The sequence below is a fragment of the Tateyamaria omphalii genome, assembly GCF_001969365.1.
GTDB classification, from domain to species: Bacteria; Pseudomonadota; Alphaproteobacteria; order Rhodobacterales; family Rhodobacteraceae; genus Tateyamaria; species Tateyamaria omphalii_A.
The window spans coordinates 2202057-2315452 of sequence record NZ_CP019312.1 but is presented as its reverse complement, the minus strand read 5'-3'; the positions used below and the strand labels follow the sequence as shown (position 1 = coordinate 2315452).

Here is a 113396-nt window from a genome sequence, read left to right as displayed (position 1 = left end):
GTGATTTGGGCAGCCGGGTTGCAGCGTGTGCATGGGTATGATTTCAGAAAGTTGCGCGCTTGTGAAACTTTATTGCGCACTGTGGCGAGGCTGCTATAACAACTGCAAAATCAGGGGGCACAGATGGCAAGCACGCGACTAGATCCGATTGATCGGAAGATTCTGGCAGAACTCCAGTCAGACGGGCGCATGACCAATGTGGAGTTGGCCAAGCGTGTCGGCATCTCTGCCCCGCCGTGCCTGCGCCGTGTGCGGACGCTGGAGGAAAGCGGGTACATCCGCGGCTATCACGCCGACGTTGACAGCCACGAGTTAGGGTTTGAGGTGCAGGTGTTCGCCAACGTGGGCCTTGCCAGCCAGGCAGAAGCGGACCTGAGCGCGTTCGAGGACAAGTGCCGGGCCTGGCCGCTGGTGCGCGAGTGCCACATGTTGAATGGCGAGGTGGACTTCATTCTCAAATGTGTGGCGCCCGACCTGTCGAGCTTTCAGAGCTTTTTGACTGGCGAATTGCTGACAACGCCCAATGTCGCGTCGGTCAAGACATCGCTGGTGATCCGACAGGCCAAGGATGCCCCCGGCGTGCCGTTCGATGTGTTGGAAGAGCGGCTGGCCAAGTCGGCCTAGGCGACTGTGTCCGGCTCGGGTGCGCGGGGATGCGCGAGCGGGCCGAAATCCGTGACATGCGCGATGTGAGGGAACATTGACAGGAACAGGTCGCGCTGTGCGTGGGTCACTTGACGAATAGCATGCAGGCCCGGGTGGAAGGTCTCGGCCTCGATCCCGCCGACGTCTACAGCGGCATGTCGGCTTAGGCAGATGTGGAACAGACGGATGGGGGTCGGCGGCACCACCTCGATCACATTCACGCCGTCCACAAATTCTGACGCAGCGGTCAGAACGGGCGCACCCGCCGTTGCACCGTGCAGACGCGGTGGCGTTTGCAAAAGCCGCGCGCCGGGGCCGACGGTGATAAACGATTCGGGCCGGTTCAGGCCGAAGCTGTCGGCCATCACGCGGATCAGGGGCATCCGACGGCCCGCATCCGACGGGACGAAATTGGACGATCCGATCCACATGACCTGCGCAGGCGCACCGGCGGATGTATTCAGCCAGTCGCCGGGCTGCAGGTCCTCGACCGCGATACCATTTTCAGGGCCCGACAATACAACGCCGCGGGCAAATGCGGAAAAGGCCCCCTCGAACAGGGGCAGGGCCGGGGCCTTGAATGTCGCGATGCTGCGCGTGCCATCGGCGCGCAGGGCAGCAACTTCATATGTGCGGAGAGCAGGTGTATTTGGCCGGGCCATTGGTGTCGATAGTTGGTCGTAGGGCGCGCGCGGCACGCGCAATGCGGCGTGGGACGTCATGAATGTAACCTCGTCATACTGGTCACATCTGCATCGGCCCCCACCGACGAAGACAGACGGAACATGTCCATGTGTCAAGTTAATGGACAATAATTCCCAAAATTACCGCAAATTGTCAAAGTATCGAGGACATAAACCACAAATGGCGCACCAATGGTGCGCCGCAGGCCCTATTGTTCAAAAACATACGGGCCAGTTTGCCATATTTCGATTCGGCCTAGGCGCTCTTGCGTGTCTCCGCAGCTGCAGTGCGGCGCGTAATCATGAGGGCGCGGCGCGTACCACGTGCCCAGGGCATCTGCGGCACATCCTTTTGCGCGGCATCAGTCACGGATTTGATAAAGCGTGCATGTGTCATGGTCTGTCCTGTGCTCAACGAAGTGGGTCTGATGACCCGTTAAGACGCAGAATGCTGAATCTTTCGGGCAGGTTTTGGACCGTAGCAAAGAATTTTCGACAAAATGTATGATCCTTCAGAAGAGAATGTGGCGCAGGCAACAGCCCTTGTTTCCAAGGCTCACCACGCACCATCCAATGTCCAACCAGAAACAATGGGGCCAAGCGAGGGCACGTGACGCCCCAATTGCGCCTGAATCAAAGAACGATGGCCGACATCAGTCGTCCGTAATCGGGGTCTTTGTGATGCACGGACCGGCGATAGGAATAGAACCGGTCAGGATCAAAATAGGTGCAATGCCGCGTCCACTCGGCAGAGGCGATGCCAGCCGTGCGCAGCCGCATCAGCCCATAGCCCGGAAGATCAAAATGCATGCGGTCCCCATCGCCCCCCGCGAAAAAGCGGGTGTTCTCGGGGTCCTCGTCCAGAAAGATCTCGAAAAACTCCGGTCCGACCTCATAGGCGCGTTGGCTGATCGTCGGGCCGATCACGGCGTGAATGCGCGCGCGCTCGGCACCAAGGCCGATCATCGCATCGACCGTGGCCTCCAGAACACCGGCCTGCGCGCCTTTCCAACCGGCATGGGCGGCGCCGATGACACCCGCCTCTGCATCGGCAAACAGCACCGGCTGGCAATCGGCGGTCAGGATGGACAGGGCGACACCCGGTGTCGCGGTGGCCATGCCATCGGCCTTGGGCTTTGGATCCGGCGGTGATGTCACGGTGACGGCCTCGCCCGAATGCACCTGATGCACGCCGGCAAGCATGTCGGCCTGCACGCCCATGGCATCGGCGGCACGGGCGCGGTTGATGGCCACAATCTCGGTCTGGTCCGTGCTGCCTGTGCCGCAGTTGAGCCCGGCAAAAATGCCTGACGATGCGCCCCCCTTGCGGGTGAAAAAACCGTGCCGGATCGGGGCAAGGCTGTCGGCGGTCAGGATTTCCAGTGTCATCTTTCCAGTCCGGGCGGTGGGGCGGCATGGTCGGGGAAAAGCCCCAGCACTTTGAACAGGTTTCCCATTTCCTCGGGGTGCGTCAACCGCCGATGTGCTGCGATGTGGGCCTGCAATGCGGCACCGTCCAGTTTCGTGGCAAGCGCTTGGGCGCGCGCGGTGATCCCCAGCCGTTCCAGAAAGACGCCCTGCGGCGTGACCCGGCTGTGGGCCGCGGGCGCGGCGGCTGTGCACAGTGCTTCGAAATCCACATGCGTCGTCAGGTCGGCCTGCCCCGGATCGGCCAGCGGATCGACTGGCGCGTGGTTCTGCAGCGCCTGCAGCGTGTCGCCCAGCGATCGCCAATCGCCATAGTCGATGATCAGCGCGGCCCCGCCATGGGTCTGGATCCGTGCCGCGATGGCTGCAACCACCGGGGCGGCGGTAGCGCAATGCTCGACCACCTGCCCGTCCTCGGTATCGTCCAGCCGGTGATCCAGCAGCGCCTGCGGCGCGCTGGGCGACAGGCCGAAGGACAGCGCGCCATCCTGCACCCCGACGCTGCGTTCGCGCCAGACGGTGCCATCGCGCTGGAACTGCCGGACGGGCAGAGCGTCAAAGAACTCGTTTGCCACCAGCCAAAGCGGGGCTTCGGGCAAGGCGTCGGCACCGTCGACGTAAGTGATGTCATAGGCGTGCAAGGTTTTGCGCTGTGCGTCCCGCAAGGTCGCAGAGGCTTCGACAAGTGTGATCCGGGCGGCGGCATGAAATCCGGGCACGCGCGCGGTCGCGCGCAGGATGTCGGCCATCAGCGTGCCGCGCCCCGGTCCCAGCTCTGCCAGCGTAAACGGGGCAGGCGCGCCCTGATCCAGCCAGCTTTGCGCCAGCGACAGCCCCACCAGTTCACCGAACATCTGGCTGACCTCGGGCGCGGTGGTGAAATCTCCGCCCGCACCAAGCGGGTCGCGGGTGATGTAATATCCGTAGCTGGGGTGCAGCAGCGCAAGGCCCATGAAATCGGCGACAGTGATAGGGCCCTGCGACGTGATCCGGGCGATCAGGTGGTCGCGCAGGCTCATGCCGCGACGGTGACGTGTCGGCGCGCACGGGATATGAGCCATAGGCCCAACAGAAGCATCGGCAATGACAAAAGCTGCCCCATGGTCAGCCCGTAGCCCCCGATATGCCAGGCCAACCCCAGCGGATTGCCGTCCGAGATGAACTGCGCATCGGGTTGCCGCACGAACTCGACCGCAAACCGGCTGGCGCCGTAGCCAAACAGGAACACGCCTGTCAGGAAACCGGGCCGCTTGAACCCGTCACGCCGCCAGGCCAGCCACAGCAGCACAACCAGCAGCACGAACCCTTCCAGAAACGCCTCGTATAACTGCGAGGGGTGGCGCGCGCAGGCGCCCACGACCTGCGGACAGAACTGTGCCGCCTGTCCAGGAAAGACGACGCCCCACGGCGCCTCTGTCGGGCGCCCCCACAGCTCCGCATTGATGAAATTGGCGATCCGGCCCAGCAGCAGGCCCGGCGGCACACCCAGGGCGACGGCGTCTGCGGTGCTGAGCAAGGGCAGCTTGTGGCGGCGGCTGTAAAGCCAGAAGGCCAGGATCACGCCCAGCATCCCGCCGTGAAACGACATCCCCCCCTCCCAGATCGCGATGATCGACAGCGGATTATCCAGATAGGCGCCCGGCTGGTAGAACAGCACATAGCCGATCCGCCCGCCCAGCAGGACGCCCAGAATGATCCAGGTCAGCATATCCTCGGTCTGGCCGGGGGTCATGGGCGGTGTCTTGGCGGGCCAGAGCCGCGGCGCCTTCAGCGCCATGACGACCATGCGCCATCCGATGACGATGCCCACGATATAGGCCAGCGCATACCAGCGTAGCGCCAGTTCGAAGCCGAACACGGTGATCGAAAAGATCTCGGGCGAGATGTCGGGAAAGGGAAGGGCGCCTGTCATCTGCGTCTGAATGCCTCTGCTTCGGGGGCAGGTCAACCTTGCCCCGCTTCTGTTTGGTGCCCATATAGAGGTCAGCTTTGAAAGGATCACGACATCATGCAAGCACGCGGCAAGATTTTTGACGACATCTCGCAATTGATGACCAACGCAATGGGCGTGGCCCAGGGCGCGCGGGACGAGGCCGAGACGGCGATGAAATCCATGATGGACCGCTGGCTGGCGGACCGCGATTTCGTCACGCGCGAAGAGTTCGACGCGGTGCGCGCCATGGCCCAAAAGGCCCGCGAAGAGAACGAAGCGCTCAAGGCACGGATCGAGGCGCTTGAGGGGAAGTAGGCGGCATCGCGCTGCAAAGTGACGACAGCCCGGCTCGCGCCGGGCTTTTTTTGTTTGCGGACGATACCCGCTCAAACGGTCAGTCAAACGGTCAGTCGGACATCGCCAGCCCGCAGGCCGGTTTGGCGATGATTGCCATTGGAGCGCCATTGGTCCGAGCGACACTGGCGACGCGCGTTCGGCTTGAGTCCGGACGGGGCGATAAACGGCAGCTTGGAGCCCAGAATATCGGATGCTGCGCGTCGTGCACATGTCTGCTGTTGAGCATTGGACGGAACAATGTTCACTATGCTCTGAACTTGGCTGTCAGATTTAAGCACGAATACATGCAATGGATACTTCAGGATTTTGAAGACACTCGGAAAATGGCCGATGCACTTGATCGGCTGGAAATCCCGTACACGTGGCACAAAGTCGTTCCATTCATTGGAGAACTGACGCCACCTCCGTCTATCAACGATCCGAACGCTGTAGTCATGTTCGGCTCATACACCCTATGGCGATACGCAAAGGCTAACGACCTTAAGCCTGGCGTCTTCAAGATCAGGCCGTTTGTCCATGAAAAACCGTGGCACCCGTTTCTTCTCAATGGCGCGGACGCTCTTTTCTTAACGCTGCGAGATGTTCCGGAACAACTTCCTGATGACGGCAAGAGCTGGTTCTTACGCCCGGTAGAAGACAGCAAAGAAGAGCCGGGGCAGGTGAAAACTACAGGTGAAATCATTGGCTTGGCTAATAGAGTGCTCGCTCTGGAAGAGCACGAGATACCTAACGGATCACTTCGCCACGATACAGAATTGATGTTCACTAAGCCCGTTCGCATTTTCAAAGAATGGCGACTGTGGGCTGTCAGAGATGAGATCGTTACTTTTTCACTCTACAAGGAGGGGTCACGTGTCGTGTATCGACATGAGATTGATGAGGATGCCTTAATATTTGCTAAGGAACTCGTGGCGGCAAACCCGGACTATGCTCCCGCTTACGTTATCGACATTTGTCGCACAGACGGGGGGCTTAAGATGCTCGAAACGAATTGCATCAATGCTGCTGGTTTCTATGCGGCCGACCTGTTGAAACTGGTGTCGTCAATCGACGAATTTTCGGATGGCCGCGCCAAAAGCTGACATCCGTGCGAGCGCAGCGAACGACAGCTTCGTCCCGCAGAGCCGACCTTCAGCCGCTCCAAGACAAGCCCGTGGGCTGGTGTCGGGCCGTGCATTCGGCCTCACCTTATGGCAGCCAGACACATCCCACAGAACTTCGGCTCGGCATAGTAACCGAAACACCAGCCCGCCGGTCCGGTCAGTGATCTGAATAAACGTCGGCGTCGTCCCGGATTGCTGACCCCCTGCAACTAGGCGCGACGCAGCCTCTTCCCCCTCACACCCACCGCCCCCATTTTGCGCCTCCCGCACACTTCTCCCCAACTTATTGGGGTTATCCCCAAATAAAGGGTTGCCAGACGCATCCCCCACCGTCACCATATCTGGTAGAGGCACGGGGGATCGCCCCGGTTTCTAGAGCAGGCACCTAGCGCTTGGGGCGCTGCCAGCCCCCCGCGCTACCAGCGAGTAAGAGGTGGCACCATGGCACTTTCCGAGCAGTTCCTGGAAGAAGAGATTCATCCTATCGACATCGTCGAGCATCTGGCCGAGCACCACGAATGGGATTTTGACCGCATCGCCGACGACCAGATCGCGATGGCCGTCGAAGGGCAATGGCGTACCTATTCCATAACGCTGGCCTGGTCCGGCTATGACGAAACGCTGCGCATGGTCTGCACCTTCGAGATGGAGCCGCCGGAGGAAAAACTCGGTGGTCTCTACGAATTGCTGAACCACGTGAACGATCAATGCTGGGCAGGCGCATTCACCTATTGGGCTGAACAAAAGCTGATGGTCTATCGCTACGGCCTTGTGCTGTCGGGCGGCCAGATGGCCAGCGCCGAACAGATCGACACGATGATCGGCGCCGCCGTGATGAGTGCGGAACGCTACTATCCCGCGCTGCAGCTTCTGGTCTGGGGCGACCGTACCCCCAAGGACGCGATGCAGGTCGCTATTGCGGAGGCCTATGGCCGCGCCTAACCTGCGCCCCTGATAACACGGGGGATTTCCATGAAAGACAGTCGGATTGCAGCCCGGGGCCTTGTGCTTCTGGGCTGCGGCAAGATGGGCTCGGCGATGCTCGCCGGTTGGCTCGACCGCGGGCTGCCCGCCGCTTCGGTCTGGGTGCAGGATCCGGCGCCGTCGCTTTGGGTGCATGGGTCCGGGGTTCATGTGAACGCTGATTTGCCATCCGATCCCGCCGTCATCCTCATCGCCGTCAAACCGCAGATGATGGGCGATGCGTTGCCCGCCATCGCGGCCTTTGGCGGCGGTGACACGGTCTTTGTCTCCGTGGCCGCCGGAACGCCTTTGTCGGCCTTCGAAGACGCGTTCGGCCCCGCGTCCCCCATCGTCCGCGCGATGCCCAATACCCCCGCAGCCGTGGGCCGTGGCATCACCGCCATCTGCGCCAACGCGGCGGGTCAGGGGGCCTTGGACGAGGCCGAGATGTTGCTCTCTGCCGTGGGCGACGTGGTCCGGCTCGAGGGTGAACACCAGATGGATGCCGTCACCGGCGTCAGCGGCTCGGGCCCGGCCTATGTCTTTCACCTGATCGAGACTTTGGCCGCAGGCGGTGTCGCGCAGGGCCTGCCCGAAGACCTCGCCATGCAGCTGGCCAAGGCGACGGTCGCAGGGGCCGGACATCTCGCCATGGAGGCCGAGGAAGACCCCGCACAGTTGCGCGTCAACGTAACCAGTCCAAACGGGACAACGCAGGCCGCACTCGAAGTTTTGATGGACGAGAAATCAGGCTTTCCCAATCTATTACCGCGCGCGGTAAAAGCGGCATCTGAACGGTCGAAGGAACTAGCAGATGGCTGAGATTTCCTTTGATGATTTCCTGAAGGTCGACATCCGCGTCGGCCGCGTGATCCGCGCCGAACCCTTCCCCGAAGCGCGCAAACCCGCGATCAAGATGTGGGTCGATTTCGGCGACGAGATCGGCGAACGCAAGACCTCTGCACAGGTCACGGTGCACTACGATCCAGAGGCGTTGCTGGGCCGCCAGGTCATGGCGGTCGTAAACTTCCCACCCCGCCAGATCGGCAAGTTCATGTCCGAGGTTCTGGTGTTGGGGTTCCCGGATGAAAACGGTGACATCGTGCTGGCGACACCCGACAAGGACGTGCCGGTCGGCGGGCGGATGCACTGATGAAGCTTTGGATCACAAGACCGCTGCCGGACACGGTGATCGAAGCCGCGCGCGCGGTGTGTGACATCGAGGTGCGGCAGGAAACACTGCCGTTGAGCGGTGATGAATTGCGCCGGGCGCTGACGGAGTTTGATGTGGTTTTGCCCACCTTGGGTGATGCGTTTTCTGCAGATGTTTTTCGCGATGTTCCGCACTCGCGCTGCAAATTACTTGCGAACTTCGGCGTCGGTTACAATCACATCGACGTGGCCGCGGCACAGGCCTGCGGGGTCGCTGTCAGCAACACGCCGGGGGCGGTCACCGAGGCCACCGCGGACATCGGAATGATGCTGATCCTGATGTCTGCGCGGCGCGCGGCGGAAGGTGAGAGGATGGTGAGGGCAGGCGCGTGGCCAGGCTGGCATCCGACGCAGATGCTAGGGCTGCATGTGACCGGCAAGCGGGTTGGTATTGCGGGGATGGGGCGAATTGGGCAGGCTATCGCGCGGCGCTGTCACTTTGGGTTTGGGATGGATGTCGCCTATGTCAGCCGATCCGAAAAGGTATTGAATTTTCCGGCTCGGCGGATGCCGACATTGAAGGAACTTGCAGCGTCTGTGGATGTTCTGGTCGTGGCTGTCCCCGGGGGGACAGAGACGCGGCATTTGATTGATGCTGAGGTTTTGGCGGCGATGCAGAGCCACGCGCATCTGGTCAACATCGCGCGGGGGGATGTGGTGGATGAGGTGGCTTTGATCGCGGCGCTGGAGGCCCGGCGTATTGGTGGGGCGGGGCTGGATGTTTATGAAAACGAGCCAGTTGTGCCAGAGGCTTTGAGGGCCTTGGACAACGTGACCTTGCTGCCGCATCTGGGCACGGCTGCGCTGGAGGTGCGGGAGGCGATGGGGATGATGGCGGTGGAGAATGTGGCGGCGTTTTTGCAGGGAAATCCTTTGCCGAACGCGGTTTGAGGGTGATTTGTCCCCGCGGGGACAAGCTGTTCGTGTGCTTTGCCGAATATTAACTTAAATCGATTCCGGTTTTGGGATCAGGGGCTTCGCGAGCGCGCGGTGCGTTTGCCGGATTTTAACCACGCGAAACGCATGCTGCATCCCGGCACCGGCTGGTTCGCAGCTTTAGCAGAATTGGGCGCGGCAGATATCTCTGCCGCGCCTCTTTTTTCAGGTCAGGCTGTGCCGCAGACGGGGCAGCCGGGACAGGATCAGAAGATCGAGCGCCAGCACGGTCAGAAGGGCCAGACCGGCCATGGGGAAGGCCATGCAGACGGCCAAACCGACAAGCACCGCACCCTGCCAGAGCGGCAATTCGCGGGGCATGGGCGGGGCGGCGAGGCGCCGGGCCTTGGCCGGCCGCCGTTTCCACCACAGCACCACGGAACTGAAGCAGAAGAACAGCACGGACAGGCACACGAGCGTGTTGGCCAGAACGCTCCAGAACCCCAGCGTGCCCATATGCAGGGCGATGCCCACGGCCATGGCCTTGCCCGCCAGCGAGTAATCTTCGTACCGGATATCGGCGAGGATCTTGCCGGTGAACTGGTCCACGTGGACGGTGCGGTCGGTGGTGGGTGCCGTGCTGTCGTTGCTCATGGAATCGCGGCTGAGCGTCCAGACACCGGTGTCGCCGCTGGGCAGGTTCAGCTGATATCGGGCGTCGAAGCCAATCGTGCGGGCCAGGGCATCCACGCTGTCGACGGTGATGGGGCCGGTTATGCCGGTGATCCCCTCGGCACTGCCGGAGGCGGGCATAGGCGTCTGTTCGAGGGCCCAGGGCACCTCGCGCCGGTCGTGGTTCATGCTGGCGTGGGTGTCGTCGGAGAGGGGCACGTTGTCCCATTTTTCGGCCGGGAACTGGCTCCAGGCCTGGACGATCTTGCCGCCCCAGATCCCGGCCCATGCGAGGCCAGAGATCAGGAAGAGCACGAGGAAAACCGACATCCAGATGCCCACCACCCCGTGCAGGGATTTCCACAGGTTTCGCCCTGCGCCGAAGCTGGGCACAAGCGCCCGGCGCCAGCCGGTGCCACGCGGCCACCACATGTAAAGCCCGGTGGCCACAAGCATCAGCGTCAGTGACGCGGCGGTTTCCAGAATGCGGTCGCCGGTCACGCCGAGCATGAGGCTGCCGTGGATGTTGTCAAAAAAGTCGTACCAGCCGCTGCGGCGGGGGAAGGTTTCGATCACCTGCGCGGTGTAGGGATCGACGGCGACCATGGTCGCATCGCCATTCGCATCCACGCGGAAAAGCGCGGCCAGGGCCTCGCCCCGGGGGGCAACGTATTGCTTGAGCGTGCCGCCCGGTACTGCGGCCACAGCAGCCGCGGCCTGATCCGAGACGGTCTGTACCGTCGGTTGGGGGATCACGGTCGTGCGTTCGCCGTCGCGCCCGTCGATCCAGGCGATCCACAGCATCATCATGCCGGAGAAGGCGAGGATGGTGAGGAAGGGCAGGACGAACAGCCCGGTGTAGAAGTGCCAGCGCCAGGCGGCGAAATAGATCTTGTTTGCGCTGCCGTTGGGCTGCGCTTGCGTGTCGGTCATGGTCATTGAAGGGCTCCAAGCCTGAGGGTCCGCAGCCGGTCGGCCACGGGGATAGAAGGTTTAACGGTTTCTGGAGGGTCAGGCGTGGGGTGGCGCGCGCACGAGCCGCGCGGCGTCCAGCCCGCGGCGTTCGATCAGTCGTTTGGCAACGAAGCTGAAGGCAAAGACCTTGGCCAGTGTTACCGGCCTGTCGGCGCAATGGATGCGGGTCCATGCGGCGCTGTCGCTGATGCGGCAGGCTTCGCAGTTTTGGACAGGGGCCTGGCCGTCGCTGCCCGGCAGGCCGCAGAGATCGGCCAGCGATCCGCCCGCCGCGACATAGGCGGCCAGTTCCGGCGACGGGCTTGGTTGCGTGTTTTGGTGCGCGAACCCGATGGTCGCCAATGCGATCATCACGGCGCAGATCAGGCCGATTTTACAAAACTGGAGGGCGCGCATCACCATACACTTGGGCCTAGCAAGTTTTGCGGCATCGCAACAGCGGAGGATTGCCGCACATGAGCGTCCGTCAGAACAGGTGCTGTTCCTTGGCCAGGATCGCGGCCTGGGTCCGGTTGGACACGTTCAGCTTGGCCAACAGGTTTTTGACATGGAGTTTGACCGTGACCTCCTGCACGCCGAGATTGCGGGCGATGTCCTTGTTCGACAGCCCAATGCACAGCTGTTCGAGGGTCTGCATCTCGCGCTCTGTCAGGTCGGCGAAGTTGGCGGACGGTGCGGCCGCCTGTTCTGGTTCGGCAAAATCGACCGGGAAGTAGCGTTCGCCGGCCAGCACGAAGTTGATCGCGTTGACCATGGATTTCGCGGCAAGTCGTTTCGGGATGAACCCGTCGGCGCCCATGGACATCGCGGTTTGTGCCACGTCCTTGTTCGCGACGCCCGACATCAGCACGACCTTGATGGCGGGGTGGCTCTTGCGGGCGCGTTCCAGCCCTTCGAGCCCGTTCATGCCAGGCATGTTGTAATCGAGGATCAGCAGATCGACCGCATTGATCCCTTTCATGCTGCCCAGGGCGGCGTCGAAATTCGACGCGGTCATCACCGTGAACCCATCGACCGTTTCGAGATACGCGGCAATCGTATCCCGAACGAGGTCGTGGTCATCGGCGATCAGAATGCACGGCATTGCGGGTCCTTTGGCCATGTGCGTGTGCGGTCAGCGAAACGCGCCAGATGTGTGGCGCACCTATCCTTTTGTATAGGTGGCTATTCCAATGCCCTCAAACAATTCCCGACGTAAAGGTTACGTCATTTTTTAGGACGAAAGAGGATTGACCATGGCACGGATCCACCACTCACGGACGCTGGCCGGACTGTTCTGTTTTTTCCTGGCCTGGGCGCTTCCCGCCATGGCGCAGGAGGCGCTCAGGCTGCACGTGACTGATGGTAACGGGGATACCGTCACGCTGGACTATGACCAGCTGGACGCGTTGCCACAGTCCGAGTTCACGACCAGCACGATCTGGACCGATGGGACGGTTCAGTTTTCGGGCGTGCCGTTGAAGGCGTTGCTTGATGCGGTGGAGGTCGAGGGGGCTGTGGTCGAGATGATCGCGTTGAACGATTATCTGGTGACCTTGCCCTATGATGAACTCGAAGAGGACGTGCCCCTTGTCGCGACCCGCATGAACGGGGAATACATGTCGGTGCGCGACAAGGGGCCGTTCTGGGTGGTCTATCCCTATGACCGGCACTGGCGCTACCGGACCGAGACGACATACGCGCAGAGCATATGGCAGTTGACCCGTTTGAACGTAGTGGATTGAATTGGCATCGTGCCTCGTGTGACCTGACGGGGGAGGGCGCACATGACGCATGGACTGAACCGCTACCGCGTTGCAATTGCTGCGGGCTTTGGCTTGCTGTTGCTGCTGTTGGCCGTTATGGTCGCGAACCTGGCCGCCCAGATGCGGAGCCTGTCGCTGGCGGCGGGCGACAACACGCAGTGGAGCATTGCACAGCTCGACACCGAGTTTGCCAATCTCAACGCCGTCCTGACCGAGCAATTGGCCGAGGGCACGTTGACCCGCGACGAGGTGCGCTTGCGCATTGATATTGCGCTGAGCCGCGTGGACATCATCAATTCGGGCCGCGCCGCCGAGATTTTTGGCGACAACACAGCGGCTGCCCGGCAGATCGCGCCCATCAATGCCTTTGCCGAACAGACGATTGCCCTGCTGGATGCACCTGGCGGTCTGAGCGAGGACGATTTGCGGCGCATCCGGGCGATGCTGCGTGACGTGCGGCAGGACGTGCGTGGCATCGCGGTGTTGGGCGTTCGCCTGGGCGCCGAGCAGTCGGAGGCGCGGCGCGCGGGCTTTGCGCGGCAGCTTTTGTGGACCGCCGGTGTGGCCATCGCGCTCTTGTTCCTGATGGGCATCTTGCTCCAGCTGCTGATCCAGTTGCTGGACCGCGCGGCACAGCGGGACCGGGAGCTGTTGACCTCGTCGCGCAAGCTGGCCTCGACCGTGGCGGCGTCGCTGGATGCGATTGTCACCGCCGACAGCGAGGGGCGCATCATCGGGTTCAACAGTGCCGCGGAGAATGTGTTTGGCTGGCGGCGGGGCGAGATCATTGGCCAGAAGATGGACGATACAATCATTCCGCACCGGATGCGCGAGGCGCATCGTGACGGGATGGACCGCTATCTGAAGACGGGCGAACCGCATGTCGTTGATTCGGGACGGTTCGAGCTGGCGGCCCTGCGCAAGAGCGGTGAGGAATTTCCGGTCGAGCTGAACATCACCACGACGGAGGTCGAGGGGCAGAAAAGCTTTATCGCCTATGTCCGCGACATCAGCGAGCGCAAGATTGACGAGCAGAAGCTGATCGACGCGCGTGACCGGGCACAGACCATGGACAAGGCCAAGACCCGCTTTCTGACCATCATGAGCCATGAGATCCGCACACCGCTGAACGGCATTCTGGGCGTGCTGGACCTGCTGAAAACAACGTCGCTGACCGCCCAGCAGGAGCGCTATGCAAAGATCGCCACCGCTTCCAGCGAGATCCTGCTGGAATACGTGAACGAGGCGCTGGATATCACGCGCATCGAGGGCGGCGCGCTGCAATTCTCGCCCCAGGATTTCGACCTGCCCACCCTGATGAGCAGCCTTGTCGACGTGCTGGAGCCGCTGGCACGTGAAAAGCAGCTGTCGCTGTCGCTGCATGTGGCCGACGGGATGCGCATGCGTTTTCACGGGGATAACAACCGCATCCGGCAAATCCTGACCAACCTAATCGGCAACGCAATAAAGTTCACGGACCGGGGCGAGATCAAAGTGTCCGTCAACGGTATCCACGGGCCCGACACCACGTCTGTTCGCTTTGCGGTGTGCGACACGGGCGCCGGCATTGCGCCGGATGATCAGGAACACGTGTTCGAGGATTTTGTGTCGCTGGCCGAAGGTGCGGGCCGTCAACGCCGCGGTGACGGGCTGGGCCTGTCCATTGCGCGCCGCATCGCGCGGGAAATGGGCGGCGATATCACGCTGGAAAGCGAAACCGGCGTCGGGTCAACCTTTACGCTCATTCTGCCCCTGCACCGTTGTGACGTCCAAACCGTCGAACCTGTGCCGGTGCCTGGTGAAAGGGTGCGGGTCAAGCGCGGATGTTCAGTCCTTGTGGCCGAGGACAACGACATCAACCGCAGGGTTCTGCGCGATATGCTTGAGGGGATGGGGCACCGGGTGGCGGAGGCGGTGAATGGTGCGGATTGCCTTGAAAAAGCAGAGCATGCGCGGTTCGACCTGATCTTTATGGATATCAGCATGCCTGTGATGGACGGTATTGAGGCCACGCGGAAATTGCGTGCAGGCGACGGCCCCAATGCCCAGACCGAGATCGTGGGCCTGACCGCGCATGGTGTCGAGGAGTACCGCGCGCCTGCCAAACAGGCGGGCATGGATCGGTTCCACACCAAACCCATCCGTCTGGATGCGCTGCATATCCTGTTTGCCGATCTGACCGAGGTGACATCAAGCGCACCGGACGACGTGCATGACGATGATGTGCTGGGCGAATTGATCGCCGTTCTTGGCGCCGGGAAGGTGCGGGATACCGGCGAAGCCTTTTTCACCGAATTGAACGCCTTCGCGGAAAGTGCGCGTCATGTTCGGGACGGGGCCGACATGACCGAATTGGCCGGGGCGGCGCACAAGCTGACCGGGGCCGCCGCGCTTCTGGGTCTGACCCGGCTGGAGACGGTGCTGGCCACCTGCGAGGATCACGCCCGCGCCTGTGATGCCGCTGGTCATGCAAAGCAGTTGGTCGCGCTGACCGACCTGGCGGACGCGGCGCAGGCCCGTTTTGTTAAACGTCTTGAGCAGGCGGTGGCCGCAGAAGCGACGGACTGACAGGCGGGTCCGTCAGGGACAAGCACGCCATACCGTGAGAGTCTGTCGGGTCCGGTACAGCGTGCATAAGCTAGCGTACCACGAACACCGATTGCGTTGCATGACGCGCAACGCGCGCAGCGTTGGGGCCGATCAGGTAATCCTTCAGTTCTGGCCGGTGCGCGCCGACGATGATGGCGTCGATGTCGAGTGTCCGGGACGTGCGGATGATCTGGTCGTAGACCGTGCCTTCGGCCACATGGACATGATGGCTTACATCGTCCGGCACGTTGGCCTTGGCCCAGCGTTCCAGTTCGGACTTGGCCGCCGCCAGCGCGTTTTTCATGCTGTCGGCGGCCATGGAGGCCCCCACGATTGCCATGCCGGTGTCGGGCACGACGTTCAGCAGGTGCAGCGTGGCCCCTTCGGCGCGGGCCATGGAAAAGGCGGCTTCGGCGCTGCGGGCGGCGCCCTCGGGCGCGTTGACGTCGACGGCAAGGAGAAGCGTTTTGAACATGGCTGTGCTTTCTTAAAACGCAGGTTGGGTGGCGCGGCGGCGCTGGATCAGGACCAGCCCCCCCAGCAGCAGCAGGGCGGGGATGAAAAACAGCTCCTTGGGCATCCGGTCGTTTTCGATCTGCACTTGGGTGATCTGGACCGGAGTATCGCCGTAGAAATCGTATTCGTTCCCGAGGCTTTCGAAGAACGGTGTGCCTGGGAAGGGTTCGTCCATCGCAATCACGTCGCCATCGGGCAAGATGGTCAGGCCCTGGGCATCAAGTGCCGCTTCGGCATCGCCGTTGATGGCAGGCAGGGTAATGGTCGTGGGTCTGAGCCTGCCGGTGTCGAAATCCGGTCCTTCGACCACCACGCGCAGTTCCCTGTCTGTCTCGGCACGCGCCATCAGTTCGAGTGCTGCGGGGCCCGAGGCGGATTGGTATTTCTCGCTGACCTGATCCAGCAGGTAGTCCGGTCGGAACAACATGAAGGCGATGACCAGGAGCGCCACCGTTTCCCAGGTTTTGCTTTTGGCGATGAAGTAGCCCTGCGTTGCTGCCGCAAAGAGCAGCATGGCGATGAGCGAGATGAAGAAGACGAGGATCGCCTTGGCAAAGCCCACGTCGATCAGCAAGAGGTCCGTGTTGAAGATGAAGAGGAACGGCAAGAGGGCCGTGCGGATGTCGTAGGCAAAGCCTTGCACCCCGGTCTTGATCGGGTCGCCGCGAGAGATGGCGGCGGCTGCGTATGCGGCAAGGCCCACGGGCGGTGTGTCATCCGCAAGGATGCCGAAATAGAACACAAAGAGGTGCACGGCGATCAGCGGGAAGATGTAGCCCGCGGATGCCCCGACCGTCAGGATCACCGGCGCCATGAGCGACGAGACCACGATGTAGTTGGCTGTCGTGGGCAGGCCCATGCCGAGGATCAGCGACATGACCGCAACGAGGATCAGGAGGATCCAGATGTTGCCGCCTGCGATCACCTCGACCACCTGGCCGATCACCTGGTGTGCGCCTGTGAGGCTGATCGTGCCAACGATCACGCCCGCAGCGCCCGTGGCGACGCCGATGCCGATCATGTTGCGCGCACCAAGGATCAACCCCTGGACAAAGTCGTGCCAGCCCGCGGTGGTGGCAGAGGCGAAGGCTTCGCCCCGGAACATCGCCTTGAGCGGGCGGTGGGTGAGCGCCACGATGATCATGAAGATGGTCGCCCAGAAGGCCGAGAGCGACGGCGACAGCCGGTCAAGGCTGTCCGTGCGCACCATGAGGTTCCAGACGAGGATGAAGATCGGCAGCGCGAAATAGGCCCCGCCCAGCAGGGTGGGCGTGAGCCTGGGTGCTTCGAGCGGGCCGTCGGGGTCGTCCATCGCCACATCCGGATAGCGCGAGGCGTAGTAGACGAGCACAAGGTAGAGGAGCGCCACGATGACGATGGCGCCGTAGACGCTTTCGGCCATGAAGTTGTCCATCACGCTGCGCAGGCCGATCATGATGAAGGTGCAGGCACCCAGGAAGATGAAGCCTGACAGGAAGAGGATGAGAATCAGCACCGGGCCGATGTGACGCCCTGCCTTGGTCAGCCCCTGCATCTGCATTTTCAGCGCTTCGAGGTGCACGATGTAGAGCAGTGCGATGTAGCTGATCACCGCAGGCAGGAAGGCGTGTTTGACCACGTCGATATAGGGGATGTTGACGTATTCGACCATGAGGAAGGCGGCGGCGCCCATGACCGGCGGGGTGAGCTGGCCGTTGGTGGAGGAGGCGACCTCGACCGCGCCCGCCTTTTCTGCTGGGAAGCCGATGCGCTTCATCAGGGGGATGGTGAAGGTGCCGGTGGTGACGGTGTTCGAGATGGAGGAGCCGGAGATCATGCCGGTGAGCATGGAGGACAGGACCGACGCCTTGGCCGGGCCGCCGCGCAGGGCGCCCAGAAGGGCGATGGCGACCTTTATGAACCAGCTGCCACCGCCTGCGCGGTCGAGGAGCGCGCCGAAGAGGACGAAGAGGAAGATCATGGAAGTGGAGACGCCCAAGGCCACACCGAAGACGCCCTCGGTCTGCATCCAGTAGTGGCCGAGCGCTTTGGACAGGGATGCGCCGCCGTAGTTTGTGATCTCGCGCGCCCATTCGGAGTATCCGCCGAAGAAGGCGAAGGCGACGAAGGCCGACGCGATGATGACCAGCGGCAGGCCGAGCGAGCGGTAGACGGCGATCAACAACACGACCATGCCGATGGAGGACATGGTGATGTCGGATGCGCTCCAGAGCCCCGGACGGTCGGCGATCTGGAAACGAAAGACGACGAGGTAGAGGCAGGAGCCGACGCCCAGCAGGATCAGCACCCAGTCATAGAGCGGGATGCGGTCGCGGGGGGAGGATTTGAACAGCGGAAAGGCGAGGGTCGCCAGCATGATGGCAAAGGCCAGGTGCACGAAACGGGCCTGTGCGACGATATTGGCGAAGATGCCCATGCCCGTGGCCTGCGCCACGATGCCCGGCACCTTGGAGGCGATATAGAGCTGGAACAGGGACCACGCGATGCACGTACCGATGATCAGTTTGGCCTGCCACGCGGCAGAGGGGTTGCGGGCACCGGTGTCGGCCTCGGCGACGAGGTCGTCGGCGGATTGCGTCACTGTGTTCTGATCGGTCATGGATGGTCCCCCGGTGCAGGCACTATGCGGGCGTTATGCGCCCGTCTGCTGTCTGTCGTCATGAAATGGGAAGACGCCCGAAGCGATTGTTCCGGGCGTCTCAGGGCGCTGGCTTATTCCATCAGGCCCAGTTCTTTGTAGGCTCTTTCCGCACCGGGGTGCAGCGGCGCCGACAGGCCGTCCTGGACCATTTCAGCCGGATCAAGGTTGGCAAAGGCAGGGTGCAGGCCCTTGAAGTCGTCGATGTTCTCCATCACCGCCTTGGCCACGACATACACCGTCTCTTCAGGCACGCTGGCCGAGGTGACGAAGGTGGCACCGACGCCGAAGGTCGTCGTGTCGCCATCTGTGCCCGCATACATGCCGCCCGGAATGGTCGCCACGCGGTAGAACGGGTTGTCAGCGACCAGCTGGTCGATGGGATCGCCGGTCACGGACACAAGCCGCGCGTCGCAGGTTGTCGTCGCTTCCTTGATCGCCGCAGCCGGGTGACCAATGGTGTAGATCATCGCGTCGATATTGCCGTCACACAGCTGCTTGGCCATCTCCGAGCCCTTGTATTCAGTCGCCAGAGCAAGGTCGCTCATGCCGATGCCGAAGGCGTCCATGACCACTTCCATCGTGGCACGCTGGCCGGAGCCGGGGTTGCCCACGTTTACACGCTTGCCTGCCAGGTCCTCGAAACCTTCGATGCCGCTGTCACCGCGCACGATCAGGGTGAAGGGTTCGGGGTGGACCGACATCACGGCGCGGATGTCGGGGAAGGCCGCGTCGCCTTCGAACTTCGATGTGCCGTTGAACGCGTGGTACTGCCAGTCGGACTGGGCAACGCCGAACTCGAGCTCGCCGCCCTTGATCGTATTGATGTTGTAGACCGACCCACCGGTCGATTCCACGGCGCACCGGATGCCGTGTTCTTTGCGGTTCTTGTTGACCAGACGGCAGATCGCGCCGCCCGTCGGGTAGTAGACGCCGGTCACGCCGCCGGTGCCGATCGAGATAAACTCCTGCGCAGTGGCGATGGGTGCTGTCATCAGCGCCCCGGCCACCACGGCGGCCCCCAGTTTCAGTTTTGCAAACATATCAAATGTCTCCCTTATGTTTGGCCGGGTTGCACGCACGCGCGCGCGCAACCCGACTGATACATCTACCCTGCGGAAAGAAGCCGTAAGGTCAACCTTTGCGATAATCGGCTCGCCGATTGGGACGGGGGCTGGAATGGGCGTAAAGCAAGATAAAACAATGTCTTAGCGTTCGATACGCAGGCGGACCCGATGAATGCGTGCCTGTATTGGGCTTTTCAGACAGCCCGTTTGGGGACATGCTGTGCGCATAGATTGGGCGCGGTCCGTACGGTGCACTGTCCACACGGGCGGGCGCCATGCGGGCGGCAGATTCGGAGCCTTGGATATGAGCCACGTTTTTCCCCGACACTCCAAGGCGCCGCCGCCCATGGTGTCGCGCGGGGACGGCGCGTATCTGTTTGATGCGGCTGGCGCATCCTACCTCAATTGCGGGGACGCGGCGGTGTCGTGCCTGGGCCATGGGGACGCGCATGTGACCGCCGCGATCAAGGCGCAGTTGGATCGGGTGGCCTTTGCCCATACAGGATATTTCACGTCTGCCCCGGCAGAGGCGTTGGCGGACAGGTTAGTGGCCGCTGCGCCCGAGGGGTTGGACCGCGTGTACTTCGTATCCGGCGGTTCGGAGGCGGTGGAGGCTGCGCTGAAGCTGGCCCGCCAGTATTCCATCGAGGTCGGGCAGCCCGAGCGGTCGCATGTGATCGCCCGACGGCAAAGCTATCACGGCAACACGCTGGGGGCGTTGGCCACCGGCGGGAATGCCGCACGGCGCGCGCCCTTTGATCCGCTGCTGATGAAGGTCAGCCATGTGTCGCCCTGCTATGCCTATCGCGGGCAGGCAGAGGGCGAGACAGAGGCGCAGTATGTGGACCGGCTGATCGCCGAACTGGAGGCGGAGATCGAGGCGCAGGGCCCCGAAACGGTCATGGCCTTTGTTGCGGAACCTGTGGTCGGTGCGACCCTTGGCGCTGTTCCGGCGGTCGGAAAGTATTTTGCGCGCGTGCGGGCGCTGTGTGATCAATACGGTATCCTGCTGATCTTTGACGAAGTGATGTGCGGTATGGGGCGGACGGGCACGCTGTTTGCATCAGAGCAACACGGCGTGTCGCCTGATATCTGCGCCATCGCCAAGGGGCTCGGGGCCGGGTATCAGCCGGTGGGCGCGATGCTGTGCAGCGCGCGGATTCACGACACCATCCGCGACGGGTCGGGCTTTTTCCAGCATGGGCACACCTATCTGGGCCATCCGGTGGCCTGTGCCGCGGCGCTGGCCGTGGTTGAGCGGTTGCTGGATGACGATGTGCTGGGGCGGGTGACGCCGCTGGGCGACGCGCTGCATGACGCTTTGACCGAACGGTTTGGGCAGCACCCACATGTGGGGGATATCCGCGGCGTGGGGCTGTTTCGTGCCATCGAACTGGTGCAGGACAGAGAGACCAAGGCGCCGTTTGATCCGTCGGACAAGGTGCACGCGCGGCTGAAGGCGGCGGCGTTTGCGCAGGGTTTGATCTGTTACCCGATGGGCGGCAGCATGGACGGGACGCGTGGCGATCACGTGCTGCTGGCGCCCCCCTTCATTCTGGACGACAGCGACGTGGGGCTGCTGGTGGACCGGTTGGATGCGGCGGTGCGCGCAGTGCTGCCCTAAAGGTCGCCCACGGCGGCCCGCCAATGCTGGCGGCAGAGCGAGACATAGGTTTCGTTGCCCCCGATTTGTACCTGCGCGCCGTCGGTTATGACGTTGCCGTGCGCATCCTGCCGGATCACCATGGTCGCCTTGCGCCCGCAATGGCAGATGGTGCGCACTTCGCGCATCTCGTCCGCGAGCGCGAGCAGGGCGGCTGAGCCTGGAAACAGTTTGCCCCGGAAATCGACCCGCAGGCCGTAGGACATGACCGGCACGTGCAGGTCATCCACGACGCGGGCGAGTTGCCAGACCTGATCTTCGGTGAGAAATTGCGCCTCGTCCACGAAGACGCAGACAATCGGGCCTGCGCCCTGCCGCGTCGTCACTTTGGCGAAAAGGTCCTCTTGCGTGGTGAAGGTGTCGGCCTCTGCGCCGATGCCGATGCGCGAGGCGATGCGCCCCTGGCCCGCCCGGTCGTCAAAGGATGCGGTCAGCAGGTACGGTTCCATGCCGCGTTCGCGGTAGTTGTGCGCGGCTTGCAAAAGCACGGTCGATTTGCCGGCGTTCATGGTGGAGTAGTGAAAGTAGAGCTTGGCCATGGCGCGTGATTAGAACGCGTTGGAACATGGGGCAAGAGGGCACGCCGGGTGGGTGCGAGGGGGCGCGCGCATGGTCTTGTCGCCAGCGTCGCGTGTCCCCCTCTGCACCGCTTTCGGCACCTGGTGAACGAAGGGCAGGCGATGGACACACAGGGGTGTCCGTTTCTGGGGATGGTGCCTGCCCCGATACTCAAAACCTCCGACGGATCCGCCGCCCCTGCTGCCGGTCACCCGGCCTGTCGCCCCCATGGGACAGAGGATGCAGCGGACCCCACCCGGACCCGGGCTTGGGGACCCGGGCACTTGTTACGTCCCGAAAACCGTAGGGACGCTTTTAAAAATGACATTTGCGGGCTAGGGGATTAATGGGAAAAGATCGGCCTGTTTCCCCGCACTTAGGGGACATTGTGCCGCAAGACGTTGGGGATGGGTGCATGAGCGTTGGCAGTTACCTGAAGAAACACACCGAGGCGTTGGTCAAGGATGTGGGCATTGAACCGGCCTGCGCGCTGACCGGCAAATCCAAGGCGACCCTCGGGCGCTACTATTCCGACAATCCTGAACATGCCGACCGCTTCATGCCCGTCGATGCCGTGATCGCGCTGGAAGAGGCGGCAAGCTACCCGCATGTCACTGGTGCGCTGGCCGAATTGCAGGGCATTAGCCTGAGCCATGATGACCGCCGCCCGAACACGGAGCGGTCGGGGGGCGTCAATTCGGATGTGATCGCCCTGAGCCAGCGCTTTGCGATGCTGATGACCGAGTATCAGCAATCTATCGAGGACGGCGTGATCACGGTGAACGAGGCGAAACGCCTCTTGAAGGAAACGACGCTTCTGCAGCAGGTTCTGATCGACATGAAACTGCATCTGGAGGACGAAAGTGGCTGAGGATCTGCCGGCTCTTGTCATCGAAGCGCTGCCGCACATTGATGTGGACGCGCTGAAAGCGCCGGACGATCCCGGCCATCCGCCGCGCATCTTGCTGCTGTATGGCTCGCTCCGCGAGGCCAGCTACTCGCGCCGCGCCGCCGAAGAAAGCGCGCGCATCCTGCGCCATCTGGGCTGCGAGACGCGGATGTTTGATCCGTCGGGCTTGCCCCTTGTGGACGATGCGGATCCCGATCATCCCAAAGTGGTCGAGCTGCGCGAACTGGCCACCTGGTCCGAGGGCATGGTCTGGTCCAGCCCCGAACGCCACGGTGCCATGACCGGCCTGATGAAGACACAGATCGACTGGCTGCCGCTGTCCCTGACAGGCGGCATTCGCCCCACGCAGGGCAAGACGCTTGCGGTCATGCAGGTGTCGGGCGGATCGCAAAGTTTCAATGCTGTCAACCAGATGCGCATCCTGGGCCGCTGGATGCGCATGGTCACCATCCCGAACCAGTCCAGCATCGCCAAGGCGTGGCTGGAGTTTCAGGACGGGCGACTGCCCGAAGGCCCGTTCTACCGTCGTGTCGTGGACGTGATGGAAGAGCTGGTGAAGTTCACGTGGATGGTGCGCGGGCGCAAGGACTACCTGGTTGACCGCTATTCAGAACGTGTGGAAAGCGTGGATGAGGTGCACAAGCGGGTGTCGCTGAAGAAGGTCTAGGCGCAGACCCCGTCCCCGGGATCTGCGGTGTTCTGTAGCCTCTTACCAATAGGCCGGATCGCTCAGTGCCGGGACGCATCGGGATGGTCCGACAAGCGGATCAAGCGGGGCGTCCGTCAGGGACTGGCCCAACCATCCGTGCGGATATGACAGCGGCACGGGCGCCGCCGCCGTGTCTTCGGTGATCTGACGGAACCCGACCTTGCCGTAGTAGTTTGGATCGCCGTAGGTCAGGACCACGTCAACATGTGCGGCCCGCAGCACATCCAGGCCGTGGCGCAACAGCGTTTGGCCAATGCCCTTGCCCTGATGATCTGGTGCGACGGCAACAGGAGACAGGATAAACACGGTGCGGTCATCGTGGGCATAGGTCATGCGGGTGAAGATGATGGACCCGATCAGCGCCGCATCACCCCACGCGCAGACGACCTGCTTGTCGCTGTTGTCCAACGTGGCGTACATGTCCGACACCAGCTTGCCGATCAACGCCCCCTCCGCCGCGCCCTCGGACGCGGCGAAGGTTTCTGAAAACAGCGCGATGATTTTGGCGCTCTGGCCAGAGGGGTTTGTTGTGAATTCCATAATTCTATCCTTTCTATATCGCGCTTCATCGCTGGTTCAATTGCGCGCGCACAGCCTTGATGCCTGCGTGCGACGCCCGGTAGGGGCGCCCGTTCACCGATCGGATGAAGCGCCGTTTCTTGAGGCGCAGAAAGACGGCCATCGTGCAGTCGATCAGGACGTGGCCATTGCGGGTGTAACAGGTGATATCACGTATCTTGCCGTTCTCGCCGCGGTCGTAGTGGATGGCTCCACCCAGGGCGAGTTCGTGCAAAACACGCTGTTCGTGTTTCGAGATATTCAACGGAGTGCCTTGATGTCTTGAGAACAACAAAAAGGGATCACTCAGCCGTCGCGTGAGTGATCCTGTTGTGACATGTTCCCGCGGCTTTGATGCCGGGAACGGGCTTATGCCCGGGGCTCTCGCATAAAATCTCCGTTGCAGCAGGCAAGTGCCATGTGCTGACCGTCACATATGCCGCAGGTCAGCGGCAGGCAAGTGGCGTGCGGGCGGACGCGGCTAGCTGTGGCGTTCGACCAACACCGAGCCCACGGAATAGCCTGCCCCGAAGGAACAGATGATCCCCTTGTCCCCGTCGCCCAGATCGTTGGAATACTTCGAAAAGGCGATGATCGACCCGGCAGACGAGGTGTTGGCATAGTCCTGTAGAATATTGGGCTGTTCGCCCGGTTCTGGCGTGCGGCCCAGCACCTTTTTCCCGATAAAGTCGTTCATGGTCTTGTTGGCCTGGTGCAGCCAGAGGCGCTTCAGGTCCGTCGCCTCGACCCCTTCGTCGCCCATGTGATCGGCGATATGCTTGCTGACCATGGGCAGCACTTCCTTGAACACCTTGCGGCCGTTCTGCATGAACTGCATATCGCGCCTGTCGGCCAGCCCGTCGGGCCGGGACCGGCGCAGATAGCCGTTGTTGTTGCGGATGTTGTTGGAAAAGGCGGTGCCGCAGCGGGTCGACTTGATTTCGAAATACGCGCCCTTGGCGTCCTCGGCGCGTTCGATCAGGGTGGCCGTCGCTACGTCGCCAAAGATAAAGTGGCAGTCCCGGTCGCGCCATTCGAGGTGGGCGGAGCAGATTTCCGGGTTAACCACGAGGGCCGAGCGGATCGAGCCCGAGCGGACCATGTCCGCCGCCGCCTGGATGCCGAACGTGGCGGACGAGCAGGCGACGTTCATGTCAAAGGCGAAGCCTTCGATGCCCAAGAGTTCCTGAATTTCGATGGCCACGGCAGGGTAGGCGCGTTCGAGGTTCGAGGCCGCGCAGATCACCGCGTCGACATCCGCTGCCGTCTTGCCCGCTTGGGCCAGCGCCTTGTTCGCGGCCTCCAAAGCCATTTCTGCCATGATCGAGGGCTCATCATCGCTGCGTTGCCGCAGCAGCGGGTGCATTATCGTGGGGTCGAGGATGCCGGACTTGTCCATGACAAAGCGGCTCTCGATGCCGGAGGCTTTGACGATGAAGTCTTCTGACGAATGCTCCTTGGCTTCAACCTCGCCCGCTGCAATCGCGTCGGCATGTTCGGCATTGTAGAGGTCGGCATAGGCGTTGAACGCCTCGACCAGTTCGGCGTTGGAAATGGATTGGTCCGGCGTAAACACGCCCGTGCCGGTGATCGCTGGAGTGAAGGCCAAGGCGCGCCCCTTTCAGGCTTGTCGATGTTTGCGCGAACCTACAGGGCGCGCGCACGGGTTCGCAAGAGGGTGCGCCGTCGCGGAACTGTCATTGTTTCAAGCCTGTAACAGCCCTGCAAATGTCGAAATTTCATGGGCATTTGCTGCATTGCTTGCCAATCCCGGCGCGGGGGTGCTTTGGTGCGCGCACAGACAGGGAGAGCGGCGTTGAAACTTGGTTGTATCGGGGATGATTTCACCGGGTCGAGTGACCTGGCCAACACGCTCGCCAAGGAAGGGATGCGGGTGACGCAGTACACCGGCGTGCCTGTGGCCGATGCGGATCCGTCGGTGCAGGCAGGTGTGGTCGCGCTCAAGTCCCGGTCGATTGATCCGGGTGCGGCCGTGGCGAAGTCGCTGGAGGCTTTGGAGTGGCTCAAGGCGCAGGGATGTACGCAGTTCTTTTTCAAGTATTGCTCGACCTTCGATTCGACGCCGCGAGGCAATATCGGCCCTGTGGCGGATGCGCTGGCCGAGGCGCTGGATGCCTATCAGGTGATCGTCTGCCCGGCGTTTCCCGGCACGGGGCGGTCGGTTTATCAAGGCCATTTGTTCGTAAACGATGTGCTGCTCAGCGAAAGCGGGATGCAGAACCATCCACTTACTCCGATGACGGACCCCGACCTGCGCCGCTGGCTGGCCTTGCAGTCAAAGCATGACGTGGGCCATGTTGATGCCGCATCGGTATTTGCCGGGGCCGACGCGCTCCGCGCTGCGTTGCAGGCCGAACACGCGGCAGGCAAGCGCCACATCGTCGTCGATGCGATCCGGGATGCGGATTTGCGGGCCATCGGCGCGGCGGCTGCGGAGTTGCCATTGATCACCGGCGGATCGGGTGCCGCACTTGGCCTGCCAGCGAATTTCGGCTGCGCGCCGGGCGGCGTGCCATGGACAGGGCAGGCTGGTCGCGCCGTGGCGCTGTCGGGCTCGTGCTCCATCGCGACGCGGGCGCAGGTGGCGTGTCATGCGGCGCGCCATCCGGCGCGGGAGGTTGTCGCAGAGGACGTGATCGAAGGGCGTTTGACCGCTTCGGACGCTGCGGCCTGGGCCCTGTCGCAGGATGATGGTGTGCCGCTGCTCTATTCCTCGGCTGACCCGGATGTGGTCCGGGAGGCGCAGGACCGGTTCGGGCGCGAAGCGTCGGCATCGGCACTTGAGGATTTCTTTGCCGCCGTGGCCCGCACCGTCCGTGATGGCGGGGCGACGCGGATCATAACGGCGGGCGGCGAAACATCTGGTGCCGTGGTTGAGGGTTTGAGCCTTGATACGCTCGACATCGGGCCAGAGATCGACCCCGGCGTGCCGGCCCTGCGCGCCGGTCCCGATCTGGTGGTGGCGCTGAAATCGGGGAATTTCGGGGCCGAGGATTTCTTTGAAAAAGCGGACAGGGTGCTGACGGGATGAGTGCGGAAAGCGCGCTGCGCGAACAGATCTGCCTACTGGCCAAGTCGCTCTTTGATCGGGGGCTGACGCATGGGTCAACCGGCAACATCTCTGCCCGGACCGACGATGGGGGGCTGCTCGTCTCGCCCACGGGCACCAGTTTCGGGCGGCTGGATCCGGGGCGGCTGAGCCGGTTTGATCCGCAAGGCGTGCATGTGGCGGGTGACGCACCGACCAAGGAAATGCCCCTGCACACGGCCTTCTACGACACCCGCGGTACGGCGGGTGCCGTGGTACATCTGCATTCCTGCCATTCCGTGGCGCTGTCGATGTTGCCCGACGCGGATGCCGACAACTTCCTGCCGCCGCTCACCCCTTACGGGATCATGAAGCTGGGCAAGGTCAAGCTGTTGCCCTTCTTCCTGCCCGGCGATCACGCGATGGGCGAGGCGGTCCGAGGGCTGGCAGGCAAACGATCTGCGGTGATGCTGGCGAACCACGGGCCAGTGGTTGCGGGCAAGGATGTGGAGGCAGCGTGCAACGCGATCGAAGAATTGGAGGACACCGCGCGCCTTGCTCTGATGACCCGCGGAATGGGCGCGCAAGGACTGACCGACGCGCAGGTGAAGGCGGTGGTGACAAAATTCGATATCGCCTGGGACGACTGACCGGCGATCTGGCAACCGGCGCGCAGTTTGCCAGCATGCCTCCGGTGCATATTTTTGGAACAATGAAGGCGAAGAACACGTACTCATTTCATTGTTCTTCAAATATGCACTACGCCACTGACCAAGTGCGTTCAGGTGCGGATCGTGTTTCCGTCTGCATCAAAGAAGTGGGTGCGCGCCGCATCAAAACTCAGGCCAACGGCGTCGCCAACCTTAACGCCTGCATCCCCTGAAATTCGCACGTTGATCTGACCTGCCGCGCCACAATCCAGCAGCACAAATGTGTCGGCCCCCAGATATTCGGCAACATCAACGGTCCCGTCGCACTGACCCGTGCCTGCCGCGCCAACGGTGATGTGCTCGGGCCGGATGCCCATCTGCACGGCCTGCCCGCTCAGCGTGTATGCGCCGCCGCGTCCGCCGGGGACGGTGTAGGTGCCGTTTGATGTGGCACAGGCAAACACATTCATCTTCGGGCTGCCGATAAACTGCGCCACGAACACGTTGCCCGGGTGGTTGTACAACTCACGGGGCGTGCCGACCTGAATGATCCGGCCCGCATCCAGCACCACGATCCGGTCGGCCAGCGTCATTGCTTCGACCTGATCATGGGTGACATAGATCATGGTGGCCGAAAGTGCCTGGTGCAGCTTGGAAATCTCATACCGCATCTCGACCCGCAGGGCGGCATCAAGGTTAGACAGCGGCTCGTCAAACAGGAACGCGGTGGGGTCGCGCACGATGGACCGACCAATGGCCACGCGCTGGCGCTGACCGCCCGACAGGTCCTTGGGCCGTCGGTCCAGATACTGATCCAGCTTGAGCGTCGCTGCGGCGGCGTCCACCTTTTCCGTGATCTCTGCCTTGGGCGCGCCCGCCGTCTTCAGCGAAAACCCCATGTTGTCGCGCACGGACATGTGCGGGTAAAGCGCGTAGGACTGGAACACCATCGACAGCCCGCGCTTGCTGGGCGGTTGGTCGGTCACGTCCGTGCCGTCGATGTCCAGCGATCCGCGGCTGATGTCCTCAAGCCCGCCGATCATGCGCAGCAAGGTGGACTTGCCACAGCCCGACGGGCCCACAAACACGATGAACTCGCCATCATGAATCGCCAGGTCCACGCCCTTGATGACCTGTACCTCACCATACCATTTCTCAACGGCATTCAGTGTAATCGCACCCATGCCTCAGGCTCCTTGCGTATTGGGAGACGCCCAGGCCAGCCACACCGCAGCCGTCCAGGTAAAGGTCCCGCCCCCCGCCGGGGACCCGTCTCGGGGGTCGAAATATTCGGCAAACCCGTGCGTGGCGATCAGGTCCGCCGTGCTGCGCTTCAGCGCGTCGCCCTGCGGCAACCCCATTTCTGTCAGACCCATCCCGATCATCATGTTCATCATGCCCCAGACCGGCCCGCGCCAATACCGCTTGCCGTCAAATCGGGCGTCATCCGGGCTGAGCGACGGCACGCCAAACTTCGTGAGCGCCAACACCTCTGCCAGACGGGTGCGCATGTCGGGCGCATCAAGCCCTGCGTACCAACACAGGAATGATGCGTTCGAGATTGAGACCGACCAACTGCCCCCCACCACATCCCGGCTGTCGTAGCACCCAAGCTGGGTGTTCCACAGCGTTTGCGCGCCAGCCTCTAGCTCCGTCGCCCAGTTCTCCAGATCGCCCACGTCTTTGCTCAGCATCTGCCCGAGTGCGATCAGGTCGCGGGTGGCGCGCAGCAGGATGAATGTCATCGTCGGATCGGCCACGCGGAACGGGGTGTCCTGCAGCATCGCCGCCTCGTCCCAGCCGAGCCTTGCACCGCGTTGCACCAGCCAGATGTAACGGTCGTAGTCGTATTTCGTGGGCCGCATGGAACTGTCCACATGGCTGGTATCGCGCCGGGTGTAGTCGCCGACACCGTCCGGCGTGATTGCCGCCATGGCCGCATCCCAGTCCGGTGCATTGTCACGGCCCGCCTCCCAGGGGTGGGTGACGCAGACCGCCCCTTGGTCCAGCCGCCAGTCCATGAACCAACGGTGCCAGGCGACCATCCTGGGGTAGAGCGCGGCCATGCGCGCGCGCCCAGCCTCTGGGTCCTTGTCCAGCACCATCCGCGCCATGGTCGCGGCCACGGGCGGCTGGCTGATGCCCGAGGAGGGGATCGGCCCGGTGCCCTGCCAGACATCATGGTTCGGGAAATACCCGTCATCAGGCACATGGAACAGGATATGCGGCACCATCCCGTTGTTCCATTGGCCCGAAAACAGCGTCTCGATCTCGGCCCAGGCGCGGTCGATGTCGAAGGCGGCAAATCCGACGGCGGCAAAGGCGCTGTCCCAGTTCCACTGGTAGGGGTACAGGCCGGACGTCGGGATCGTGTACCCGCCCCGATCATTGCGTTTCAGGATCGCGCGCGCCTGTTCATCGCGCATGTCCGTGGATGTCATGTCTCGCATCATCCCTTTACCGACCCGGCGGTCAGCCCTTTCGTCATGAACCGTTCCAGCCCAAGAAACAGGGCCATGATCGGAATGGTTGCGATCACGGCACCGGCCATCAGGTGCTGGCGTGGAATTTCAGAGGAGTTCAGCATCGCAACCCCGCGCGTCAGCGTGAATTTTGACGGATCGTCCAGCAGCATGAAGGCCAGCAGGAACTCGTTCCAGGCGATCATGAAGACATAGAGCGACACCGACACCATCGCGGGCAGGGACAGGGGCAGGGTGATCTTCCAGATCACCTGCAAGCGGGAAAGCCCGTCCATGAGGCCCGCCTCCTCGACCTCGCCCGGCAGGCCGCGGAAGTAGCCCTGCAACATGTAAAGCGCGACGGGAATGGTGGTGACCGGGTAGATCATCAAGAGCCCCGGAATGGTGTTGCGCAGGCCCGTCATCGAGAACACGATGTAGATGGGCAAGGCCAGCACGATCATCGGCACCATGTAGATCAGCAGGATGGAGCGTGAAAACGCCGCTCGCCCCTGGAAGCGCAGCCGCGCCACGGCATAGGCGCCGGGGACAGAAAACAGCAGCGTGATCAGCACCGTCAGGACGGAAACGTAGAAGCTGGTCCACAGGTAGCTGCCGAAATTGAACTGTCCGAACAACTCGGAATAGCTGCGGAACAGATCCCACCCGCGGCTCAGCTCGATGGAAAAATCCAGCGGATTGCGCAAGAGCGCCTGTTGCGACTTCAGGCTGGTCATCACCATCACGTAGAAGGGGATCAGCACGACAGCGGTGAAGACGATGTAGCCAAATCCGGTCAGGAACCGGATCACGGCATCCTCGAACGCATGGCGGCTCAGCGCGCCGGGATGCGCCTCGACCAGCATGACATTCAGGGGCCAGATGAAAAACACGCCAAACGCGACAACCGCCATAAGCTGCCAATGGATCGGTACGGCCTCGCCAAATAGGATCGGCGACAGTGGTGTGAACATCAGCACAACGCACAGCAGAACAAACCCACCCATCACCATACGCGCATTGCGCAGATAGATCAGGGCAAGACCGCCAGCGACCCCAAGCACCAAACACCCCAAACTGCCTGGTCGAAACCCAAGGCCGGACGCAAAGGACAGGGTGACGGATACGGTGATAGCCATGACAAAAGCCCAAAACAGACCGATCACTGCTCCGGTCACACCACCTTGACGCAGGATCCTCATACCGATGCTCCTTCAGTTCGCCAGATAAACCGCGGGGTGAGGCCGCAGGCCGAGGGGCAGCGCCCCTCGACTCCGCCCGCCGCAGGCGCAACGCAAACTTGTTTTGCGGCACCGAACCTCACAGCCCTTCCTCCTGGCTGATGTATTTGAAGAAGAAAAAGCTGAACACGAGCAGCGTGGCAAAGATCACGACGGCTACGGCCGCGCCCGCCCCGATGTTCGAGATGGCGAATGCCTGCTCGTACACGTTCACCGTCAGCGTCCGCGTGCCGGCATTGCCGCCCGTCAGCAGGAAGATGTCGTCGAACTTGTTGAACGTCCAGATAAAGCGCAACAGGAACAGGACCGACAGGATGCCCAGCAGCATCGGCAGCGATAGGTACCAGAACTTCTGGAAAGGCGACGCGCCGTCCATGTCGGCGGCCTCGTACATATCCGTGTCGATGGACTGCATCCGCGCCAGAATGAACAGGAAGGACAGCGGGAAATAGCGCCAGATCTCGAAGACCGTGACCATGATCAGGGCGAGGGGGCGCTGTCCGAAGAAATTGATCGGACTTTCGACCACACCCATCTGGATCAAAAGCGCGTTCAAGGACCCCGAAAACGGATCCAGCAACGTCACCCAGGTAAAGGCCACTGCGATGATGGGCGACACGTAAGGAAACAAATACAGCCCCCGCAGCACGCCCTTGCCACGGAACGACTTGTTCAGCAGCATGGCCGCAAAAAGGCCGACAACCAGAGCGCCAATGGTGCCAAAGACGGTGTAGAAGGTGGTGGCCCACAGCACGGACCAGAACTCGTCCCCGTCGAAAATGCGAGCAAAGTTGTCCAGCGTGAATTCTGTATTGGTCAGTATGTTGTCGCCGGTGCCATAGCCAGTTGGCTCTGTCCCCTCGACCATCTCCTCCAGCGCATCGGGGTCACCGACCAGTGTGACGGGAATGCGAATGCGTTCGTTGAACCCGCCCTCCACATCACCGAAGTCACAACGCAGCGCGCTTCCATCCACAGAACAGGGCTCGGGCAAAACACCCAACGTCACGCCGTCATGCAGCGTATCGGTGAACCCCAGCCCGACGATCTCCTTCTGCTGGGACGAATTGCGGACCCGGTACTCGATGACCATCTCGCCCGACCGCTCGCGCAGGCTCTCGCGGATCACAGGCGCCACGGGGCGCAGGTCGGCCAGGCCCACGGGCTTGAAGCTGATCCAGAAGATTGCCAGCAGCGGCAGGATGATCACCAGGCTCACGATTGTGATCGTGGGCAGCAGCAGCGACCAGGCCAGCCGCGCCTCGCGGCGCTCAAGCGCGCCGCGGGTGGTCGGTGGGGTAGGGACCGTCATGGCATGTCTCGAAATTGCGGGAGAAGAGAGAGGGCGGGCGCAGCCGCCCCCTCGATGGCCGCGCGGGTCTTAGTTGATCGCCGACAATTCGCTGTTCATCGCAGCAACAGCACCCGCAGCATCCACCTCACCGTCGATGTACTGGCGCACGATGCGGTTGATCGCCTGGCTGTTGATCATCTTCGACGCCAGCGCGAGCTGCCCCTCGGCCACACCCCAACGCTGCGCGACCTTCAAACCACCGACGATCTCGTCCAGCATATCGGCCGCGTACAGATCCTTCATCGGTGCCTTGCGGTCCACACCCACCGGGATCTCCGACCACGCTGCTGAAAACTTGCCGGGCTCATCCGCTGTACCGGTGCGGACCGGGAACTTGCCCTCGGCGGCAATGGACAGCGTCTGCATGTAGCCGTCATTCATCGAAAATTCGACAAAGGCCTGCGCCACCTCGGTGTCCGCATCCGACGTGATCCCGAAATAGCGCACATCGCCCCAGGCCGCCCCATCCGGGTTCGATGGACCGGCAAAGTTGGTCACGATGCCCGTCTTTGCGGCCAATTCCTTGGTGGTTGGATCGTCGTTGATCGTGGGCGCGGCGCTGTCGCGCAGTCCTGCCAACTCGTCCAGAATGAAGGGCGACCAGATGATCATGGCCGCATCGCCTGCAAAGTAAATCTCGCGCGATTGCTTCCAGTAAAGCTCACCCGGGGGCGAGGCTTCGGCGATCGCCTTGTAGAAATCCAGCACTTCGGTCGTGGCCGCCACATCCAGTTCCTGGAATCCGCCGTCGCCCACGGGGCTCACGCCATTGGCCAGGAACACATGCTCCAGCACCTGTGACATGAAATTTTCGTCCACCTTGGTGGCGGCGACAAATCCGTACATCTCCGGCGGGTTGTGCAGGGCCTCCAGCGCGGCCTCAACATTCGCGAATGTGTTGGGCGGCTCCAGCCCCTTCTCTTCGAACAGATCAGCCCGATAGACGACCATCTGCGTCCAGCCGTCCACCGGCACGGATGCGATGTCGCCATCATAGTCCGCCATCGCCAAAGGTCCGGCGGCAAAGGTGTCACGACCCAGGGCATCAACCACCTCTGTCGCGGCTTCGGTGTCGAGGATCCCCGCCTCCGCCCATGGCAGAGCATACTGAAGCGAATGGTAGATCACGTCGGGCAGGTCACCGGCCGCAAAGGCGGCTGTGGTGCGCGTGCCCAGATCCGTCTCGGACACGGGGATCACTTCGACCGCGTTGCCCGTGGCCTTCTCGAATTGTGCGGCCATCTCCTGCTGCTTGGCAAGGCGTTCGGGCTGCTCTTCGGTCGTCCAGAAGCGGATGTCATCCGCCATCGCGGCACTTGCGCCCAGCACCAGGGCCATCGCCGTGCCGGTCATCAGACCTTTGGTTGCATACATGTGGTGTCCTCCCATGAAACGTCTTTTGATCCGGTCGCCTGCGCAGCAATCCGAACGGAACCTGCCATAAATGGTCGCAGATTAGTGCAACGATGCAACAAAAAATTTCGCTGCGCTGCTTTCAACAAAAACCTTGAAAAATCATATTTTTGCCGCGCTGCAGAAATAGTGGGTGGTCTAAAATTGCAACGATGCAACCTGATTCGTGGTTGATTGAGCGCGCCGGTGCTGCTCAGATATTTTGACAACTCCACCTTTCCAGCACACAGGCAGGCCATGGCCGACCCGACCCGCAAACCACCGACGCTCAAGACAATTGCCGAGATCACGGGGCTCAGCCTGTCTACCGTGTCGCTGTCCCTACGCGACGGGTCGCGCCTGAAGAAGGAAACGCGGGACAAGATCGCGCGTGCCGCGGCAGAGGTCGGCTATGTGCCCAATCGCGCCGGCGTACGTCTGCGCACGGGGCAGACCAACGTACTGACGCTTGTCCTGTCGCCTGCCAAGAACACCATCGACTACACCCGCCAGATGATCGAAGGGATCGGCGCGCATCTGTCGGGCACCAAGTACCACCTGAATGTCATCCCCGATCTACAAGGGGCCACGCCAGAGGAGTCGGTGCGCTACGTTCTGCAAAACCGCACATCGGACGGGATCATCCTGACCCACACCAGCGCCCGCGACCCTAGGGTGCAAATGCTGATCGACGCCGACTTTCCCTTTGTCTCCCATGGGCGGACAGAGTTTTATGCTGCCCATGCCTTCCATGATTTCCATGCCGAACGCTATGTGGAGATGGCGGTCGAGCGGCTGATCGACCGGGGCCGTACGCGGCTGGTGCTGGTGGCCGAGGATGACGCGACCACCAACTTTACCAAGATCACGGGGGGCTTTCATCGCGCCCTTGCGCAACGCGGCATGACGGGCGAGGTGGCGACAGAAACCGGCATCTTGATTTCAACCGACACGGCCCGCGCCTTTGGTCAGACGCTGGCGCAGCGCGGCGACCCGTTCGATGCGATCATCAGCAACAACGAATTGGCAACGCTGGCCCTGATGGGCGGCATGGCGGACAAAGGGCAGGTCTTGGGCCGCGACTACGACCTGATCTGCCGGCAGACGACGGACATCTTGCCAACGCTTTATCCGCAGATCGACACCGTGGCCGAGGATCTGGTGGCGACGGGCAGAGAACTGGCCCGCCTTCTCATTGACCGCGTCTCGGGCGTGCCAGCGGACGAGTTGCAAACCCTGCATGAGCCCGAACCGCTCTGGCGCAGCGGTTAAGCCGCGCCGAGTATCAGGTCCGACGCCTTTTCGCCAATCATGATGGCGGGCGCATTGGTGTTGCCGCTCACGATCTCCGGCATGATCGAACAATCGGCCACGCGCAGGCCGGTGATGCCGTGCACCCGCAATTGTTCGTCCACCACCGCGCCCTTGTCGGATCCCATTTTGCAGGTGCCCGTCGGGTGGTAGATCGACGCCGTATTGTTTCTCGCCCAGTCCAGCGTCGCGTCGTAATCGTCCATGGGCAGATCCGCATGGGGCCGGTACTCTTCCGAGATTTTCGAGGTCAGCGGCGCATGCCGCGCGATCCGGCGGGCGATATTCACCCCTTCGACGACCGTGCGGCAGTCGGTTTCGGTGCTCAGGTAGTTCGGAATGATCTTTGGGTAAGTCTTTCCGTCCTTGCTGACGAGGCGGATCTCCCCCTTTGATTCGGGGCGCAGCTGGCAAACAGACATGGTGAAGGCCGAAAATGGGTCAGCACCCTTGCCGGGATTTTCTGCCGAAAGGGGCTGGACATGGAACTGGATGTCCGGCGTTTCCAGGTCGTCGCGGGTCTTCATGAACCCGGTGGCAAGGCTCGCCGCCATGGTCATCGGACCGGCCCGGAACATCAGGTATTTGAGGCCAATCTTGGCCTGACCAAACAGGCTCGACACCTCGTCATTCAGGGTGGGTTCGTTGCACTTGTAAACCAGCCGCGCCTGCAGGTGATCCTGCAGGTTCTTGCCCACGCCGGGCAGGTCGGCGACCACGTCGATCCCGTGCTCGTGCAGCTGCGCCGCCTCTCCGATCCCCGACAGCATCAGCAGCTGCGGCGAATTAATGGAACCGCCCGACAGGATTACCTCCTTGCGGGCTTTCACGACCTGCCAATTGCCGCCCCGGTCGCGATAGGACACGCCGGTCACACGGGTGCCATCCAGCTCGATCCTCTCGACCTGGGCGTGGGTTACGATATCCAGATTGTCGCGATTGCGGGCCGGGTTCAGGAAGGCGACAGCAGACGAACAGCGCCGCCCGTTGCGGGCAGTTAATTGAAAGAAACCAACACCTTCCTGATCCGCGCCGTTGTAATCGGGGTTGAACTTATAGCCTGCTGCCTGTGCCGCTGCGACCCACGCATCGGTGATGGGACGCTGGATGCGCATGTTGGACACCGACAGGTTGCCCTGGTCCCCGTGATACGGATCGGCGCCGCGCTCGTTCCGCTCGGACCGCTTGAACAGGGGCAGCACATCATCCCACGCCCAGCCGCGATTGCCCATCTGCGCCCAGCGGTCATAATCCTGCGGCTGGCCCCGGACATAAAGCAACCCGTTCAGCGACGACGACCCGCCCAGCACCTTGCCGCGCGGCCACTCGATGGACCGCCCGTTCAATCCCGGATCAGGCTCGGTCTTGTAGCACCAATCGACATTCGGATTGTGGATCGTCTTGAAGTAACCGACCGGGATATGGATCCACGGATTCCAGTCGCGCCCGCCCGCCTCGAGCAGCACAACCTTGTTCTTCGGGTCCGCGCTCAGACGATTTGCGATCACGCAGCCAGCGCTTCCAGCACCCACGATGACATAATCGGCTTCCAAAACGACCCCTCCCGAACTTAAAGTCAAAAAAAGACTAGGCAGATTGTCGAAGCTGCGCTAGCCTTTTCTGAGATAAAACGTCTCAATAATGCGTATCAGGGAGGATTGCATGAAACTTGAGAAAAACCTCGCGGGCATTTCGCGCCGCGATCTATTCCGTGTGGCTGGTCGGTATGGCCTTAGCTCGACGCTGCTTGCAGCGGGTAGCTTTGGTGGTGCGATGAGCCTTGCCAACTTGGCGGCAGCCGCGGAATCATCCTACGAGAAGCGGTTCGCGAAAGAGCCGAAGCACGTGCTGAAATTCGGCGCTGCCGGCTTCAACCAGCAGAACCTGCTGATCGAGCGCGCAGGCTGCCTCGAGTTCGCCCGCGACCTCGAAGAACGGACAGACGGCGAAATCCGCATCGAATTCATTGGCAACAACCAGATCTGTGGTCAGCTGTCCTGCGTTGAAAAGGCGCAACAGGGCATCGTCGATATCTACGCCGCCTCGACCCAGAACTCCGCCGGTGGCGCGCCCTATCTGAACGTGCTGGACTACGCCTACATGTTCCGCAGCCGGGCCGACCAATATTACTTCATGTACAGCCCCGACAGCCAGCGCATCCTGCGCGACCCGTTCGAAAAGCGCCACGGGTTGAAGTTCCTTTTCACCCACGCCGAACTGCGCGGCATCCAGTTGGGTCTGTCGTGGGAAGACAAGCCCACGGTCACATCCATCGACCAGCTTGCAGGCACCAAGAACCGCGTGACCGGCACACAGCTGGGCCGCATCGCGATGAACGCCCTGAACCTGAACCCCGTTCCGGTCGCTTGGGAAGAAACGCTTGATGGTCTCAAGCAGGGCCTGATCGACGGCGCCGAAACATGGGCCTCGGCCGTGGCCTACGCCAACATGTCGCCCGTGGTCAGCCAATGTGTGGACCTCAAGTTCTTCTGCGGGACAGAACACACGGCGATGAACGCACAAAGCTTCGACAATCTGGGCGGCGAACTGCAAGACGCCGTGATGGAATCGTCCTACCTGACACAGGTCCACGTGCAGGCCGCGAACGAGGCGGCACTGGTCAACACGGTCGGCTTCAGCCACCCGCACCAGGGCCCCGACACCATCTTTGCCCAGAACAACGTGCGCGTCGCGGCCCTGTCCGACGCCGAGTTGAAAAAGGCTGAAGAGATGTGCTCGCCCGAATTCCAGCCGCAACTGTGGGAGCAGTGGCGCGAGCGGATCAACGGTTGGGCAGGTGGCATCGACACCTACCAGGACATCTATGACGGCGTGCGCCAGAACCCGCACACCCTGGCCGAAAACGTCGAACCCCGCCGCTGGTGGCGCGGCTGATCCGGAAACGGATTTCTCGCAAAATCAATCGCTTGGGCGCATGCCGCCCAAGCATCAATCCATGCCGGATTACTCTGGCGTGGATTTCCGTGTCCTGACACGACAAGATGTCGGAACGGTTTTGATCGGCACGAGGGAGGTGCATCATGGAGTTGATCGCGGGCATGGGAGAGATCATCTCCGCCCTAATGACAGGCGACTCGTTCGAATTGCAAACCGCCCTGCGCGGCAATGCCGGAATGTGGCCGCTGGGCTTTATCGTGACATTGGTGGGCGGCGTGTTGGTGACATTGCTCTACCGCGCAGTGCCCGTCATCGAACGCAATCTGGAACCTGCCGTGATGGTCGTGGCCTACCTCGCCATCGGCTACATCATCTTCGCCGGTGTCATCCAGCGCTTCTACCTCAGCGGCCAGCCTGCCTGGTCGACGACATTGCCGCCTTTCCTGTTCCTGATCATGACCTGGGTCGGCTGCAGCTATAACGTCAAGCTGCGCACGCACCTCGCCTTTGCCGAGTTCCGCCGCGGATCACCGCGCGCCGTCCAGTTCGGACTTCTGATCCTCGACGCGGTCCTGTGGTTCTGCTTTGCCTGGATCGTGGTGGTCACAACATCGCAGGAAACTGTCCGCGCCGCGGCCAACTTCGCCATCATGCTTGGCACCGACAACGTCATGCAGTGGTGGTTCCTGGGCACGGTGCCCATCGCCTTTATCCTGCTCACTGCGCGCGTCTTCGAAAACCTCGTCGCCGACATCAACAAGTACCGCAACGGCAATGAGATGATCGAAGCCGCCGTGATCGGAGGTGACGTATGAGCGATCCAACCCTCATCACGCTGATTTCCATCGGCGTCACGCTGTTCTTCATGATGGGCGTGCCGGTGTTCCTCGTCATCGCCTACTGGGTGATCGGCATGTCCTACGTGCTGGACCTGCAACTTCTGAACATGGGCGCGGCCCTGCAGGACGTGTTCACCGACGGCTTTGCGCTTCTGGCCATGCCGCTCTTTATCCTGACGGGGGACTTGATCAACCGCTCGGGCATCGCGCGGCGGCTGTCTGACTTTGCCTATGCCTGCCTGGGCTGGATCCGTGGCGGCCTGGCCATGGCCAGCTTGGGTGCCTGCGGCCTTTTCGCCGCCATCTCGGGCTCCAACTCGGCCACCACAGCGACCATCGGGTCGATGCTGCACCCCGAAATGGTCAAGGGCGGTTATGACGAACGCTTCTCGGCGGCCACGGCGGCTGCGGGTGGTACGGTCGGGATCATCATCCCGCCGTCGATCATCTTCATCGTCTACGGCTTCCTGATGAACCTGCCGATCTCCGAGCTGTTTGTGGCGGGTATCATTCCCGGCGCGCTGATGGTTCTGGGCATGATGCTGGCCTGTTTCATCATCTGCTGGCGCAACGGCTGGGGCTATCTGATTGCCCTGTCCCCGCTGCGGGTGTTCAAAACCGGTCTTGGCGCGTGGCTTGGCTTCTTTGCCATCGGTCTGGTGCTTTGGGGCATTTACACGGGCAAGTTCTCACCCACAGAAGCGGCGGGTGTGACAGTGGGCTTCGGCATCATTGCGGGCCTTGGCAGCTGGGTGATTTCGAAAACGCTTAGGATGGACCAGAACAAGGATTGGTCGGAAAAATCGACCATCTCCATGTTGGTGGTCGAAGGGTTCACAATTCCGCAGATCCCCGGCATCGTCATGCGCTCGGCTCAGATCACAGGCATTCTTGCCCCGCTCATCGCCATCTCGGTGGTGATGCAGCAGATCCTGTCCCTCTTGGGCGCGCAAGAGGTGATCGGCAACTTCGTGACGTCGATGGGCGGGTTCTACCCGATCCTGTTCACCGCCATGGCCATCGTGTTCATCTTCGGCATGGTGCTGGAATCGCTGCCCGTGACGATCATCCTCGCCCCGATCCTGGCGCCCATCGCGGCCAATATCGGTGTCGATCCGGTCCATTTCGCCGTGATCTTCCTCGTCGGGGCGTCCATCGGCTTCATCACGCCGCCTTATGGCCTCAACCTCTACGTTGCGTCAGGCGTGACAGGCGTTCCCTACTTCAAGCTGTTGCGCTATACGGTCCCTTATCTGTTTGCCCTGATTTCAGTGTGGATCCTGGTGTCGCTGGTCCCCGACCTCGCCCTGATCCTGCTGCCGGAAAGATAAGCCATAAGACCGATGCCTGACGATCACCGCTCCCGCAAGGACACCCAAATCCCCACCAATCTGCGCCTGCTGATGGTGATGGAAGAGGTTGCCAAGCGTGGGGTGGCCGTCAAGCCGACAGACCTGATCGACGCATTGGGTCTGCCGAAACCAACCGTGCACCGGCTGTTGCAAACGGCCGAGGCCGAAGGCTTCCTGCAACGCGACCTCGACGGTCGCAGCTACGGCCCCGGGCCCCGCTTGCGGGCCCTGGCCATCAGCACCGTGTCGTCGGAACACCTGCGCACCGCGCGCCTCACCATCCTGCGCAGCGTGGCCGAAGAAGTGGGCGAGACCTGCAACCTGGCGACGGCAGATCGCGAGGGGATGACCTATCTTGACCGCGTCGAAACCCAGTGGCCGCTTCGCATCCAACTGCCCATCGGCAGCCAGGTGCCGTTCCACTGCACCGCCTCGGGCAAGATGTACCTGTCGACCCTGCGCCCCCACATCCTGCGCACGGTCCTGACCGCCCGCCCGCTTGAGGCCTATACCGAAGGCACACTGACGGATCTCGACCGCATCAAGGCCGAGTTGGAAACCACCCGCCTGCGCGGCTATTCCACGGATAACGAGGAATTCATGCCGGGCATGGCCGCCGTCGCGGTGCCCATCTGGGACGGGCAGGGCAAGCTGCTGGCCACCCTCTCTGCCCACGCCCCCATCCAGCGCCGCAGCCTCGTGGACCTGATCGACTTCCTTCCGGCCCTCCGCCGCGGGTCCGAAGAGCTGACGAAGCTCCATACCTCGTAGGGTACGAGCCCCCTAAAGCCCGTGAAACTGGTGCTTCTCCAACAGCGCCACCAACATATCCCGCGCCGCCTGCCGGTGCGCGTGGTGTGTGTCATGCGCCGTCTGCGCATCCCCCCGCGCGATGGCCTGATACACCACCCGGTGATCTTCATTCGACTGCTTTGGCTTTGGGCGCATAAACAGCGTCGTCGCCCGCGCCCGGCGCACCTGATCGCGCATCACGGACACCACCATGCTCAACCGCGCATTGCGCCCCAGCCGCACCAACTCGCGGTGAAACCGATCGTCCGCCTCCGCCCACGCGCGCAGATCATCCCGTGCAAGTGCCCCATCCATATCCCGAATGGCCGTCGCCAGATTGGCCAGATCCGCCTTGGAATACTGCGCCTCCGCCGCGCGCGCGGCCGCCAGGCTCTCCAACTCCGTCAGGATGTCATAAATCTCCGCCATATCCGCCGCCGACACCGGTGTTATGCGAATGCCCCGCCGCGGGCGCATCTCGACCAGCCCCTGCGCCTGCAACATCAACGCCGCCTCGCGCACCGGCGTGCGGGACATGCCCAGCTTTTCGGCCAACTCCGTCTCCAAATGATCGGACCCGGGCGGCAACTCCCCGGCAAAGATCATCTGGCGCAGCGCCGACACCGCCCGTTCCACATTGCTCATGGCCCCCATCACGCCCCCTCCAGCACGATCTTGCGCCCGTCCTGAGCCGAGGCATAGATCGCATCCTTCACCGCAATGACCCGCAAGTAATCGCGCGCCGCGTTCTCCAGCGCCGTGCCATCGACCATGGCGCGGATGACATGGGTTTGCAGCGCATGCACGCAGTCCCCGCCAAACCCGTCCCACGTGTCCGGCCCCAGCACAGTCTCAAGCGCATCAGACCCAAACCCCCGCCGTGTCACCGACCCATCGCCGTGCAACGCAAGAATACCGCGAGTCCCCTCGATCAACGCCTCACCCATCGTCCGGCGCAGATTGTCCGCCACATGATCCAGATGCCTGTTCCCGTCAAACAGCGCTCGCACCGGCCCGTGGTCAAAGATCACATGCCCCGCATCCTCACCCGCAATCGCCGGATTGATGCGGCGCAGATCGGCATAGACGGCGGACGCCGGGCCAAACAAATATGCAAATGTATCCACCCAATGCACCGCCGTCTCATGCACCAGAAACCGGGGCATCGCCTGAAAATACGGCTGGCGGTCCAAGTAAGCCTCCGGCCCCTGACCATCCCCGGGGCGCAACCGAAAGGTCGCGTTCAACACATCGCCAATCGCCCCGGCCGCCAACTGCGCCTTGATCGCACGATACCACGGCTGAAACCGAAAATTCTCATGCACAACCAACTGCGCATGGGCGGCCTTCGCCTCCGCGACAATCCCGCGCGCCTCCTCCAGGTCCATGCAAAACGGCTTCTGACAGATGATCCACTTCACCCCTGCCGTCAGCGCCGCCCGGATGGTGGCCGCATGGGCGGGCGGAGGCAGGATGATGTCCAGCAGATCCGGCGCAGCTTCGGTCAGCATCGTGCCCAGATCATCAAAGGCGGGCGCGCCCGTGGCCTGCGCCTTGGCAATATCCAGATCACAGGCCCCGACGACCTCAACGCCGTCCATCCGCGCCCAACTGCCATAGTGAAACTGGCTGAAATACCCCGCCCCGACGCAGGCGACCCGTATCATGCCAGCGCCCCCTGAATGGCCGCTACGACCTGTGCGGTATCCGCCGTCCCACCCAGATCGCGGGTCAGCACACGACCCTCGGACACCACCGCATCCACCGCATCGCGCAGCCGCTTTGCATCTGCGGCCATGGCTTGCACATCATGCCGCCCCGCCAACCATTCCAGCATCATCGCACCCGACAGGATCATCGCCATGGGGTTCGCCACCCCTTGGCCTGCAATGTCCGGAGCCGACCCGTGACATGGCTGAAACACGGCATGGTCCGTGCCAATGTCAGCCGAAGGCGCCAAACCAAGCCCCCCCATCAAACCAGCCCCCAGATCGGACAAGATGTCGCCAAACATGTTCTCGGTCACCATGACGTCGAACGACCAGGGTCGCTCCACCATCCACAGCGCCGTCGCGTCGACATAGGCATGATCGGCCTCGATCTCCGGGTGCTTCGCGGCTTCCGCATCAAACATCTCGCGGAAGAACGCAAAGGCGCGGAACACATTGGCCTTGTCCACGCATGTCACCTTGCCCGACCCCTGACCGGACGCCTTTCGGGCGTGGGCCATGTCAAAGGCAAAGCGAAACAGCGGCTCCGAAATCTCGCGCGTGATGCGCAGCGTCTCGCGCGCCTCATCCGCTTCAACCTCACCGCAGCCTTGGGTGTAAAACAGCCCCTCCGTGCTCTCCCGGATCAGCACGAAATCCACCGGCTTGTCGGTGGCTAAGGGTGTCGGCTGTCCGGGCCGGATCGTCACCGGGCGCACCCCCGCAAACAGGGTCAGCGCCTTGCGCAGCTCGATCTGCGGCGCAATCTCGGTCCCATCCTCATAGCGAATACTCGGCAATCCCATAGCTGACAGCAGGATCGCATCCGCCGCCCGCGCCCCGTCCATTGACGCAGCAGGCAGGCTCTCACCGGTCTTTGCATAATGCGCAGCCCCCGCAGGCAGGTGAGTCCACCCCAAGTCATACCCAGACCCCGCCGCCATCCGCGCCAACAACTCCACAGTCGGTGCCATGATCTCCGGCCCGATCCCATCCCCTTCGAAAACAGCGATATCAAAGATCTTGGTCATGGCACGGGTCCCTTTCGGCATAGGCTGGTGAAAAGCGACTCGCTTCTCGTATGCACTTGTGTATACATTAACGCATGACTTATCAAATACTCTTCCGCATCCGCTGCGAAGGATCAGAACAAGGACCACCCCATGCCCTACGCCGTCACCGTGATCTTCGACCTTAAACCGGGCACGCAGGACGCGTTCATGCCGCTGATCCTCAACAACGCCCGCTGTTCAGTGCGCGATGAACCCGGCTGCCAGCAATTCGATGTCTGCACTGATCCCGCGCAGCCCGACACCGTGTTCCTTTACGAACTCTACGATGACCTCGCCGCGTTCGAGGCGCACCAACAGATGCCCCACTACCTCGAAACAGGCCCCAAGATCGGCCATATGATCGCAAACAAGACCCTGAAAACATTCGAAAAGGTCGAAAGATGACCTACGAGGTCTATGCCATCAAATACGCCGAACAGACGGCGCGCGTGCGTGGCGACAACTACATGTTCGACGACAATCACGACGCACCCGATCCCATCGACTTCTACATGTGGCTGATCCGGGGCGAGGGCCGCGTGATCCTCGTGGACACCGGCTTTGACGCCGCCGAAGGGCAGGCGCGGGGGCGGCCCATTCGCCTCGATCCAGGCGAGGCACTGAAGCCGTTTGGCCTGCAACCCGAGGACGTGACCGAGATCATCGTCACCCACCTGCACTTCGACCACGCGGGCGGTCTGCATCTCTTTCCCAACGCACAACTGCATCTGCAAACGGCCGAGATGGCCTATGCCACCGGCCCCTGCATGTGCCACGACGCGCTGCGCTTTCCCTTTACTGTGGGCCACGTGGTCGAGGCGGTGCAGCGGCTCTACTCCGGCAAGATCACCTTTCATGACGGCGACAGCGAGATTGCCGACGGCATCACTGTCCACCGCATCGGCGGGCATACAAAGGGAATGCAGGCCGTACGCATCCGTACGCAAGCCGGATGGCTCGTTCTCGCCTCCGATGCCGCGCATTTCTATGGCAATTTTCTACACGGCGTCCCATTTCCCATCGTGGTGGACATGCAGGACATGCTCGACGGCTTCGCCACCATTCAGGCGCTCGCCAGCGCGCCGAAACTGGTGGTGCCCGGGCATGATCCGCTGGTGCGTGCGCATTTCCCCGCGGGGACGGCCGAGCATGTCACGCGGCTGGACGTGGGGCCATTGACCGACCCAACGCTGTAACAAAACCGCTCGGAAAACGGGCGAAACCGCGCGAATTGCGCGGCGGAACGGCGCGCTGTCTCACGTGATCGAGAGAAGTGCGTCGCAAAGTTGTTGCGCGTCTTTGGCATCCCTACCTCTGGGCCACACGAGGTTCCACATGAAAGGGAGCGTCAAGATGTCAGCCACCAATGGCCGGGCCAAACGTCACGAAAAGTCCATCAACCTCGCCCTGCAGGGCGGTGGATCGCACGGGGCGTTCACCTGGGGCGTCCTCGACCGCATGTTCGAGGAGGACCGGCTGTGGATCGAAGCGATCAGCGGCACCTCTGCCGGCGCCATGAACGCCGTGGTCGCGACCCAAGGTATGTACGATGCAGGCGCCGCAGGCGCGCGGCAGGCGCTTGAGGATTTCTGGCGCGCCGTCAGCGTGGCGGGGCAGGGCAGCCCAATCAAACGCACTCCGCTTGACATGATGCTGGGGTCCTGGTCGCTTGATGCCTCGCCCGGCTATGTGATGATGGACATGATGAGCCGGATGGCGTCGCCCTATGATCTGAACCCGCTTGGCCTGAACCCGCTGCGGGACGTGGTCGAGGAATTCATTGATTTCGACAAAGTCGCCAAATGCGATGACATGGGCCTCTATATCTCGGCCACGAATGTCGAGACGGGGCGCGCGCGGGTCTTTCACAGGAACGAGGTGACGCTTGATGTGGTGATGGCCTCGGCCTGCCTGCCTAATATGTTCAAGGCCGTCGAGATCGACGGGGTGCCCTATTGGGATGGCGGATATATGGGCAATCCCGTGCTCTTTCCCTTTATCGACCACTCGCCGTCCTCGGACATCGTGATCGTGCAGATCAACCCGCTCAAACGTCCCGGCACGCCGCGCCGCGCGCGGGACATCCAGAACCGCGTGAACGAGATCACGTTCAACGCATCGCTTCTGCGGGACCTGCGGACCATCGACCTGATCCATCGGTTGATCGACGAGGGGGCGCTGTCGGACCAGGAATACCGCGTGATGAACATGCACATGATCGACGGCTGCGACGACATGCTGGCGCTGGATGCGTCATCCAAGCTGAACTCGGAATGGGCGTTTCTGATCCATTTACGCGATCTGGGGCGAGACTATGCGGATCGCTGGTTGGGCGCCAATTTTGACAAGATCGAGGTCGAGAGCACGCTGGATCTGCGCGACCTGTTTGATGATTTTGGCGCGCCGCACGGGGCCAATGTGGTTGAGTTGAAATCGCGGCGCGGGTGATCTGTCCCCGCGGGGACAAACAGGTGAAATCGCTCGGCTTCAATGGGTTAGAGGTCGCGTTAACCGGTTTTCAACCATGGTGGCACGCGAGGCGCGCTGCCCGATATGAGCCATTGGAGGGCCGGGTCATGGCCGTGACCGCGCAGATGACGGGGCTGGCGCCCGAGCTGGCCGAAAAGGCGCCCGAGGACCGGCGCATGGTGATCCGCAGGTCCACCATGATTGCGCTGATTGCATTTCTGACGCTGATTGATCTTTTTGGCGCGCAGGCGCTGCTGCCCACACTGGTGGAGACCTATGGCGTGTCGCCTGCTGCGATGGGATTTGCGGTCAATGCCTCGACCATCGGGATGGCGGTGGCCTCGCTGGTGGTGGCGGTTTTTGCGCGCCGGATTGACCGCAAGCGGGGCATCTGGGTCTGTCTGGCGCTGTTGAGCATTCCTACTGTGCTGTTGGCATCGACCGATGATCTGACCACCTTTACGCTGCTGCGCGTCGTACAGGGCGTGTTCATGTCCGCCGCATTCACCCTGACGCTGACCTATCTGAGCGAGGAGTGTTCGCTGACGGCAGTGGGTGGTGCGATGGCGGCCTATATCACCGGGAATGTGGCGTCGAACCTGTTCGGGCGGCTTTTGGCGTCCGAGATTGCAGGGACTGTTGGGTTGGCCGAGAGCTTTTACGGGTTTGCGGTGCTGAACCTGACCGGGGCGGTGGTCGCCTATTTCTACATTGGCGCGCGCGACACGCGGGGGGTGGTGGAGACTGCGCAGACATCCGTGATCGACGCGTGGATGGGGCATTTGCGCAATGCGCGACTGGTGGCGATGGTCGGGATCGGGTTTGTCCTGCTGTTCGTGTTCGTGGCCACCTTCACCTATGCCAATTTCGTGCTGGCGCAGGCGCCGTTTGATCTGCCGCAGGCGATGATCGGGGTGGTCTATTTCGTCTTTGCCCCTGCCATTCTGACGACCCCTTTGGCCGCCGCGTCCGTGGCGCGACACGGGGCGCGCACCAGTTTTCATGTCGCGATGGCTGTGTCCGTGCTGGGGCTGCTGTTGTTGTTGGTGCCTGTGCTGGCCGTGTTTCTGGCCGGGCTGGCGCTGGTGGGGGCGGGGTTGTTCTTTGCCCAGTCTGTGGCCACCAGCTATGTGGGTCGCACGGCGCGCAGTGATCCGGCGGCGGCCAATGGCCTGTATCTGGCGAGCTACTATCTGGGCGGCATTGCCGGTGCGTTTGTGATCGGGCAGGTGTTCGTGGCGCAGGGCTGGGCTGTGTCCGTAGTCGTGCTGGTGGTGTTGACCGGTTTGGCCTGGGCGTTGTCGCTGAAGATGGAGCGGTGACGCAAATGAGCGCTGGCGCGCACGCGATTCATTTTTGCTGACGAGGGGGCTGTCTGCCCCCTCGAGCTCCCCCGACCGTATTTGTCAAAGAGAAGAAGCAGTCAGGCGTTTTCGAGCCCTTCGGTTGAAAGCCCTTCGAGTTTGGGCATGAGGTTGAGGAGCTCTTTGGTATAGTCGGCTTTGGGGGCTGCGAAGAGCTGTTCGGTGTCAGCCACCTCGACCATCTGGCCCTGGCGCATGACGCCGACGCGGTCGCACATTTGCCGGACGACGGGCAGGTCGTGGCTAATGAACAGCATGGTGAGGCCGAGATGCTCCTGCAGGTCCTTGAGGATGTTCAGCACCTGCGCCTGGATGGAGACGTCGAGGGCGGAGGTGGGTTCATCGCAGATAAGGAAGCGCGGTTGCGTAGCGAGCGCACGGGCGATGGAGATGCGTTGACGCTGGCCGCCCGAGAATTCGTGCGGGTATTTGCGGCCTGCCTCGGACCCGAGGCCCACGCGGTCCAGCAATTCGTCGACGCGGGTCTGGACGGCGCTGCCTGTCAGGAGTTTGTGGTGCAGGACGGGTTCGGCCACGATGGCGTCCACGCGCATGCGGGGGTTGAGGGATGAAAACGGGTCCTGGAAGATCATCTGGATCTGGCGGCGGTAGGCATCGCGTTCCGCGCGTGAGGCGAGTTGCGTGATGTCGGTGTCGTCGAAATAGATGTGCCCGCCATCGGTGTCGTAGAGCGTGGCGATCATGCGGGCGACGGTGGATTTGCCTGATCCGCTCTCGCCCACGAGGCCGAACACCTCGCCCTCGCGGATATCGAAGCTGACCTTGTCCACGGCGGTGAACATCTTGCGCCAGGCGGGGATGATGGAGCCGCGTTGGGTGAATTCCTTGGTGATGCCGTCCACCTGCACCAGCGTGCCCGTCTTGGATTTGGGGGGCGTCGGCCAGTTGCGCGCGAGGTCTTCGATGGCAAACCGTGTGTCGCGCCCACCATAGGAGAGCTGCGGGAAGCGGTGGACCTTGAGCGTGGCGCGGGGGACGGCGGCGATGAGCGATTTGGTGTAGGTGTGTTCGGGGGCGCCCATGACTTGGGCTGTGGTGCCCGTTTCAACAACGGCGCCCTGGTACATGACGGTCACCCGGTCCGTGGTGTCGGCGATCACGCCCATGTCGTGGGTGATGAGGATCACGCCCACTTGCCGTTCTCGGGCCAGTTCCTTGATCAGGTCGAGGATTTGCGCCTGGATCGAGACGTCGAGTGCCGTGGTGGGTTCGTCCGCGATGATGACATCGGGTTCGGAACACAGCGCAAGGGCGATCACCACGCGTTGCCGCATGCCGCCGGAGAACTGGTGGGGGTATTGTTTGACGCGTTCGGCGGGGTCGGGGATGCCGACGCGGTCGAGCAGATCGACGGCGCGTGCTTTGGCGGCTTTGTCGCCGAGCTTGAGGTGCGCCTCGATGGTTTCGACCAGTTGATCCTCGACCGTGAGGAGTGGGTTGAGGGAGGTGAGCGGGTCCTGGAAGATCATCGAGATCTTGGCGCCCCGCAGCGCGCGCATGGCTGAGGCGTCGCGGCCGGAGATGGTGTCCCCCCGGAAGCTGACGGTGCCGTCGGCGATGTGGCCAGGCGGGTCGATGAGGCCCATGACGGCAGCGCCTATGGTGGATTTCCCGGCACCGGATTCGCCCACGAGGCCGTGGATTTCACCGGGGGCCACTGTGAGGTCGGCGCCGTTGACGGCGACGAACGTGCCCTTGCGCGTGGGGTAGTGGACCGAGAGGTCGGAGATGTCGAGGAGGGAGGTGGTCATGGGTGCCTGCTCTCTGTCCCGGCAATTGCACAGGAATTGGGCGTGATTTTGCGCACGCAGCATTTTTGCTGCGCTGCGGCATGAATTGTGTTGGTGGGTCGCTTGGGGCGCGGCATGGTGGAGCCATAGTACGACAGGGAGGGCAACCGCGCAGCGCGAGGAGAACGCCCATGTGCATGACGACTGCGAGCCTGGCCGCCTTTCTGAATATTCTGGGGATGGCGCTGGTCAGTGGCGATGCCCAGACGATTACCGTTCATGCCACGGATGGCGATGTGCATTGGCATTACGTGGTCAACGAGTGGTGCACAGGCGCGCCGCATGAAACGCCCGCGTCCTTCCTTGCGCAGATTGATCCCCAATACGGCCCCGAGACGGGCCGCTAAGACAGGAGTATTTGAGATGTGTTTGACAGCCCAGTCGTTCGGCTTGCTTTTGAGCCTTGTGTCGATGAACAACCTGACCGTGGAAGACGGGCGTGTGGTGGTGCATTTGCCCGATGGCGACGTGCATTGGTTGGCGGTGGGGGCCGAGTGGTGCACGGGGGCGGGGGAGTATGCCTTTAGCGACATAACAGTTGTGCCGCAGCAAATATCGTAAGTCGCCGAGCGCTCGGATGTGTTGACGAGGGAGGTTATCGCAATTCCTCCGTTGCTGCTTGTGCCGAACACTGAGCAAACTCAACGGCTTCTTCGTATTTTGCCGCCGCTTCATTTGCGAAGGCCAAATACTCATCGACGTAGGCGTTCAGTTCGGCCAAATGCCGATCAACATCGCTTAGATAGCTGTCGATTTCCCAGTCATTGCAAGTATGTGTCCCAGAGTACCTGTACCCGGACAAACAGTAAGGCGCTGATGGTTTGCTGACGAAGTAAAAGTCTGGAGGCGATTCATGCATTTTTGGTTCGAAGCAAAAAGCCTGCACCTTCGTTACGCCTGCGGCAGCGATAAGGAATGGGACTAAAGATTTCATCACCGCAACCTCGGGTTCAACGCGTCCCGCAGCCAGTCGCCCAGCAGGTTGACGCTCAGTGCCAGCGCCAGGAGCGTGCAGGCGGGGAAGAAGAGGATCCACCATTCGCCGGAGAAGAGGAAGCCCTGGCCGATGCGGATGAGCGTGCCGAGGGACGGTTGCGTGGGCGGGGCGCCGACGCCTAGGAAGCTGAGCGTGGCTTCGGCGATGATGGCGAGTGCGAGCGAGATTGTGGCGATCACTAGGACGGGCGAGAGGACATTGGGCAGGATGTGTTGCACCATGATCGCGGGCCCCGAGCGCCCGATCAGGCGGGCGGCCTGGACGTATTCCTTGTTCTTTTCCACCAGCGTGGCACCGCGGACGACGCGGGCGAATTGGACCCAGTCGGATAGGCCGATGGCGATGATCAGGACCCAGATCGCCATCTGGTCGCGGTACTCGATGGGGGTGACGCCTTTGGCGATGCCGAAGATCAGCATGGCGACGAGGATGCTGGGAAACGTCAGCTGCACGTCAGCGATGCGCATGATGATGGTCTCGGTCCAGCCACCGACATAGCCTGCGAGCAGTCCCAGTGTGATGCCCAGCACCATGGCAAAGAGCACGGCGGCGACGCCGACAAAGAGCGAGATGCGCATGCCGTAGAGGATGGTCGAGAAGACATCGCGCCCCTGGTCATCGGTGCCCAGCCAGAAGCTGTCGCCGGTGAAGGCGTTGGGCGTCATGGGGCGGGAAAAGCCGTTCATCAGGTTGAGAGAGGCCGGGTCGAACGGGTTGAAGGGGGCGATGAGCGGAGCAAAGATTGCGCTGAGGACCAGCAGGAGCGCCACGGCAAAGCTGACGATGGCCACGGGTGAGCGTTTGAACTGGTAGTAGAAGTCGCTGTCGGCCCAGCGTTGCAGGCGGGTGGGGGCCTTGGCGGGTGTCTGGGTTTGGGCTGTGTCGGTCATCTTAGTGTCCTCCGGCCCGGTCGACGCGCAGGCGCGGGTCGATGGCGAAATAAAGCAGGTCCACAATCAGGTTGATTCCCACGAACATGACCGAGATCAGCATCAGGTAGGCGGCCATGACCGGGATATCGACAAACTGGATGGCGTTGATGAACAGAAGGCCGACGCCCGGCCATTGGAACACCGTTTCGGTGATGATGGCGAAGGCGATGATGCTGCCCAGTTGCAGGCCGGTGACCGTGATCACCGGGACCAGCGTGTTTTTGAGCGCGTGGCGGAAATTGATGGCGCGTTCCTTGAGGCCGCGGGCGCGGGCAAAGCGGATGTAGTCTTGGCGCAGGACTTCCAGCATCTCGGACCGTACCAGCCGCATGATCAGTGTCATCTGGTAGAGGCCGAGGGTGATTGCGGGCAGGATCAGCGCCTGTAACCCGCTTGCGGTCAGGAACCCGGTGGTCCAGTTGCCTATCCTCACGGTCTCGCCCCTGCCGAAACTTGGCAGCCAGCCCAGTTCGACCGAGAACAGGTAGATGAGCAGGATGCCGATCAGGAAGGTGGGCAGGGAGACCCCGATGAGCGAGGCGGACATGATCACGTTGGCCCAGAGCCCGTTTCGTCGGATGGCGGTGAAGACGCCCAGAGCGATGCCAAGAGAGATGGCGAGGACCCCCGAGACCGCTGCCAGTTCCAGCGTGGCAGGTGCGCGTTCCAGCAGAATGTCGGAGACGGGGCGGCCCTGGCGGTAGCTGACGCCGAAATTGCCCTGCACGGCACCTTCGAGAAACCGGTAGTACTGCACGACGAATGGCTGATCGAGGCCAAGCTGCGCGCGCAGCCGTTCGACGTCTTCGATGGTCCGTTCCTGCCCCAGCATGTTGTCGATGGGATCACCGACAAAGCGGAACATGGAGAAGGCGACGAGGCCCACGACCAGAAGGACGAGGAAGGATTGGAGGACGCGCTGGAGGATGAAGGAGAGCAAGTGAATCCGGCTTTCTGTTTGTTGGCCACGCCCCGTTTGGTGCGGGACGCGGCGAGTCTGGTGCCTTAGTTAACCGTGACCCAGCGCAGGATAAAGAAGTTATCGGGCCGTTGAGTCAGGTCGATATTGGCCTTGGCGCCCCAGACCAGCGGTTGGACATACATGGGGACGTAAGCCACTTCGTCCTGAAGGATGCCGGTGACTTCGTCCAGCATGGCCTGACGCTTGGTGTCGTCGATTTCCGACTGGATCATGGGCAGGAGTTCATCCACCCGCGCGTTCGAGAAGCCGCCGAAGTTCCATGAGCCGAGTTTCTTTTCCTCGTTCGGGGTGGCGGCGAGGAAGCGAATGGGGTGCTCGGCGTCGAAGGTGCCGGGCGACCAGCCCAGCAGGTACATGTCGTAATTGTCGGCACGCAGTTCGGGCCAATAGTTCTGCACCGGCATCGCGTCCAGCACGGCGGTGATGCCGACCTGCGCCAACATGCCGGTGATGGCCTGGCAGACGGCCTCGTCGTTCAGGTAGCGGTCATTGGGGCATTTGAGGCCGAAGGAAAAGCCGTTTTCATAGCCTGCCTCGGCCAGCAGCGCGTTGGCCTGATCCGGGTCGTATGCGGGCCGGTCGGCGAGGGAGGCGGAGAAGCCGCGCATGGCGGGGCTGACCAGCTGGCTGGCGGGTTCCGCGTTGCCGCGCATGATCGTTTGCAGGATGGCGGGCACGTTGATGGCGTGGGCCACGGCCTGCCGGACCCTTGGGTCCGCGAACGGGTTGGCGTCGGTTGTTTCGGCGGAGTACTTCAGCGCGTCGGCCTTGTGCGGGAAGCCGAGCATGATGACCCGCGCCTCGATCCCCTGAATCACTTGCACATTGCCTGCCGCGGCAAGGCGCTGGGCGTCCTGGATTGGGACGGGGTTGATCATGTCCACGTCGCCGGACAGCAGCGCCGCCACCGCGGTGGCCGGGTTCTGGATGGGGGTCAGTTCGGCGCGGGTGATGTTGTGTTCCGCCGTGTCCCACCAGTCGGTGTTGGGTTCCAGCACGGTGCGCAGGCCGGGTTCGCGGGCTGTGACCTTGAACGCGCCCGTGCCGTTCGTGTTCAGCGTGGCGTAGTTGCCGCTTTCCTTGTCGGGCAGGGTGGTGTTGTTGGTTTCGGCCCAGCCGCTGTCCATCATCATCCAGTTGGCGATGCTGTCGGGAAAGATCGGGTTGGGGGCGGTGGTCATGATGTCGACGGTGTAGTCATCGACCTTGATGACGTCCGAGACGGGCGCGAACCAGCTGCGCGTATCGGACGCTTCGTCGCTGGCGCGCTGGTAGGAGAAGATCACGTCGTCTGCGTTGAAGTCGGCCCCATCGTGGAAGGTGACATCCTGGCGCAGCGTGAACCGCCAGCCTTCACCCGCGCCGATGGGTTCCCATGCGGTCGCGAGGGCCGGTTCGATACTCATGTCCTTGCCGCGGCGGACGAGCCCCTCGTAGACGTTATTCAGAAAGCCCAGGACGGCGGCCGAGTTCACCGCGTGCGGGTCCATGGTCTGCGGGTCCGTGGTTTCGGCCCAATTGAAGTCTTCGGCAATGGCTGGGGTGGCGAGCAGGGTGCTGGCCATAAGAAGAGCGCGGATCATGTCGGCGTTCCTTGCTGTTATGTCGAATGAACGGATGAAACAGGAAATGCCCCGGCGCGCAAACGGGGAAAGGGGGCCGCGCGTGGCGGCCCCCGATCACAATCAGTTGACGGTGAAGTATTTAACCTTGGGCTGGTCTTCGGGATCAACCTCGATCCCCATGCCGTCGGCCATGCCCCAGTTCAGCACTTGGTGGTGGATGGGGATGTAGAGCGCCTCGTCCTGCACGACGCGCCAGATGTCGGCGATGTCGGCGTTGCGCGCTTCGAGATCGGTGTTGGAGGCCAGCGATTTGATCTTGGCGTCCAGATCGTCGTTGTCAAAGCCGGTGCCGTTCCACGTGCCGATGTCGCTTTCGCGTCCGTGGACGAGGAAGTTGAAGACGTACTCGGAATCGTAGGTCGGCACGCCCCAGCCCAGCATGTAGAAATCGGTCTGCCCGTCGGTGATCAGCGGGAAGTGCTGCGCCTTGGGCTTGGCGTCGAGGTTCACGGTGATGCCGATCTGGCCCAGCATCCCCACGGCGGCCTGGCAGATCGCTTCATCGTTGATGTAGCGGTCGTTCGGGCAGTCGAGGCGGATGGAGAAGCCATCTTCGTACCCTGCTTCCGCCAGCAGTGCCTTGGCCGCGTCCATATCGGTGGAGGATTCGGCGTCCATCTCAGCCGTCCAGCCGTTGACGAAGGGCGGCGCGATCATGCCTGCGGGTTCGGATTGGCCACGCATCACGACCTGTTTGATGGCGTCGCGGTTGATGGCCTTGGACATCGCCTGGCGCACGCGCACGTCGGCCAGCGGGTTGGCGCCGTCGACGTTGTCGGCTTCGATGTCATCGGCGCCCTGGTTCATGCCGAAGAAGATGACGCGGTTCTGAGGCGCTTGCTTGACGGTCAGGCCATCGGCGCCATCAACGCGCTGGAGGTCCTGCACCGGCATGTCCTGGAGGAAGTTCACCTCACCTGACAGAAGCGCTGCGACGCGGGTCGCGGCGTTCTGGATCGGGGTGTAGACAATCTCGGTCACTTCGAGCGGGAACTGGTCGATGCCCCAGTAGCTTTCGTTCTTGGTCATCACCGTTTTGACGTCGGGCTCACGGCTTTGCAGAACGTACGGCCCCGTACCGTTGGCGTTGGTGGTGGCGTATGTGATTTCGCCGCCCTCAAAATCCTGCACGTTGACGGTGTTGTTCGCCTCGGTCCAGTCCTTGTCCATGATGAACAGGTTGGTGAGGTTCGAGGGCAGGATCGGGTTCGGGCCGTCGGTGACCATTTCGATGGTCATGTCGTCCACGGCGCGGACCTCGGTGATCGAACCGATCAGTTCCTTCATGTCTGAATTGGGCTGCTTGGCGCGTTCAAAGCTGAACACCACGTCCTCGGCGGTGAAGGCAGCACCATCGTGGAAGGTGACGCCCTCGCGCAGTTTGAAGACCCAGACATTGGGATCGTCGGTCTTGGGCGCCCATTCGGTGGCCAATGCGGGTTCAAACGCGCCGGTGACGTCGCGGATGATCAGCGGTTCGTACATCTGGTGCCGAATCGTGTGCGAGGGCCCTTCGTTCTGGGAATGCGGATCAAGGGTCAGCGCGTCGCCCGCGCGGGCCCATTTCAGCGTTTCCGCGCTTACCAGTGCTGTCGAGGACAGTAAGAGGGTGGCGGACAGGAATGATGTGAGTTTCATGGAAATCTCCCCGTGTTTGTTTTCTAGTCCTGAGTGTTGGGCACTCGGGCAGAATTGGCAAGCAGGTAGGGGAGGGGACGGCCCTGCCGCAGCGGAACCGTCCGATTTTTTGTGCGGTGCCTACTCTGCTGCCTGGCTGAACGGCGGGTGCAGGACAAAGGGAGTGTCTTTGTCGTTGGCGTCCTGCTCCTTGATCCGGGGTGCCCCGCGTACGCGGTGGATCAGTGCGAACATGGGTGGCGTGAAGTAGAAGCTGACGACAGTGGACAAGAGTACGCCACCTGCGACTGACATCGCGAAGGGGGGCCAGAACCCGCCACCGGCGAGGATGAGTGGGAGGAAGCCGCCAAAGGTCGTGATCGTGGTCGAGACGATGTGGCGGCTAGAGCCCATGACCACATCGACCATCGCGTTTTTGTCGCCGCTGGCGGCCAGATCATCCTCTTGCAGGCCGGTCAGGATGATGATGGCCGCGTTGATCGACACGCCGATGGAGCCGATGACCCCGATGATGGCGTTGATCCCGAACGGGTATTGGAAGATGGCGAGCGCCAGCAGGCTGAGACCGGCAGACAGCCCCGAGACGAAAAGCACCACCGCCGTCAGCCGAAAGCTGTTGAAGGTGAGTGCAATGGCGGCAATGGACAGCGTGACGATCAGGCCGAGTGAAGCGAGCAGGTCGCTGAGCGTATCGGCCCGCGCGTCGCTGTCACCGCCGAGTTCGAGCCGCATGTTCGCGGGAACAGCGAAACCGTTTGCGTCGAGGGCGGCCTGGACATCGACCAGCGCTTCTTCGGGCAGGACGTCGCGCAGAATGAAGGCTTGGACCGTGTTCACCCGTTCGCCGTTGCGGCGGGTGATGCTGCTGGCGGCCGGTTCAAGGTCAATGGTCGAGACGGCCGACAGGGGCAGGGCGGGCCAGCGTCCTTCGGCCGAAAGCCGGGCCGCGTCAGGCCGCAGGATGGGCAGGTCGCGGATGGCTTGCATCGACCCGCGCGTCGCATCACCAAGGCGTACACGAATGGGCAGTTCCTCATCCCCTTCGACCATGGAACCGCCGGTGACGCCTTCGAGCCCGGCCTGCAATTGGCCCGCAATCTGGCCGAGGTCGAGGCCGAGGAGTTGCGCCTGCGCTTCGTTTACCGTCACAACCGCCTTGGGGGCGCCGCCGCCAATGGTGCCACGGGTGACGAGCACGCTGTCCACGCCTGACATGATGCGCCGCACTTCATCCCCGGTGTTGCGCAGGTCGGCGAGGTCGGTGCCGACCAGACGGATTTCGACCGGCGCGTTGACGGGTGGACCCTGGACCAGACCGCGGACGAGGATCGTCGCCTCAGGCGCGGTCAGCGACAGGGTCGCCTGGAGGTCGCGCAGGACGTCTTCGGTCGCTTCCGGCGACTGCGTTGTCAGCAGGGCCTGCGCGTGACCGGGGGCGTTTTCGCGGGCGCCGACGATGTTGTAGTAGAAGGCAGGGGCGGAGCGGCCCACCACCCACATCACCTGTTCGATCCGGTCATCCGCGATCAGCCGGTCGTTAAGGCGGGCCACAACGTCTTGTGTGTCGGCAATCCCAGCGCCGGGGGCGAGGTCCACCTCGATATAGAACTGGTCGCGGTCCACGCCGGGGAAGAATTGTGCCGTGAGTGTTGGCATGGACAGGAAACCGGTGATGGGCAGGACCAGCGCGAGCGCGATGGAGCGGATCGGGTTGTTGACGGACCAGCGCAGCGAGGCGGCGAAGGCGCGGCCCAAGGCGCCGCCCTTGATCCCGCCGCGGGTGCCGTTTGCAGGCAGCAGATGTCCGGCGATGGCAGGCGTCAGGGTGATCGCCACCACGAATGACCAGCCCAACATGATCACGACTGCTATGGCGATGGAGCCGACAAAGTCACCGGCGGGACCGGGCAGCAGGATCAGCGGCGTGAACGACAGCGCCGTTGTGATGGTTGAGGCCAGCAGCGGGGCAAAGAGCCGTTTGACCGACTGGCCCGCCGCCTTGATCCGGCTCATGCCTTTTTCAAGACGTTGTCCGACCTCGTCCGTCATGACGATGCCCGCATCGACCAGTAGGCCAAGGGCCACGATCAGGCCCGTCACGCTCATCTGGTGGATGGCGAGGCCGATGAAGTTCATGGTGAACAGCGTAGCGAGTGTGACCACCGGCAGGATCAGCGCCACGATCATGGCGGACCGCAGGCCAAGGGTGAGCAGGAGGACGCCGACCACCAGACCGACGCCGATGGCCATATTCAGACCGACCTCTTGCAAGCGCTGGGCGGTGTAGCCGGATTGGTCGAAGGTCAGGTCGAGCGAGACGCCGACGGGGATGGTCGCTTGGTAGTCGTCGATTTCCGCGCGTACGAAACCGGCCCATTTGTCCACTTGCAGGCCGCTTTCCAGCTTGGCGCCCAGCAGCACGGCGGGCTTGCCGTTGTAGATCGCGAGTTCCGTTTCGGGCAGGCGCGGGCCGCGGGTGATGTCGGCCACCTGGCTCAGGTACGTGACGGCGCCCGTGTCCGAACGGCGCACGACGATCTCGCCCAGCCGGTCGAGCGCCCGCACCTCGCCCGCGACGGAAATCAGCAGGTCCGACCCCGCCGGGCGCACCCGTCCGGCGGGGCCTTTTGCATCGGCCTGGGCAATGGCTTGGGAGATGTCGCTTGCTGTCAGGCCGAGGGCGGCGGTGGCCACGGGGTCGAGCGTGACCAGCACCTCATCCTCGGGCGCGCCGAACAACTCGACAAGTTCGGTGCCTGGGATGTTGCGCAGGTCCTGGGCCAGGTCGCGCGCGTAGCGGCCCAGGATCGTTGTGGGAACGCCGGGGTCGGCGGAGAGGGCCGCGATGGCGGCAAAGGCGCTGCCGCCTTCGGTGTCGAACTCGGGCTCTTGCGCGTCGGCCGGCAGGGTGGGGGACAGCTCGGCCAGGTCGTCGCGGATTTCGGCCCACACCTCTTCAATGCGGGTGTCGGGGACGGTGACGCCCAATTCGACCGAGACGATGGAGATGCCGGTGGACGACGTGCTTTGGATCACGTCGACTTCGGAGACTTCGCGCAGGATGTCTTCGATCGGTTGGGTGACGAGCGCCTCGACCCGCGCCGGGTCTGCGCCGGGCACGACGGTCGTGACTGTGCCGAACAGGTTGGTGATTGTGGGGTCTTCCTGCCGTCCAATGGCAAGCAGCGACGACAGCCCCGCCGCGATGATGACCAGCAGGGCGAGGGCCACGATGCGGGGCTGGCGGAAGGTGAGGGTTTCCATCACTCCGCTCCGGTCACGAGGACCCGGTCGCCGGGGACAAGGCGGTGGGTGCCGTCAGGCACGATCATCGCGTCGCCTTGCAGGGTGCCACGGACAAAGGCCGTGTCGCCCTCGACCTGCAGCACCTCGACGGCGGCGGCCTGGGCGGTGAAAAGCGCGCCGTCCTCGGGTGTCAGCACCATCACGGTCCAGAGCCCGCGCACCCCGTTCCGGAGGGCGCGCAGGGGCACGGCGTATCCGGTTTGATCCAGCTGCCCTTGCAGCGTCAGAGTGCCGGAGGAGAGGTAGACGGGGTCGCGCGTGTCCACTTCGAACAACGCGGTGCGGGTGCGGGTCTGGGCGTCGAGGTCGGCGCGGAAGCCGACGAAGCGGGCGTCGTAATGGATGCCGTCCAATGTGATTGTGGCGGTTTTCTCGCGCACGGTTGCCGCCAGCTTCGGGTCGATGCCGACGCGGAAGAGGGGTGCGGTGTCTTCGCGGATGTCGAGCACGGGTGCGCCCACGGACAGGATCGCGCCGGGGTCCACGTGCCGCGCGCCGACGACGCCGTCGAAGGGCGCCAGCAGTTCAGTCTGGCTGAGTTGCACTTCGACCTGCGTTATGGCGGCGTCCACCTCGGCCATCTGGGCCTGCAAGGCAGCAAGGTTCAGCGCGGTGTTGTCCACGGCCTGGTCCGAGGCGAAACCGCGGTTGCGCAGTTCTTTCTGCCGGTCGGTGGTGCGGCGCGACAGTTCGGCCTGCGCCTCAAGCGCGTCGCGTGATGCCACCAGCCGCGCCCGCTCGGCCATCAGGATGCGGGTGTCGAGTTGGGCGAGGACTTGCCCCGCCTCGACGCGGTCGCCTTCGTCCACGGTCAGGACGTTGAGGCGACCGCTCTGCTCGAACCCCAGCGAAACGCTCTGCGCGGCCTCGACCTGTCCGTGGAACGCGCGCGTGACTGTCATGGCGTCTGTCGGGCTCACGCGCATCGCGGCCACGGTTGTGATGGGGGCCGGTGGCGGGGCGTCGACAGCGGCGGCGCGCGTGGCCAAGGTGGCGCTGCCGATCCAGACGGCACCGGCAGCGATGGCGATGACCGATGCCGTAGCGGTGAGGGTTGCAACTCTGCGCAAGGCACGCTTCCAAAGGGGCGGCTTTGATATATCCTTGGCGCGGTCGTTTGGCATGGTAACGCTCCTTGACAGGAAGTAAGGGGTGCTTACTTATGTGATGAGACATATGTAATAGCCACTTACTTTGGCAAGGCAATGAGGCAAAAAAAGTTGGAGCAGGCATCGGAAAACGCCCCCCGAACCCAGTATCACCACGGTGATCTGCGCGCGCATCTTGTTGAAACCGTGCGCATTTTGGTCGAGGAGAAAGGCGCCGATGGGTTTTCGATTTCCGAGGCCGCGCGCCGCGCTGGCGTCAGCTCTGCCGCCCCATACAAGCATTTCGGAGATCGGGCCGAGATCGTGCGCGAGGTCGCGATGGCGGGAATCGGTCGTATGCGTGACCAGATGGATGACGCGGCCAAGGATGCATCCGGCGATCCGCTTGCGCCCATCACCGCGCTTGGTCTGTGCTATGTCGATTTCGCACGGACCGAACCGGGCGTGTTTCGGCTGATGTTCGGCTTGACCAAGACCCATAGCGATGATGCCGAGTTGCAGGCCCAAGGCGAGGCCTGTTTCGATATCGTCAAACGCGAGGTTGCTCAGATCATGCCGGACGGGACGCCGCTGGCGGAGATCGACCGGCGCAGCCTGATGCTGCATATGTTCGTACACGGCCATGCGTTTCTGGAAATTGACGGCAAGCATGATGTGGACCTGACCGCAGAGCAGGAGACCATGCTGATGGCCGACATCGCGCGCCGGGTCTTGCGCGACTAGCGGAACAGCCGGGCGAAAAGCGGCGCGCCCAGGATCACTACGAAAATCCGCAACACATGGTGTGCGATGACAAAGGCGACGTCTGCGCCGACAATCAGCGCCAGCACGGTCAGTTCGGCCTGCCCGCCGGGGGCAAAGGCCAAAAGCGCCTCCATCCCCGGGGCAAGACCGGCGGTATAGACACCTTCGACAAAGATGACCGTCAGGATGATCAGGATGACGCAAAACCCAAGCCCGGCGGCAAGGTCGCGCCGGATCTCGGCCATGGTGATGCCGGTGTATTTCACGCCGACCGTCATGCCGATAAAGAACTGCGCGGCCCAGATGGCTTCGGCCGGGGGGCGGTGCTGCAACAGTCCGGCCAGTGCAAGCGCCGCCGCAACGATCAATGGCCCGAGGATCGAGGCGCCGAACATGCCGATGGCCTTGGCTCCTCGCCATCCGACCAGCGCCGCCAGCACCATCAGTGCAAGCTGGTCAATCCCCAGCGAGACGGCCGGCGCACCCGGCGGGTTGCTCAGGTCGGCGTCCCAGACGCTCTGAAGGATGAAGGGCAGGGCGACCACGATCACCATGACCCGCGTTGCGTGGATCAGGGACAGGCTGCGCGGGTTGCCCCCGGCCTCTTCGCCAAAAACCAGCATGTCCTGCAGCCCGCCCGGCATCGCGCTGTAATAACTGGTGGCGAAGTCGAAGCCCCACAACCTGCGGAAATAGGGCACGCCAATGAGGCCGATGACAATGGTCATGATCGGTATGAGCATGAGCGTGGGCCACATGCCCAGCATGGAGGCGAGCAGGACGGGGGTGAACGTCGCCCCGACGGCGACGCCAAGCACCGTGCGCATGCTTTCGTTGATCAACCGGATGCTCTTCATCCGCACGCCCAGCAGCGCGCTGAGCAGGCAGGCAAAGATGGGGCCCAGAAGCCAGGGCAATGGCAGGCCTGTTAGGCGAAACAGTGCGACACCGGTTCCGGCAATCGCGAAGGTCACGGCAATGCGGATCACCGCGCCAGCGCGCGCAGTCTGTAGCGCAGCGAGGTTTGAAGATGCGCCTCTGCCGCTTCTCCGGCGGCTGTGGCGTCGCCCGCGGCGATGGCGGTGAGAATGTCGTCATGCTGGGCTGTGACCACCTTGATCCGCTCTTGGTCGGCGAGTGTGGTCGGCCCCATCAACATCAGCGCGTTGTTCAGCGCGCGGGCGGCGTCCAGCAGAAAGCGGTTGCGTGTGGCGAGGTAGATGCCGCGGTGAAAGTCCTGGTTCAGCGCCGCCGCTTCGGACGGTGCGCTGCTGGCAATTGCGGCATTGAGGTCGCGCAGGGCGTCCACCTCGGCGTCAGCGGCGTGTTTGGCCGCCATCTCGGCAGCGGTCCGTTCCAGCACGATCCGCATTTCGTACAGCTCGACCAGTTCGGCGTGGCTGAGCTGGCGGATGACGGCGCCCAGTCGGGGCCGGTGTTCGACGATGCCGTCCGCTTCGAGCCGCCGGAGTGCCTCGCGCACGGGGGTGCGGGACAGGTTCAGGCGGTCCGCCACATCCGTTTCGCGCAGCCGGTCGCCCGGGGCGAATTCGCCAGCGCGGATGGCCTGCAGAAGCTGGGCATAGGCGGCTTCACCTTGCGACATGTCTCGGTCCGTCATACTGGGCCTTTCGGTTGTATCCCAGTGGATACAACATCGAGCGCAATATGAACAGCCCGTCCTAGTAGTCGCGTTCGATGAAGATGCCGATGCCGGTGTTGCCATCGCCGCTGACCGAGCCGCGCGCCGTGATGTTCGGTGTCAGGTCGATGTTCAGTGACACTTCCGGCCCGTCGGCACCGCCCACCGTGACGTCGGTATAGACGTTTTCGGACAGGTAGCGCCCGGCGCGTACGGCGGTGTTGCCGTCCTCATCCGAGGCCACATCGAGGTCGTCGAGCCCGAAAGAGCCGCGCAGTTGCGACACGATCCCTTCGCCGCCCGCACCGGCAAGGCTCGCGACGGCGCTGGCCAGTTGCAGCGCCTGAAAGGCCGACAGCTGGCTGATGTCGCGGCCAAAGATGATCTGGGCCAGCACCTGGTCCTCGGGCGCTTCGGGCGTCGCTTCGAACCGGACATCGGGGTCGTCGGCGGGGCCGTCCACGATGATGCGGGCGGTGCCGGTCGAGGTGTCGGTTTCCACGACGAACAGCAGGATCGGTTCGAACCGGCCCTGCAGCGTGACGCGCCCCTCATCCAGAATGAAGCGTTGTGCGAGGATGCTGAGCCGCCCACGGATCAGGTCAAATTGCCCGGTCGAGATGATGTCGGCGGTGGTGCCGGACAGGCGCAGCTGGCCCCCAGCTCTGCGTCGAGGCCCCGGCCCCGGATGAAGATGCGGTTGGGGGCGTTGATCGTCAGGTCGAGGGGGTAGGCGGCGCCAGTGCCGCCACCTCTGCTGTCGTCCTGAACCAGCCCGGCGCGCGCGCGGGTGCGCATGACGGGGCGGGTGGCGCCGATATGGGTGATGTCCGGAATGGCCCCAAAGCTGGCGATACCGCTCGATGGCACCTGCACATTCGTTTCATCCAGGTTCAGTTCGCCGGAAATGGCGGCGCCACCGGTCAGTGGGCCGCTCAGGTTGATCTGGCCATCAACGGTTGTGGAATAGAGCGTCGGGTCCCGAAGCACGACCGAGTTCAGCGCAACGGCCAATTGTGCCGGGTAGCTGCCGTTGAGCGTAATGGGGCCGGAGACGCTGATCGCCCCGCCTTCGGCAATGGAGGCATTGAGGTCGAGTGCCGCTTGGCCGCCCGACAGACGCACTGCGCCGGAGAGGTCCGAGATGGACACGGGCAGGTTTGGCGTGGCAGCCCGCGCGCCTTGGGTCGTGATCTGGCCCGAGACCGAGCTGAGCGCGGGTGGTCCGTTGACGGCCAGATCGAACTGTGCGGCGCCGATGATCGTGCGCGGGGCGATGAACGGGTTGATCAGGCCCAGTTGCAATTGCCCTTGGGTGTTCAGGTCCAGCGTGCCATCAGGTTGGACCCGCCCGGCCGCGGTTGCTGTCGTGCCCGACGGTCCGGCAATCTGCGCGTCGATGTCGTACGCGTCGCCGACCTGTTGCAAGCTTCCGTCCACCGACGCGCCGCCATTCAGACCAGGCACCAGTGGCGCCACGTTGGGCAGGCTGAGCGCGTAGCGCGCCGCGGCGACGCCGTCGGTCAGCGATGCCGACACGCGGCCCGTGCTGCTGTAGGGGCCGGCCACATCCGTGACCACGTCCCAGCCGCTTGGCGTCTGCGTCAACGTGCCGTCGACGTTCAGCGGCCCGCTTATGCCCGGCGCAAGGGCCGCAACGTTGGGGACCGTCAGATCGAAATCGGTGACAAGCGCCCCTTCGAACGTTCCCGACAGGGTGCCGGTGCTGTCGTAAGGGCCGCTCAGTGCCGTATCGAACGCCCACCCATTCGTCGTTTGACGCAAATCGCCGTTCAGCGCGGCACCACCGGGCACACTCGGGGCAAAGGCCGACAGGGTCGGTGCGGACACGTCATAGCGCGCCGAAAGCCGGGTGCCGTCGAAGAGGCCTGTAACGGCGGCTTGCGCGTCCGCCGGGCCGTTGATGTCCGTCTCAAACTGCCACGCGCCGTCCCTTTGTGCAGCCGTGGCGTTCAGGCGCACCGGTTCGGTGATTTGTGGCACGAGGCGCTCAAGGTCGGCGACCACGGCCTCGAGCGAGATGTCTGTCTGATCACCGGAGATGCGCGCGGTGCCGGTTGCCGAGGTCTCGAGCGGTCCGGTCAGTCCGCCGGAGATGTCCCAGATTTCACCGGATTGTGTGGCCGTGCCGTCGACGGTGATCGGCCCCTCGACTGCATCGGTGACGAGGCCCACATCCGATAGCGACGCGTTGAATTGGGCGACGGACGCGCCGGTTTGCAGATCGGCGGATGCTGTCAGGTCGAGTGCTGCGTTCTGAAGCGTCAGTCGGTCGAGGAACGTACCGGTTGTATCGCGCCGCGCCGCCAGCACCAGATCAGTCTGCCCAGCGAGCAGCGTATCGGCTTGCGCAATGCCAAGCCCCAGGTCACGCGTTTGCCCGTTCACTTCCACATCGAAAAAGCCCCCGAGGGCCGCCGTGCCGGAGGCGGACAGGTCGCCCGCGCCGGACAAATCGAGGCCCACCAGCTCTGCAAAAGCGGACAGATCCTGCGCTGCGAGGTTCGTATCGAATGCCGTTTCGAACCCTTCGTCAAAGCCGTCTACCTCGACCGTGCCGCCAAGTGTCCAGGCAGCACCCGTCAGGGCGAGGTCGCTCAGTTGCAGCGGCGCCTCATCCGCGTAGGCGATGTTGAGCCCGCCGCGCACCTCTTGGCCCACCGCGCGGGCGAGGCCGGGGTCCGACAGGTCAATCCCGGTCGCCGCCAGATCCAGCCGTCCGTTCAGCGCGCCAATGGCGCCCACCGCACCGCTGAGCGTGCCGTCAAAAGTAAGTGTGACATCGTTCACCGCGTTGCCGCCCTGATCCAGCCCCGCGGCGGTGATGCGCGCCTGCAGGTCGTCGCCTTGCCCGGTGTCAAACGCGATGTCGAGCACGGCCTCGGCCACGCGCGCGCCATCCGCGCCGGGGATCGCGACGGGAGTGCCGTCGGGATCGCGCAAGGTCCCTTCGATATCCAGCAGCGTTGGCCAGCCATCGCTGTTCAGCCGCGCCTCACCCGCAAGCTGGAGGGACCGCGCATCAAGTGCAAAGGTGTCGAGCGCAAGTGCGCCGTCCGCATCGGTGCTGCCCCGTGCCTCAAGGCCCACATCCGTGCCGAAGAAATCCCGGTATTCCGGCAGGACAAGCGCCGATATGTCGCCGTCCAGAGCGGCGTCGAACGCCATCGGCCCGCCTGCTTCGCTTTGCAGGGCCAGCGTGCCAGCCAATCGTGGCGCATCGTCGGTGCGCAGATCAAGGGTTGCATTGAAGTCGCTGAGCGCGCCAGATCCCTCCACCGCCAAATCGACGCTGGGACGGTCAGGCAGGTTCAAGAGACCGGAGATCAACCCGTCCGCCGCCTCGCTCAGACCGAGGTCGAGAGTCAGGTCGCGGGTGTCGTTGGCATAGGCCGCAGAGACATCAAAGCTGGCCCGTGGTCCGTCCGTGCGTGTGGCGTTGATCGTGGCATTGCCCGCGCCATCGGCCAGTTCCGCAGCGCCCGACACCGATAGTACCGCAGCCTCGCCCAGCACGGGCGCGCCCAAAGACACTGCACCCAGATCAAGCTGTGCGATACGAATAGCTGCGGGCAGGTCGGGCAGGGCGAAGGGTGTCGCCTCTGGCGTTGGCAGATCATCGGCTTGGGGCACCGGCAGGCGGGGTAAGTCGATGCGGGCGGCGCGCAGCTCCTGAATGTCGATCGTGGCGCGGAAGAGGGCAGAGCGGTTCCACTGCATCGCCACGTCTTCGAGCGTCAGCCAGATGCCTTCGCTGTCGGCGATGGTGATGCGTTGGATCGTGGCGCGGCTGCTGAGCGCTCCGGCAAAGCCGTCGATGCGCACGGTGCGTCCCTCGCCGCCCAGGCTGTTTTCCAGGAGGCCGACGAGAAACCCGCGATCCTCATCGTCTTGTGCGAGCGCGGCAAGGGGCCAGAGCAACATCAGGGCTATGCAGACGATCCGGCGCATCAGAATGCCTGCCCGATGCCGATGTAAATTTCGACCCCTGAATTGTCGCCGGGGCCGGAACCGGGCAGGGCGACGTCAAAGCGGATGGGGCCGATACCGGTGTCATAGCGCACACCGGCGCCGAAGCCCGTGTGCCACTCGCCTTCGCCGTCAAAGAAGCTTTCGGATCCGATATAGCCCGCGTCGTAGAAGCCCACGACCGAGAACCGGTCGCCGGTCTTGACCCGCATCTCGCCCGACAGCCCGACGAAAGAGCGCCCACCAATGGTCACGCCGGGGCTGAGTTCGACGCCCAGCGATTGGTAGTCCTGCCCGCGCACGGTGCCGCTGCCGCCGGAGAAGAAGAGGAAGTCGGCCGGCGCCTCTTCGATGGATGGGCCCGCGACCGATCCAAACAAACCGCGGGCCGCCAGCACGACGCGCTCGCCCAGCTTGCGGTAGGTGCGCAGGTCAAGGGTGGTCACGATCCCGTCGCTGGTGCCGTCGATGTTGATGAAGGGGCGCAGCGAGGCCTCTGCATAGTAGCCCGAGGTCGCGTTAAGCTCGTTGTCGCGGCGGTCGAACTTGGCGCTGAAGGGGAATGTCAGGATTGTGTAGTCCCGTTCGCCCAGATCATCGCGCGTCTCGGCCCGTTGCAGGCCGATGCCATAGCTATATTCGCGGTCCTCGCTCGCGAAATAGACGGTGCTGAATTCCAGCCGCGCGGTGCGGGAAAACAGGTTCGGATCGTCGCGCTGCTCGATCTCGGCCAGCAGGACAGCCTCAAGATCGGTGCGCCATGTGGCTGGACGGGACAATTGTGCGCCCAAGCGAAAATCCACGCCTTCGGTGTCACCACCGACGCCCGAGATTTCGCCGTCGATCTGCAGGCGTTCTGCGCCGCCAAAGATGTTGCGGTGCAGCCAGAGCGCGCTGACGCTGAGGCCGTCGGTGGTGCCGTATTCCGCGCCGAAGCTGTAGCGGCGGGGCAATTGGTCGGTGATCTGTGCGGTCACGTCCAGCGTGCCGTCCGGGTTCGGCGTCTCGGCTTCGGTCAGGCTAGCGCTGGCAAAGGTGCCTGTGCGGCGGAACCGTTTTTCGACCAGATCCAGCGTATCGGGGTCAAAGACCTCTCCGCTGGGCCAGCCTGCAATCTCGCGCAGGCGCTTTTCGCGGACGTTGCTCTTTCCCTCGATGTTCAGGCGGCCAAGGCGCAACCGCGGGCCCGGATTCAGCCTGATGTCGGCGTTCAACTGGCCTGCGGGGTGGTTTGCGATGATTTGCTGGCCCGATACTGCGGCCTTGGCATGACCCTGTTGGCGCCATCCTTCTATGCCCGCTTCGGTGGCGGTGCGCAGGGCGCTCACATTGGCGGTTTCGCCCGGCGCGACCTGGAAGACCGGCTCGGTGCCCGTTGCAATGGGGCTGACCGTGACGGTGCCGAAGGTAAAGACCTTGCCCGGATCGACGGTCACGACAACGGTGTTGACCGCGCGCGGTGCTGCAACAGGTGACAGGCTGGCCGCCTCGCGCCCATCGACGGTGATCGAGATGGTGGGACCGAAATAGCCCTTGTCATAAAGCAGTCCGATCAGGCGTGCGTAGTCCGCTTGCGCGGCGCTGATCACGTCGATGGCACGGGGGGCCGTCTCTTCGTCTTGCAGGCTGGCAGTCAGGGAGGCCGCGCGCACTTCATCCGCCAAGTCACCAGGGGCGCGAACGTCGACAGTGAGAGCCAAAAGGGCCCCGGGTGCGCCACAGGTGGCGCTGATCACTGCCAATACCTGGCAGACAGTCCGATACATCGCAGCACTCCACCGCGCGCAGCGCGCGGGTCTTGGTTATCACGTCAATGCCAAACTTGTGCGCAAGGTTCCAGCGCAGATGAGTGCATGGGCGGGATCGTGATCAGGTTGTCACGTAGCCCGCCACCACTTGCAGCAACCTGAACGCGGTCGCGGCGTCGTTTTCGACCACGGCCATGAACTCTTCCTCACCGATGCGCAGGCAGGTCAGATCTCCCTTGGCACGCATGTCGAGCGCGCGCGGTTCGCTGCGGATCAGCCCCAATTCGCCCACCAGTGCGCCGGGGCCGACGGTTGCGATCAGCGTGTCCTCTGCTCCGTCCTGCGGCAGCAGCAGGTCCGCCTCGCCCTCGGTCACCATATAGGCGCCGTCGGTCGGGTCATCGTTCTTGTGAAAGACGTATTCGCCCGGTTGCGCGCTGTACCACCGCGCGCCGAAGGCCAGCAGGCGCAATTGCCGCCGCTTGAGCCCGGCAAACATCGGCGCTTGCCGCAGTGCCTCGACCTTGCGCGCCAGATCGGCGCTGGCATCGCTGCCGATATCCGCCCGTTCGCCCTCGGCCCCCTGGAGGCGGCCTTGCACCACCTCGAGATGGGTGTCGAAGGCCTGCTCGTCCTCGAAGGACGTGCCAAGGAAGACAAGCGTGGCCTCGGGCAGAAGTTCGCGCAGTTTTTCAATCAGGGCCGTGCGGATGTCTTCGCCATAGCTCGCCATCGGTTCATCAAGGATCAGGATGTCGGGGCGTTTGATTGTTGCACGACTGATCGAGAGCGGTTCGGCGAAGAGAGCGGGCAGATTGGCCCCACCCAGCGCGATGGGCACGTCAAAGACAAGCTCCAGGACCAGATGGTTCACGCCCGCCTCGGTCAACACATCCACGACGATGCCGCGCAGATCGTCCGCGCGCGCGCCCGCGCTGTCCGCGACCTTGCCGAACAGTGCGTTTTCCAGGACGGACAGGCCATGCACATGCTTGCCCGCCTCGATTGGGACAAAGATATCTTCCATCTGCTCGCGCAGCCGCTCCCCGTGTTCCATCCGCATATCCAGCACGCGCTGGCGCACTTCTTCGGGGAAGGCGGCAGCGACCTGTTCCGCGGTGACGTTGGTGGGGATGCTCAAGAGCAGCGCCAGTTCCTTGTCGGTGATCTCCGATCCGGGCGGCTTGCGCTCCACCAGGTCCAGGGCGGCGTTGTAGATTTCCGCCTCAAGACCGACGCGGCGAAAGAGCGGATGATCGGTGCCGTTCGGGCCAAAGGTCTGGCGGAGCATTTCCAGGATGTTGCGCGACAGCACTTCGAGGTTCGAGGCCAGCGACAAGTCGTGCAGCAAGCGGAGGAAGTCGAGCTTTGCCTCGATCACGTCGGGTGTGATGGTCGTTTTTCGCGTGGCATACAGCAGGTTTTCCGCAATCGGGAGCGCCGGGTTGTAGCGGTCCGGATCAAAGCTGTGGACGTATCGATCAAGTCCTGCCTTGGCGACGGCGGCCGCAACCTTGGGACGCAATTCAACAAGGGTGCTGGCGAGTTTCGCGTTCCTCTCGGCGTCAAAGGTTTGGTCCATGGTGCGTCGTGTCAGCGCGTCGCCGCAGCCGCTGCCTTCGATCAGCGCGTACCACCAGGCTCGCAACGCGTCCTTGTCGGGCACGCCCGCGATGCCGGGATCGAGCCATTTGGCCTCCAGCATGTCGGCACTGTTGCCTGCGCGCAGAGCTTCGCGGCTGAAAGCACTTTCTTCAGCCGGTTCGGTCGGGGCGAGCCGCATGGGCATCATCACGTTTTGCCCATAGGTCCCCTGAAACATGATTGGGCGCGACGTGGCGTGGCCAATCCGCTTGGCAATCACGGTCTGATGCAGGCTGCGGATGTCGTGACCGGCCAGGGTCACGGATCCACTTGTCGGCAGGGTCTCGCGCGTCAGCACCTCCGCCAGGGCGCGCCGGTCTTCGTCGTTGGGTGCGGTGATCCCGATGCTTGTCCCCGCGGGGACAGTCAGCGAGATGTCCTCGAGCACGGCATTGCCATCGCCGTCGCGCACGGTGACCTGATCCAGCACGATGTCGCCGGTCAGGCGCGGCGTTTCAGGGGCTGGGCCATAGAACAAGTTATCGTCGATCATGCCTGCGGGTGCAAAGCGTTCGGTGATCGTCTCCCACCGCAGGGACATGTCGGCGACCTGGTTGTAATAGGCCAGCAGCTCTTTCCACGGGCTCGACAGGTCTTTGTACGCGGCAAGTGCGGCAACCAGCGCGCCGATGGTCACGTCGCCCTGGATCACCAGATAGCCACCGATGGAGAAGAAGAAGAACGGCGTCAATTGCGTGATGAAGTTGTTGAGAAACTTCATAAAGAACTTTTTCTGGTAGATTTCGAAGCGGATCGCAAAGAGCGCGCCGAGCCGGTTGCCGATCATCGCCATCCGGTAACGCCAGCCGCCGTTGACGCGCAGCGTACCTGCCCCGGCGGCCCCTTCGCCGATCTCGGCTGCAAGCGCGCGGACCTCGATCACCCGGCTTTTGTTCAGCAGGTTGATCTGGCGTTGCAGCTTGGGGATCAGCCAGGCCTGCAGTGGGATCAGAGCGATTGCCGCCAGTCCAAATGCGACCGACTGGAAAAAGAGAAAGCCGAGTATGGTCAGCATCTGCCCGGCCTGCAGCACCGGTTGGGCGATGGCATCGCCCATCAGCCCGCCCATCGGTTCGCTTTCGGCGGTGACCATGCTGACCAATTCGCCCTGGCTGGTGCGCTCGAAATAGGGCTGCGGGAAACGCAGGATGCGCGCGATCAGGGTGTAGCGAAAGCGGCGCAGCAGCCGTTCGGCCAGCACCCCCTTCATCGTGTTGATGCGCATTTTCAGCAGGCCATGGCACAGCACGGCCAGGAGGAACCCGCCACACAAGATCATCAGATAGGTGATCTGATCGAAATCGAACCCGTAGGCCGAAACTGTAGGCGAGCCCGAACCGATGGCATCGTTGATGATCCGCTTGGGCAGTTCGAGCGTCAGGTAGAGCAGCGGGAACAGCGTCAACGTGACCGCGAGCAGGATCAGTTGGTCGCGCTTTGAATAGATCCAGATAAATCGAAAGAGGGAGCGTTCTATGGTGCCGGTCCACGTACTGAAAAGGGCAGGCAAAACGCCCTGCGTTAGCCTATCAACGGGCTGCGCTGGAAATCAATGGCCTGTCATCTTGGCGGACTGGACGATTGCGGCATGGCCCGGCCCGCCCTAGGGTAAGGGTGGAAGGAATGCGAGAGGTACAAGTTGACCGATCCCGTCACATTTGCCCTGGTCCTGTTGTTTTTGCTGCAGGTCAAGCATCTGTTCGCCGACTTCTATCTGCAAACGCCACGGATGCTGGCGAACCGGGGGGTGTATATGCACGTCGGTCGGTTGCAGCATGCGGGTCTTCATGGTGTTGGTTCGCTGGTTGCGATGGTGTTGGTTGGCGTACCGGTCTGGCTGGCGCTCGTGGTCGCCATCGCGGAGTGGATCGCGCATTTCCACATCGACTGGGGCAAGGGATGGTGGTCCGAACATACGGGCCATGACCCAAGCCAGGGCGGGTTCTGGCGCGCCTTTGGGCTGGATCAGGCGGTGCACCAGTGGACGTACCTGATCATGGTCTGGGCCGTCTTGCCTTAGCGGTCATTCGGCGGCGGCACGCAGCTTGATCGCTGCGAATGTCGGGACGGGGTCGGCATAGCCCTTGAGCGGGATCGCCTGCCGCGTTTCGAACCGGACGTTGTCCAGCCCTTTGCTCGCCTCGTGCATGGCGCTGTCAAGCAGCACCTGACCCGGCTCGGCCTTGTTGCACAGCCGTGCGGCCACGTTCACCGCAGGTCCAAGTGCTGTGTAATCCATCCGGTCCTTGGCGCCCATGGCACCCATCACCACTTCACCCGGGGCTACCCCGATCCCCACGTGTAAGTCGTATTCCTGGAAATTTCGTGAGCAGCCCCTGCATCGCCGCGATCACTTCGACCGCACAACCGACGGCGCGCCGCTCCATCGCGTCGCCTTCGAACATCGCCACCAGTGCGTCGCCGATGAACTTGTCGACGTCGCCATGATGGGCGTTGACGATCGCGGTCTGCACCTCGAATATTCGTTCAGCGCTTCGATCACGACCTCTGGCGCGACGCGCTTTGAAAAGGCGGTGTAGCCGCGGATGTCGGTGAAGATCACCGAAACGCGCTTGCGTTCCCCACCGCGAGACACGCCCGCGTCCGCATTCTGAATGGCAGACACCGTGCCTTGGCGGACAAATTTCATCAGCTGCAGACGCTCGCCCAGTTCCGAGATCATTGTGTTCACGCGGCGAGACAGCTGCCCGATCTCGTCATGGCTGTTCACGTCATCGACGCGGGCGGCAAAGTCTCCGGCCCCCATGCGTTCCACGGTCTCGCCAATCGCAAGGATGGGCCGTGCCAGACGGCGGGCAAAGATCAGCGCGCCGATGCTGGCCAGCGCAAAGCCCAGTGCCCCGGTGATCAGGACCTGACGTGTGATCGCATTCGCGACGGCATAGGCGCTGTCCTCGGTCAGTTCGGTCACGACCGCCCACTAAAACCAGTCGGGAAAGGGATAGACCCCAAGCGCAGCCGTTCCATCCGGGCGCGTGTCGCTTTGCAGCGCATTGGCGCGCGCGCCTGCCACCATCAGGGGCAAGGCCGATTGCACGATGTAGCGCCCTGACATGTTGGTTTGCTCGTCGACAAGGACGGTGCGGCCCGCTTGGTCGATCACCGTGATCTCACCGCGCTGGGCAAAGGGGTGTTGGTCCACCAGTTGGGCCAGGCCCGACAATTCGATCCGCGCGGCCAATGTCACCTGCCGCCCTGCGATAGGTGTGTTCAGGGGCAGCGCCAAGGTTGCCAGCCAGTCCCTCGTCTCTGGCATCTGCGAGATGAGGGGGCGACCATATTGCCCCGTTTCTTCGATGTTCTTGATCAGCTCAGATGGCACGGTGAGGGCCTGCACTGGATCGACGCCGAGGGCTTCGAGCTTTTGTGAAAACGCCTGATCCGTCGCCATGATGGGCAGGTTTGATCCGGCCACGGACGGTTGCAATGACATGACACCCGGCAATTCCTGCAAGCCGAGGGTCAGAAGCGACACCTTTTGCGGCACGTCCAGTTCCGGGCTGTCGATCCCGTTGCGGATGACCATGAGCGGTGACAGCCACCGCCCTTGGTAGGTGGTGTCGAACTGGGTCTGAAGCTGGGCCGCGACCGTTGTCAGATCCTCATTTGCCGCTGATTTCAACTCGTCCCGTGTCAGCTGTGTGAGGTTCTGGCCCACGATGGCCAGGGGCGCCACGGCCAGCAGCGTGGCGATCAAGAAAAACTTGAGACGCAGGGGAAACCACATGGTCGTTAAAGTACCTCATTCACTGGTGTCTGGATGCGCCACAGTTCGGTGTCTCACTCGCCGCGCGGAGTTGCGATCACTATGGCCGTGTCGGATGTGATGCCGCTGGGCAAGCCTGTGCTATCGCGGGCCGTGAACGTCACCGTGTAGGCGCCGGGCGCCGCATAGGCGTGGCGCAAGATAGCGCCTGTCGCCGTTGTCCCGTCGCCAAAGTCCCAGTCTACCGTCACGCTGTGACCATCCGCATCAGACGCTCCCGAGGCATCAATGACCAGGACGTCATGGGCCGCGCCGACGGGCGTCGTCCTGTTAGGTCCGGCGTCGATCTGGGGTGCGGTGTTGACCAGAACGGTCAGGTTGTCCTGTCCCGTGTCGCAGGCTGCACCGCTGTCATCGCGCACTGTCAGTTTCACCGCGACAGGGCCGCTTTGGTCAAACCGGCGCGTCACATGAACGTCTGCGAGGGTGATGCAGTCACCGAAGCTCCACCTGTAGTCTGTCAGCACGCCGTCGATGTCGCCAGACTGGGCCGCGCTGAAGGACACGGTATCGCCGGGGTTCACGACCTGATCCGGACCCGCAACGGCCCTTGGCGCGGCGTTCACGCGGACATAGACCTCTTCCCGCCAGCTGCTGTTGAGCAAACCGCGCCCATCATCCAGGGCAACGGATACCGGAGAGAGGCCCGGCTTGGCAAAGCCATGGGTCGTGCGCGCGCCCTCTGCCGTTGTGCCGTCCCCGAAGGTCCATGACACGGATGTCCCGCGCGCTGCGTTGACGCTCCAGTCCTGCGCGACGGCGGGGCACATTTGACCTGCAACGGCCAGCCCAACTGTGGGTGGTGGATTGACCGTAACACGCGTCGTTGCAGTTACATCCGAGTTACCGACGGCGGCATCATCCGTCACGGTGAGGCGCACGGTGTAATCGCCCGGCGCTGTAAACACATGCGCGGCAACGACGCCCATGGCGGTCGTGCCGTCCCCGAAATCCCATGCAAATTGCGTCAGCGCGCCATCACTGTCGGTTGAGGCCGCGGCGTCAAACACAATAGCCTGTCCTGCTGCAACCATATCGGGCGCCTTGATCACCGCGCGTGCGGCGGCATTCACGCTGATCTGTCGCCGTGTTTCCAGCTGTTTCAGGCCGGATTCGGCTCCGGTCAGGGCTGTGCGCAACGTCACCCTATAGCCGCCCGGCTCCGCGAAGACGTGGCTCACCTTTGCCCCCGACGCGACCGTTCCATCGGAAAAAGGTTCATGTGTGGTCTGTCACCTGGGCGCTGTCCAAGCCCTGTACCTCGGCCGCACATGCTGCGGGCAAACCCGCTGCCGCCCGGTCTTGCGCCGCAATGGTTTGTGATGGGGCTGGCAGGACCGTGAAATGTGCCGTGTCTGTATCAAGAGGGGAGCGATTGCCGATCGCTTCCCCCTGTATGGTGAGCGTGACCGTGTATGTGCCCGGTGTTTCGAACCGGTACTCGGGGCGCGCGCCGCTCGCCGTCCCACCGTCCCCCATTATCCTGCTGAAGGCATTGACCGCGCCGTCGCGGTCGGTGGAGCGTGAGCCGTCGAACCGAATTGATTGGTTGGCATAAACGGTCAGATCGTCGCCCGCGTGTGCAATCGGCCCTTTGCGCACCAGGACCGCCACGCGGTCCATGTCACGGCCCCACTCCGTGTCCTTGCCATTGCGTATGCGGAGTGTGACCGCAGAGGCCCCCGGCGTTTCGTAAATCTTGCTCGGATTGACCAGATCCGATGTCGTTCCGTCGCCAAAGTCCCATTGGTAAAGCAGCAGCCCCCCGTCGGGGTCGATACTGTCGCAGGCATCGAACAGGATGGACTTGCCCGAGCATACGGCGCGGTTGCCACCGGCCTCTGCCACTGGGCGCGCATTGACAACGACCGTGGTCGCGTGGATGGCGGTGGCGTTGGACATTCCCAAACCATCGTCAATCTGTAGGGTCACCGGAAACGTGTCGGACCGGGGATAGACATGCGTGATCTGTTGGCCGGTGCGCGGCGGTGAGCCGTCGCCGAAATCCCACGTGTAGATCAGCGCGTCGCCATCTGCACCCGCGGATCCGGAGCCGTCAAAGGCGACTTGCAGAGCATCCGTTTCAATGTCCGGCCGTGCATCGGCCACGGGTGCGGCGTTGACCCGCACCGTGATCCTGTCGGACACCGTTGAGTTTGCGACGCCTGCGCTGTCCGTCACCACCAGCTGCGCGGTCCAAGTGCCGGGTGTGGCATAGCTGCGTTCGACTTGGGCCAGTTCCTGGTCCGCAAACCCGTCGTCGAAGGTCCACTGATACTGCACAATCTGTCCGTCGGGATCAAAGCTGGCGCTGGCGTCCAGGATTACCGGATCACCTGGTGCAACCAGCCTGTCCGCGCCCGCCTGCGCCACGGGCGCGTCGTTCACGGTGACAAACACCTCGTCATTGTCCGCTGCGGCGCCGCCTGAAAAATTGTCCTCGACTCGCAGGCCGATCCGGTAGGTTCCCGGGGCGTCGATCTGGTGGTCGACACGTTCCTGCGTGGCGGTGGTGCCGTCCGGCAGCCGCCAAACGTAACTTGCAATCGCACCGTCCGGATCGACCGAGGCGTGGGCGCTCAGAACAAAATCCTCGTCCGGGGCGACGACGAGGGCCGGGCCCGCGTCGGCGATTGGCGCTGCGTTCACAGTGACGCGCATCGTGTCGCGGTGGGTGTTGAGCGGCGCGCCACTGTCGTCGCGCACCACGAGCGCCACCTCGTATACACCGGGCCGGGCATAGGCGTGGGTGGGGCGCGGTCCTGTCGCTGTCGCGCCATCGCCGAACTCCCACGCATAGCCGGATATCTCGGCGTCCGTTCGGCTCCTCGGGTCGTCAAGACCAGCCCCTCATTCTGCCCGATCTCGATCATTTGGTCCCGGTTCGACACCGTCAGGCCGGGCGCATCGTAGTTCAGGAAGCGCGCACCTGTTTGACCGGCATTTGCAGTTCCATCCCCGGCACCACGACCGCCGGAGAGGAAATGGCATTAAACTCGAGGATATAGGGCCAAAGATCGGGATCATTCAGATGTTCGCCGACAATGCCCCGCAGCGTATCACTCGCCGTGAACACAATGGTTTCCAGCGGTGCATCCAGATCAGAACGGCTTTGCGCAGAGGCAAACGTGGCGATGACCGCCAGACACGTACCGAAATTCAGGCGCATCAGCGCCGAACAAGAAATTCCAAAGACACCCAAAACACATCCCCCAGGTTGGGTGACATCAACAATTCCTTCGCGAATGGTCCGGATGTCTCGACAGGTTGACGTTGAGGCAAGACATATTTTCTACCGAAGGTAGATGGTGTGACGGTCACGCCAAAGACACCCCAACGCGCCGCTCGTGTTTGGCCCGGAAAGACAAGTGTTGTGCTTCTGGATCCTGATGCTTCGAATAGGCGCGGCCCGGTCGGTCAGATCGCCGGAGGTCACGGCTGACACATCCGCCAATGTATGGTCCTGCAGAACGCCGCAAAGCGACCGCAAAGAGGCGGTGGCCGGTGTCGCCGGGGCGCACGCACGTTTCACCTCACCGCCCGCCGTTTCATTCTCTGCATTGACAGATCATGCGTCCACTGGCTCACATGATGAAAATACTCAGTGAGAGGACGAACCATGATGAAGACCCGCGCCGCCGTTGCTGTCGAAGCCGGCAAACCGCTTGAGATCATGGAGGTCAATCTGGACGGCCCGCGCAAGGGCGAGGTGCTGGTCGAGATCAAGGCGACCGGCCTGTGCCATACCGACGAATTCACGCGGTCCGGTGCAGACCCGGAAGGGATATTCCCTGCAATCCTCGGCCACGAAGGCGCAGGCGTGGTGATCGAGGTGGGCGAGGGGGTGACGACGCTTGAAGTGGGCGATCACGTCATCCCGCTCTACACGCCGGAATGCCGCGAATGCGAATACTGTCTGAACCCGAAAACCAACCTTTGCCAAAAGGTCCGCGCGACCCAGGGGCAGGGTCTCTTGCCTGACGGGTCCACCCGGTTCTCCATGCTCGATGGCACACCGATCCATCACTACATGGGCTGCTCGACCTTCGCCAATCACACCGTCGTCCCCGAGATTGCACTGGCGAAGGTCCGCAAGGACGCCCCCTTCGACAAGGTCTGTTACATTGGCTGCGGTGTGACCACCGGCATAGGCGCCGTCATCAACACCGCCAAGGTCGAGATCGGCAGCACGGCCGTTGTCTTCGGTCTCGGCGGCATCGGCCTTAACGTGATCCAGGGCCTCCGTCTTGCGGGCGCAGACCAAATCGTCGGCGTCGATTTGAACGACAGTAAGGTCGAGATGGCCACGCATTTTGGCATGACCCACTTCGTGAACCCCTCAAAGGTCGATGGCGATATGGTCGCCCATCTGGTCGAGCTCACGGGCGGTGGCGCCGACTATACCTTCGATGCCACCGGCAACGTGGACGTCATGCGGACCGCCCTCGAATGCGCGCACAAGGGATGGGGCGAGTCGATCATCATCGGCGTGGCCCCCGCGGGCGCGGAAATTTCGACACGCCCCTTTCAACTGGTCACGGGCCGCGTGTGGCGCGGCACAGCCTTTGGTGGCGCAAAAGGGCGCACCGATGTCCCGAAAATCGTGGACTGGTACATGGACGGCAAGATCGAGATCGACCCGATGATCACCCACAAGCTGACATTGGACGAAATCAACCACGGTTTTGATCTGATGCACGAAGGCAAGTCGATCCGGGCCGTGGTCGAATTCTGAAAACCGTAGCGTTCTGAACAAAGAAACGCCGCGTACCTGTCGGGTGCGCGGCGTTTTTCTTGATGTCTTTTCGCGATTCAGCGCGTCACGGATGCCCGCGCCATACGTTCAGCGATCCCGTCCGCCGACAGCGACGATTTCGGGCCGCCTTCCAAGCGGCGCTTTTCCGTCACACGCGCGCTGATATAGCCGAATGCGACGACAAAGCCCAAAGTCCCAAACGTCAGAATTCCGAGGCCAATACCCATGGTCTTTCCTTCCTTTGTGTTTGTGATCAGATAAAAGGGATACGGGCTTCCCGTCGAATGGATCAGATTTTTTCAAATTTTTTGCTGCAACTTCAATGGCATACAATGGTATGCCAGTATTATCTGATCAGGTAGATGACCAAGCCCCAGAAGAGGCACATGCCCACGAGACCGAATTGCGCGGCACCGATGCTGAGCAAAAACAACGCGATAAGGGTGCCAAACACGATCCCCCGCTGGCGTCCGGGCGGCTCTCTTTCAATCCACGCAACCACGTCGTCGGTCGCCCGCCCGCGCCACAGGCTTGCGATCAATGCCGCCGCCACATCCCGGCAGCGGATCCACATCTGGGACAAGAAAGTCTCCATGCTGCCAATATACCCATGCCGACACGCGGGCTCAACGCAAGTGACGTCGCGATCTGCGACCCCGTTGGCGTGATCTGCAGGTTTCCGGGAAGGCGCAGGTCGCCTAGTCTACGTCCAAACCGACCTTGTTTAGGAGCGCGCGATGAAACTCACGGTCAACGGGACAGAGCATGAGGTGGATTTCGAAGATGACATGCCCCTGCTTTGGGTCCTGCGGGATGAGCTGAATATCAAAGGCGTCAAATACGGCTGCGGGGTCGCGCAATGCGGTGCATGCACCGTGCATATTGACGGCGAAGCGGTGCGGTCCTGCCAAACCGCAGCCGCAGATGTCTGGGGCGCGGTGACAACGATCGAAGGGCTGGGCACACCTGATGCGATGCACGCTGTTCAGGCGGCTTGGGTCGATCATCAGGTTGCCCAATGCGGCTACTGTCAGTCCGGACAGATGATGCAGGCCGCCGCCCTTCTTGCGGCAAACCCCGCCCCAACGGACGCCGATATCGACGACGCGATGAACGGCAATCTGTGCCGGTGCGGGACATATCCGCGGATCCGTGCCGCGGTCAAAACTGCCGCCACCAAACTGCAGGAGGTGTAGAGATGAGCCGCATCGGAAAAATCGCCCGCCGATCCTTCCTTGTCGGATCCGCCGCTATCGCTGGCGGCGTGGCTTTTGGCTACTATGCCTACAAGCGCCCCGTTTCGAACCCGCTGCTCGCTGATCTGGCGGACGGTGAGGCCGCGCTGACGCCTTACGTGAAAATTGACGCGACCGGCATCACCCTGATCACCCCGCGCGCCGACAGCGGGCAGGGGGCCTATCATGTGCAGGCTGCCCTGATCGCTGAAGAGTTGGATGTCGAGTTGGACCAGATCCGTGTCGATCCCGGTATGCCCGATCCGGCCTATTACAACACCGCCCTCAGCGCCGAGGCGGCCCCGTTCCGATCCACCGATGACGGGCCTGTCGCCGACACCACGCGCGGTATCATGGACGCGATGATGAAGTTTATGGGCCTCCAGATCACCGGTGGGTCCACCACAGTGCCCGACAGCTTCGAAAAGCTACGCCTGGCCGGAGCCGTTGCGCGCGAAACGCTCAAGGCCGCGGCGGCCCAACAGACCGGCGCCAATGTCGCCGATCTGAGAACCGAAAATGGGGCCGTGATCCTGTCGGGCGGCGGCCAGTTGTCCTATGTCGAGCTTGCGGACACCGCGGCAGCGCTCGATCCGGTGAACGATGTCACCCTACGCGATCCTTCCACCTGGCGACTTGTCGGCAAAGAGATGGAGCGCATTGATATTATCGCCAAATCCACGGGCACGCAGCGCTATGGGATTGATCTCGAGATGAAGGACATGGTCCACGCCTCTGTCCGCACCAGCCCGCGCCGGGGCGCGATGAACAGCTTTGACGCCACCGCCGCCCGCGACATGCGCGGGGTCCTCGACGTGGTCGAGATATCCGACGGTGTGGCCGTGATCGCCGACAACACCTGGCGCGCCATCCGGGCCGTGAACGCCGTCGCCATCGACTGGGCACCCGCATCCTACCCCGCAGAACAGGCGGAGCACTGGCACGCACTGTCCGACAGTTTCAACGCGGATCAGCAGGACAGCCGCTTTCGCGACGACGGCAATGTCGATGCCGCGCTTGAAGGGGCCGAGGTGATCGAGGCCGAATACCGCGCGCCCTACCTCGCCCACGCGCCGCTCGAACCGATTTCGGCGGTGGTAAAAGTAACCGACGACCGTGCGGACGTCTGGACCGGCACGCAAATCCCGCGTTTTGTGCAGAACAACGTGGCCAATCTGACTGGCCTCGATGCCGATCAGGTTTTTGTCCATGTGCAGGTGATGGGCGGCAGCTTTGGTCACAGGCTCGAGGACCGGGTCGTGCGTGAAGCGACCGAGATCGCGACGCAGATCAAGGGCACTCCGGTCAAGCTGACCTACAGCCGGGAAGAGGACACGCTTCAAAACGACACCCGACAGATCGCCATGGCGCGCGGGCGCGGGGTGGTCAAGGATGGCAAGGTTCACGCCTACGACCTCGGCATCGCCATGCCCTCCGTCATCGCCAGCCAGATGGGGCGGCAGGGCCTGCCTACACCGGGCCCTGACCTTCAGATCGTCGCTGGTGCATGGGAACAGCCCCTGGAGATCCCGAACTACCGGGTCACGGGCTACCGCGCGCCCGAACTGGCACCCATCTCAAGCTGGCGGGCAGTCGGGGCGTCGACCAACGGGTTCTTCCACGACGTGTTCCTGGATGAGCTGATCCTTGCCGCGGGCGCCGATCCCATGGAAGAAAGGCTGCGCCTGTGCTGGCACGACCCCTCGCGCAAGACGCTGGAAGCGGTGGCCGAGATGTCGGGTTGGGGCAACGACATTGCCCCGAACAAGGGGCGCGGCGTCGCCTTCTGCATGTCGTTTGGCGTGCCAACAGCAGAGGTGGTCGAAGTCACCAACCTGGATGGCGCCATCAAGATCGACAGGGTGTGGGTCGCTGCCGAAGTGGGACGCGTCATCGACCCTATCAATTTCGAAAACATGGTGCAGGGCGGCATCAACTGGGCACTGGGCCACGCGATGAATTCGGAAATCACCATCTCCGACGGGATGGCAGAGCAGCGGAACTACTACGACTTCGAAGGGATGCGGATGGCCCAGGCCCCCGAGATCTTTGTCCAAGGTCTGGAAAACGGAGATACGGTGCGCGGCATGGGCGAGCCGATGGTGCCGCCCGCTGCCGCCGCCCTGTCCAACGCGATCTTTGCCGCGACAGGTCAACGGGTGCGGGACATGCCCATGGTCAAGCACATCGACTTCGTCTAAGCGCAGCGGAAATCCGTAAGGCGGAGGTGTCCTCCGCCCTACAAGCTCACGCGGTTGTCAGGCCCAGCCCTGACAGAGCGCGGATATGGCCGATGACATCGTCAACGCCTTTGCCGTGACGCAGAGCCGCGAACACAAACGGCCGCTGACCGCGCATCCGCTTGGCATCCCGTTCCATCACCTCAAGAGACGCGCCCACATGGGGGGCCAGGTCGATCTTGTTGATGATCAGCAGGTCGGATTTGGTGATCGCAGGGCCACCCTTGCGGGGTATCTCCTCGCCCGCCGCCGTGTCGATGACATAAAGGGTGATGTCCGCCAATTCCGGAGAAAACGTAGCCGACAGGTTGTCGCCGCCGCTTTCGATCAGGATCGCCTCGACTTCGGGATGTCGCTCTCGCATTTCGGCCACGGCGGCCAGGTTGATCGACGCATCCTCGCGGATGGCCGTGTGCGGGCACCCACCCGTTTCGACCCCTATGATCCGATCCTGCGGCAGGATTTGACGGCGCATCAGCTCCTCCGCATCTTCCTGGGTGTAGATGTCGTTGGTGATCACCCCGATCGAATGCTGTTCCTTCAGCGCAGCGGCCAGGGCGGCGGTGAGCGTCGTCTTGCCCGCACCCACGGGGCCACCGATGCCGATGCGAAGCGGTCCATTAAGCTGTGTCATGTGCGAAAGATCCTCGGTTGCAGGGTTTCATGGCGCATGGCTGCAATATCAGCAGCAAAGCTGGTGGATGAAAGGGCCGCGAGCGGCGTTTTCTGCGCGTCCCGTGCGGTCCGCGCTATGACAGGGGACAGGGCGGCCAAAACGGTCTGCGCATCCGTCTGGCCAAGGGGCATTGCGCGCTGCGCCACCGAAACCAGGTTCGACCCGAAGGCATGCAGGTAAAGCGGCAGGGTCTGATCCAGCGGGATGCCCACAGCGCGCGCTGCCGATCCAACCCCAACAGGATAGGTCAGGCCGCTGATCTCGATCTCCCAGACAGCACGGGCCGTGTCGCAAAACGCACGGCCTTGCAGGTCCGTTTCCTTCAACCGCTCCGCTCCGGCGGCAAAAGCGCGCGCCGTTGCATCGACATAGGTCGGGTCATCCACAGCGTAGGCCGCCGCAAGCAGCACGGCATCCGCGCGCCCGGACCCAAGTTCCAATACGTCGCCCAGCCAGGTGCGCAGCGTGTCCGCATCCGTGACGGAGCCGTCCGCAATCACCTGTTCCAGCCCGTGGGAATAAGCAAAGGCCCCGACGGGAAAGGCGGGCGACAGCCACTGCATCAGGGTCAGCGCATGGCTCATGTGTGGCTGTGCGAATGGTCGTGGCCATGGGTTCGCCCATGCCCATATGCGCCGCCCTCGGGCGTAAACGGCTCGACAACCTCGCGCGTCGTGGCGCCGATCTTGGCCAGCATATCGGCCATCACGTGGTCCCGCTGAATCAGCAGGCGCGTGTCTTCGATCTGGCACGGGGTGTGGCGGTTGCCGATATGCCAAGCGATGCGGTGCAGGCTCTGGCCAGTGACTTCCAAGAGCTGCTCCGGCGCCGCGTCAATCCTGATCTCGGCCTTGTCAGTGGTGATCAAGGCGCCACCATGATCCAGCGATGTAGTTTGTGGAAGGTCGACCAGCAGTTGCGCGCCAGAGGCGAGGGTCAGAACCTTGCGCCGCAAAAAGCGGTCTTCGTAAGTGAGCGACACGTGGTCGCTCACCTGACCATGGGTGTGATCGTGGTAGTGCTGCGCGGTCAGCATGGGGATACCCCCAAGCTTACGACCAATCCCCGTTGATCATGATCTGCCGCGCGGCTTCGCGCCGCTTCAGCCCGCGCGCCCTGAGTTCGGCATCGCTGAGGGCATATACGGCTTGCGTTTGCACCAGCGCGCCGTGGGGCAGGCTGATGCTGGACAGGAAAGCGGCGATCCGCTGCATAAGGGTCATGGGACACCTGTTTTGTTACTCTTGCGTCGACATATGCCCCCAATCTCGGTTTCGACAGGGTGTCAGGCGCATGTCGGCTGACCACTCGGTGCATAGCTGGCGTTAAATCTCCATTCAGCATTGTTGGTGATGATCGGAAGCATGTCCTACCATCCGCCCATTGTCGAAAGCCTGGCCGAAGAATTGGTCGCAATTCGCGCAAAGCAGGCTGACATGAAACGGCGCGAGGCGGAGCTGAGTGATGCGCTCCTCTCACTGGTCGATCAGCGAGACAAGACAGTCCAAATTCCGACTGCCACTGCCATTGTTCGAATTGAACAGAAGGTAACAACGCGTTTCGATGCGAAACGCTTGCCAAAGCACATTTGTGACGATCTGAGGTACCGGACAAAGTCGGAAACAACCTATGTCCGCGTCCTTTCCCCAGCACCGCGAGCCAGCGTTCGCCGAAGTGCTGACATCGCCGAAGCAGACGATGCCGATTTGATAGAACGCTTCTGAGTAACGGCAAACTGGTCAAAACAGAAAATACCGCTGCGCCATGGGCAGCACCTCGGCAGGCTGGCACGTCAGCAATTCCCCGTCCGCCCGCACTTCGTAGGTTTCGGGATGCACCTCAACCTCCGGGGTCGCATTGTTCAGCTTCAGGTCCTTCTTCCCGATGTTTCGCGTGTTCTCAACCGCCACCGTGTCCTTGGCCAGCCCAAGCGACGCGCCAATCCCCTCGGCCTGCGCGGCCGTCGACACAAACGTCACAGCAGACCGCTCGACGGACCGACCATACGCCCCGAACATAGGCCGGGTGTAGACCGGCTGCGGCGTCGGGATCGACGCGTTGGGATCCCCCATCTGGGCGCAGGCGATCGTCCCGCCCAGCAGCACCATCTCGGGCTTCACTCCGAAAAACGCGGTGTTCCACAGGCACAGATCGGCCCGCTTGCCGACCTCGATGCTGCCGATTTCGTGGCTGATCCCGTGCGCAATCGCTGGGTTGATCGTGTATTTCGCGATATAGCGGCGCACGCGCATATTGTCGTTGTCGCCGGTTTCTTCGGGCAGCGGCCCACGCTGTTTCTTCATCTTGTCCGCCGTCTGCCAGGTGCGGATCAACACCTCGCCCACACGCCCCATCGCCTGACTGTCCGACGCGATGATCGAAAACGCGCCCATGTCGTGCAGGATGTCCTCGGCCGCGATGGTCTCACGCCGGATACGGCTTTCGGCAAAGGCGACGTCTTCGGGGATCGACTTGTCCAGATGGTGGCAGACCATGAGCATGTCCAGATGCTCTTCCAGCGTGTTCACGGTGAAGGGCCGCGTGGGGTTGGTGGAAGAGGGGAGCACATGCTCCTCCCCGCAGATCTTGATAATGTCCGGCGCGTGCCCGCCGCCCGCACCCTCAGTGTGAAAGGCGTGGATCGTGCGGCCCTTCATGGCGGCCACGGTGTTCTCCACGAATCCGCTCTCGTTCAGCGTATCCGTGTGGATCATCACCTGCACGTCCATGTCATCGGCCACAGACAAGCAGCAGTCGATGGCGCCCGGCGTCGTCCCCCAATCCTCGTGCAGCTTCATCGCACACGCGCCCGCCTTCACCTGCTCTTCCAGCGCCGCCGGCAGCGACGCATTCCCCTTGCCCGCAAAGGCCAGGTTCATGGGAAACGCATCCGCCGCCTGCAACATCCGCCCCAGATGCCACGGCCCCGGTGTCACGGTTGTGGCCAAGGTCCCGTGCGCAGGCCCCGTGCCACCGCCCAGCATCGTCGTCAGGCCGGAGTGCAACGCATCCTCGATCTGCTGCGGACAGATGAAGTGGATGTGGCTGTCAAAGCCCCCTGCGGTCAGGATCTTACCCTCACCAGCAATGGCTTCGGTCCCCGGCCCGATGATGATGTTCACGCCGGGTTGCGTGTCCGGATTGCCCGCCTTGCCAACGGCGGCGATGCGCCCGTCCTTCAGGCCCACATCGGCCTTGTAAATGCCCGTCCAGTCCACGATCAGCGCGTTGGTGATGACCGTGTCGACGGCGCCGTCGGCGCGGGTGACCTGAGACTGCCCCATCCCGTCGCGGATGACCTTGCCGCCGCCGAACTTGACCTCTTCACCATAAAGCATGGCGTTGTCGCCACTGCCCCCGGTCGCGGCCTGGCCCGCCCCCTCGGCGGTCAGGTCCCGCTCAACCTCGATAAACAATTCGGTGTCGGCCAGACGCACCTTGTCGCCCACAGTGGGGCCGAACATGGCAGCATAGTCGCGGCGGGAGATGGATGTGGGCATGTCAGCCTCTCACTTCAGTAAACAGTTTCAAATACGAGGCGCGGCACCTCAAATCCTGGGTCTCTTGCGCTTCGCTGACGGCCAAGCAGCTCAAACCTCAAAAACCTCATCCACCGGCACCTGCATCGCCGTCACCAACCCATTGGTCTGCATGGCCATCCCAATCACACTTAGCAACTCGCCGTATTGCGCCTGCGTCATCCCTTTGGCCCGCGCCGCCGCCGTGTGCGAATGAATGCAATACTCACACCCATTCGCCACAGACACCGCGACGTAGAGCATCTCCTTGACCAACGGGTCGAGCGCCCCCGGTCCCATCACATCTTTCAACCGTCCCCAGGTTGCGGCCAGCAGGGCTGGATCATGGGCCAGCGCCCGCCAGAAGTTGTTGACGTAGTCCGTCCCGCGCACAGCACGAATATCGTCAAAGACGGCCAGCACCTCGGCGCTGGCCTCCTCGTCGGATATGAGGGGGAGGGTCGCCATCAGACCATCGCGAAAATGCGCGCGGGACCGCCCGTGCCGCCGGGGTGGTTTGGTGCGCCGACAACCAGCGTCGCGCCGGCCGCGGGCACGTTCTCAAGTCCGGCCAGGTTCTCAATTCCGTAACGCCCCGCAGGCAGCCAGGCATAGTGCGTGGCAAAATCGGGCGACGGCCCATGATCCAGCGACAGGGTGTCGACGGCCATGGCGACGGCTGTTGTCTCTTCCAACAGCATCTGGGTGGCCTCGACATGAAATCCCGGAAAGTGCTTCACATCCGCATCATCGTTGCCCACATAAGCCGCCGCATCGCCGGATTTCGCGGCCCAGCCGGAATGCATGGCGATGCACGCCTTGTCCGGAATGTCGCCATTGGCGGCGATCCACGCCTTCAGGTCATCCGGGGTCACCTGTGCATCGGCATCCTCTGCCGCCCGCGCCGCGATATCCACGACGCATAGCGGGATGACCAGATCGCTCACCGGGATCTCGTCCACCGATGCGCCATCGGCTGAAAAGTGCAGCGGCGCGTCGATATGCGTGGCGGTGTGCTCGTTGATGGTCAGGTTCATCAGGTTGAACCCATGTTCGGCAAAGTTGAACGCCTGCTCCATCGAAATGCCCGGCACACCGAAGAAGGTCGGAAAGTCCGGGCTCAGTTTGTGGCTCATGTCCACGACACCACCATGGCCTGCCGCCATCGCCGCAGGCGCCGCCGACATCCCGATGGTTGCCGCCGCACCGACGGCAGCACTGACCTTGAACAGATCGCGCCGCGACAGCATCCGATCCTTCACCGCGTTCATCACACAAACATCACACATGGGTCTCTCCTCCCGTTGGGGTTGCCCTGCTCAAAGGTCGCCCATCACCTGCTGATTGAAACCATACACCCTTCGCGCGCCCCCGATGGGGATCAATTGCACATCGCGGGCCTGGCCCGGCTCGAACCGCACGGCGGTGCCCGCAGCGATGTCCAGACGCATGCCGCGCGCGGCCACTCGGTCGAATTCCAGCGCTGCGTTCGCCTCGCCAAAATGATAATGACTGCCGACCTGCACGGGTCGGTCGCCGGTATTGGCCACGTGCAGCGTGATGGCTTGCGCGCCGGTGTTCAACTGAATATCTCCCTCTGCCGGGATCACCTCGCCTGGGATCATCGCGCCGCGCTCCTCTTCTTCATTGTTCCAAAAATATGCATGTCTCACCGGATCGGATTGTGGACCGTCACCAGTTTGGTGCCGTCGGGAAAGGTCGCCTCGACCTGCACGTCATGGATCATCTCGGGCACCCCTTCCATGCACTGATCGCGGGTGATGACCTGCGCACCAGCCTCCATCATGTCGGCCACGCTGCGCCCGTCGCGCGCACCCTCGACCACGGCGTCGGTGATCAGCGCAATGGCCTCGGGATGGTTCAGCTTGACGCCGCGCGCCAGCCGTTTGCGCGCCACTTCGGCGGCCATGGCGACCAGCAGCTTGTCCTTTTCGCGGGGGGTGAGTTGCATGGGGTTACAGTCTCCAGCAGATGGGCAAATGACCACCGGTCAGGTGGTCAAGAATGGGCAACAGCGTCTTGCGCAGATGATAGCCCGACGGGGCCACGGTGCGCATGACGAGGGTGTCATGGGTCAGCAGGCTCGCGCCACCTGTCTCGGGCAAGAGGTCGCGGACCGGGCCAAGATGCGCCTCGGCATCCGGCGCCACATAGGTCAGGCTGACCATGGAGGTCGCTCCGCGCCCAATGGCCACCCGCGCCATGTCTGCAGTCATGTCCCCGGACAGGGACCAGGCATCGAGGACCAGCGGCACCCCGTTCCGCGTGATTTCGATCCGGTCCGAAAACTGACCCCGCACGGCATCCTCGCCCATGGCGATCCGGCCCAGGCACATGGGCTCAACGATTAGCGCGCGCGCTGTGGGGGCCAGATCACAGGACAAACGCCGCGTCATCGCGCAGCCGTCAAAGATCAACGTTTCCTGCGGCAGCCACCACAGCGTTGCACCGTCCTGAACAGTAAGGCGGGTCTCGACCCGCCCAACTTCGCCCGGCTGCGCGCGATAGGCCCGTTCGCAGGCTTGCGTGGTCACAGTCAGATGCGTGCCAGCGCCTGCGGTGGCGGCGTAGTCGAACCTGTCACCACCCGTGACACCGCCGGATGTGTTCAGCAGGACCGCCGTCATGCCGCGCGCCGCACGCGGAAACACGGCCTTGGCCGCACCCTGCTGGTACAGCCCGTCGATGACGGTGCGCCCTTGAACCGGCTTGGTCGACAGCCGCACAGAACCAATCGCGCGCGGTTGCGCGGCAGTCGCAGCAGTGAGGGGCAGGTGGGCAGTCATTCAGTTTCGCGGCAGCTCAAGTCGCCTGATATGACCATTCCTGAACGCATTCGGCTAGTCCCACGGCCAAATGCCTGAAAATCAGCCGAAAAAGCGCCTATTTTTCGGGCAGTCTGCGCAGCAGGTAGGTGTCCATGATCCAGCCATGGGCGGCGCGCGCCTCGGCCCGGCGGGCAATGATCCGGTCGGACACATCCGCCAGTCGACCGTGGTCGAGGATTTGCTCTGCCATGCCCAGATACGCCCCCCACCAGATGTCGAACTGCGCGCCGTCCAGGTCCTGAAACGCGCATGTGCCATCCAGCATCACGACCAGGGTCTCGCATTCTGAGGGCCAGCCCTGATCCCGCAAACGCCGCCCGGTCGAGATAGTGACAGGCGCGTTCAACGTATTGAGCGGTATCGCATGGGCCGCGGTCAGCGCCTGAACAGAGGTGATCCCGGCCACGACACGGATGTCGGGCTTCGGGTGCAGCCGGGCGGCAATGCGCAAGGTGCTGTCATAAAGCGATGGATCGCCCCATACCAGCAGCGCGACCTTTCGGGCTTCGGGGTGCTGCGCCATGGTGTCGGTCCAGATGCGTGCGATCTCATCATGCCAGGCATCGACCCGGGCGATGTAGGGTAAGCTCTCGTCGCGCACCGGCATGTCGAACAGGGCAACGGTGGCGTCATTGCGCACATCCGCGATGATCTGCGTCCGCAGATCAGCGAGATTGGTCTTGCCGTCGCCCTTGTGCGGCACAAGGAACAGGTCGGCCTCCGCCATGACGCGGCGCGCCTCTCCGGTCAGATGATCCGGGTTGCCCGTGCCAATGCCGATCAGAAAAAGCTGTTTCATGCTGCGCGAAAGGGCCGCACAGTGGCGGCCCTTTCCCTCAATCGAATCAACATCTTATGCCACGTTATGCAGGCGGTGGGCAAAGACGCCGGACCGCGTCCAGCCGCGCAAACCCTTGGCAGCGGCAAGGACGGCCAGATCGGCAATGGGCTCCAGCAGGATCACCAGCAGATACGCGGCCCCGAAGGTCAGCACAGCCTGCATGTTCTCGGCCCCGACACCCTGACCATAGATCGCCCAGAATGCGACCCAGGCCACCACGCCGCCCTGATAGATGGCCGACATCTTCAACACCTGCGTATAGCCAAGGTCCACATAGGCCGTCGCGTCCGGCACAATGCGCCGCGCGAGCGCATGAACGGCAAAAAGCGGAAACAGCAAGGTCGTCACGTTGACAAAATACATCGGCAGATCGGACGGGGCAAAGAACGTGCCCTGAAGCAGCAAGCCCGCCGCAAGCCCGATCGCCGCCGCAGCGGGACCCAAAAGCAGAAACAACGTCGTGCCCAGAATGAAGTGCACCTCGGAGATGCCCACGGCGAAATGCGGCATCACCTCAAAGAACACGAACGTGCCCACCGCGGCCATCACGCTGCGCAGGGCCAGCGACGCCATGTCGTGCCGCTTCAGATCGTCCGCCGCCAATTTCAATGTATAGCCTGCGCCAGCCGCGGCAGTGCCATAGGCCAGTGCCATTTTCGCGCCGTCCACGACGCCCGGTTCGATATGCATGTCTGTTTCTCCTCGCCACCACCCCGGTGACACAGTGGCCGGTGCCCCGGCGGATTGCGTTGCACGATGGCAGGTCTCCTGACTGCCGGGTCGCTGCGGCGCCAGACCTTCCCAGCGCATCTTGCGCCAGTGGTGTCTGCCGGCACCGCTCGCCGGTCACAGTTGCGGGGGCAGTCCGGGACTTTCACCCGGTTCCCTTTTCAGACCTCTTTCGGGGCCACCATCGTGCGAACATGTTTACAGCCTTTGGGGGTGCTCACAAGTCCGGATACGGCAAGTGAAGGCGCAAGAAAGACCCGACCCGTACGCTTTGGCCCATGTCGGATTTTGCATATTTGAAGAACAATGAAGGGACACGCAGTCTGTGATCTTCATTGTTCCCAAAATATGCAGATCACCCCTCTGCCAGCGCCCCGTAAAGAATAAGGGCAGGTGCATCGCTGACCGCGCGGCGCAGCCGGTCGGCCAGCGTCTGTACGGTCATGCGGTGCAGGGCCTGCGCATCGGTCGACACGCCTTCGGCCAGCAATGCCGGTGTATTGGCAGGCAATCCGCCGTCAATCAGCATCGCCGCCAGCGCGGGAAAGGTCCGCTGTCCCATGAAAACGACCGTTGTGGCCTGCGGATCAGCCAACGCTGCCATGTTAAGATCCTCTGGCAGCGCACCACGCACGTCATGTCCGGTGATGAACTGCACGCGCCGCGCCGTGAGGCGCCGGGTCAGCGGAATGCCCGCCGCCGCCGCGGCCGCACAGGCCGAGGGCACGCCGGGTATGATCTCGTATGCAATGCCCGCCGCCTTTAGCGCATCGGTCTCTTCCTCAAGCCGGCCAAAGGTTCCGCCATCACCTGATTTCAGGCGAACAACACGTTGATTTTCCTGCGCATACTCCACCAACAACTGGCTCACATGGTGCTGCTTGGGCGACGGCCGCCCGGCCCGCTTGCCCACACCCACCAGATCGGCTCCGCTGCGCGCATGGGCGAGGATCGGCCCCGCACTCAGATCATCAAACAGCACCGCATCGGCGCGCTTCAACCGGTCCACGGCCTTCAGCGTCAGCAATTCTGGATCGCCGGGACCGGAGCCAACGAAGCTGACAAACCCGGTCATCCCGCCTCTCCGGCGATCAGGTGAAAGAAGGTGCCGGTCACATGGCCCTTGCGCGACCCGGTCTCTGGCACCGGGTTGCCGTCTGCATCGGCCACCTGTGCCAGCGGCGCATCGGGTTCATCCAGAATGGTGGTGTAATGAAACTCGTGCCCCCGCAGCGCGGCCCCGGCCGCAAAGCCGGGCATCGGCGCATCCAGCACGGCCCGGCGATAGCCCAGATGGAACTTCCGCTTTTCAAAGCTGGTTTCCAGCCCAAACAGCCCCGTCATCTCGTGCCGCGTGCCATCCTTGTCCGTCAATCCGGCGCCCAGCACCATGTAGCCACCGCATTCGCCATGCACGGGCTTGGTCGCGGCATGGGCGCGCAAGCCCGCCTTGAAGGTCGACGCCGCCGCCAACGTGCCACCATGCAATTCGGGGTATCCACCGGGCAACCAGACGAGATCGGCATCCTTGGTCGGGGCCTCATCCGCCAGCGGCGAGAAGGGCGCGATTTCAGCACCGGCCGCGCGCCAACCCTCCAGAAGATGCGGATAGGTAAACGAAAACGCCGCATCCCGCGCCAGCGCGATCTTCTGTGCGGGCGGTTGCGGCAACGGAAATGCCTCGATCGCAGACCCCACCTGCGCCGCCGCCCGGATCGCGTCCAGATCGACATTCTCACGCATAAAGTCTGCATAACCCGCAATCGCGGCTTCAAGATCGGGATGCTCCACCGCTTGGATCAGCCCCAGATGCCGCTCCGGCAGCTTAAGGTCCCCCCGCCGCGGCAGGCTGCCCAGCACTTTGACGCCCGCGCGATCCATGCCCAGCCGGGTCAGCCGGTCATGCCGGGGGCTCGCCACCCGGTTCAGGATCACGCCCGCAAAGGGAAGATCGGGATTATAGCTCTTGAACCCCAGCGCCGTCGCCGCCGCCGATTGCGCCTGTCCGCCCACGTCAATGACCAGCACAACGGGCCAGCCCATGGTCAGCGCCGTCTCGGCGCTCGATCCAAAGCCGGATTGCCCACGCGTCGCGACCCCGTCGAAAAGGCCCATGGACCCTTCGGCCACGCAGATATCCGCGCCAGCCATCTGTGCCGAAACGCCTCCCAGCAACCGCGTATCCATCGCCCACGTGTCGAGGTTGAAGGACGCGCGCCCAGCTGCGGCAAGGTGAAAGGCCGGGTCGATATAGTCTGGCCCCGACTTGTAGGGCTGTACCACCAGCCCGTCGTCCCGCAGCGCGCGAAGCAGCCCCAGCATCACGGTTGTTTTGCCTGTTCCTGATGCAGGGGCTGAGATCATAAGACCCTTAATCATCGCCGTGGCTCCAGCTTGCCCAGGGGCTATCCGCACTTTGCGGGCGGTAGCGCCGGTCGTAATCCGTTGAATAGAGGCAACTTTCATCGAAACTATCTGCCCCGATGGCGCGCCCCACAAGGATCAGCGCGGTGCGGCTGATGCCGTCGTGCATGGCCTGCTTGAGCGTGGACAGCGTCGCATGGATGATCTGCTCATCCGGCCAGCTTGCACGGTACACCACGGCGACCGGGCAATCTGCTCCATATGCAGGCGTCAAGTCGGTGATCACCTGATCCAGGTTTCCGATGCTCAGGTGTATCGCAAGCGTCGCGCCCGTGGCGGCAAAGTTGGTCAACGTTTCTCCGTCCGGCATTGACGTCGCGCGGCCGGGCGTCCGTGTCAGAACCACCGATTGCGCGACGCCGGGCAGGGTCAGCTCCGCGCCCAAGGCGGCCGCAGCGGCGGAAAAGGACGGCACGCCCGGCGTCACCGTGAACGGGATGCCCGCCGCCTTGATCCGCCGCAACTGCTCACCCATGGCGGACCATACGGATACGTCTCCTGAGTGCAGCCGCGCGATGTCGTGACCGTCGGCATGGGCCGCGTGGATCTCGGCCATGATCTGGTCAAGGTCCATGGACGCCGTGTTGACGATCTTCGCGCCTTCGGGACAGTGGCCAAGGATCGCCTCCGGCACAAGCGACCCTGCATACAGGCAAACTGGGCAGGACGCGATCAGGTCACGTCCCCGCAGGGTCAGAAGGTCTGGCGCACCGGGCCCGGCGCCAATGAAGTGAACGGTCATGTGTCTGGTCCTTGGGCTATGGCGCAGGTGGCCATGCGGTCATGTGATACTTGGCGGGATACGATCAGTTTCGCGCCCGGTCGGGCAGCCGCCAGTGCTGCTGCTTCCGCCACCGATCCCGTGTGGCGCGCCTCGCGGCTGTGTCGGGATTGGGTCTCGGTGCACGCTTCTGCCAATGGGCCGGGCTGCACTGCCATGATGCCAAGCCCGCGCGCGGATGCAAAGTCCAGCATCGCCGGGTGCGCGACCTTGTCGTGTGGCGTTGCGATATGGTCGAGCGGTCCGTCATAGCCCGTCGCCCGCAACGCCTCAGTCAGGCTTTGCGCCGTAGCGCGCGACGTGAAGCCAAAGCCCGCCACAATCATCGCGCCACGCTCCATTGCACAACCGGGTAAGACGCGGACCAGCCCCGTTTTGAACCCAACGGAACCGTATGCCCGAGTGCAATCCGCAGCAACTCACCCCCATGGGTTGCTTGCGCGTCGGCCAAGAGCGCTTCACCTTCCAGTGTGACAGCATTGACGACAAGCCTGGTGTTTCGCGCCAGCGCTGCCTCTAGCACGACATCCGAAAGCCCGCCCCCGATGAAAATGGCATCCGGTGCGTTCAACCCCTCCAACGCGTCCGGTGCCGCGCCCTCGATCACCGTCAGGCGATACTCCACGCCAAGGCTGGTCGCGTTTTGTCGGATCCGGTCTGCTCGATCGCTGCGCGGCTCAATGGTCGTGGCCATGGTCGAAGTATGGCTGAGCAGCCACTCAAGCGCGATAGAGCCCGAGCCGCCACCGATGTCCCACAGATGTTCGCCCGGTTTCGGCGCGAGGGTCGACAGGGTGATCGCGCGCACGGGGCGCTTGGTGATCTGACCGTCATTTTGGAATGCGTCGTCTGCCTGCCCTGTGGCCGCGGTGAGGGCCGCGCCATCGCCCGCAACGTCAATCGCTACACAGACCGGGTGGTTGAACTGGCCCTCGACCGCATCGGCGCGGCACGTCGTAAGGCGGTCCCGTGGCCCGCCAAGATGCTCCATGACGTGCAGAGTGCTGGCGCCGAACGCCTGGTCCGCGAGGTAGGTTGCGAGGTCCTTCACGGCCGCCCCGTCGCGCAGTGTCACGATCAGTTTTGACTTTTTAGCGACGTGCCTGCGAAGCCGGGTAAAAGGGGCGGCGTGCAGGCCCAGGCACGTGGTCGTTTCCAGCGGCCAACCCAGCCGGGCTGCTGCAAGGGAGAAGCATGAGATACCGGGTAGCGCGGTCCATTCGGACGGGCCGAAGCTGCGGGCGATGACGGAGCCTGCGCCGAACCAGAAGGGATCGCCGGAGGCGAGCACCACGACCTTTTGTCCCCGCAGGGACGCCAGGATCGCGATGCCGTCGGCGAAGGGAATTGGCCAGGGGATGAGATCTGTCCCCGCGGGGACACTTGTGGTTAATTCTGCGTTAACCACGAGATCTAGGTGCCGCTGGGGCGCCATGATGACGTGGGCTGCGGTGAGGGCGGCTTGACTTGCCGCCCCAAGGCCTGCAACTCCGTCTTCTCCGATGCCTATGATTGTCAGCCAGGGGTCAGACATGCGCGCCAACCTTTTGATCCTTGCAGGAACGACCGAGGCCACGGCTTTTGCCAATGCCGCCGCAGACGCGAACCTCACGGGTACGGTCAGCTTTGCGGGGCGTGTCGAGCGACCAACGCGGCAGCCCTTGCCGCAGCGGATCGGAGGATTTGGCGGGATCGAAGGGCTTTCCGAATACCTCAAGGCCGAGCAGATCAGCCATGTGATTGACGCGACCCATCCCTTTGCCGCGCAGATGAGCCGGAATGCGGTTGCGGCCTGCGCGCAAGCCGAGGTGCCGCTGATTGCTTTGACCCGTGCGCCCTGGACCGCGCAAAGCGGAGACAACTGGACCCACGTGCCAGACATTGCGGGCGCAGTGGCGGCGCTCGATCAGCGGGCCAGCCGTGTGATGCTGGCCGTGGGACGCATGCATCTGGCCGAGTTTGCGCCAAATCCGCAGCATTTTTACCTGCTCCGGCTTGTTGATCCGCCCAAGGACCCGCCGCCGTTCCCCGACCACAATGTGTTGGTGTCGCGCGGGCCGTTCACCGAAGGTGATGACCGCGCGCTGATGCAAGAGCATGGGATCAAGCTGGTCGTGTCGAAGAACGCTGGCGGGACCGGGGCCTATGCCAAGATCGCGGCGGCGCGTGCCTTGGGCCTGCCTGTCATTATGATCGACCGACCCACACTGCCGGAGCGGCGGGAGGCGCATAGCGTGGCGCAGGTGTTCGACTGGCTGCGTCATTCGGGCGTCGATCTCGGGGTGTAGACGATCGGCGCGCCGTCCCGTGTGATGATCCGTGTGCGGGAAGAGCCGACGATGACCATGGTGCGCATGTCGGCCATGTCCGGTGTTGCGTCGGGCAAGGGGACGATGCGGATTTGCTCGTCTGGCCGGGTTACGTTGCGGGCAAAGATGACCGGGCGCGTGTCGTTGCAGGCGTGCTTGAGCACGTCGAGCGTGCGTACGAAGCCCTCGGGCCGGGATTTGCTGCGTGGGTTGTAGAAGGCCATGGCGAAGTCGGCTTCGGCGGCGAGGCGCAGGCGCTTTTCGATGAGGCGCCACGGTTTGAGGTTGTCACTGAGGTTGATGGCGCAGAAGTCATGGCCCAGCGGCGCGCCACAGCGGGCTGAGGCGGCAAGCATGGCGGTGATGCCGGGCAGGACGGAGATGTCGAGACTGCGCCAGTGGGCGGGGCCCGCTTCGACGGCCTCAAAGACCGCAGCGGCCATGGCGAAGACGCCGGGATCGCCGGAGGAGACGACGACGACCTTTCGTCCTTCCGAGGCCATTTCCAAGGCGTGCTGAGAGCGGTCAATCTCGACCCGGTTGTCGCTGGCGTGCAGGGTCAGGCCGGGGCGGTTCGCGATGCGTTTGACATACGGTATGTAGCCCACGATGTCGGTGGCCTGGGTCAGTACATCCGAGACTTCGGGCGTGATCAGGGCGTCGTCGCCGGGGCCGAGGCCTGCGATGCGCACCCAGCCCGTCATGGGCGACGGCCCTGCCCATGGACCACGATGATCGAGAAATAGGGGGTTACCTTGCCCTCGGCCTCGCACAGCTTTTGCACGTTCTGGTTTGGCATGGCAGCGTATTCGATCAGGTAGGCGTCTTCGAACTTGCCTGCGCGTTTCAATGCGCTGCGTACCTTGTCGATGTTGCGCCCGATCTTCATCACCACCAGCGCGTCGGCCTGGCCCATTCGGTGCACAAGCGTGTCCTCGTCCAGCGTGCCCATGAGGATCGTCAGGATGTCGTCGCCCCATGTGATCGGTGCGCCCGTGGCCGTCCATGCGCCGGACATGCCGGTGATGGCGGGAACAACTTCGACAGGTACGTGTGGTTCGAGCCTTGTGTAGAGGTGCATGAACGAACCGTAGAAGAACGGATCGCCTTCGCACAGGACCACCACGTCTTCGCCCCCTTCGGCAAGTCTGCGCAGGTGAGCTGTGCAGTCGGTGTAAAAGGCCGACATGATTTGGTTGTAGCGCGGGTCGGTCAGGGGGATTTCCGTCGTGACCGGGTACTCCATGGGGAATTCGATGGCTGTGTCGGCCAGCATGCCGTTGACGATGCGCCGTGCCTGGCCGGGGCGGCCTGCCTTGCGGAAAAAGGCGACGTGTTTGGCGTTCCGCACCAGCCGGTCGGCGCGGACGCTGAGCAGGTCTTGCGCGCCGGGGCCGAGGCCGACGCCGTGGATGGTGCCCGTCGTCTGCGCCATTACTCTTTGCGGCTCGCGATGGCGTTGACTGCGGCGACGGTGATGGCGCTGCCGCCGAGCCGCCCCTGGACGATGCAGCAGGGGACGGGTTGGTCGGCCCAGAGCGCGTCCTTGGATTCGACAGCACCCACGAAGCCCACGGGGCAGCCGATGATGGCGGCGGGGCGCGGGCAGTCGGGGTCTTCGAGCATGTTCAGCAGGTGGAAGAGCGCTGTCGGGGCGTTGCCGATGGCGACGACGGCGCCTTGCAGATGGGGGCGCCAGAGTTCGAGGGCGGCAGCGGAGCGGGTGTTTTGCATGTCCGCTGCCAGTTCGCGGACGCCGTCGTTGTGAAGCGTGCAGATGACATCGTTGTTTGCGGGCAGGCGGGGGCGTGTGATCCCCTCGCTGACCATGCGCGCATCGCAGAGGATGGGGGCGCCTGCTTCGAGGGCTGCTCGGGCGGCTTGGACAAAGCCCGGCGAGAAGAGGCAGTTTTGTTCGAGGCCCACGAGACCGGCCGCGTGGATCATGCGGACGGCGACCTGTTCTTCGTCCGGGGCGAACTGGTCGAGGTCAGCTTCGGCACGGATGGTCGCGAAGCTTTGCAGGTAGATGGCTGCGCCGTCGGTTTCGTATTCGTAGGGCATTTTAGCTCGCTGGCGTCAGGAGGTCTTGGGCCGTGAGGCCGCGCTGGCGGGGGGCATCCCATGGATGGCCGTTTTCCACAAGGTCGAACGTGCCGTTGTTGCCCACGAGCGTGGTGGTCGCGCGGCGCGGGTGCGCGCAACCTTTTGCACAGCCCGAGATGTGGAGGCCGGGTTTGGCCAGTTGTCGGGCGAGGCTGCGGGTGTCGACCGTGGCGGAAGCGCAGGCGGGGGCGCCGGGACAGGCGTGGGTGTGCAGGAGCGGGTCGTTTGCGTCGGTGATGAAGCCATGGGGCGCGTGGGCTTTTGCGTTTTCGAGTGTGAAGAGACGCCAGGGGGTGACGCGGAGGGCCATGGCTTGGCTGTCTTGGATGAGGGCGGCGAGGTCAGAGGCGTCAATGCTGCCGAAGGGCGCGCCGTAGGTGTGGTTGCCGGGTTGGAGGCGTGGTGCGGCGGGGGCCGGGCCAGTGGTTTGCCATACGGCTGGCAGGGCGGTGGTTTTGAGGTGTTTGGCCATGCGACCGGCGGCTGCGCCGTTTGTGCCGAGGAACCAGTTGGCGAGGTCGATCAGCGCCGCTGCGGCTGTGTGTTCGGTGACGGGCTGGCCGTGTTCGGCGCCGTCGGCGCGCAGGATGATGCCGTCCGGGCTGCGTTCGAAGCGGAAATCGGCGGAGGTGTCCGACAGGAGCGGTGCGGGCCCGGTGTCGATGGCGATACCCATCTTGGCCGGGAGCGTGGGCATGTCCGGCAGGGCGCTGATGATCTTGGCGTGCAGGCGCATGGTGAGGTCGCCGTCCTGCCATTTGGGCGTGGTGACGATATTTCGCTTGGCCTCTGCCTCGGGTGTGGCGTCGAGCAGGTCGAGGTCTTGGAGCGCTTGGAGGAGGCTGTCGTATTGGTTCCCGTTGATGCCACGCATTTGCAGGTTGGCGCGGCTGGTGAGGTCGATGATGCCGTTGCCGTGCGTTTGGCTGAGGGCGCAGAGGCCAAGGGTTTGAACTTGGGTCAGGCGGGCCAGACGCGGGCGTATGCGCACGATCAGGCCGTCGCCGGACATCATGGGGCGCCAGGCGCCGGGGCACCAGCCTTTGATACTCATTGTGCGGCCTCAAGGCTGGCGCGGATCGAGTTGCGGCGGGTGTGCCAGAGGCCCGCGGCGTCAAGGGCGGCGAACTGGTCCTGCATGGCTTGGTACGCGCCGGGGTTGGCGTCTTGGAGGAAGGCGGCAACCTCGGGGTCGCCGAGGGTGGCGTCATGGTAGGCGTCAAAGAGGTGGGGGCCGACGACGCCCGCGAGATGTGCGAAGGCGGCCATGTGGTCAAGGGTGGCGGCGATTTCCGCCCCGCCGCGGAAGCCGTGGCGCATCATGCCACGCAGCCACCGGACCTGCGTGGCGCGGGCCTGGACGACGCGGGCGATTTCCTCGGGCAGGGTGCGGGCGCGGGGTCGGTCGGGGTTTGTGCTGTCGAGGTGGTAGAGGGACGCCTTGCCCCCGGTCACGGCTTGTGCGGCGGCGAAACCTGCTTCATGGGCGGCGTAGTCGGAGGCCAGAAGCACGTCGGTTTCGGGCAGATCTTGCAGGTGGACGAAGCTGTCGGCGGCGGCGACGCGGGCGCGGATGCCCGCCTCATCCTTGACCGTCTTCGTGCCGTCGAGCGCGTAGGCGCTGGCGGCGAGCCAGGCTTGCCCTGCGGCGGTGCGCGCTTCGTCGGTGAAGGTTTCGATGTCTGCACCCATGCCAAGGCCGAAGCTGCCGGGGGCGGGGCCGTAGACGCGGGAGGCGGGCGTCTGGCCTGCGTAGGGGTTCCAGTCTGGTGCTTCGTCGCGCGCGGCCAGCGCGCGGACGGCTTGGCCGAAGAGGGCGGAGAGCGTCGGGAACACGTCGCGGAACAGCCCAGAGACACGCAAGGTGACGTCGATACGCGGGCGGTCAAGGTCTGTGATGGGCAGCACTTCGATGCCGGAGACGCGTTCGGAGCCTTTGTCCCAGACCGGTTTGACGCCGAGCAGGTGTAGTCCCATGGCGAACTCTTCACCCGCCGTGCGCATGGTGGCGGAGCCCCAGAGGTCCACGATCAGGCCACGGGGCCAGTCGCCTTCTTCCTGGAGGTGGCGGCGCACGAGTTCCTCGGCCAGTTTTACACCCTGGGCATAGGCCGCGCGGGTTGGGACTGAGCGCGGATCGGTGGTGTAGAGGTTGCGGCCCGTGGGCAGCACGTCGCGGCGCCCGCGATGGGGTGAGCCAGAGGGGCCGCCCGCGATACGCTTGCCGTTCAGGGCGTCGATCAGAGCGGTGCGTTCCGTGTCTGCGTCTTGCCCCCAGATGTGCAAGCCATCGCCGAACTGGCTTTCCTTGATGTCGCAAACAAAGCGGTCGATGCGGGTGATGGCTTCGGCACTGCATGTCGCGCGGTCGAGGCCGAGGTCGTTCTCGACTCCAATTGCCTGGGCTTCTTCGCGGATGTCATCCTGCAAACGGTCGCGGCGCTTGGGGTCGAGACCGTCGGCGTTGGAGAACTCGTCGAGAAGGGTTTCGAGCCGGACGAAACGGTCGGGCGTGGCGCTGTCCTTCATCGGGGGTGGCAGGTGGCCAAGGGTGACGGCGCCGATGCGGCGCTTGGCTTGGGCGGCCTCGCCGGGGTCGTTGACGATGAAGGGGTAGATGACGGGCAGGGTGCCGGTCAGGGCTTCGGGCCAGCACGTATGAGACAGTGCGACGGATTTGCCGGGCAGCCATTCGAGCGTGCCGTGCGCGCCGATGTGGACCAGCGCCTGTGTCTGGCTTTGAAGCCAGAGGTAGAAGGCAACATAAGCGTGGCGCGGGGTGCGGGCGAGGTCGTGGTAGTCGTCGTCGCGTTGCTGCGGGTTTCCGCGTTCGGGTTGCAGGGCGATGAGGATGTTGCCGCGACGTTTGGCTTTGAAGTGGAAGTGGCCCTCGTCGGTATCCTGTTCGGGGGTGCCCCATGCGGCTGTGATGTCGTCTTTTAGAGATCGCGGCAAACGTGCGAGAGCGGCTTTGTAGTCCGCGAGCGGCCAGCTGATGGTTTCGGTTTCGAGCGCGCGAGCAATCGGAGCAGCTTCGGTTGTATGACCTGCGCCTTTCAGGTCGGACAGGATCGCCTCGGCTGAGGCGAGCGCGTCGAGACCGACGGCATGCGCCATGTTCCAGTCCTTGCCCGGATAGGTGCTGAGGATCAGGGCGAGGGCGCGGTCGGGCGGGGGGGTGGCAGCAAGGTCAGTCCAGGCTTTGACCCGGTCGGCCACGGCGTCGATCCGCTGAGTGTCGGCCTTGTGCGCGTATCTTGCGAATTGCAGGGCGTCGTCGCGCGGCTGCGGTTCCTTGAAGGACGCGACGCCTGCGAACAGGCGTCCGTCCACCTCCGGTAGGACCACGTGCATAGCGAGGTCGGTGGGGGAGAGGCCGCGTTCGGCTTCCGCCCATGCCTCGCGGGTGGAGGTGGCCAGCGCGATCTGGAAGACGGGGACGTTGCCGGCGTCAAGCGGAGAGGTTCCGTTCGCGCCGATGCCGGAGAAGGCGGTGGCGTTGACGATAGCCGCAGGTTTCAGATGCGCGATTTGGCGGGCCATCCATGCGGCAGGTTCGGGGGCCTTGAGCGACGGGGCGAAAAGGCCGAGGACGCGAAAGCCGCGTGCGCGCAGGGCGTCGAATGTGGCTTCTATGGGCGAGAGGTCGGCAGCAGCGAGATAGGCGCGGTAGAATGTGACAAGGATGAGGGGTTTGTCATCTGCGGTGACGATCAGCGGGCAGGCAACGCCGTCTTCGGGCGTCCATGCGCCGACGGATGGCAGGGATTTGGCACCCTTGACCGGCCCGGCGTAGAGGCCGGAGGCGAGTGCCATTTGGGCCAGAGCGGCTTGTGCCGCAACTGCACCGCCGGTGTCGCAAAGATGGGCGAGGCGGCGGAGCGTGGAGACCGGCAGGGTCGAGATGGCATCGAGCCTTGGGTCAGCGCGGCCATCGGCAGGCAGGACGGCGAGCGCGATGCCCTTTTGCTGACAGAGTGTTTCGACTTGTTGCAGCCCATACGCCCAGTAGGGGACGCCGCCGATGAGGCGGATCAGGATGCCTTTGGCCCCTTCCAGCGTCTGTTCGATGTAGGTGTCGACAGAGAGCGGATGCTTGAGGCCGACGAGGTTTGCCAGCCGCACGGTCGGCAGCTTGCCGTCCGCCCGGTGATACGCCGCAGCAAAAGCCCCGAGGTCGCTGTCGGAGAAGGACAGCACCACCAGATCCGCGGGCGTCTGCCCCAGATCGGTGGGTGTCTCGGTCTCTTCGAGCCCGTGGCTTTCGCGGAAGACGACGTGCATCGGGGGCGGTTCCTATTCGGCGGCTGCCGGAACATCGGTCAATGCCGACCGGATCGCTGCCGCGTTCACGTCGTCATGTTCGGCAATCACGACCAAACGGCCCTGCCGCGGCTCGTTCGGGCCCCACGGGCGGTCGAACTGGTGGCGGACGCGGGCACCCACGGCTTGTACCAGCAGGCGCATGGGTTTGCCGGTGACGGCGGCGTAGCCTTTGACGCGCAGGATGTTCTGGCTCTTTGCCATGGCTTCGATCCGGGCGACGAGGTCGGTGGGATCGTCCACTTCGGGGATGTCGATGATGACGCTCTCGAAATCGTCATGTTCGTGGTCGTCATGGCCGTCGTGGTGGCTAGGGCGTGCGTCCATGTCGTCTTCGGCGGCGGCCTCAAGCCCGAGGATCACGCGGGGGTCCACGGCGCCTTCGGCCACTTCGACGATCGGAAGGGGGCGGGGGGCCTCGGCTGCGATGATCTCTTTGGCCCTGGCGATGCCGTCGGGCCCGGCGAGGTCGGGTTTGGTCAGCAGGATGATGTCGGCGCAGCTGATCTGATCTTCGAACACTTCGGAAAGCGGCGTTTCGTGATCAAGGCTGTCATCGGCTTCGCGCTGCGCGTCTACGGCGGCGACGTCAGGGGCGAACCGGCCTGCGGCCACAGCCTCGGCATCCGCCAGCGCGATCACGCCGTCCACGGTGATGCGGCTGCGGATATCGGGCCAGTCGAAGGCCTTGAGAAGCGGTTTGGGCAGGGCGAGGCCCGAGGTTTCGATCAGGATATGCTCGGGTTGCGGGTCGAGGGCCATGAGCGCCTCGATTGTCGGGATGAAGTCGTCGGCCACGGTGCAGCAGATGCAGCCGTTGGCCAGTTCCATGATATTTTCGGCAGGACAATCGGGGATGGCGCAGCTTTTGAGGATGTCGCCATCGACACCCACGTCGCCAAATTCATTGACCACGACAGCAAGGCGCTTGCCCTGCGGGTTCTGCATCAGGTGACGCACAAGGGTGGTTTTGCCCGAGCCGAGAAAGCCGGTGATGACGGTGACGGGGACTTTGTTGAGGTTGGCCATATCAGAACTCCTGCGGGGGGATGCGGGCGATGCAGTTTTTACGGAAATGTTCGGGGCGTTCGCGCCAGGGGACGATACCGTCGGCAGTTGCAGCGTATTTGGAGATGCCGTCGACAACCATGTCGGCGTCGCGGTCCTCCATCAGGTTACCGTAGACATAGGTCCAGCGCTGCGCGCCGCCGCGGACGGCGACGGAGCAGCCGGATGAGCAGTTGGAGAGGCATTCGACGGCCTTGAGCGTCACGCCCTCGGACATGGTGCGGTTTGCGAGTTCTGCATGCAGCGCTTCGCCGGGGCGTGTGCCGCCTTCGGGCACGTCCAGCTCGCGGCGGCATTTCACGCAGACCAAGAGTTCCACGGGGGGCAGATCGGCCATGTGTGTTCCCTATCGGGGGACGGCATGGCAGATGGCGGGCGGCGACTGGCCGTGGCGTCCCGACACCCGGCACACCCCGTCCGGTTTCGTCTTCCTCTGGCTGGCAGGTCTCCCGGCTTGCGGATCTTGAGGCATCCATCGGGGGCCTCTGCGGTTGCCCTGCCTTCCCGGCCTTTGGCCAGTGGCGTGGAGCACCCTTTCCGGTCACGGTCGCGGGGGCGGCTGCGTTTGGACCTTGCGGCCCGCGGCATTCCCTTTTCACCCGAAGCAAACCTCGGGCACCAACATCACCGTAGTGCGACCGACCGCCAGCGGAGTCAAGCGCCAACGACGCTGGCACTGCCGGCAAATCCATGGCACCACATGGCTCAGTCGCAAGGAGGACGCCATGGACGACATCACCGAACGCCACAACGCCAAGATGAAAAAGATCAAGGCCGCCCGCGACAAGATGATGGAGACCAAGACCGAAGAAAAAGGTCTGATCATCGTCCATACGGGACCGGGCAAGGGCAAATCCTCGTCCGGGTTCGGGATGATCATGCGCTGCATCGCACATGGGATGCCTTGCGCCGTGGTGCAGTTCATCAAGGGAAATTGGGATACGGGCGAAAAGACGTTCCTGCGCGACCGCTTTGCGGAGAAATGCCAGTTTTTCGTTTCTGGTGAAGGGTTTACATGGGAAACCCAGGATCGCGAACGCGACGTGGCCGCGGCCGAGAACGGCTGGCGCATCGCCAGGGAGCAGATATTGGACCCGGGGATCCAATTTGTTCTGCTGGATGAAATCAACATCGCATTGCGCTATGATTATCTCGATATTGACGAGGTCGTCGATTTCCTGATGAAGCAGAAACCTCCGATGACGCATGTTGTGCTGACGGGCCGCAACGCCAAGCCCGAATTGATCGAGGCCGCGGACCTGGTCACCGAGATGACGCTGGTGAAACACCCGTTCAAGGATCTGGGCGTCAAGGCACAGAAGGGTGTCGAGTTCTGAGCCGGGCGCACGACACGTGCGCCTTACGAGGGGAGCGCCATGATCGTCGGCCACGCACCTGCAGGCTACCTGCTGGCCTGTGCCACTGATCGCAGCTTTTTTCGCGATCCCGTGATGTTCTGGGCCATCATCATCGGTGCGATTGCGCCCGATCTGGATACGGTCTGGTTGCTGTTTGTCGATGGCGGCGCGGTGCGTCATGACAGCTATCTCACGCATGACCCGACCCTGTGGGCGGTGATGCTGTTTTTCGGGGTTGTTTTGACGTCCCGCGTTCTCATTGGCGTCGGCTTGGGCGCGCTTTTGCACATGGTTCTGGATACCATTACCGGCGACATATCATGGGGCTGGGGTACGTTTTCCTTTTCCGGACCATTGGTTGTCCTGCTTGGCGCAGAAGACGATTGGTTCGTGTCAACCGTGCTTCACTGGACGATCTTTATCGAGCTTGCGCTATGGTCGGTTGCCGGGGTTGTCTTTGTCGCGCGGCGCGAGCTGGAACCACCGGAATGACGGCGCTGATGATCCAGGGCACCGGGTCCAACGTGGGCAAGTCGATGCTGGTCGCGGGCCTCTGCCGGGCGGCGGTCATACGAGGGCTGTCCGTGGCCCCCTTCAAGCCGCAAAACATGTCGAACAATGCCGCCGTCACCGTGGATGGGGGCGAGATTGGACGGGCGCAGGCACTGCAGGCGATGGCGAGCGGACTGGAGCCGCATACCGACATGAACCCGGTCTTGCTGAAGCCGGAAACCGATGTGGGCAGTCAGGTGGTCGTGCAAGGCAAGCGCCTGACGACGGTCAAGGCGCGTGAGTATTCCGCTTTGAAACCGTCCCTGATGGCCCCGGTGCTGGACAGCTTCAACCGGTTGCAGGCGCGCCATGACCTGGTGCTGGTCGAAGGGGCGGGCAGCCCGGCCGAGGTGAATTTACGCCCCGGCGACATTGCCAATATGGGATTTGCCAGAGCGGCGGACTGCCCTGTCGTGTTGGCGGGCGACATCGACCGGGGCGGGGTGATCGCGCAGATCGTGGGCACGCAGGCGGTCATTGATCCCAACGACGCCGACGTGATCCGTGGCTTTCTGATCAATCGTTTCCGGGGTGATCCCAGCCTCTTTGATGACGGTTATGCGTTGATCGAACAGCACACTGGCTGGCGCGGATTTGGCGTGGTGCCGTGGTTCGGCGATGCCTGGAAATTACCGGCAGAAGATGCCCTGGACATCGCGACGCCCGTCCGCGCGGGCGGGCTGCATATCGTCTGCCTGAAGCTGTCGCGCATCGCCAATTTCGATGATCTGGACCCGCTGGCGCAGGAACCGGGCGTGCGCCTGACGATGCTGCACGCGGGCCAACCGCTGCCCGCTGACACGGACGTGGTGATCATCCCCGGCAGCAAGTCCACCCGCGGCGATCTGCAATTCATCAAGGATCAGGGCTGGGACGAGGATGTGCGCGCGCATGTGCGGCGCGGCGGTCATGTGCTGGGCATCTGCGGCGGCTTTCAGATGCTGGGCCGCGTGGTGGATGACCCGGACGGGATTGAGGGGCCCGCGGGCCACACGCCGGGCATTGGCCTTTTGGATGTGGACACGGTGATGTCGGATGACAAACGTCTGACCACCGTCGACGCGGTGCATGTGCCCAGCGGTCAGGGCTTTCAGGGGTACGAGATCCATATCGGGCGCAGCGACGGCCCCGACCGGGCCCGACCCTTCGCGCAGGTGGCCGGAGAGGACGAGGGGGCGATCAGCGCAGATGGCCGAGTGGCGGGCAGCTACCTGCACGGCATGTTCCGCGATGACGGGTTCCGGCGCGCGTGGCTTGGCGGGTTTGGTATCAGCGGCGGCACTGCGTCCTACTCCGACACGGTCGCAACAACGCTGGACGCGCTGGCCGATCACCTTGAGGCGCATCTGGATATCGACGCGCTTTTGGCTTGCGCGCGCTAGGGCTGCCGATCACAGTTCAACCATGCCGCATATCATTCTCGATTACTCCGCCAGTCTCGACGAGGCGCTCGACATGCATAGCCTGCGCGTGACGCTCAAGGATGCCGCAGCGGCCACGGGTGTCGTTCCACCCGCGGGCATCCGGGTGCGCGCGCACGCCACGCAGCACAGCGTGATTGCAGACGGCGATCCCCGCCGCGCTGACATCGGCATCACGATCCGCCTGGCGGCCGGCCGCACCGATGCGCAACAGACCAAGGCAACGGACGCTGTCTTTGACGCGGCCAGGGTATTCACCGCCAGCCATATGGCCCAATACCCCTTCATGCTGTCGCTGGAGCTGCGCGAGATCGACCCGCACCACAGCCGCAAGATCGGTTGGATCAGGGACCACCTGCCGCCCGACATGCACTGATACCTTCTTCTGGCTTAAAATACTTCGGGGGTTTGGGGGCAGAGCCCCCATTCAATCATGTCGTCGCGGCACGCGTCCGCCGGATCAGTCGAATTTGAATTCGGGCAGTTGATCAAAGGCGACCTTCAGCGCCTCGCCCCAGCCGTTCGATACCATCTGGAAATACGGATCGTCCGCCTCGATCCGCTCTTCGTGCGTGATGGCAAGGCTGTCGCCGGTATAGGTCACGTAGTCCAGCGGCAAACCAACGGACAGGTTCGACTTGATGGTCGAATCAAAACTCACCATCAGCAGCTTCACCGCATCCTCGAACCGCATCGCGGGATCATGGGCGCGCACGATGATGGGCTTGCCGTATTTCGCCTCGCCAATCTGAAAGAACGGCGTGTCGTCGGACGCTTCGATGAAGTTGCCTTCCGGATAGACCAGAAAAAGGCGTGGCTCTGACCCCTTGATCTGACCGCCGATAATCATCGTGGCGCCAAAGGCGCCGTCCGCCTCCATGCCAGTTGTCGCGTTGGCGCCGATCACCTCCTTCAGGGTACGGCCGACCTCGCGGGCCACCTGAAACATCGACGGGGCCTCCAAGATCGAGGGCTTGCGCTCTTCCGGGGCCTTTGAACGTTCGTCGAGCAGGGAGATCACGGACTGTGTCGTCGCGAGGTTTCCGGCGGTCATGATCACAATGACCCGCTCGCCCGGCACGGCCCATGTGTGCATCTTTTTGACGGTGGATATATTGTCGACACCTGCATTGGTACGCGTGTCGGACATGAAGATCAGCCCGGTGTCCAACCGCATCCCTACGCAATATGTCATATCTTGTGTGTTCCCACCCGACTCGCGCCAAATCTGCGCTATTGCTGCTGAACCTTCAAGCTCACAGACATATCTTCCGCTGCGTTACCATAGCGTAAACCCGAGATCGGGGCTGCATCGCGGTAGTCGAGGCCGGTGGCGACGCGGACATAGCGGGCGTCGGGTGAAATCCCATTCGAGATATCGAACCCAACCCAGCCCAGATTGTCGATATGCGCCTCGGCCCAGGCATGGCTTGCATCCTGGTCCACCCGGTCGTTCATCATCAGATAGCCGGACACATAGCGGGCCGGAAAACCCAAGGCGCGCGCCGCGGTGACAAAGATATGGGCGTGATCCTGGCATACGCCATGCCCGGCCTCCATCACGTCTTCGGCGCTCAGGTCGGACGCCGCTTGATCGGTGGAATAGGGCACGGCCTCCAGCACAAGGGATGACAGGGCGTGCAACCGGTCAACCGCCGCACCCTCCCGCGGGGCTGCGTCGATCAGTGTACGAACGCGCGCACCAACCTTGGTCAGCGACGTGCTGCGCCGGAACAGCCAAAGGGGCACATACCCCCCTGCGGACCGACGATGCCGGACTTGTCCTCGACATCGACAGTGCCGGAACAGGTGATCTCAATCTCGGACTGGCCGGGGGTAAAACTGAGCAGATCCACGGAATTTGCGTGCTCATCCTCGAACGACACTTCGACCTTGCCACCGGTCACGTCGATCTGCCAGTCCTCGACCACCTGACCCGGACGGGACTTGGGGCGCAGGCGGATCTGCTGCAAGCCATAAGGCACAGGGGCATCGTAGGTGTAATGGGTCTTGTGATTGATTTTGAGGCGCATGGGTTTATTCGCTGAACCGATAGTCTATTTCGATCTGACGGCCCAGCGTCGCACTGTCGCGCAGGAAGTCGGTGATGAACTCGTGTAGTCCGTAGTCGAATATGGCGTTCATGTCATGCGATCGGAATTTTGAGCACAGGGCATCTGCCAGGGACTGACAGGTGTGGCGCGTCCCATATTCCTTTTCGAGGTAGCCCAGGTTGTCGCCAATCTTGCCATAACAAAAGGCCAGACTACGGGGCAGGCGGCCATCCAGGATCAGGAAACGCGCAATCGTGCGGGGATCCACGTCGCCGTCATGCAGGGTCTGGTACGCCCGCGTGGTCGATGTCGCGCGCAGGATCGTGTCCCACTGGACATTGTCGGACGGACTGCCGACCAGCCGGACGGACGGCAACAGGATGTAATATTTCTGGTCGATGATCCGCGCCGTGTTGTCGGCCCGTTCATAGAAGGTGCCGATGCGCGCGAAATTATAGATGTGGTTGCGCACCATGGTCCCGTGCAGCGCCCCGCGCACGAATGCACTGCGCTGCCGGATCACCTGCAGGACGCGCGGCAGGTCACGGTCTTGGATAGGTTTGGCCAGCAGTCGTTTCAGCACCATGTAGCATTCGTTCACGGCCTCCCACACCTCGCGGGTGAGCGCAGTGCGCACCACGCGTGCGTTGACGCGGGCCGCTTCGATCCCGGCCATGACAGAGCCCGGATTGTTGGGATCGCGCAGCAGAAAGTCGATGACCTTGGGACCTTCGGGCGCGCCATGTGCGGCCGCGTAGGCGGCGCTCAGGCCGGTTGAGGACAGGATCGAGGTCCATTCACTTTCCGCCGCACTCGACCGTGTCAGCGAAATGCGCAGGCCCGCGTCAATCATGCGCGCCGTGTTTTCGGCCCGTTCGAGATAGCGAAACATCCAGAAGAGCCCGCCCGCGGTCTTGCCCAGCATTGCGCTACTCCTCCAGCACCCAGGTGTCTTTGGTCCCGCCGCCTTGGGACGAGTTCACCACAAGCGACCCTTCGGTCAGGGCCACGCGGGTCAGCCCGCCCGGCGTGATGTCGATCCGGTCTGGCGAGACAAGGACGAAGGGCCGCAAATCCACGTGCCGCGGGGCGAGCCCCGCGTCGGTGAGGATCGGCACGGTGGACAGCGCCAGCGTGGGCTGGGCGATGTAATTGCCGGGCGCCGCTTCCAGCTTGGCGCGGAACTTTTCGATCTCTTTCTTCGACGCTGCCGGGCCCACGAGCATCCCGTATCCGCCCGAGCCGTGCACCTCCTTGACTACCAGATCGGCCAGGTTGTCGAGCACGTATTTCAGCGCCTCGGGTTCCGAACACCGATGCGTCGGCACGTTTTTGAGGATTGCCTTTTCGCCGGTGTAGAACTCCACGATGTCCGGCATGTAGCTGTAGATCGCCTTGTCATCCGCGATGCCGGTGCCCGGCGCATTGGCGATGGTGATCCCGCCCGCGCGGTAGACATCCATGATCCCCGGCACGCCCAGCACAGAATCCGGGTTGAAGTTCATCGGGTCGAGATATTCGTCGTCCACCCGGCGGTAGAGCACGTCAATGGGCTTGTACCCCCGCGTCGTGCGCATGGCCACGCGCCCGTCCACCACGCGCAGGTCATGCCCCTCGACCAGTTCTGCGTTCATCTGGTCGGCGAGAAAGGCGTGTTCGTAATAGGCGGAGTTGTGGATGCCGGGCGTCAGGACGGCGATCGTGGGGCGCCCGCTGCACGCGTTCGGGGCGCAGGCGGCCAGCGATTTGCGCAAAGAGCGCGGGTATTGGCTGACGGACTGCACCTTGATCTTGCTGAAAAGCTCCGGGAACATATGCAGCATGGTTTCGCGGTTTTCGAGCATATAGCTCACGCCCGACGGGGTCCGCGCGTTGTCTTCCAGCACAAAGAACTCGTCGTCACCGGTGCGCACCAGGTCGGTGCCCACGATATGGGTATAGATGTCGCCCGGAGGCGAAACACCAATCATTTCCGGCAGAAAGGCATCGTTGCGGGCGATCATCTCGGCGGGCAGGCGGCCCGCGCGCACGATCTCCTGCCGGTGGTAGATGTCGTGCAGGAACGCGTTGAGCGCCCGCACGCGCTGCTCGATCCCCTTGGCGACCTTGGCCCATTCGCGCGCCGCGATAATGCGCGGGACCAGGTCAAACGGGATCAACCGTTCGGTGGCGTCCGGGTCGCCATAGACGTTGAAGGTCACGCCAATGAGTCGGAACAGCGCTTCGGCCTCTTCCGACTTGGCCAACAACCGGGCGGTATCTTCGTGATTGAACCAGTTGCAGTATTCGGCATAGGGGGCACGTGCATCGGTGCCATGGCCGAACATCTCATCGAAGTAGCTGGGTGTGTTAACCATTTGTCCCAGCGTGCATATTCTGTTCCGTATCGCAACAGCGCTGTTTCAAACCGTTTGAAAAACGCGCGGTGTCCGAGGGTTAGGTAGCTTCAAAACCGTTTCATCTGCTCAATCTGCCAGCAGATGGCGCTGCTTTGTGTCCGCGTCTTGCCATTCAGGCGTATAGGGCGCGCGGTAGATGTCGGTTTTTTCCGTATTTTGAAAGAGAAGAAGATGGGACATGCGCCCTTTTGTCAGAGGGCGCGCATTAAGGTTAACTGCCGTTAAGGTTAAGGCGACTTGGAAAAGCCTGGCGCAGTAACCGCCCATTAACCCTGCGCGCGCTTTACACCCCGTGCGGTACAGGCTGCCGAGCCGATGACCGCAAGAGGAGAAGCCTCGCCATCCCGCCTGCGTTCCGCCTTGCGGTAGGGCCGGATGGCGCGGTGGACCTGTTCTTCTTCTTTTTCAAAATACGGAAAAGCCCGACCTCGCATCATGTGGGGCGTTCGTGACTGGACGCGGCGGGCGCTTTGCTGGACGCTGCGCACATCACGATACGTCACAGGAAACCGCAATGCCCGCCCCCTGCATCATCTGCGTCGCCATCACCGGCTCGGTCCCTCAGAAATCCGACAACCCCGCAGTGCCCATCACCGTGGCGGAGCAGATCGAAAGCACCCATGCCGCCTTTGAGGCGGGCGCCAGCATCTGCCATGCCCATGTGCGCAACGATGACGGGTCACCTACGTCGGACCCGGACAGGTTCGCGCTTCTTAAGGAAGGCGTCGAAAGGCATTGCTCCGGCATGATCATACAGCTGTCCACCGGTGGCCGTTCGGGCGCGGGTAAGGCGCGCGGCGGCATGCTGCCCTTGCGCCCCGACATGGCATCGCTGTCAGTGGGGTCGAACAATTTCCCGACGCGGGTGTACGAGAACCCGCCCGACCTCGTGGACTGGCTCGCGGCCAAGATGATAACCCATGATGTGAAGCCCGAGATCGAGGCGTTTGACCTCAGCCACATCTTCAAGGCGGCTCAGATGCACGGCAAGGGCCAGATCAAGGACACGCCCTATGTCCAGTTCGTGATGGGGGTGAAAAACGCGATGCCGGTCGACCGGCGCGCCTTTGAGTTCTATGTCGAAACCGTGGGTCGTCTCTTTCCCGGTGCGCCCTGGTGCGCGGCTGGCATCGGGGCCAACCAGATCGTCCTGAACGAGTGGGCGGTGGCCGCAGGGGGCCATGCACGCACGGGGCTTGAGGACAACGTGCGCCTGGACAAAAACACGCTAGCGCCCTCCAACGCGGCGCTGGTCGCGCGGTTGGTCGACATCTGCGCCGAACACGACCGTCCGGCGGCAACCCCGGCGCAGGCCCGCGCCATCCTGGGCCTGCGCGCCAGCTGACAAAGTGCCCTAGCGTCACACAGGCCATCCGGTGGACACGGCCCGGTTGATCCGCCACCCTGCGGATCAGCAGGAGGAGATCGCCCATGGACATGTCATTCACGCTTCGACCCGAGAACCGGGACCTTCTGGACAGGGTGGCCACCATGATCCGGGACGAGATCATGCCGCTCGAAGACGAATACGCCGCCGAAGTCGCCAAGGGGGATCGCTGGCAATACACCGAGCGGCAGACAGAAATCCTCGAAGGGCTCAAGGCCAAGGCCAAGACCGCGGGTCTGTGGAACTTCTGGCTGACCGACAGCGACAAGGGGTTTGGCCTGTCCACCGTCGAATACGCCCATTTCGCCGAAGAGATGGGCAAGACGCCGCTGGGCGCCGAGGTCTTCAACTGCTCCGCCCCCGACACCGGCAATATGGAGGTGTTCGAGCGTTACGGCACCGAGCAGATGAAATCGGACTGGCTCGCGCATTTGCTCGAGGGGAAAATCCGCTCTGCCTATTTGATGACGGAACCCGATGTCGCCTCGTCCGACGCCACCAACATCTCGATGTCCTGCTTGCGCGACGGCGATCACTACGTCCTGAACGGGGAAAAATACTGGGCCAGCGGCGCAGGCGATCCGCGTTGCAGGGTCTATATCGTCATGGTCAAGACAGGCGGCGACGACCTGCCCAAGCACAAGCGCCAGTCGATGATCGTTGTGCCCGCGGGAACGGAGG

General features: G+C 63.1%; 111 protein-coding genes, 3 pseudogenes and 2 riboswitches (1 of these 116 only partly in view). Of the genes and pseudogenes, 38 read left to right on the top strand and 76 right to left on the bottom strand.

Going from position 1 to position 113396, the window contains the following annotated elements; genetic code table 11:
* The first annotated feature begins 123 nt into the window (after positions 1-123).
* Positions 124-624, top strand: a complete 501-nt coding sequence (locus tag BWR18_RS11450; RefSeq protein WP_076628352.1) for an Lrp/AsnC family transcriptional regulator — start codon at positions 124-126, stop codon at positions 622-624.
* Here BWR18_RS11450 and BWR18_RS11445 read toward each other — a convergent pair.
* From BWR18_RS11445 to lgt, 4 genes are all read right to left on the bottom strand, one after another.
* The gene (locus BWR18_RS11445; RefSeq protein WP_254684846.1) at positions 621-1367 is read right to left on the bottom strand and encodes a Hint domain-containing protein; all 747 of its coding nucleotides are present in this window, start codon (positions 1365-1367) and stop codon (positions 621-623) included. The genes BWR18_RS11450 and BWR18_RS11445 overlap by 4 nt on opposite strands.
* 594 nt (positions 1368-1961) lie before the next feature.
* Positions 1962-2717 carry a peptidoglycan editing factor PgeF gene (gene pgeF / locus BWR18_RS11440; RefSeq protein ID WP_076628350.1) on the bottom strand — a complete coding sequence of 252 codons (756 nt, stop codon included), beginning with the start codon at positions 2715-2717 and terminating at the stop codon, positions 1962-1964.
* Positions 2714-3775, bottom strand: coding sequence for a class I SAM-dependent methyltransferase (locus BWR18_RS11435; RefSeq protein ID WP_076628348.1), 1062 nt, complete (start codon positions 3773-3775; stop codon positions 2714-2716). The genes pgeF and BWR18_RS11435 overlap by 4 nt, the downstream gene beginning before the upstream one ends.
* Positions 3772-4668, bottom strand: a complete 897-nt coding sequence (gene lgt, locus BWR18_RS11430) for a prolipoprotein diacylglyceryl transferase (RefSeq protein ID WP_076628346.1) — start codon at positions 4666-4668, stop codon at positions 3772-3774. Before lgt ends, BWR18_RS11435 begins: the two co-directional genes overlap by 4 nt.
* 96 nt (positions 4669-4764) lie before the next feature.
* Between lgt and BWR18_RS11425 the strand changes: the two genes are divergently transcribed.
* The 6 genes from BWR18_RS11425 to BWR18_RS11400 all read left to right on the top strand — a co-directional run bounded on the left by BWR18_RS11425 (position 4765) and on the right by BWR18_RS11400 (position 9215).
* A complete protein-coding gene (locus tag BWR18_RS11425; protein ID WP_076628345.1) occupies positions 4765-5004 on the top strand; it encodes an accessory factor UbiK family protein in 240 nt (79 codons plus the stop codon).
* Positions 5005-5369: 365 nt separating this feature from the next.
* A complete protein-coding gene (locus BWR18_RS11420) occupies positions 5370-6128 on the top strand; it encodes an ATP-grasp domain-containing protein (protein ID WP_216637299.1) in 759 nt (252 codons plus the stop codon).
* Between the two features lie 462 nt (positions 6129-6590).
* The gene (locus tag BWR18_RS11415) at positions 6591-7091 is read left to right on the top strand and encodes a YbjN domain-containing protein (protein WP_076628343.1); all 501 of its coding nucleotides are present in this window, start codon (positions 6591-6593) and stop codon (positions 7089-7091) included.
* Between the two features lie 30 nt (positions 7092-7121).
* Positions 7122-7934, top strand: a complete 813-nt coding sequence (proC, locus tag BWR18_RS11410) for a pyrroline-5-carboxylate reductase (protein WP_076628342.1) — start codon at positions 7122-7124, stop codon at positions 7932-7934.
* Complete coding sequence (locus BWR18_RS11405) at positions 7927-8265, top strand: tRNA-binding protein (RefSeq protein WP_076628340.1); 339 nt, start codon at positions 7927-7929, stop codon at positions 8263-8265. The genes proC and BWR18_RS11405 overlap by 8 nt, the downstream gene beginning before the upstream one ends.
* Positions 8265-9215, top strand: coding sequence for a 2-hydroxyacid dehydrogenase (locus tag BWR18_RS11400; RefSeq protein WP_076628338.1), 951 nt, complete (start codon positions 8265-8267; stop codon positions 9213-9215). The genes BWR18_RS11405 and BWR18_RS11400 overlap by 1 nt, the downstream gene beginning before the upstream one ends.
* 210 nt (positions 9216-9425) lie before the next feature.
* On the opposite strand, the gene BWR18_RS11395 is transcribed toward BWR18_RS11400, so the two are convergent.
* The 3 genes from BWR18_RS11395 to BWR18_RS11385 form a co-directional block, all read right to left on the bottom strand.
* Entirely contained in the window at positions 9426-10811 is a 1386-nt protein-coding gene (locus tag BWR18_RS11395; protein WP_076628337.1) for a PepSY-associated TM helix domain-containing protein, read from the bottom strand.
* Between the two features lie 72 nt (positions 10812-10883).
* Complete coding sequence (locus BWR18_RS11390) at positions 10884-11243, bottom strand: hypothetical protein (protein ID WP_076630270.1); 360 nt, start codon at positions 11241-11243, stop codon at positions 10884-10886.
* A gap of 70 nt (positions 11244-11313) precedes the next feature.
* Positions 11314-11931, bottom strand: coding sequence for a response regulator (locus BWR18_RS11385; protein WP_076630269.1), 618 nt, complete (start codon positions 11929-11931; stop codon positions 11314-11316).
* 151 nt (positions 11932-12082) lie between these two features.
* Here BWR18_RS11385 and BWR18_RS11380 point away from each other — a divergent pair, with 151 nt between their 5' ends.
* A complete protein-coding gene (locus BWR18_RS11380; protein WP_083957687.1) occupies positions 12083-12571 on the top strand; it encodes a molybdopterin-dependent oxidoreductase in 489 nt (162 codons plus the stop codon).
* A 42-nt stretch (positions 12572-12613) separates the two neighbouring features.
* Positions 12614-15160, top strand: a complete 2547-nt coding sequence (locus BWR18_RS11375) for a hybrid sensor histidine kinase/response regulator (RefSeq protein ID WP_076628335.1) — start codon at positions 12614-12616, stop codon at positions 15158-15160.
* A gap of 70 nt (positions 15161-15230) precedes the next feature.
* On the opposite strand, the gene BWR18_RS11370 is transcribed toward BWR18_RS11375, so the two are convergent.
* From BWR18_RS11370 to BWR18_RS11360, 3 genes are all read right to left on the bottom strand, one after another.
* Positions 15231-15656 (bottom strand): universal stress protein, encoded by a 426-nt coding sequence (locus BWR18_RS11370; RefSeq protein ID WP_076628333.1) that lies wholly within the window; start codon positions 15654-15656, stop codon positions 15231-15233.
* 12 nt (positions 15657-15668) lie between these two features.
* On the bottom strand, positions 15669-18296 hold the full coding sequence (locus tag BWR18_RS11365) for a TRAP transporter permease (RefSeq protein WP_076628331.1): 2628 nt from the start codon (positions 18294-18296) through the stop codon (positions 15669-15671).
* A gap of 113 nt (positions 18297-18409) precedes the next feature.
* On the bottom strand, positions 18410-19378 hold the full coding sequence (locus tag BWR18_RS11360; protein ID WP_076628329.1) for a TAXI family TRAP transporter solute-binding subunit: 969 nt from the start codon (positions 19376-19378) through the stop codon (positions 18410-18412).
* Positions 19379-19706: 328 nt separating this feature from the next.
* Between BWR18_RS11360 and BWR18_RS11355 the strand changes: the two genes are divergently transcribed.
* Positions 19707-21026 (top strand): aspartate aminotransferase family protein, encoded by a 1320-nt coding sequence (locus BWR18_RS11355; RefSeq protein ID WP_076628327.1) that lies wholly within the window; start codon positions 19707-19709, stop codon positions 21024-21026.
* On the opposite strand, the gene BWR18_RS11350 is transcribed toward BWR18_RS11355, so the two are convergent.
* The gene (locus tag BWR18_RS11350; RefSeq protein ID WP_076628326.1) at positions 21023-21604 is read right to left on the bottom strand and encodes a thymidine kinase; all 582 of its coding nucleotides are present in this window, start codon (positions 21602-21604) and stop codon (positions 21023-21025) included. The two genes, BWR18_RS11355 and BWR18_RS11350, sit on opposite strands and share 4 nt — an antisense overlap.
* Positions 21605-22038: 434 nt before the next feature.
* Here BWR18_RS11350 and BWR18_RS11345 point away from each other — a divergent pair, with 434 nt between their 5' ends.
* Positions 22039-22494, top strand: coding sequence for a hypothetical protein (locus BWR18_RS11345; RefSeq protein WP_076628324.1), 456 nt, complete (start codon positions 22039-22041; stop codon positions 22492-22494).
* A complete protein-coding gene (arsH, locus tag BWR18_RS11340; RefSeq protein WP_302622822.1) occupies positions 22487-23200 on the top strand; it encodes an arsenical resistance protein ArsH in 714 nt (237 codons plus the stop codon). Before BWR18_RS11345 ends, arsH begins: the two co-directional genes overlap by 8 nt.
* Positions 23201-23242: 42 nt before the next feature.
* On the opposite strand, the gene BWR18_RS11335 is transcribed toward arsH, so the two are convergent.
* The 3 genes from BWR18_RS11335 to BWR18_RS11325 form a co-directional block, all read right to left on the bottom strand.
* Positions 23243-23782, bottom strand: a complete 540-nt coding sequence (locus BWR18_RS11335; RefSeq protein ID WP_076628320.1) for a GNAT family N-acetyltransferase — start codon at positions 23780-23782, stop codon at positions 23243-23245.
* A gap of 25 nt (positions 23783-23807) precedes the next feature.
* Positions 23808-24065 carry a YjhX family toxin gene (locus tag BWR18_RS11330; protein ID WP_076628319.1) on the bottom strand — a complete coding sequence of 86 codons (258 nt, stop codon included), beginning with the start codon at positions 24063-24065 and terminating at the stop codon, positions 23808-23810.
* 216 nt (positions 24066-24281) lie between these two features.
* Positions 24282-25409: a beta-ketoacyl-ACP synthase III gene (locus tag BWR18_RS11325; RefSeq protein WP_076628317.1), complete on the bottom strand. Its 1128-nt coding sequence runs from the start codon at positions 25407-25409 to the stop codon at positions 24282-24284.
* Positions 25410-25616: 207 nt separating this feature from the next.
* On the opposite strand from BWR18_RS11325, the gene otnK reads away from it, so the two are divergent.
* Complete coding sequence (gene otnK / locus BWR18_RS11320; protein WP_076628315.1) at positions 25617-26852, top strand: 3-oxo-tetronate kinase; 1236 nt, start codon at positions 25617-25619, stop codon at positions 26850-26852.
* On the top strand, positions 26849-27499 hold the full coding sequence (gene otnC, locus BWR18_RS11315) for a 3-oxo-tetronate 4-phosphate decarboxylase (RefSeq protein ID WP_076628313.1): 651 nt from the start codon (positions 26849-26851) through the stop codon (positions 27497-27499). Before otnK ends, otnC begins: the two co-directional genes overlap by 4 nt.
* A gap of 131 nt (positions 27500-27630) precedes the next feature.
* Here otnC and BWR18_RS11310 read toward each other — a convergent pair whose 3' ends face one another.
* From BWR18_RS11310 to BWR18_RS11290, 5 genes are all read right to left on the bottom strand, one after another.
* Positions 27631-28683, bottom strand: coding sequence for an ABC transporter ATP-binding protein (locus BWR18_RS11310; protein ID WP_076628311.1), 1053 nt, complete (start codon positions 28681-28683; stop codon positions 27631-27633).
* Between the two features lie 3 nt (positions 28684-28686).
* Entirely contained in the window at positions 28687-29940 is a 1254-nt protein-coding gene (locus BWR18_RS11305) for an MGH1-like glycoside hydrolase domain-containing protein (RefSeq protein WP_083957847.1), read from the bottom strand.
* Positions 29941-29948: 8 nt separating this feature from the next.
* Entirely contained in the window at positions 29949-31163 is a 1215-nt protein-coding gene (locus BWR18_RS11300) for a carbohydrate ABC transporter permease (protein WP_076628310.1), read from the bottom strand.
* Positions 31164-31281: 118 nt separating this feature from the next.
* Positions 31282-32514 (bottom strand): carbohydrate ABC transporter permease, encoded by a 1233-nt coding sequence (locus BWR18_RS11295; RefSeq protein WP_076628308.1) that lies wholly within the window; start codon positions 32512-32514, stop codon positions 31282-31284.
* 69 nt (positions 32515-32583) lie between these two features.
* A complete protein-coding gene (locus tag BWR18_RS11290; protein ID WP_076628306.1) occupies positions 32584-33930 on the bottom strand; it encodes an ABC transporter substrate-binding protein in 1347 nt (448 codons plus the stop codon).
* Between the two features lie 276 nt (positions 33931-34206).
* On the opposite strand from BWR18_RS11290, the gene BWR18_RS11285 reads away from it, so the two are divergent.
* Positions 34207-35220, top strand: a complete 1014-nt coding sequence (locus tag BWR18_RS11285) for a LacI family transcriptional regulator (RefSeq protein WP_076628305.1) — start codon at positions 34207-34209, stop codon at positions 35218-35220.
* On the opposite strand, the gene BWR18_RS11280 is transcribed toward BWR18_RS11285, so the two are convergent.
* On the bottom strand, positions 35217-36812 hold the full coding sequence (locus BWR18_RS11280; protein WP_076628303.1) for a GMC family oxidoreductase: 1596 nt from the start codon (positions 36810-36812) through the stop codon (positions 35217-35219). The genes BWR18_RS11285 and BWR18_RS11280 overlap by 4 nt on opposite strands.
* Before the next feature lie 109 nt (positions 36813-36921).
* Here BWR18_RS11280 and BWR18_RS11275 point away from each other — a divergent pair, with 109 nt between their 5' ends.
* The 4 genes from BWR18_RS11275 (at position 36922) to BWR18_RS11260 (ending at position 41119) form a co-directional block, all read left to right on the top strand.
* Positions 36922-38154: a TRAP transporter substrate-binding protein gene (locus BWR18_RS11275; protein ID WP_076630266.1), complete on the top strand. Its 1233-nt coding sequence runs from the start codon at positions 36922-36924 to the stop codon at positions 38152-38154.
* Between the two features lie 146 nt (positions 38155-38300).
* Positions 38301-38972 (top strand): TRAP transporter small permease, encoded by a 672-nt coding sequence (locus tag BWR18_RS11270; protein WP_076628301.1) that lies wholly within the window; start codon positions 38301-38303, stop codon positions 38970-38972.
* Positions 38969-40327 (top strand): TRAP transporter large permease, encoded by a 1359-nt coding sequence (locus BWR18_RS11265; protein WP_076628300.1) that lies wholly within the window; start codon positions 38969-38971, stop codon positions 40325-40327. Before BWR18_RS11270 ends, BWR18_RS11265 begins: the two co-directional genes overlap by 4 nt.
* Before the next feature lie 12 nt (positions 40328-40339).
* Positions 40340-41119, top strand: coding sequence for an IclR family transcriptional regulator (locus tag BWR18_RS11260; RefSeq protein WP_076628298.1), 780 nt, complete (start codon positions 40340-40342; stop codon positions 41117-41119).
* 12 nt (positions 41120-41131) lie between these two features.
* Here the strand turns inward: BWR18_RS11260 and BWR18_RS11255 are convergent, their stop codons facing one another.
* The 3 genes from BWR18_RS11255 to BWR18_RS11245 are packed head-to-tail and all read right to left on the bottom strand — an operon-like array spanning position 41132 to position 43880.
* Positions 41132-41794, bottom strand: a complete 663-nt coding sequence (locus tag BWR18_RS11255; protein ID WP_076628296.1) for a GntR family transcriptional regulator — start codon at positions 41792-41794, stop codon at positions 41132-41134.
* Entirely contained in the window at positions 41794-42807 is a 1014-nt protein-coding gene (locus tag BWR18_RS11250) for a Gfo/Idh/MocA family protein (protein ID WP_076628294.1), read from the bottom strand. The genes BWR18_RS11255 and BWR18_RS11250 overlap by 1 nt, the downstream gene beginning before the upstream one ends.
* On the bottom strand, positions 42804-43880 hold the full coding sequence (locus tag BWR18_RS11245) for an isocitrate/isopropylmalate dehydrogenase family protein (protein WP_076628293.1): 1077 nt from the start codon (positions 43878-43880) through the stop codon (positions 42804-42806). The genes BWR18_RS11250 and BWR18_RS11245 overlap by 4 nt, the downstream gene beginning before the upstream one ends.
* 132 nt (positions 43881-44012) lie before the next feature.
* Here BWR18_RS11245 and BWR18_RS11240 point away from each other — a divergent pair, with 132 nt between their 5' ends.
* The 4 genes from BWR18_RS11240 (at position 44013) to BWR18_RS11225 (ending at position 47692) form a co-directional block, all read left to right on the top strand.
* A complete protein-coding gene (locus BWR18_RS11240; protein WP_076628291.1) occupies positions 44013-44306 on the top strand; it encodes a putative quinol monooxygenase in 294 nt (97 codons plus the stop codon).
* Positions 44303-45097, top strand: coding sequence for an N-acyl homoserine lactonase family protein (locus tag BWR18_RS11235; RefSeq protein ID WP_076628289.1), 795 nt, complete (start codon positions 44303-44305; stop codon positions 45095-45097). Before BWR18_RS11240 ends, BWR18_RS11235 begins: the two co-directional genes overlap by 4 nt.
* 157 nt (positions 45098-45254) lie before the next feature.
* Positions 45255-46349: a patatin-like phospholipase family protein gene (locus BWR18_RS11230; RefSeq protein ID WP_076630265.1), complete on the top strand. Its 1095-nt coding sequence runs from the start codon at positions 45255-45257 to the stop codon at positions 46347-46349.
* A gap of 128 nt (positions 46350-46477) precedes the next feature.
* Entirely contained in the window at positions 46478-47692 is a 1215-nt protein-coding gene (locus BWR18_RS11225; RefSeq protein WP_076628287.1) for an MFS transporter, read from the top strand.
* Between the two features lie 101 nt (positions 47693-47793).
* On the opposite strand, the gene BWR18_RS11220 is transcribed toward BWR18_RS11225, so the two are convergent.
* A complete protein-coding gene (locus BWR18_RS11220) occupies positions 47794-49506 on the bottom strand; it encodes an ABC transporter ATP-binding protein (protein ID WP_076628285.1) in 1713 nt (570 codons plus the stop codon).
* 176 nt (positions 49507-49682) lie between these two features.
* Between BWR18_RS11220 and BWR18_RS11215 the strand changes: the two genes are divergently transcribed.
* Together BWR18_RS11215 and BWR18_RS11210 are read left to right on the top strand one after the other, a co-directional pair.
* Complete coding sequence (locus BWR18_RS11215; protein ID WP_076628284.1) at positions 49683-49892, top strand: hypothetical protein; 210 nt, start codon at positions 49683-49685, stop codon at positions 49890-49892.
* Between the two features lie 16 nt (positions 49893-49908).
* Positions 49909-50106, top strand: a complete 198-nt coding sequence (locus BWR18_RS11210; RefSeq protein ID WP_076628282.1) for a hypothetical protein — start codon at positions 49909-49911, stop codon at positions 50104-50106.
* Positions 50107-50140: 34 nt separating this feature from the next.
* Here the strand turns inward: BWR18_RS11210 and BWR18_RS11205 are convergent, their stop codons facing one another.
* From BWR18_RS11205 to BWR18_RS11175, 7 genes are all read right to left on the bottom strand, one after another.
* Positions 50141-50479, bottom strand: a complete 339-nt coding sequence (locus BWR18_RS11205; RefSeq protein WP_076628280.1) for a hypothetical protein — start codon at positions 50477-50479, stop codon at positions 50141-50143.
* Positions 50479-51432, bottom strand: a complete 954-nt coding sequence (locus tag BWR18_RS11200; RefSeq protein WP_076628279.1) for an ABC transporter permease — start codon at positions 51430-51432, stop codon at positions 50479-50481. Before BWR18_RS11200 ends, BWR18_RS11205 begins: the two co-directional genes overlap by 1 nt.
* A gap of 1 nt (position 51433) precedes the next feature.
* Positions 51434-52414, bottom strand: a complete 981-nt coding sequence (locus BWR18_RS11195) for an ABC transporter permease (RefSeq protein ID WP_076628277.1) — start codon at positions 52412-52414, stop codon at positions 51434-51436.
* A gap of 65 nt (positions 52415-52479) precedes the next feature.
* Positions 52480-54039: an ABC transporter substrate-binding protein gene (locus tag BWR18_RS11190; protein WP_076628275.1), complete on the bottom strand. Its 1560-nt coding sequence runs from the start codon at positions 54037-54039 to the stop codon at positions 52480-52482.
* A 102-nt stretch (positions 54040-54141) separates the two neighbouring features.
* Complete coding sequence (locus BWR18_RS11185; RefSeq protein WP_076628274.1) at positions 54142-55719, bottom strand: ABC transporter substrate-binding protein; 1578 nt, start codon at positions 55717-55719, stop codon at positions 54142-54144.
* Between the two features lie 120 nt (positions 55720-55839).
* Entirely contained in the window at positions 55840-58983 is a 3144-nt protein-coding gene (locus BWR18_RS11180; protein ID WP_076630264.1) for an efflux RND transporter permease subunit, read from the bottom strand.
* Positions 58983-60149 carry an efflux RND transporter periplasmic adaptor subunit gene (locus BWR18_RS11175; protein ID WP_076628272.1) on the bottom strand — a complete coding sequence of 389 codons (1167 nt, stop codon included), beginning with the start codon at positions 60147-60149 and terminating at the stop codon, positions 58983-58985. The genes BWR18_RS11180 and BWR18_RS11175 overlap by 1 nt, the downstream gene beginning before the upstream one ends.
* A gap of 81 nt (positions 60150-60230) precedes the next feature.
* Between BWR18_RS11175 and BWR18_RS11170 the strand changes: the two genes are divergently transcribed.
* The gene (locus tag BWR18_RS11170) at positions 60231-60857 is read left to right on the top strand and encodes a TetR/AcrR family transcriptional regulator (RefSeq protein WP_076628271.1); all 627 of its coding nucleotides are present in this window, start codon (positions 60231-60233) and stop codon (positions 60855-60857) included.
* Here BWR18_RS11170 and BWR18_RS11165 read toward each other — a convergent pair.
* From BWR18_RS11165 to BWR18_RS11145, 6 genes are all read right to left on the bottom strand, one after another.
* Positions 60854-61867 (bottom strand): AbrB family transcriptional regulator, encoded by a 1014-nt coding sequence (locus tag BWR18_RS11165; RefSeq protein ID WP_076628269.1) that lies wholly within the window; start codon positions 61865-61867, stop codon positions 60854-60856. The two genes, BWR18_RS11170 and BWR18_RS11165, sit on opposite strands and share 4 nt — an antisense overlap.
* Entirely contained in the window at positions 61864-62484 is a 621-nt protein-coding gene (locus BWR18_RS11160; protein WP_254684845.1) for a GntR family transcriptional regulator, read from the bottom strand. The genes BWR18_RS11165 and BWR18_RS11160 overlap by 4 nt, the downstream gene beginning before the upstream one ends.
* 76 nt (positions 62485-62560) lie before the next feature.
* Positions 62561-63142, bottom strand: a complete 582-nt coding sequence (locus tag BWR18_RS21405) for a translocation/assembly module TamB domain-containing protein (RefSeq protein ID WP_254684975.1) — start codon at positions 63140-63142, stop codon at positions 62561-62563.
* Complete coding sequence (locus BWR18_RS22110; protein WP_254684844.1) at positions 63118-66492, bottom strand: translocation/assembly module TamB domain-containing protein; 3375 nt, start codon at positions 66490-66492, stop codon at positions 63118-63120. Before BWR18_RS22110 ends, BWR18_RS21405 begins: the two co-directional genes overlap by 25 nt.
* Positions 66492-68174 carry an autotransporter assembly complex protein TamA gene (locus BWR18_RS11150; RefSeq protein WP_172839376.1) on the bottom strand — a complete coding sequence of 561 codons (1683 nt, stop codon included), beginning with the start codon at positions 68172-68174 and terminating at the stop codon, positions 66492-66494. The genes BWR18_RS22110 and BWR18_RS11150 overlap by 1 nt, the downstream gene beginning before the upstream one ends.
* A 205-nt stretch (positions 68175-68379) precedes the next feature.
* Positions 68380-71412, bottom strand: a complete 3033-nt coding sequence (locus tag BWR18_RS11145; protein ID WP_076628263.1) for an ABC transporter transmembrane domain-containing protein — start codon at positions 71410-71412, stop codon at positions 68380-68382.
* Between the two features lie 129 nt (positions 71413-71541).
* On the opposite strand from BWR18_RS11145, the gene BWR18_RS11140 reads away from it, so the two are divergent.
* Positions 71542-71922, top strand: a complete 381-nt coding sequence (locus BWR18_RS11140; RefSeq protein WP_076628261.1) for a DUF3307 domain-containing protein — start codon at positions 71542-71544, stop codon at positions 71920-71922.
* A gap of 3 nt (positions 71923-71925) precedes the next feature.
* Here the strand turns inward: BWR18_RS11140 and BWR18_RS11135 are convergent.
* From BWR18_RS11135 to BWR18_RS11110, 8 genes and pseudogenes are all read right to left on the bottom strand, one after another.
* A pseudogene (locus BWR18_RS11135) lies at positions 71926-72204 on the bottom strand (adenylate/guanylate cyclase domain-containing protein); the annotation flags it as partial.
* 48 nt (positions 72205-72252) lie between these two features.
* Positions 72253-72834: a HAMP domain-containing protein gene (locus tag BWR18_RS11130; RefSeq protein ID WP_076628257.1), complete on the bottom strand. Its 582-nt coding sequence runs from the start codon at positions 72832-72834 to the stop codon at positions 72253-72255.
* Positions 72835-72843: 9 nt separating this feature from the next.
* Positions 72844-73650: a hypothetical protein gene (locus tag BWR18_RS11125; RefSeq protein ID WP_076628255.1), complete on the bottom strand. Its 807-nt coding sequence runs from the start codon at positions 73648-73650 to the stop codon at positions 72844-72846.
* Between the two features lie 53 nt (positions 73651-73703).
* Entirely contained in the window at positions 73704-74834 is a 1131-nt protein-coding gene (locus BWR18_RS22280; RefSeq protein ID WP_368073651.1) for a PKD domain-containing protein, read from the bottom strand.
* Positions 74829-74891, bottom strand: a pseudogene (locus BWR18_RS22385) (hypothetical protein); the annotation flags it as partial. The gene BWR18_RS22280 and the pseudogene BWR18_RS22385, both read right to left, overlap by 6 nt.
* Before the next feature lie 16 nt (positions 74892-74907).
* Entirely contained in the window at positions 74908-76350 is a 1443-nt protein-coding gene (locus BWR18_RS11115) for a PKD domain-containing protein (protein ID WP_368073650.1), read from the bottom strand.
* Positions 76351-76353: 3 nt separating this feature from the next.
* Positions 76354-76500, bottom strand: a pseudogene (locus BWR18_RS22380) (PKD domain-containing protein); the annotation flags it as partial.
* 103 nt (positions 76501-76603) lie between these two features.
* The gene (locus tag BWR18_RS11110) at positions 76604-76858 is read right to left on the bottom strand and encodes a hypothetical protein (RefSeq protein ID WP_076628251.1); all 255 of its coding nucleotides are present in this window, start codon (positions 76856-76858) and stop codon (positions 76604-76606) included.
* 453 nt (positions 76859-77311) lie between these two features.
* Between BWR18_RS11110 and BWR18_RS11105 the strand changes: the two genes are divergently transcribed.
* The gene (locus tag BWR18_RS11105) at positions 77312-78424 is read left to right on the top strand and encodes an S-(hydroxymethyl)glutathione dehydrogenase/class III alcohol dehydrogenase (RefSeq protein WP_076630263.1); all 1113 of its coding nucleotides are present in this window, start codon (positions 77312-77314) and stop codon (positions 78422-78424) included.
* Between the two features lie 77 nt (positions 78425-78501).
* Here BWR18_RS11105 and BWR18_RS21650 read toward each other — a convergent pair whose 3' ends face one another.
* Positions 78502-78672: a hypothetical protein gene (locus BWR18_RS21650; protein WP_157598713.1), complete on the bottom strand. Its 171-nt coding sequence runs from the start codon at positions 78670-78672 to the stop codon at positions 78502-78504.
* A 119-nt stretch (positions 78673-78791) separates the two neighbouring features.
* A complete protein-coding gene (locus BWR18_RS11100) occupies positions 78792-79040 on the bottom strand; it encodes a hypothetical protein (RefSeq protein ID WP_076628249.1) in 249 nt (82 codons plus the stop codon).
* A gap of 142 nt (positions 79041-79182) precedes the next feature.
* Here BWR18_RS11100 and BWR18_RS11095 point away from each other — a divergent pair, with 142 nt between their 5' ends.
* Both BWR18_RS11095 and BWR18_RS11090 read left to right on the top strand, forming a co-directional pair.
* The gene (locus BWR18_RS11095) at positions 79183-79641 is read left to right on the top strand and encodes a (2Fe-2S)-binding protein (protein WP_076628247.1); all 459 of its coding nucleotides are present in this window, start codon (positions 79183-79185) and stop codon (positions 79639-79641) included.
* A gap of 2 nt (positions 79642-79643) precedes the next feature.
* Positions 79644-81881 (top strand): xanthine dehydrogenase family protein molybdopterin-binding subunit, encoded by a 2238-nt coding sequence (locus BWR18_RS11090; RefSeq protein ID WP_076628245.1) that lies wholly within the window; start codon positions 79644-79646, stop codon positions 81879-81881.
* 46 nt (positions 81882-81927) lie between these two features.
* On the opposite strand, the gene ureG is transcribed toward BWR18_RS11090, so the two are convergent.
* Genes ureG through BWR18_RS21645 form a run of 4 tightly spaced genes read right to left on the bottom strand, consistent with a single transcriptional unit; the run spans position 81928 to position 83819 of the window.
* The gene (ureG, locus tag BWR18_RS11085) at positions 81928-82554 is read right to left on the bottom strand and encodes an urease accessory protein UreG (RefSeq protein WP_076628244.1); all 627 of its coding nucleotides are present in this window, start codon (positions 82552-82554) and stop codon (positions 81928-81930) included.
* Positions 82551-83180: an urease accessory protein UreF gene (locus BWR18_RS11080; RefSeq protein ID WP_076628242.1), complete on the bottom strand. Its 630-nt coding sequence runs from the start codon at positions 83178-83180 to the stop codon at positions 82551-82553. Before BWR18_RS11080 ends, ureG begins: the two co-directional genes overlap by 4 nt.
* Entirely contained in the window at positions 83177-83632 is a 456-nt protein-coding gene (locus BWR18_RS11075) for an urease accessory protein UreE (protein WP_076628240.1), read from the bottom strand. Before BWR18_RS11075 ends, BWR18_RS11080 begins: the two co-directional genes overlap by 4 nt.
* Before the next feature lie 16 nt (positions 83633-83648).
* Positions 83649-83819 carry a hypothetical protein gene (locus tag BWR18_RS21645; RefSeq protein ID WP_157598712.1) on the bottom strand — a complete coding sequence of 57 codons (171 nt, stop codon included), beginning with the start codon at positions 83817-83819 and terminating at the stop codon, positions 83649-83651.
* Between the two features lie 141 nt (positions 83820-83960).
* Here BWR18_RS21645 and BWR18_RS11070 point away from each other — a divergent pair, with 141 nt between their 5' ends.
* Entirely contained in the window at positions 83961-84320 is a 360-nt protein-coding gene (locus BWR18_RS11070) for a hypothetical protein (protein WP_157598710.1), read from the top strand.
* Between the two features lie 15 nt (positions 84321-84335).
* Here BWR18_RS11070 and ureC read toward each other — a convergent pair whose 3' ends face one another.
* The 13 genes from ureC to cbiE form a co-directional block, all read right to left on the bottom strand.
* Positions 84336-86096 carry an urease subunit alpha gene (gene ureC, locus BWR18_RS11065; protein ID WP_076628236.1) on the bottom strand — a complete coding sequence of 587 codons (1761 nt, stop codon included), beginning with the start codon at positions 86094-86096 and terminating at the stop codon, positions 84336-84338.
* 90 nt (positions 86097-86186) lie between these two features.
* The gene (locus tag BWR18_RS11060; RefSeq protein WP_076628234.1) at positions 86187-86582 is read right to left on the bottom strand and encodes a carboxymuconolactone decarboxylase family protein; all 396 of its coding nucleotides are present in this window, start codon (positions 86580-86582) and stop codon (positions 86187-86189) included.
* Entirely contained in the window at positions 86582-87403 is an 822-nt protein-coding gene (locus tag BWR18_RS11055) for a cyclase family protein (protein WP_076628232.1), read from the bottom strand. The genes BWR18_RS11060 and BWR18_RS11055 overlap by 1 nt, the downstream gene beginning before the upstream one ends.
* 30 nt (positions 87404-87433) lie before the next feature.
* The gene (locus BWR18_RS11050; RefSeq protein ID WP_076630262.1) at positions 87434-87739 is read right to left on the bottom strand and encodes an urease subunit beta; all 306 of its coding nucleotides are present in this window, start codon (positions 87737-87739) and stop codon (positions 87434-87436) included.
* Positions 87740-87783: 44 nt separating this feature from the next.
* Entirely contained in the window at positions 87784-88086 is a 303-nt protein-coding gene (locus BWR18_RS11045) for an urease subunit gamma (RefSeq protein ID WP_076628231.1), read from the bottom strand.
* 4 nt (positions 88087-88090) lie between these two features.
* Positions 88091-88921 (bottom strand): urease accessory protein UreD, encoded by an 831-nt coding sequence (locus BWR18_RS11040; protein ID WP_076628229.1) that lies wholly within the window; start codon positions 88919-88921, stop codon positions 88091-88093.
* A 97-nt stretch (positions 88922-89018) separates the two neighbouring features.
* Complete coding sequence (gene cobF / locus BWR18_RS11035; protein WP_076628227.1) at positions 89019-89762, bottom strand: precorrin-6A synthase (deacetylating); 744 nt, start codon at positions 89760-89762, stop codon at positions 89019-89021.
* A 54-nt stretch (positions 89763-89816) separates the two neighbouring features.
* Complete coding sequence (locus tag BWR18_RS11030) at positions 89817-90494, bottom strand: energy-coupling factor ABC transporter permease (protein ID WP_076628225.1); 678 nt, start codon at positions 90492-90494, stop codon at positions 89817-89819.
* A 51-nt stretch (positions 90495-90545) separates the two neighbouring features.
* Positions 90546-90734: riboswitch (cobalamin riboswitch) on the bottom strand.
* A 154-nt stretch (positions 90735-90888) separates the two neighbouring features.
* Complete coding sequence (gene cobA / locus BWR18_RS11025) at positions 90889-91608, bottom strand: uroporphyrinogen-III C-methyltransferase (RefSeq protein WP_076628223.1); 720 nt, start codon at positions 91606-91608, stop codon at positions 90889-90891.
* On the bottom strand, positions 91605-92912 hold the full coding sequence (locus BWR18_RS11020; protein WP_076628221.1) for a cobyrinate a,c-diamide synthase: 1308 nt from the start codon (positions 92910-92912) through the stop codon (positions 91605-91607). The genes cobA and BWR18_RS11020 overlap by 4 nt, the downstream gene beginning before the upstream one ends.
* A complete protein-coding gene (gene cobM, locus BWR18_RS11015; protein WP_076628219.1) occupies positions 92905-93699 on the bottom strand; it encodes a precorrin-4 C(11)-methyltransferase in 795 nt (264 codons plus the stop codon). Before cobM ends, BWR18_RS11020 begins: the two co-directional genes overlap by 8 nt.
* Positions 93696-94064, bottom strand: coding sequence for a cobalamin biosynthesis protein (locus BWR18_RS11010; RefSeq protein ID WP_076630261.1), 369 nt, complete (start codon positions 94062-94064; stop codon positions 93696-93698). The genes cobM and BWR18_RS11010 overlap by 4 nt, the downstream gene beginning before the upstream one ends.
* Positions 94061-95272: a precorrin-6y C5,15-methyltransferase (decarboxylating) subunit CbiE gene (cbiE, locus tag BWR18_RS11005; RefSeq protein WP_076628218.1), complete on the bottom strand. Its 1212-nt coding sequence runs from the start codon at positions 95270-95272 to the stop codon at positions 94061-94063. The genes BWR18_RS11010 and cbiE overlap by 4 nt, the downstream gene beginning before the upstream one ends.
* On the opposite strand from cbiE, the gene BWR18_RS11000 reads away from it, so the two are divergent.
* Positions 95271-96026: a cobalt-precorrin-6A reductase gene (locus BWR18_RS11000; protein WP_076628216.1), complete on the top strand. Its 756-nt coding sequence runs from the start codon at positions 95271-95273 to the stop codon at positions 96024-96026. The genes cbiE and BWR18_RS11000 overlap by 2 nt on opposite strands.
* Here the strand turns inward: BWR18_RS11000 and cobJ are convergent.
* Genes cobJ through BWR18_RS10965 form a run of 7 tightly spaced genes read right to left on the bottom strand, consistent with a single transcriptional unit; the run spans position 95999 to position 103881 of the window.
* Entirely contained in the window at positions 95999-96751 is a 753-nt protein-coding gene (gene cobJ, locus BWR18_RS10995; protein ID WP_076628214.1) for a precorrin-3B C(17)-methyltransferase, read from the bottom strand. The genes BWR18_RS11000 and cobJ overlap by 28 nt on opposite strands.
* Positions 96748-97482 carry a precorrin-2 C(20)-methyltransferase gene (gene cobI / locus BWR18_RS10990; protein WP_076628212.1) on the bottom strand — a complete coding sequence of 245 codons (735 nt, stop codon included), beginning with the start codon at positions 97480-97482 and terminating at the stop codon, positions 96748-96750. Before cobI ends, cobJ begins: the two co-directional genes overlap by 4 nt.
* The gene (locus BWR18_RS10985; RefSeq protein WP_076628210.1) at positions 97482-98111 is read right to left on the bottom strand and encodes a precorrin-8X methylmutase; all 630 of its coding nucleotides are present in this window, start codon (positions 98109-98111) and stop codon (positions 97482-97484) included. The genes cobI and BWR18_RS10985 overlap by 1 nt, the downstream gene beginning before the upstream one ends.
* A 1-nt stretch (position 98112) precedes the next feature.
* On the bottom strand, positions 98113-99207 hold the full coding sequence (locus BWR18_RS10980; RefSeq protein ID WP_076628208.1) for a cobalamin biosynthesis protein CobG: 1095 nt from the start codon (positions 99205-99207) through the stop codon (positions 98113-98115).
* Complete coding sequence (gene cobN, locus BWR18_RS10975) at positions 99204-102437, bottom strand: cobaltochelatase subunit CobN (RefSeq protein WP_076628206.1); 3234 nt, start codon at positions 102435-102437, stop codon at positions 99204-99206. Before cobN ends, BWR18_RS10980 begins: the two co-directional genes overlap by 4 nt.
* Before the next feature lie 12 nt (positions 102438-102449).
* On the bottom strand, positions 102450-103505 hold the full coding sequence (gene cobW / locus BWR18_RS10970) for a cobalamin biosynthesis protein CobW (RefSeq protein WP_076628204.1): 1056 nt from the start codon (positions 103503-103505) through the stop codon (positions 102450-102452).
* 1 nt (position 103506) lies between these two features.
* On the bottom strand, positions 103507-103881 hold the full coding sequence (locus tag BWR18_RS10965) for a DUF1636 family protein (RefSeq protein WP_076628202.1): 375 nt from the start codon (positions 103879-103881) through the stop codon (positions 103507-103509).
* An 85-nt stretch (positions 103882-103966) separates the two neighbouring features.
* Positions 103967-104182: riboswitch (cobalamin riboswitch) on the bottom strand.
* Between the two features lie 87 nt (positions 104183-104269).
* Here BWR18_RS10965 and cobO point away from each other — a divergent pair.
* Genes cobO through BWR18_RS10945 form a run of 4 tightly spaced genes read left to right on the top strand, consistent with a single transcriptional unit; the run spans position 104270 to position 107251 of the window.
* Positions 104270-104881, top strand: coding sequence for a cob(I)yrinic acid a,c-diamide adenosyltransferase (gene cobO / locus BWR18_RS10960; protein ID WP_076628200.1), 612 nt, complete (start codon positions 104270-104272; stop codon positions 104879-104881).
* 39 nt (positions 104882-104920) lie between these two features.
* A complete protein-coding gene (locus BWR18_RS10955; protein ID WP_076628198.1) occupies positions 104921-105394 on the top strand; it encodes a hypothetical protein in 474 nt (157 codons plus the stop codon).
* The gene (locus tag BWR18_RS10950; RefSeq protein WP_076628196.1) at positions 105391-106836 is read left to right on the top strand and encodes a cobyric acid synthase; all 1446 of its coding nucleotides are present in this window, start codon (positions 105391-105393) and stop codon (positions 106834-106836) included. The genes BWR18_RS10955 and BWR18_RS10950 overlap by 4 nt, the downstream gene beginning before the upstream one ends.
* Before the next feature lie 22 nt (positions 106837-106858).
* Positions 106859-107251 carry a 5-carboxymethyl-2-hydroxymuconate Delta-isomerase gene (locus BWR18_RS10945; RefSeq protein WP_076628194.1) on the top strand — a complete coding sequence of 131 codons (393 nt, stop codon included), beginning with the start codon at positions 106859-106861 and terminating at the stop codon, positions 107249-107251.
* 84 nt (positions 107252-107335) lie between these two features.
* Here BWR18_RS10945 and BWR18_RS10940 read toward each other — a convergent pair whose 3' ends face one another.
* The 5 genes from BWR18_RS10940 to BWR18_RS10925 are packed head-to-tail and all read right to left on the bottom strand — an operon-like array spanning position 107336 to position 111286.
* On the bottom strand, positions 107336-108070 hold the full coding sequence (locus tag BWR18_RS10940) for a proteasome-type protease (protein WP_076628193.1): 735 nt from the start codon (positions 108068-108070) through the stop codon (positions 107336-107338).
* 38 nt (positions 108071-108108) lie between these two features.
* Positions 108109-108624, bottom strand: a complete 516-nt coding sequence (locus BWR18_RS22375) for a transglutaminase family protein (RefSeq protein ID WP_368073612.1) — start codon at positions 108622-108624, stop codon at positions 108109-108111.
* Positions 108588-108908, bottom strand: a complete 321-nt coding sequence (locus BWR18_RS22370) for a transglutaminase N-terminal domain-containing protein (RefSeq protein ID WP_368073611.1) — start codon at positions 108906-108908, stop codon at positions 108588-108590. The genes BWR18_RS22375 and BWR18_RS22370 overlap by 37 nt, the downstream gene beginning before the upstream one ends.
* 4 nt (positions 108909-108912) lie before the next feature.
* The gene (locus tag BWR18_RS10930; protein ID WP_076628191.1) at positions 108913-109854 is read right to left on the bottom strand and encodes an alpha-E domain-containing protein; all 942 of its coding nucleotides are present in this window, start codon (positions 109852-109854) and stop codon (positions 108913-108915) included.
* Between the two features lie 4 nt (positions 109855-109858).
* Positions 109859-111286 (bottom strand): circularly permuted type 2 ATP-grasp protein, encoded by a 1428-nt coding sequence (locus BWR18_RS10925; RefSeq protein ID WP_076628189.1) that lies wholly within the window; start codon positions 111284-111286, stop codon positions 109859-109861.
* A gap of 556 nt (positions 111287-111842) precedes the next feature.
* Between BWR18_RS10925 and BWR18_RS10920 the strand changes: the two genes are divergently transcribed.
* Both BWR18_RS10920 and BWR18_RS10915 read left to right on the top strand, forming a co-directional pair.
* Positions 111843-112673, top strand: coding sequence for a 3-keto-5-aminohexanoate cleavage protein (locus BWR18_RS10920; RefSeq protein ID WP_076628187.1), 831 nt, complete (start codon positions 111843-111845; stop codon positions 112671-112673).
* 86 nt (positions 112674-112759) lie between these two features.
* Positions 112760-113396, top strand: the 5' portion of a protein-coding gene (locus BWR18_RS10915) for an acyl-CoA dehydrogenase family protein (protein ID WP_076628185.1). The gene runs 599 nt beyond the window's last position; only the first 637 of its 1236 coding nucleotides appear in the window; it begins with the start codon at positions 112760-112762; its stop codon lies beyond the right edge, outside the window.

Bases quoted from the DNA above. Each gene is read 5' to 3' on its own strand.
- cbiE (WP_076628218.1), bottom strand. From the start codon at position 95,272: ATGTCTGACCCCTGGCTGACAATCATAGGCATCGGAGAAGACGGAGTT.
- BWR18_RS11000 (WP_076628216.1), top strand. From the start codon at position 95,271: ATGCGCGCCAACCTTTTGATCCTTGCAGGAACGACCGAGGCCACGGCT.
- BWR18_RS11345 (WP_076628324.1), top strand. From the start codon at position 22,039: ATGAGCGTTGGCAGTTACCTGAAGAAACACACCGAGGCGTTGGTCAAG.
- BWR18_RS11070 (WP_157598710.1), top strand. From the start codon at position 83,961: ATGTCCTACCATCCGCCCATTGTCGAAAGCCTGGCCGAAGAATTGGTC.
- BWR18_RS21650 (WP_157598713.1), bottom strand. From the start codon at position 78,672: ATGGGTATTGGCCTCGGAATTCTGACGTTTGGGACTTTGGGCTTTGTC.
- BWR18_RS11445 (WP_254684846.1), bottom strand. From the start codon at position 1,367: ATGACGTCCCACGCCGCATTGCGCGTGCCGCGCGCGCCCTACGACCAA.
- BWR18_RS11395 (WP_076628337.1), bottom strand. From the start codon at position 10,811: ATGACCATGACCGACACGCAAGCGCAGCCCAACGGCAGCGCAAACAAG.
- BWR18_RS11040 (WP_076628229.1), bottom strand. From the start codon at position 88,921: ATGACTGCCCACCTGCCCCTCACTGCTGCGACTGCCGCGCAACCGCGC.
- BWR18_RS11170 (WP_076628271.1), top strand. From the start codon at position 60,231: ATGAGGCAAAAAAAGTTGGAGCAGGCATCGGAAAACGCCCCCCGAACC.
- lgt (WP_076628346.1), bottom strand. From the start codon at position 4,668: ATGACAGGCGCCCTTCCCTTTCCCGACATCTCGCCCGAGATCTTTTCG.
- cobN (WP_076628206.1), bottom strand. From the start codon at position 102,437: ATGCACGTCGTCTTCCGCGAAAGCCACGGGCTCGAAGAGACCGAGACA.
- BWR18_RS11390 (WP_076630270.1), bottom strand. From the start codon at position 11,243: ATGCGCGCCCTCCAGTTTTGTAAAATCGGCCTGATCTGCGCCGTGATG.
- pgeF (WP_076628350.1), bottom strand. From the start codon at position 2,717: ATGACACTGGAAATCCTGACCGCCGACAGCCTTGCCCCGATCCGGCAC.
- BWR18_RS11055 (WP_076628232.1), bottom strand. From the start codon at position 87,403: ATGTGTGATGTTTGTGTGATGAACGCGGTGAAGGATCGGATGCTGTCG.
- cobM (WP_076628219.1), bottom strand. From the start codon at position 93,699: ATGACCGTTCACTTCATTGGCGCCGGGCCCGGTGCGCCAGACCTTCTG.
- cobJ (WP_076628214.1), bottom strand. From the start codon at position 96,751: ATGACGGGCTGGGTGCGCATCGCAGGCCTCGGCCCCGGCGACGACGCC.
- BWR18_RS11260 (WP_076628298.1), top strand. From the start codon at position 40,340: ATGCCTGACGATCACCGCTCCCGCAAGGACACCCAAATCCCCACCAAT.
- BWR18_RS11175 (WP_076628272.1), bottom strand. From the start codon at position 60,149: ATGCCAAACGACCGCGCCAAGGATATATCAAAGCCGCCCCTTTGGAAG.
- BWR18_RS11365 (WP_076628331.1), bottom strand. From the start codon at position 18,296: ATGACCGATCAGAACACAGTGACGCAATCCGCCGACGACCTCGTCGCC.
- BWR18_RS11105 (WP_076630263.1), top strand. From the start codon at position 77,312: ATGAAGACCCGCGCCGCCGTTGCTGTCGAAGCCGGCAAACCGCTTGAG.
- BWR18_RS10925 (WP_076628189.1), bottom strand. From the start codon at position 111,286: ATGGTTAACACACCCAGCTACTTCGATGAGATGTTCGGCCATGGCACC.
- cobA (WP_076628223.1), bottom strand. From the start codon at position 91,608: ATGACCGGGTTTGTCAGCTTCGTTGGCTCCGGTCCCGGCGATCCAGAA.
- BWR18_RS11190 (WP_076628275.1), bottom strand. From the start codon at position 54,039: ATGATCCGCGCTCTTCTTATGGCCAGCACCCTGCTCGCCACCCCAGCC.
- BWR18_RS11350 (WP_076628326.1), bottom strand. From the start codon at position 21,604: ATGGCCAAGCTCTACTTTCACTACTCCACCATGAACGCCGGCAAATCG.
- BWR18_RS11220 (WP_076628285.1), bottom strand. From the start codon at position 49,506: ATGACCACCTCCCTCCTCGACATCTCCGACCTCTCGGTCCACTACCCC.
- BWR18_RS11225 (WP_076628287.1), top strand. From the start codon at position 46,478: ATGGCCGTGACCGCGCAGATGACGGGGCTGGCGCCCGAGCTGGCCGAA.
- BWR18_RS11215 (WP_076628284.1), top strand. From the start codon at position 49,683: ATGACGACTGCGAGCCTGGCCGCCTTTCTGAATATTCTGGGGATGGCG.
- BWR18_RS11450 (WP_076628352.1), top strand. From the start codon at position 124: ATGGCAAGCACGCGACTAGATCCGATTGATCGGAAGATTCTGGCAGAA.
- BWR18_RS11095 (WP_076628247.1), top strand. From the start codon at position 79,183: ATGAAACTCACGGTCAACGGGACAGAGCATGAGGTGGATTTCGAAGAT.
- BWR18_RS11250 (WP_076628294.1), bottom strand. From the start codon at position 42,807: ATGATACGGGTCGCCTGCGTCGGGGCGGGGTATTTCAGCCAGTTTCAC.
- BWR18_RS11420 (WP_216637299.1), top strand. From the start codon at position 5,370: ATGGCCGATGCACTTGATCGGCTGGAAATCCCGTACACGTGGCACAAA.
- BWR18_RS11290 (WP_076628306.1), bottom strand. From the start codon at position 33,930: ATGTATGCAACCAAAGGTCTGATGACCGGCACGGCGATGGCCCTGGTG.
- BWR18_RS11010 (WP_076630261.1), bottom strand. From the start codon at position 94,064: ATGATTGTGGCGGGCTTTGGCTTCACGTCGCGCGCTACGGCGCAAAGC.
- BWR18_RS11125 (WP_076628255.1), bottom strand. From the start codon at position 73,650: ATGTGGTTTCCCCTGCGTCTCAAGTTTTTCTTGATCGCCACGCTGCTG.
- BWR18_RS11405 (WP_076628340.1), top strand. From the start codon at position 7,927: ATGGCTGAGATTTCCTTTGATGATTTCCTGAAGGTCGACATCCGCGTC.
- BWR18_RS10930 (WP_076628191.1), bottom strand. From the start codon at position 109,854: ATGCTGGGCAAGACCGCGGGCGGGCTCTTCTGGATGTTTCGCTATCTC.
- BWR18_RS11300 (WP_076628310.1), bottom strand. From the start codon at position 31,163: ATGAGGATCCTGCGTCAAGGTGGTGTGACCGGAGCAGTGATCGGTCTG.
- BWR18_RS10985 (WP_076628210.1), bottom strand. From the start codon at position 98,111: ATGCCCTACGAATACGAAACCGACGGCGCAGCCATCTACCTGCAAAGC.
- BWR18_RS11090 (WP_076628245.1), top strand. From the start codon at position 79,644: ATGAGCCGCATCGGAAAAATCGCCCGCCGATCCTTCCTTGTCGGATCC.
- BWR18_RS11080 (WP_076628242.1), bottom strand. From the start codon at position 83,180: ATGAGCCATGCGCTGACCCTGATGCAGTGGCTGTCGCCCGCCTTTCCC.
- BWR18_RS21645 (WP_157598712.1), bottom strand. From the start codon at position 83,819: ATGACCCTTATGCAGCGGATCGCCGCTTTCCTGTCCAGCATCAGCCTG.
- BWR18_RS11375 (WP_076628335.1), top strand. From the start codon at position 12,614: ATGACGCATGGACTGAACCGCTACCGCGTTGCAATTGCTGCGGGCTTT.
- BWR18_RS11285 (WP_076628305.1), top strand. From the start codon at position 34,207: ATGGCCGACCCGACCCGCAAACCACCGACGCTCAAGACAATTGCCGAG.
- BWR18_RS11295 (WP_076628308.1), bottom strand. From the start codon at position 32,514: ATGACGGTCCCTACCCCACCGACCACCCGCGGCGCGCTTGAGCGCCGC.
- BWR18_RS10920 (WP_076628187.1), top strand. From the start codon at position 111,843: ATGCCCGCCCCCTGCATCATCTGCGTCGCCATCACCGGCTCGGTCCCT.
- BWR18_RS22370 (WP_368073611.1), bottom strand. From the start codon at position 108,908: ATGCGCCTCAAAATCAATCACAAGACCCATTACACCTACGATGCCCCT.
- cobW (WP_076628204.1), bottom strand. From the start codon at position 103,505: ATGGCCAACCTCAACAAAGTCCCCGTCACCGTCATCACCGGCTTTCTC.
- BWR18_RS11075 (WP_076628240.1), bottom strand. From the start codon at position 83,632: ATGCTGACCGCGCAGCACTACCACGATCACACCCATGGTCAGGTGAGC.
- BWR18_RS11425 (WP_076628345.1), top strand. From the start codon at position 4,765: ATGCAAGCACGCGGCAAGATTTTTGACGACATCTCGCAATTGATGACC.
- BWR18_RS10965 (WP_076628202.1), bottom strand. From the start codon at position 103,881: ATGGCCGATCTGCCCCCCGTGGAACTCTTGGTCTGCGTGAAATGCCGC.
- cobO (WP_076628200.1), top strand. From the start codon at position 104,270: ATGGACGACATCACCGAACGCCACAACGCCAAGATGAAAAAGATCAAG.
- BWR18_RS11205 (WP_076628280.1), bottom strand. From the start codon at position 50,479: ATGAAATCTTTAGTCCCATTCCTTATCGCTGCCGCAGGCGTAACGAAG.
- BWR18_RS11370 (WP_076628333.1), bottom strand. From the start codon at position 15,656: ATGTTCAAAACGCTTCTCCTTGCCGTCGACGTCAACGCGCCCGAGGGC.
- BWR18_RS11310 (WP_076628311.1), bottom strand. From the start codon at position 28,683: ATGGGTGCGATTACACTGAATGCCGTTGAGAAATGGTATGGTGAGGTA.
- BWR18_RS11180 (WP_076630264.1), bottom strand. From the start codon at position 58,983: ATGGAAACCCTCACCTTCCGCCAGCCCCGCATCGTGGCCCTCGCCCTG.
- BWR18_RS10945 (WP_076628194.1), top strand. From the start codon at position 106,859: ATGCCGCATATCATTCTCGATTACTCCGCCAGTCTCGACGAGGCGCTC.
- cobF (WP_076628227.1), bottom strand. From the start codon at position 89,762: ATGAAACAGCTTTTTCTGATCGGCATTGGCACGGGCAACCCGGATCAT.
- BWR18_RS11110 (WP_076628251.1), bottom strand. From the start codon at position 76,858: ATGCGCCTGAATTTCGGTACGTGTCTGGCGGTCATCGCCACGTTTGCC.
- BWR18_RS11270 (WP_076628301.1), top strand. From the start codon at position 38,301: ATGGAGTTGATCGCGGGCATGGGAGAGATCATCTCCGCCCTAATGACA.
- ureC (WP_076628236.1), bottom strand. From the start codon at position 86,096: ATGCCCACATCCATCTCCCGCCGCGACTATGCTGCCATGTTCGGCCCC.
- BWR18_RS11435 (WP_076628348.1), bottom strand. From the start codon at position 3,775: ATGAGCCTGCGCGACCACCTGATCGCCCGGATCACGTCGCAGGGCCCT.
- BWR18_RS11400 (WP_076628338.1), top strand. From the start codon at position 8,265: ATGAAGCTTTGGATCACAAGACCGCTGCCGGACACGGTGATCGAAGCC.
- BWR18_RS11160 (WP_254684845.1), bottom strand. From the start codon at position 62,484: ATGTCGCAAGGTGAAGCCGCCTATGCCCAGCTTCTGCAGGCCATCCGC.
- BWR18_RS11385 (WP_076630269.1), bottom strand. From the start codon at position 11,931: ATGCCGTGCATTCTGATCGCCGATGACCACGACCTCGTTCGGGATACG.
- BWR18_RS11100 (WP_076628249.1), bottom strand. From the start codon at position 79,040: ATGGAGACTTTCTTGTCCCAGATGTGGATCCGCTGCCGGGATGTGGCG.
- BWR18_RS11245 (WP_076628293.1), bottom strand. From the start codon at position 43,880: ATGACCAAGATCTTTGATATCGCTGTTTTCGAAGGGGATGGGATCGGG.
- BWR18_RS11240 (WP_076628291.1), top strand. From the start codon at position 44,013: ATGCCCTACGCCGTCACCGTGATCTTCGACCTTAAACCGGGCACGCAG.
- BWR18_RS11335 (WP_076628320.1), bottom strand. From the start codon at position 23,782: ATGGAATTCACAACAAACCCCTCTGGCCAGAGCGCCAAAATCATCGCG.
- BWR18_RS11255 (WP_076628296.1), bottom strand. From the start codon at position 41,794: ATGGGGGCCATGAGCAATGTGGAACGGGCGGTGTCGGCGCTGCGCCAG.
- ureG (WP_076628244.1), bottom strand. From the start codon at position 82,554: ATGACACAGCTTAATGGACCGCTTCGCATCGGCATCGGTGGCCCCGTG.
- BWR18_RS11360 (WP_076628329.1), bottom strand. From the start codon at position 19,378: ATGTTTGCAAAACTGAAACTGGGGGCCGCCGTGGTGGCCGGGGCGCTG.
- BWR18_RS11355 (WP_076628327.1), top strand. From the start codon at position 19,707: ATGAGCCACGTTTTTCCCCGACACTCCAAGGCGCCGCCGCCCATGGTG.
- BWR18_RS11210 (WP_076628282.1), top strand. From the start codon at position 49,909: ATGTGTTTGACAGCCCAGTCGTTCGGCTTGCTTTTGAGCCTTGTGTCG.
- BWR18_RS11275 (WP_076630266.1), top strand. From the start codon at position 36,922: ATGAAACTTGAGAAAAACCTCGCGGGCATTTCGCGCCGCGATCTATTC.
- BWR18_RS11380 (WP_083957687.1), top strand. From the start codon at position 12,083: ATGGCACGGATCCACCACTCACGGACGCTGGCCGGACTGTTCTGTTTT.
- BWR18_RS10980 (WP_076628208.1), bottom strand. From the start codon at position 99,207: ATGAGTATCAAAGGCTGGTGCCCCGGCGCCTGGCGCCCCATGATGTCC.
- BWR18_RS11305 (WP_083957847.1), bottom strand. From the start codon at position 29,940: ATGACATCCACGGACATGCGCGATGAACAGGCGCGCGCGATCCTGAAA.
- BWR18_RS11230 (WP_076630265.1), top strand. From the start codon at position 45,255: ATGTCAGCCACCAATGGCCGGGCCAAACGTCACGAAAAGTCCATCAAC.
- proC (WP_076628342.1), top strand. From the start codon at position 7,122: ATGAAAGACAGTCGGATTGCAGCCCGGGGCCTTGTGCTTCTGGGCTGC.
- BWR18_RS11060 (WP_076628234.1), bottom strand. From the start codon at position 86,582: ATGGCGACCCTCCCCCTCATATCCGACGAGGAGGCCAGCGCCGAGGTG.
- BWR18_RS11235 (WP_076628289.1), top strand. From the start codon at position 44,303: ATGACCTACGAGGTCTATGCCATCAAATACGCCGAACAGACGGCGCGC.
- cobI (WP_076628212.1), bottom strand. From the start codon at position 97,482: ATGGCGCAGACGACGGGCACCATCCACGGCGTCGGCCTCGGCCCCGGC.
- BWR18_RS11200 (WP_076628279.1), bottom strand. From the start codon at position 51,432: ATGACCGACACAGCCCAAACCCAGACACCCGCCAAGGCCCCCACCCGC.
- BWR18_RS10950 (WP_076628196.1), top strand. From the start codon at position 105,391: ATGACGGCGCTGATGATCCAGGGCACCGGGTCCAACGTGGGCAAGTCG.
- BWR18_RS11020 (WP_076628221.1), bottom strand. From the start codon at position 92,912: ATGATTAAGGGTCTTATGATCTCAGCCCCTGCATCAGGAACAGGCAAA.
- BWR18_RS22110 (WP_254684844.1), bottom strand. From the start codon at position 66,492: ATGCGCCGGATCGTCTGCATAGCCCTGATGTTGCTCTGGCCCCTTGCC.
- BWR18_RS11415 (WP_076628343.1), top strand. From the start codon at position 6,591: ATGGCACTTTCCGAGCAGTTCCTGGAAGAAGAGATTCATCCTATCGAC.
- BWR18_RS11050 (WP_076630262.1), bottom strand. From the start codon at position 87,739: ATGATCCCAGGCGAGGTGATCCCGGCAGAGGGAGATATTCAGTTGAAC.
- otnC (WP_076628313.1), top strand. From the start codon at position 26,849: ATGAGTGCGGAAAGCGCGCTGCGCGAACAGATCTGCCTACTGGCCAAG.
- BWR18_RS10940 (WP_076628193.1), bottom strand. From the start codon at position 108,070: ATGACATATTGCGTAGGGATGCGGTTGGACACCGGGCTGATCTTCATG.
- BWR18_RS11265 (WP_076628300.1), top strand. From the start codon at position 38,969: ATGAGCGATCCAACCCTCATCACGCTGATTTCCATCGGCGTCACGCTG.
- BWR18_RS11185 (WP_076628274.1), bottom strand. From the start codon at position 55,719: ATGAAACTCACATCATTCCTGTCCGCCACCCTCTTACTGTCCTCGACA.
- BWR18_RS11045 (WP_076628231.1), bottom strand. From the start codon at position 88,086: ATGCAACTCACCCCCCGCGAAAAGGACAAGCTGCTGGTCGCCATGGCC.
- BWR18_RS11030 (WP_076628225.1), bottom strand. From the start codon at position 90,494: ATGCATATCGAACCGGGCGTCGTGGACGGCGCGAAAATGGCACTGGCC.
- BWR18_RS11115 (WP_368073650.1), bottom strand. From the start codon at position 76,350: ATGCGCGTCACTGTGAACGCAGCGCCAATCGCCGACGCGGGCCCGGCC.
- BWR18_RS10955 (WP_076628198.1), top strand. From the start codon at position 104,921: ATGATCGTCGGCCACGCACCTGCAGGCTACCTGCTGGCCTGTGCCACT.